The following is a 115,343-nucleotide window of genomic DNA, read 5'->3' on the forward strand; positions in this document are numbered from 1 at the left end:
GGGTTTGCTGCGGCGCAGAGAGCACTTTTCGTACCGCGCTCATTACCCGCTGCGGCTCTCGCAGGAACGCGTAGATACCGCACTGAACATAGCGACAATGCTCAAATCGCTCGGCACCGGCAAGCTCGATATCCGTAATCAACAGCGCGACATCTGCCCGACGGATATCCTCGTCCGCTAAACGATTCTCCGTTCCCAGCGCCCCCTGGGTTTCAATGCTGACGCCCCACTTCTCTTGCTGGCATAATTTTTCCAGCCGTTCTGCCGCCATATAAGTATGTGCCACGCCGCTGACGCAGGCGGTTACTGCCACCAGGTATGCCATTTTACCCCCCCACGGTAACCTCAAATCCGGCTCGTTCTGCCATTTCGCGCATCGTTGCCACATCGGCTGACGAGGGCGCAGAAACCTCTTTCATCGACCATGTTTTCCCCAGCAGGCGGTATTTCGGTTCACCGTACTGATGAAACGGCAACAGGTGGATTTGCCTGATATTCAGCGGGATCAGCACGTCCAGCGCCTGCTGCATATTCTCCCGGCTGAGCGTGAAACCTGGGATCAGCGGTAAACGCGGGATCACGTTGACACCTTCGCTTACCAGCAAACGCAGGTTCTCCAGCACACGTGGCAGATTCATCTTCACCACATCCCGCGCCTGAGTCGCGTCCATAATTTTTAAATCGAACAACACTTCATCGCACAATTTCGCCAGCGGTAGCAGCTTGCTTGCTGGCGCGTCTCCGGCAGTTTCAATGGCGCATGACACACCCCACAGCCGCAGTCGCTGTAAAAAACGGGTCGCAAATTCCGCCTGCATTAACACTTCGCCACCAGAAAGCGTGACACCACCGCCAGACGTGCGAAAGAAAATGTCATCTTTCATCACTTCCCGTTCCAGAGCGTCAAGGCTGATATCGCGACCAATCCGTTCAAATGCCCCGGACGGACATTCATCCGCATCACGTAAACATTTCGCGCAGTGCAGACATTTCGCCTCTCTGCGTACCGTCTGGATTTTGCCGGAGATCGACTCCGGATTAGCACACCACGGGCAAAGATGCGGGCAGCCTTTAAAAAAGACCACCGTGCGAATGCCTTCACCGTCATTCAGCGAATAACGCTGAATGTTGAAAATGCGCGCCACGTCATCGCGGCGCGTTTCCACAACGTTACAGCTGATGCGCTGTCCGGCGGATGATGTCATCCTGGATCTCCTTCGACAGTTCGACAAAGAAGGCGCTGTATCCGGCAACGCGCACCACCAGCCCGGCATAGTCCTGTGGGCGTTGTTGCGCTTCCCGCAACGTGTCGGCATTCACCACGTTAAACTGAATATGCTGCAACTTAAGCTGGGTAAATGCCCGTAAGAAGTCGGCCAGTTTGCGTAATCCCGCTTCACCTTCCAGGGTCGCTGGAGTGAATTTCACGTTCAGCAATGTACCGTTAGAAAGCAGCGTGTTATCGAGCTTACTGACTGACTTCAGTACCGCCGTTGGCCCTTGTGCGTCCTGGCCCAGCATTGGCGACAAGCCACCGTCTGCCAGTTGCTCTCCGGCAAAACGACCGTCTGGCGTCGCGCCAACCACCGATCCCAACGGGACATGAGCAGAAACGGTATACGACCCCGGCGTGAAGTAGCCACCGCGCGAGTTCTGGTATTTTTCCACTTCTTTGCAGTAATGGCGCAGCAGTTCGGCGCTGATGTTATCCACCTCGTCAATATCGTTGCCGTATTTCTCAAAGCGGTTAATTAAGCGAGCGCGGATTTTTTCGCCTTCGGGCGTTGCGAAGTTGGCTTTTAATACCGACAGCAATTCGTCAAAACTTAAACGCTGTTGTTCAAAAATCATCCCTTTCAACGCATGGAGAGAATCGCTCAGGTTAGCGATACCGATCCCCTGTACGCCGGAGAAGTTATAACGCGCGCCGCCATCGGTAATATCGCGGCCTTTTTCCAGACAATCGCTGATAAACGACGAAAGCAGCGGCACTGGTGCCCAGTCACGATGGCCGATATCGCAAATATTGCTGCCTTCAACCATCAGAGTGATGTAGTGGCTGATCTTGGCGCGGATTTGTTCCAGTAAACCGTCATAAGTCAGCGCAGCATTGCCTTCATTTTCATGCAGGCAGATTTCCATCACTTTCAGCAGGTTAAACATTGCGATGTCATGCAAGCCGTAGGTTCTGCCAGGAATAGACAACTCTACGCAGCCCACTACGGAATAGTCGCGCGCATCTTCCAGCGAAACGCCTCGGTTGAGGAACGCTGGCACCACCACTTCATCGTTGAAGATTTGCGGAATACCGGTGCCGAGGCGGATGGTTTCTGCGGTTTTCATCAGGAACGGCGTGTCGATCAAGGCGTTAGTGCGCACACCCAGGTTCGGTTGCGGTAATTGCACGCTTTGATAGGCGTCAAGGCAGAGGAACGAAAGCACGTTCACCGCACTGCGGCCATTCTCGGTTAAACCGCCGAGCAGTGCGGTATAGCCGGTCGGGAATCCCGCAAAATAGCGCGCGCTGCTGGTGGAGCGTAACAGCACGATGTCGTTGCACTTCACCCATAAAGATTCGAGCAATTCTTTCAGGAACGCCGGATCTTCGCCCTGGGTTAATGATGCCTGATAGAACGGCAACATATACTGGTCAAAGCGCCCTAACGACAGCGAACTGGCGTTGGATTCGTATTGCAGAATGATGTTCATGTACCAGAACAACTGGCACGCCTGCCAGAACGTCTGCGGCTTATGTTGCGCGTTATGGCGGGAGATCTCTGCAATAGTCAGCAGTTCTTCACGACGCTGAGCATCGGTGCAGTTTGCCGCCATCGTTTCCGCCAGTTCGGCATAACGCAAAATGTGTTTTTGTGAAGCTTCCAGCAGTAACAGCGCGGCCTGATAAAAGTGATTATCCGGCTGTTGCTGGCAATGTTGCTGCATCTGCGCCACCAGTTCACCCAGCCCGTGATTCAGCAGGCGCGGGTAATCAATAATGATGTGCCCCTGGCCTTTATCCGTCTGGTTGATGCTGAAAATCTGCGTGCTGGTTGCGACTTTTACTTCATCCGTCATCTGCCCGTTGATGAAATCTTTCATCGAACGTTTTTCCCAGTACGGGAACAACTCTTCGCGGTAGATACGTTTATCTTCTTCGCTAATGGCAAAGCGGTCCTGCGGTCGCGTCGGGAACTGGTTCAGCTCTTTCAGCAGCCAGTAAGGGTCCATTTCCGGCGACATAATCCCGGCGCGAGGTTTTACGGTGCGGTTACCGGCAATCAGTTCTTCATCACGAATCGAAATTTCAACGTGTTCCAGGATATACGCTGTGGCTTTTGCCCGACGAATAATCACCGGTTCGCCTTCGGTTTGCTTATGGCTGGCGGTATAAAGCAGCGCACGCTCCAGCGAGATTTCACGGGTATTGGCAAACAGTGCAGTTTTAAGGCGAGAGATACGATTCGTCATGAGGAACTCCTGTAGGAAAGCGAACCCGCCCTTGCGGGCGGGATAAGAACTTAAGCGGTTTGCGCCAGGTGAGCTTCAATTTTGCTCATGATGGCATCAGCGCGTTTTACTGCATCGCTGATGTTGACGCGCACGATGGTCTTGCCAGCAAAACGCTCTTCAAACTTGATGCCGATATCTTTGGTCAGAATCACCATATCGGCGCTCGCCACGTCTTCAGCAGTCAGTTCATTTTCCAGACCGATCGAGCCCTGGGTTTCTACTTTCACTTCCCAGCCTTTCGCTTTCGCGGCACTTTCCAGCGCCTCTGCAGCCATATAGGTATGGGCAACACCTGAAGGACATGCGGTTACTGCAATAATTTTCGTCATGGCTCGTTCCTCAATTAATTAATTTCAAAATCCAGATCCAGGTCGTCTTCCTTCTCATCAGTCGAAGACCCATTTTTACGCGCCAGACTTTTCAGTACGTTCACGCAGACTGCCGTCACAACCGCCCCGACAGCCACTGCCGCGATATAACCCAACTTACCTTCAACCACCGGCAGCACAATCAGACCACCCCAACCTGCATAGCACTGCGCGCCGACCATTGCTGCGGTCACCGTGCCACAAACTGAACCGACCATGATGGAAGGGATCACGCGTAACGGATCGGCAGCAGCGAAAGGAATCGCCCCTTCGGTGACGCCAACGCACCCCATCACCAGCGCCGCTTTGCCGGTTTCGCGCTCTTCAGCGGAGAAATTTTTACGACCAATCAGCGTCGCCAGCCCCATACCCAGCGGCGGGATACAAATACCCACAGCGGCAATGGCCACCACGGTATAAACCCCCTGAGCAACGCAAATCAGCATGAACGCATAGGCCACTTTGTTAACCGGACCGCCCATATCGAACGCCAGCATCAGTCCCATGATCACCGCCAGCATAACAATGCTGCCCTGCTGCATCCCCTGAAGCCACTGGGTCAGACTATTGGTCAATGCACCCACTGGCTCGCCCAGCCCCCACATCATGACGCCAGCGGTAATCAGTGTGCCGACGATCGGGATGATGAAGATTGGCATGACGGAACGCAGAACTTTATGCACCGGAATTTTCTTCAGGTAATGCACCACGATGCCGCCGATAATCCCGGCGATCAGCGCACCAAAGAAGCCCGCGCCAAAACTGTTGCCGACCCAGGCACCGATAGCACACGGAGCCAGCGCAGAGCGTTCAGCAATGGAGTAACCGATGTACGCCGCGAGGAAAGGCACCATCAGCGTCAAACCCGCGACGCCGATATCAAACAGTTTTTTCAGATTCGGATCGGCTACGGCATCCGGCACTGCGCCTTTGCCATACAACATGACGGAAACCGCCAGCAAAATACCGCCCGATACCACGAAGGGAATCATGTGTGAAACGCCCGTCATTAAGTGCTGACGGGTATTTTTCAGGATCTGCACCAACTCATTCATAAGTCGCTCCCGGGCTTAGTAAAGCCCATGTCCATATTTTTGATGGCAGAAACAATAGGCAATCGCAGGCAGGGCAAACAGTGGATAAAAAGGCCATTTACTGGATTTTTGTAATGTCTGTACAAAAATGCGATCCGCCTCATAACTTGCGTTAACTCGGAATCATGCCGGAGTGGCGCGTCTTGTGAGACGCGTCGCAAATTAGCGGTTACATTACATTTGTCCAGCTTTTGGCAGATTTGTCACATGGCAGGCCGTTGCCATGCGCTCTTATCCTGTAAACAGAAAACCGTACCGGGAGAAAGGCAATGGCCCTGATTGTAGAATTTATTTGTGAGCTACCTAACGGCGTACATGCACGTCCGGCAAGCCACGTTGAAACGCTGTGTAATACTTTTTCATCACAAATTGAGTGGCATAACCTGCGCACCGATCGCAAAGGCAACGCCAAAAGCGCCCTGGCGCTAATTGGCACCGATACGCTGGTGGGCGATAACTGCCAGTTACTGATTTCCGGAGCAGACGAACAGGAAGCGCACCAGCGTTTAAGCCAATGGCTGCGCGATGAATTTCCCCACTGTGACGCGCCACTGGCGGAAGTTAAATCTGACGAACTGGAGCCGCTGCCGGTTTCACTGACCAACCTGAATCCGCGAATTATCCGCGCCCGCACCGTATGCAGCGGTAGCGCAGGTGGCATTCTGACGCCGATCTCTTCTTTAGATCTCAACGCGCTGGGTAATCTTCCCGCAGCCAAAGACGTTGACGCCGAGCAATCCGCGCTGGAAAACGGCCTGACGCTGGTGATGAAAAACATTGAGTTTCGTCTGCTTGATAGCGACGGCGCCACCAGCGCGATTCTGGAGGCACACCGCTCACTGGCAGGTGACACTTCGCTGCGTCAACACCTACTGGCGGGCGTCAGCGAGGGATTAAGCTGCGCCGAAGCGATTGTTGCCAGTGCGAATCACTTTTGCGAAGAGTTCGCGCGTTCCAGCAGCAGCTACCTGCAAGAGCGAGCCCTGGATGTGCGCGACGTCTGCTTCCAGTTACTCCAGCAAATTTACGGTGAACAACGCTTCCCGGCACCGGGCAAGCTGACGCAGCCCGCCATTTGTATGGCGGATGAACTGACCCCCAGCCAGTTCCTCGAACTGGATAAAAATCACCTCAAAGGTTTGTTACTCAAAAGCGGCGGCACCACGTCACATACGGTAATTCTTGCCCGTTCGTTCAACATTCCGACGCTGGTTGGCGTGGACATCGACACGCTTACTCCGTGGCAGCATCAAACGATTTATATCGACGGCAACGCCGGGGCGATTGTGGTTGAGCCAGGGGAAGCCGTAGCTCGTTATTATCAGCAAGAAGCCCGCGTACAGGACGCCCTGCGTGAGCAGCAACGTGTCTGGCTGACCCAGCAAGCCCGCACCGCTGACGGTATCCGCATTGAAATTGCCGCTAACATCGCCCACTCCGTGGAAGCGCAGGCCGCATTTGGCAATGGCGCGGAAGGTGTTGGCCTGTTCCGCACTGAAATGCTCTATATGGACCGCACCAGCGCACCGGGCGAAAGCGAGCTGTACAACATTTTTTGTCAGGCGCTGGAGTCCGCCAACGGACGCAGCATTATTGTGCGTACCATGGACATTGGCGGCGACAAACCCGTTGATTATCTGAACATTCCCGCAGAAGCTAACCCGTTCCTCGGTTATCGCGCCGTGCGTATTTATGAAGAGTACGCCTCGCTGTTTACCACGCAGCTACGGTCGATCCTGCGCGCCTCTGCTCACGGCAGCCTGAAAATCATGATCCCGATGATCTCCTCAATGGAAGAGATCTTATGGGTGAAAGAAAAACTGGCAGAAGCTAAACAGCAACTGCGTAACGAACACATCCCGTTTGATGAGAAGATCCAGCTCGGCATCATGCTGGAAGTACCGTCGGTGATGTTCATCATCGATCAGTGCTGCGAAGAGATTGATTTCTTTAGTATTGGTAGTAATGACCTGACGCAATATCTGCTGGCAGTGGATCGCGATAACGCCAAAGTCACCCGTCACTACAACAGCCTGAATCCGGCATTCTTGCGGGCGCTCGATTACGCCGTGCAGGCGGTGCATCGCCAGGGCAAATGGATCGGTCTGTGCGGTGAACTGGGGGCGAAAGGTTCCGTGCTGCCGCTGCTGGTCGGTTTAGGGCTAGATGAACTCAGCATGAGCGCGCCGTCAATTCCGGCAGCAAAAGCGCGGATGGCGCAACTTGATAGCCGTGAATGCCGTCAGTTACTCAACCAGGCGATGGCCTGCCGTACTTCGCTGGAAGTGGAACACCTGCTGGCACAATTCCGCATGACACAACAGGACGCACCACTGGTCACCGCTGAGTGCATCACGCTGGAAAGCGACTGGCGCAGCAAAGAAGAAGTGCTGAAAGGCATGACCGATAACCTGCTGCTGGCAGGCCGCTGCCGCTATCCGCGTAAACTGGAAGCCGACTTGTGGGCGCGCGAGGCCGTTTTCTCTACCGGTCTGGGCTTTAGTTTCGCTATTCCGCACAGCAAATCGGAACATATTGAGCAGTCCACCATCAGCGTGGCGCGTCTGGCAGCACCGGTACGCTGGGGCGATGATGAAGCGCAATTCATCATTATGTTAACCCTGAACAAACACGCTGCGGGCGATCAGCACATGCGCATTTTCTCGCGCCTCGCTCGCCGCATCATGCACGAAGAATTCCGTAACGCGCTGGTTAACGCCGCCTCTGCCGACGCTATCGCCAGCCTGCTGCAACATGAACTGGAACTTTAAAAGGAAACATCATGGAACTGTATCTGGACACCGCTAACGTCGCAGAAGTTGAACGTCTGGCACGCATATTCCCGATTGCCGGGGTGACAACTAACCCGAGCATTATCGCTGCCAGCAAGGAGTCCATCTGGGAAGTGCTGCCGCGTCTGCAAAAAGCGATTGGTGATGAGGGCATTCTGTTTGCTCAGACCATGAGCCGTGACGCGCAGGGTATGGTGGAAGAAGCGAAGCGTCTGCGCGACGCCATTCCGGGCATTGTGGTGAAAATCCCGGTGACCGCCGAAGGTCTGGCAGCAATTAAAATACTGAAAAAAGAAGGTATTACTACGCTTGGCACCGCTGTATATAGCGCCGCACAAGGGTTATTAGCCGCGCTGGCAGGCGCCAAATACGTTGCTCCGTATGTTAACCGCGTAGACGCCCAGGGCGGTGACGGTATTCGCACGGTTCAGGAGTTGCAAGCATTGCTGGAAATGCACGCGCCAGAAAGCATGGTGCTGGCTGCCAGCTTTAAAACACCGCGTCAGGCGCTGGATTGTTTGCTGGCAGGATGTGAATCCATCACCCTGCCCTTAGATGTAGCGCAACAAATGCTCAACACGCCTGCGGTAGAGTCAGCTATAGAGAAGTTCGAACACGACTGGAATACCGCATTTGGCACTACTCATCTCTAAAGGAGCAATTATGGACCGCATTATTCAATCACCGGGTAAATACATCCAGGGCGCAGATGTCATTAATCGTCTGGGCGAATACCTGAAGCCGCTGGCGGAACGCTGGTTAGTGGTGGGTGACAAATTTGTTTTAGGCTTTGCTCAATCCACTGTCGAGAAAAGCTTTAAAGATGCTGGACTGGTAGTAGAAATTGCGCCGTTTGGCGGTGAATGTTCGCAAAATGAGATCGACCGTCTGCGTGGCATCGCGGAGACTGCGCAGTGTGGCGCAATTCTCGGTATCGGTGGCGGAAAAACTCTCGATACCGCCAAAGCACTGGCACATTTCATGGGTGTTCCGGTAGCAATCGCGCCGACCATAGCCTCTACCGACGCACCGTGTAGCGCACTGTCTGTTATCTACACTGATGATGGTGAGTTTGACCGCTATCTGCTGCTGCCGAACAACCCGGAACGCGTCATTGTCGACACCAAAATCGTTGCTGGCGCACCTGCACGCCTGTTAGCGGCGGGTATCGGTGATGCGCTGGCAACCTGGTTTGAAGCACGTGCCTGCTCTCGCAGTGGCGCGACCACCATGGCGGGCGGCAAGTGCACCCAGGCGGCGCTGGCGCTGGCTGAACTGTGCTACAACACCCTGCTGGAAGAAGGCGAAAAAGCGATGCTCGCCGCCGAACAGCATGTGGTAACTCCGGCGCTGGAGCGCGTGATTGAAGCGAACACCTATTTGAGCGGCGTGGGCTTTGAAAGCGGTGGTCTGGCTGCGGCACACGCTGTGCATAACGGCCTGACCGCTATCCCGGACGCGCATCACTATTATCACGGCGAAAAAGTGGCGTTTGGTACGCTGACACAGCTGGTGCTGGAAAACGCGCCGGTTGAGGAAATCGAAACCGTCGCGGCGCTGTGTCATGCCGTTGGTCTGCCAATTACCCTGGCGCAACTGGATATTAAAGAAGATATTCCGGCGAAAATGCGGATTGTCGCAGAAGCATCTTGTGCAGAAGGTGAAACTATTCACAACATGCCAGGCGGCGCAACGCCAGATCAGGTTTACGCCGCACTGCTGGTAGCCGACCAGTACGGTCAGCGTTTCCTGCAAGAGTGGGAATAACCTATGCCAAACTCCCGGCTTGTCCGGGAGTTTGAACGCAAAATTGCCTGATGCGCTACGCTTATCAGGCCTACGCAATCTCTGCAATATATTGAATTTGCGTGCTTTTTCAGGCCGGGTAAGGCGTTCACGCCGCATCCGGCACTCTGTGCCAGTAATCTGAAACTCCCACGTTGTTCGGGAGTTTTTTATCCGCTTCTGGACACTTTCTCCACAGAACAATCGTCAGCCCGGAAGGTCGAATCTGTGACTCTTATTTTCACGGACGAAACAGATGAAAGCTTCACTGGCGCTGGTCAGCCTTCTGACAGCCTTTACCAGCCACTCCTTAAAATCTCCCGCTGTTCCACCAACCGTGGTACAAATTCAGGCCAACACCAACCTTGCCATCGCGGATGGCGCCCGACAGCAAATTGGCAGTACGCTGTTTTACGATCCGGCATATGTGCAGCTTACCTATCCTGGCGGCGATGTCCCGCAGGAGCGCGGCGTATGCTCCGATGTAGTGATCCGCGCCCTGCGCAGCCAGAAGGTCGATTTGCAGAAGCTGGTGCACGAAGATATGGCGAAGAATTTTGCCGATTATCCACAAAAGTGGCAGTTAAAACGCCCTGACAGCAACATCGATCACCGTCGGGTGCCGAACCTGGAAACCTGGTTTACCCGCCATGATAAAACACGCCCCACCAGCAAAAACGCCAGTGACTATCAAGCGGGCGATATTGTCTCCTGGCGATTAGATAACGGGCTGGCACATATCGGTGTGGTTTCAGATGGTTTTGCCCGCGACGGTACGCCGCTGGTGATTCATAACATCGGCGCAGGTGCGCAGGAAGAAGACGTGCTGTTTAGCTGGCGGATGGTGGGGCACTATCGTTATTTTGTTCAATAAGCGATCGCCCCACGTGAAGAAAAAATTCAGACCCTATTTACGCTGACGGCTTCTTTTTTCTTACGGCTCACCAGCGCCAGTGCCAGCACAATCAGCACAATACCGCTACCTTCAACCGCGCCGGGATTCTCACCGAGCAGCCACCAGGAAAAGAGTACCCCGCAAACGGGAACCGCCAGTGTGCTTAAGCTGGCGATACTGGCGGGTAAGTTTTTCAGCACGAACAACCATAAGCTCCAGGCCAGCGCCGTCGCCAGAATCGCACTGTATACCAGCGCCCAGAACACGGTGGGTTGCCAGTCAATTTCACGTTGCGGCACCAGTAAAGCGACCACACTCATCACCAGCGCCGCATAAAGCATCTGCCAGGACGTTAATGACAATAAATCCACGCGCGGATGGCGGGCATAAAGGCGTTTAGCAACAATCGCGCTCGCCCCCCAACTGACGCCGGAGAGGATTGCCAGGATGGCGCTTTTCATCGACGAGAAATCGAGTTGCCACGGCTGCAACACCAGCAATAAACCAACGGCAGCAATCAGAATCGCGAAATATTGCCCGCGTCGCAGTCGTTCACCGAGAAACAACGCCGCGAGAATCACCACCCAGAACGGCATGGTATAACTCAGGATAGCCACTTTTCCCGCACCGCCGCTGACCAGTGCCCATTGCGCCAGCCCTACCATCCCGCAGGTTTGTAACAGGGCAATGGCTAAAGTGTATTTAAACGGCGTCGGGCGCATCCCACGACCACGTAATAAAAGGACGATGAACAGAACGAGAGCGCCGAAAATGCAGCGTAAGGCGGTAAAGTCGAAGGCACCGATGTAGCTGGTAACTTGCTTCATGAAAATCCAGCTATAACTCCAGATAAGTGTGAGCACAACCAGGCCACTGATTGCCAGTGGGTTGCTCTTTCCCGTAGTAGGCATGAGAGATCCAGCGTGTAGTAGTTTTGTTAGCGACACTATACGCCGGTAAAGAAACTTCAGCGACTGCCTGAAAGGCAGTCGCTGAAGGAGGTCAGATTACAGCAGGTCGAAACGGTCGAGGTTCATGACTTTCACCCATGCCGCCACGAAGTCTTTAACAAACTTCTCGTGGGCATCGCTGCTGGCGTAAACTTCTGCCACCGCGCGCAGGACAGAGTTAGAACCAAATACCAGATCCGCACGGCTGGCAGTGTATTTCACTTCGCCGGTTTCACGGTCACGGCCTTCGAAAAGTTCTTTCGATTCGTCGGTCGCTTTCCACTCGTAACGCATATCCAGCAAGTTCACAAAGAAGTCATTGCTCAATACGCCCACGCGGTCAGTAAAGACGCCGTTTTTGCTGCCATCAAAGTTGGCACCCAGTACGCGCATCCCACCCACCAGCGCAGTCATTTCCGGCGCGGTCAGCGTCAGTTGCTGTGCTTTATCAATCAGCAGTGACTCGGTGGTGGAAACATCCAGACGAGCGCGGTAGTTACGGAAGCCGTCAGCAATCGGCTCCAACAGCTCGAACATCTCAATGTCGGTCTGATCCTGACGCGCATCGACGCGACCCGGCGCAAATGGTACATGAATGCTCAGCCCAGCGGCGCTTGCGGCTTTCTCTACGCCAACCACACCTGCCAGCACGATGATATCCGCCAGCGAAGCTTTGCCAGACTCTTTCTGGATTTTCTCCAGAACTGGCAGAGCACGAACGGCTGCAGCGTTCACATCCCAGTCGCGCTGTGGTGCTAATGCCAGACGCGCACCGTTGGCGCCACCGCGTTTGTCGCCACCACGGAAAGTAGAAGCAGACGCCCAGGCCACCGATACCAGCTCACTGACAGACAGACCAGAATCCGCAATCGCAAATTTCAGACTGATAATGTCTTGTTCGGTCGGGTTGTAGATCGGCTGCGGCAGCGGATCTTGCCAGATCAGATCTTCTTTCGGCACTTCCGGCCCGATGTAGCGAGATTTCGGCCCCATATCCCTGTGCGTCAGTTTGAACCAGGCACGGGCAAAGGCTTCGTTAAACGCCTGCGGATCGTTGAGGAAGCGACGAGAAATCTTCTCGAACTCCGGATCAAAACGCAGCGTCAGGTCAGTCACCAGCATCGTCGGCTTACGTTTCTTCGACGGATCAAACGGATCCGGGATAATTTCCGGTGCGTCTACAGCTTCGAACTGGATTGCGCCAGCCGGGCTGCGGGTCTGTACCCACTCATACTTGAACAGGTTCTCGAAGAAATAGTTGCTCCACTGGGTCGGCGTCTGGGTCCAGACTACTTCCAGACCAGAGGTAATGGCATCTGCGCCAACGCCGCTGCCGTAAGTGCTCGCCCAACCTAAACCTTGTTCTTCAATCGGTGCAGCTTCTGGATCAGGACCTACATTTGATGTCGGACCAGCACCGTGGGTTTTACCCAGCGTATGACCACCCGCAATCAGCGCCACGGTTTCTTCGTCGTTCATCCCCATGTTGCCAAAGGTCGCGCGGATAGCTGCCGCCGCAGAAAGCGGTTCGCCGCTGTGATCCGGGCCTTCCGGGTTAACGTAAATCAGCCCCATCTCGGTTGCGCCCAGCGGTGCTTTCGCCAGTGCTTCCGGATGACGGTGGGTCAGCCAGGCTTTTTCATCACCCCAGTTAACGTCGAGATCCGGTTCCCAGACGTCTTCACGACCGGCACCAAAACCGAAGGTACGGAAGCCGGAATTTTCCAGCGCCACGTTACCCGCGAGGATAAACAGGTCTGCCCAGGAGATTTTCTGACCATATTTCTGTTTGATTGGCCACAACAGGCGACGCGCTTTATCGAGGCTAACGTTATCCGGCCAGGAGTTCAGCGGTGCAAAACGTTGCTGACCACGACCTGCGCCGCCGCGTCCGTCGATGGAACGGTAAGTCCCCGCGCCGTGCCAGGCCATACGAATAAATAAGCCCGCATAGCTGCCCCAGTCGGCAGGCCACCACGGCTGAGATTCTGTCAGCAGGGCTTTCAGATCTTTTTTCAGGCCGTAGTAATCTAATTTGCTGAATTCTTTGCGGTAGTCAAAGTCCTCACCCAGTGGGTTAGAACGATTAGAATGTTGGTTTAACAGGTCAACACGGAGTTGATTTGGCCACCAGTCGCGAGTGGTTGTGCCCCCACCTGCGCTCTGGTCATGACCGCCCTGATGGAACGGGCATTTGCCTGTGGCTGTCGTGTTATGGATATCGTCTGACGTGCTCATCAATGTGCTCCCCTCTACAGTGTTACCGTTACGATACACAGCGTTAGAGAGAAGTTATAATTGAATTAATCCACGGATGCGATAGTTGAGATCTTACATATTGTTGGTTAAAGAGATGTAGATCAAATTGATCGTAATTAAGCCTTTTTGATTATGTCCGATTTAGGACAAATACTTTATAAAAAAGGGTTTTAGCTTCGCATCCTTCAAGGGAGGAGGGAGAAAACAAGGCTGACTACCTTATTTCCCTCTCTCATTTCGAGGCAGCATTTTGTGCTCTGTTTAAAATTTGTGATCACTGTGTGATTTTCACAAAAGCCACAATATTTATAAACCAGGTCGAACACCCAGCGTATGACAAATCGCGTAACTCATTTCAGCGCGGTTAAGCGTATAGAAGTGGAAATCTTTAACCCCTTCCCGGCTTAAAATCTTCACCATGTCCATGGCGATATTCGCACCCACCAGCTTGCGGGTTTCAGCATCGTCATCCAGACCGTCAAACATTTGCGCCATCCACGCCGGAATACGCACGTTAGTCATGTCGGCAAATTTCTTCGCCTGTTTAAAGTTAGAGACCGGCAAAATGCCCGGAATAATTTCCACATCGATACCCGCCGAGACGCAGCGATCGCGAAAACGCAGGTAGCTTTCGACATCGAAGAAGAACTGAGTAATCGCACGGTTGGCACCGGCATCGACTTTACGTCTCAGGTTAAGCAAATCTGCCTGGGCACTTTTCGCTTCCGGGTGAACTTCCGGATACGCCGCCACGGAGATATCGAAATCAGCGACTTCTTTTAACAGCGTCACCAGGTCAGAGGCATACATTTCCGGCTTACCGCTTCCCGGCGGCAGGTCGCCACGCAGCGCCACAATATGGCGAATGCCGTTATTCCAGTAGTCACGAGCGATGGTGCGCAGCTCATCGGGAGTCGCATCAATGCAGGTGAGATGCGGCGCAGCTTCGAGACCAGTGCGATCTTTAATGCCTTTAATAATGCTGTGTGTACGGTCGCGCTCGCCAGAGTTCGCGCCATAGGTCACCGAGACAAACTTCGGTTTCAGGCTGCTAAGGCGATCAATGGAGTTCCACAGGGTCTGCTCCATTTCACTGGTACGCGGCGGGAAAAACTCGAACGAAACGTTAATCTGCCCCTGGACTTCTGCCAGGCTCTGATTCAGGGCATCCCGCTGGCTGGCGTGAAAAAAGCTCATACCTTACCTCATCAATCGCTTATCGTTATATGTTGTGTTGTGAACATCTATCCATTTAGATGTCCAGATGTAAAGATGAAGGAAAAGCCGAAAGGCGTCAACCGAAAAATGACCAATGATGGTGAGGAAAAATCAGGGAAGATGAAAAAGATTCAGGATGGGAATTACAAGAAACCTGGCAGACGGATTTATTGTTTCTTGCCGGATGCAGCGTGAACGCCTTATCCGGCTTACAACGCAAGGATAATTAGGTAAATTATGTTAAGCCCAATAAGCATGTGCATTATGCCTTATTGGGCTCCTGAAATTACAACAACTGCGCCAGCCGATTAATATCCGACTGAATCGCCCCAGCGGTGACATCGCGCCCTGCGCCTGGCCCACGGATCACCAGCGGGTTATCGCGATACCAGCGGCTTTCGATGGCAAAGACGTTATCGCACGGTAGCAGTGATGCCAGCGGATGATCTTCACGCACCGCTTCCACGCCCACACGCGCTTTGCCGTTGGCATCGAAACGCGCCACGTAGCGCAGCACCAGCCCCATTTCGCGGGCAGCTTCCAGCCGTTGTACCATCTGCTCGTTCAGCTCATCGCCATTTTCAAAGAAATGGTCGATGCTGCCGCCTTCGCAATGGGCAGGCACCAGCGATTCCACGCGCACTTGATCCGGTTCGATGTTGTAACCCGCTTCACGCGCCAGAATCACCAGTTTGCGCATCACGTCTTTGCCGGAGAGATCGTCACGCGGGTCAGGTTCAGTTAACCCTTGCTGCCACGCCTGATCCACCAGCTCGGTAAACGGCACGCTACCGTCAAATTGCAGGAACAGCCAGGAGAGCGTGCCGGAGAAGATCCCGCTGATCGATAAAATGGTATCGCCGCTGTCGATCAGATCGCGCACGGTGTGGTTGATCGGCAAGCCTGCGCCGACGGTGGCGTTATACAGCCAGTGACGCCCGGTTTTTTCGAACGCGTCGTGGATCTGGCGATATTTATTGCTGTCGCTCGCTCCCGCCAGTTTGTTGGCGCTGATAACGTGGAAACCGTGGCTGGCGAAATCGAGATATTGATCGGCAAGCTGCTGGCTGGCGGTCACGTCCAGCACCACTAGATCATCATACGGATGAGCACGCATCCACAGGAACAACGACTCTTCATCCTGCTCGACGGCTTCATCGTTGAAGAACGCTAACGCGCGGCTGGCGTCCAGCCCGTCATAGCTCAACAGGCTGCGGCGGCTGTCCACCACGCCTGCCAGCACAAATTCAAATCCGGTACGCGCCGAGAGCGTACTCTGCTCACGAGCGAACAGTTCCAGCCAGCGGGAACCGATATTGCCCTTGCCGAACAGGACCAGGCCAATGCGTTTTTCCGCGCGGAAGACGGACTGATGCAGCCCCTGGATCAGGCTTTCGGTCGGGCCGGTACGCAGTACTGCCACCAGGCTGATACCGTCATCGGACTGCCAGGTAAATTCGACCGGCTGGCCTTTCAGTTGCTGCCAGAAACGGTGGCAATGCAGCGGGTTACGGGTGACGCCCGCCCCGACCATCGCCACCAGCGCCAGCCCCTGACGCAGACGCAGCTCGCCAGGTAATCCCGCTTCGTCGAGAATTTTCAGGGCACTGTCCGCCACTTCCGAGGTGTAGCAAAATTGCAGCAACTGGCGATCGTTATGCACGCCAACCGCCAGTGGACGCACCTGCGCGCGTTTCAGGATCTGGTCGATTTCTTTATGCGCCAGTTTGAAGTCCTGGCTGGCGGGCACCTGAAACTCAATCAAACAGACATCATCGTGACTGGTGACAATACGCGCTCCTGTACCGGAAGCCAGCACGCGTTCAATGCGTGTAGAGCCTTGATCCGGCGTGTAGCTACAGCGCAGTTGCAGGTCGATTTCACTACCGGATACAGGCTGTAAAGTACGGGCGTGGAGGACAGGTGCCGCCAGACGAGCCAGCTCGCTGGCCTCATCAAGACGCAGCAACGGCAACAGGCAGGCATCTTTCACTTTACGCGGATCGGCGCTATATACCCCGGCGACGTCGCTCCAGATAGTTACGCGGGAAACGCCTGCCAGCGCACCGATTTGGGTGGCGGAATAGTCGGAACCGTTACGCCCCAGCAGCACCGTTTCACCGGCGTTGTTGCGGCTGATAAATCCGGTCACTACCAGACGTTTTCCCGGATGCTGCACCAGCAGTTGTTGCAGCAGCGGGTACGAAAGGCCTTCATCAACCTGCGGTTGCGCAGCGCGTTCAGCACGTAAAAACTCGCGGGCATCAAGCCAGGCCGCAGGCAGTCCTTGTTGGTTAAGCACCGCAGACATCAGGCGCGCCGACCACACTTCGCCGTGACCCACCACTTCCGCATACACCGCGTCGTTAATACCGCTGTCGAGCAGCGCCGCCAGGCGTTCAAGATCGCTGACAAAGGCGCTAATGAGGCTATCGGCTTCTTCGGCAGGTACCAGGCCGCTAATCAGATCGCATTGATAACGACGTAGCGTTTGTTGAACCTGATGCGCAGAGAGACGATCGGTCTGGCTTAGTTTCAACCAGTTAATCAACTGGTTAGTGGTGCTACCGGCGGCGGAAACCACCATCATATCGTCGGGCTGAGAGTACTCCGCCATAATGCCCGCGACACGCAAATAACACTTCACATCAGCCAGACTACTGCCACCAAATTTATGCAGTTGACGACCTTTCGCCCCTGCCTGCGCAATCACACTCATTTTTACCCCTTGTTTGCAGCCCGGAAGCCATTTTCTAGGTCGGCAATTAAATCTTCGCCATCTTCAATACCGGTGGAGATACGCAACAGCGTCTCGGAGATCCCGGCGGCAGCACGCGCTTCTGGCGCCATGCCTGCATGTGTCATGGTTGCGGCGTGAGAGATTAAACTTTCCACTCCCCCTAACGATTCCGCCAGCGTAAACAACGACAGCCCGCCCAGGAAACGACGCAGCGTCTGCTCATCGCCATCCAGTTCAAAACTCAACATTGCGCCAAAGCCTTTTTGCTGGCGCACGGCAATTTCATGCCCCTGATTTTCCGGCAGCGATGGGTGATAAAGTTTTTTCACCAACGGCTGGGTTTGCAGATATTTCACAATCGCCTGCGCGTTGCGCTGAGCCAGCTCCATACGCGGCATCAGAGTACGCAGACCGCGCAGCAGCAGATAGCTGTCAAACGCGCCGCCCGTTACGCCAATATTGTTTGCCCACCAGGCCAGTTCGGTAACCACGTCTGGATCTTTAGCAATCACCACGCCCGCCACCACGTCAGAGTGACCGTTCAGATATTTCGTACATGAATGCAACACCAGATCGGCACCTAATGCCAGTGGATTTTGTAATGCCGGGCTTAAGAAGGTGTTATCCACCACGCTCACCGCCCCGACTTCCCTTGCCAGATGGCAGATTTTCGCAATATCCACGACGCGTAACAATGGATTACTTGGGCTTTCTACCAGCACCAGTTTAGGTTTTTCTGCCAGTGCCGCCCGTAATGCCTGCTCATCGCCCTGATCAACAAACAGCACGCGATAGCAACCGCGTTTTGCCAGGCTATCGAACAGGCGATAGCTGCCGCCGTAGCAGTCGTGCGGCGCAACCAGCAGATCGCCGGGTTTCAAAAAGACGGTCGTGACAAGGTGAATAGCTGACATGCCGGTATTGGTTAGCACCGCACCTGCACCGCCTTCCAGTTCTGCCAGCGCACGCTGGACCACATCGCGCGTTGGGTTGCCGCGACGCGAGTAATCATGCGCGCGTGGTTCGTTAAATCCGGTAAAGTTATAGGTGCTGGAAAGATGGATAGGCGGGACAACGCAACCATACTGTTCGTCGTCATTTAACCCGCTACGCACTGCGATGGTGGCCTGTTTACGCGTCATGTGATGAAGTTTCCTGGGCTTTGTTGGTGAAATGTCAGGCACCAGAGTAAACATTGTGTTAATGGACGTCAATACATCTGGACATCTAAACTTCTTTGCGTATAGATTGAGCAAATCCGAAATTGCCGTTAAAATTATATGCATTATCACACTGGCAGGCGCATTACACGATGTCACGGTAGCGCCTGTGCGGTAAACTATGCGGGTTTATGACCAGTGCCCTTATAAACTGTGTGGTCTGGTCTCAATTTATTGACGAAGAGGATTAAGTATCTCATGGCTGAATGGAGCGGCGAATATATCAGCCCATACGCTGAGCACGGTAAGAAGAGTGAACAAGTCAAAAAGATTACGGTTTCCATTCCTCTTAAGGTGTTAAAAATCCTCACCGATGAACGCACGCGTCGTCAGGTGAACAACCTGCGTCACGCTACTAACAGCGAGCTGCTGTGCGAAGCGTTTCTGCATGCCTTTACCGGGCAACCTCTGCCGGATGATGCCGATCTGCGTAAAGAGCGCAGCGACGAAATCCCGGAAGCGGCAAAAGAGATCATGCGTGAGATGGGGATTAACCCGGAGACGTGGGAATACTAAAGCGGAAAAGAGCGGCGCGGAGAGTGGAATCGCCTGATGCGCTACGCTTATCAGGCCTACGTCATATTGCAATTTATTGAATTTGCACGAACTTGTAGGCCGGATAAGGCGTTCACGCCGCATCCGGCATAAACAACGAGCACGTTGTCAGCGGCTCTGCTCTAACCCACCGCTTTTTATACATGGACGTTTAACTATGAAATACAGGCTACTGCTCCCCGGCCTGCTGGTTTCTGTGCCTGCCCTTGCCTGGCAACCGCAAACCGGCGACATCATCTTTCAAATTTCTCACTCATCGCAAAGTAAAGCAATCCAACTGGCGACCGATTCCGATTACAGCCACACCGGTATGCTGGTTATACGCAATAAAAAACCCTACGTCTTTGAAGCGGTCGGCCCGGTGAAATACACCCCGCTCAAGCAGTGGATCGCCCACGGTGAAGATAGCAAATATATTGTTCGCCGCGTTGAAGGTGGGTTAACAACCGAACAACAGCAAAAACTGGCGCAAACGGCAAAACGTTATCTGGGTAAACCGTATGACTTCAGTTTTTCGTGGAGCGACGATCGCCAGTACTGTTCGGAAGTGGTGTGGAAGGTTTATCAGAACGCACTGGGAATACGCGTGGGTGAGCAGCAAAAACTAAAAGAGTTCGATCTTAGTAACCCGCTGGTTCAGGCAAAGCTCAAAGAATGCTACGGCAAAAATATCCCGCTTGAAGAAACAGTAGTCTCACCGCAAGCCGTTTTCGATGCGCCGCAACTCACTACCGTTGCTAAAGAATGGTCGCTGTTTTCATGGTAATGGGCCAATCGCATCATAACTGGCCCCCTAAAACCTAACTTTTGTCGGTCTGAAGCTCTTGCGAAAACGCAGCAACATCATTTTGACGCTGTCGTTCCATGGCGATCGCGCCAAAGTGCGTTAACGTACAGAAAATAATGCAGCAGATAACACCAGCAAGCAGAAGATAAAAACCGCCATCCCAACCAACCTGATCGACCATAACACCAAACAGACTTGTTCCAAGCGTTGCGCCAAGAATATAGCTCATAAAACCACGCAAACCGACTGCAGAACCCACGGCAAAACTGGGGACAATTTCCATTGTCTGAACAGAAGCCAGGAACTGCGGAACATAGATAAGGCAGCCTACGCAGGCAGCAAAAATGGTAATAGAGAGCAGAGAGTCGCTTTTCCAGTAGCCCAGCAGGCAGAAGAAAATCAATACCATACTGATAATAGCGGGTGGCATACGGCGACCATGAAATAATTTATCACTCAACCAGCCAGCAAATAACGTAGTTGGAATCGCCGCCCATTCGAAGATTAAAAATGCCGTGCTCATTTCAGTCTTCGTAAAATGTTTCACACTTAACAGGTAAATAGGCAACCAACTGATAATTCCGAAACGCACCATATAGACAAAAACATCAACGAAAGAGACGAACCATGCATTCTTGTTTTTTAGCACATAGGTACAAAAAATTTGCCAGGCAGTCATATCTTCCGGCGCACGCTCATCTTTTGCTTTAATGCTGACGTCGTCCGGGACGATTTCGCTTAATGGCGGCAAACCTTCACTTACGGGCGAACCTTTACCTGACATCAGTACCACGATAGCAATGACAACAGAGACAATCGCTGGAACAACATATGTTGCTATTTTCCAGTGTTCAGTACCCAGCACAGCAAATGCACCACCAACAATCGGAGCAACAATACCGCCCCCAACATTGTGCGAAATATTCCAGACCGCACCGACGATGCCCCGTTCTTTACGAGGGAACCAGTTGGCTATTGTAATAAACGAAGGACCAACCCCCATCCCTTGAAAGAGACCATTTAAAATAACAAGTCCCGCAAACATCCAGAAAGCAAAACTAAAACCAAGCGCCACGTTAACGAGAGCACAAAGAACCAACCCCACAGCCATATAAACTTTAGGATTCGCTTTATCTGCCAGACTACTCATTACCCCTTTACTAATACCGTAGGCGATCAGCATACAACTGCTAAGTAGACCTATTTGAGTCGCAGACAGATTAAGATCTTGCTTTAAATAAGGTGTGGAGAGAACAAAGTTATTCCTGACAATATAATACGAAAGATAACCGATAAACACGCTAAATAGCGCCTGCATACGATAACGATTATAGGTATTCTTTATTTCACTTTCAGGAACCTGATGTGTTGCCACTTTAGGTTTCAATAGAGAAAGCATATATCACCTTCCAGTTCATAGAGTTATTTAAAACAGCAATACCAGTTGCTACTCTCTGATGAGTATTGCAAAAGCCCTTGCTTCATTGGTTTTGAAGATAGTGAAGCAAGTGAGTTTAAGTTACAATACAGGGCATATGAGTCAAAAATGACTCAAAAATACAAATGTCATGTTCCATTTCTTTCCCATTTTTATATCTCAAAATAGAACGAAGCCATTATTCCGGCATTAACGGGTTACAACAGCCCCAATAAAAAAATAATTACTTTTATTAATTTTTTCAGTTTTTGAGGTCAGTCACATATTTTGTATCCATATACGTGATCATTGAAGAGGCTCGATTTTACCCTGTTGGAGGATCATGCTACACAACATGAAAATTTCCATCACCGTTCAACAACAGGCAGGCTTAAACATTTTCATGTTAACCCTCGTGACAAGCACATTTGCGTTCGAATTAAAGCCATCCTTCCGGCTTCTGAAGGCTGGCGCAAAGAAACAATAGAATCCGGTCAGAACCTGAATCCGATAGCACAAATGTCGAAATTAATTACCGGGAATAGCCGTAACAATCGCTATTTCCGTAAGATACACATGTTCAGAGGTGCAATATTGATCTTTTTTTGATAACCGCTTCCAGATATAGTGGCGCTAGTTACATCTGAATTAATGAAATTTCCGATACTGACATCAGCGTCTTACAGTCATTGTGTATATTAGCTAACGGATAATGATATGAATTACAGCGTAAGAGTTTTTCTCTCGTTAATAGGATTTTTGACATGATTCGTATTATACAACGAGCATTAATCTGTTGGGTTTTATGCGTCAATGTCACCTCAGCGCAAGAGCTGGTGATTGCTACAACGCTTTCTTCGGAAGCGACGGAGCACATTATCAGTCAATGGCAAAAACAACCACTGGCAACCAAAATCCGAACGCTTAACCGAACCAGTGCATCCATTGAGCGCCTGCTAGAAAATCCATTGGGTGAAAATATTGATCTGGTACTGAGTTCATCTCCCATGTTGCTACAGCGGTTGCAAAGTAAAAATCTGCTCCAGCCATTTAATAATCAAATAGAAACAAGCAGAAAGTTAGTACCCGAATCTATTCGTTCAACCACCGTTGCGGTTGCAGTATCGGGCTATGGCATCCTGATTAATGTGGCGCATCTGGAAGATAAAAATGAGCCAGTACCGACTTCATGGAAGGAATTAAGCAGGTCACGTTATCAAGGAACACTATTAATGAGCAGCCCTTCACGTTCAGATACCACACATCTGATGATTGAAGATCTCCTGCAACAACAAGGATGGAGTAATGGTTGGGGTACGCTACTGAAAATAGGCGGCAATCTCGCTACCATTTCATCACGCAGCTTTGGCGTAGCAAATAAGATCAGTACAGGGCTGGGAGACGCTGGTCCAGTCATCGACAATTACGCTAACGTACTGCTTAATAATTCAACTTTACGTTTCAGTTATTTCCCCAACTCTCGCGCAGCGCCAATGTTTATTGCCATCGCAAACGGTAGTAAACATCCACAGGAGGCGGGGCGTTTTATTAATTTTTTGTTGAGCCAGGAAGGACAACAGGCATTAAGCGATTCTGATTCAGGAAAGTATCCGGTATATCCGCTACCCTCCGGTACTCCACTCGCGGATCAACAACTGCGATTATTTGCCTCCCCTTCCCTTGATTATCCGTTGATTATGCAGCGTCAAAAGCTTGTGCAACTGTTATTTGATAATGCGATTACTTTTCGCCTTACCGAGCTTCAAAACAGTTGGAAATCATTATATGCCGCAGAACATCGGCTTAAGCGTAAATTGCCAGATGTGCGTGCATTATTAACAGCAGTTCCTGTTACCCCGGAGCAGTCCGTTAATGCCATGTACCTGCAGCAATTCGAACTGCAATCAGGCTTTCGTGAAGCTCAGCTCATGGCATGGCAGCAGTTTTTCCTGCATCAGCAGCAATTGGTGAACACACAACTTGAGTCGTTAAAGTGAAACAACTACATACTATAGGGACGAGCTTACGGCTCGCCTTTGTTTTTAGCGCCGTTCTTACGCTATTCGTTAGCGTAGTCAGCCTCTATTCCTGGTATGAACAAAATTCTCAGGTTCGCTACGCGCTTGATGATTATTTCCCGAGGATTCAGGCTTCATTTCTTTTTGAAGAAAACCTCACCGCATTGGTAAACGAATTTAATGAGCTACAACAGACAACCAATACCGCTAGTCGTCTTCAGGTAAGGGAGCAGATTGAACAACGGCTACAAAAAATTAAGGCTATTAACCCTCATCTTGATTCAGTACATCAACGTGCGCTTAACCAACAGGTCGCCAGTAGTGCCAGACTGCTTAACAAGCTCGATAACGCATTGAACAACAACAATCAGGAAAAAGGGAAACTCGACGTTATATCCTCAAGAGTTAACTGGCTGCATGATGACTTTAATAATGAACTCAACTCACTTACTCAGGATTTAAGTTGGCAACAATCGTCGTTGCTAAATCAACTCAGCCAACGAAAAGATCTACCCGAAAAACAGAGTTTGCAAAATGCTCAGCAAACCATTCAAAAAGAATTGCAGCTCGTTTTCGAACTTTCACATATAGAAACCCAAATCGTCAGTACGCTAAAGGAGATGCTTAACACGCATAGCGGAGATATAGACGCGTTAAAACAACATATTCAGTATTTGAATTTTTTGAAACACAGCATTGACGAAAATGTGCGGTCGTTATCTTCTTATTCCAGTACCATCACATTACACCAGACAGTTTATTCCTTGTGGGAGTTGGGTACACAGCAAAATTATCTACCCGGAACCCTGGCCGCCTGGCAACAAGCTCAACAAACACTCATGAGTACTATCGGGGATAAAGAGCGTGTATTTACGCAAATACGCGCTCAATTAGAAACGCAATTAGGTAATAGCCATCAACAATTGCAAACATTCAATCTCCGATTGGAAAAAATAATGCAAATCAGCGGGCTATTGATTTTGGCGGCTATGGTTACCGCCTTACTGTTCGTCATTCTGGTAAATTACCTCTACATTCGTCCCAGAATGATCCGCCGATTTCAGTTACTGAATGATGCCGTTGTCAAGTTAAGCAATGGTGAACTCGATGCTGATATCCCGGTCTCCGGCAACGATGAACTTGGGAGAATTGCCAACCTGCTCCGCCAGACTATTGAGAAAATTAATCAACAGCAACGTCAACTGGGACAGGAAATATGCGAGCGTATTGCGACAGAAAAAAACCTTCGTACAACACAAAGTGAATTGATCCAAACTGCAAAACTGGCCGTGGTTGGGCAGACAATGACAACACTGGCACATGAAATTAATCAACCACTTAATGCATTATCTATGTATCTTTTCAGCGCCAACCGCGCGCTGGAACAACAAGATGTTGGTTTGGTGAAAAATTATATTGTCACAATGCGATCGTTGGTCGAGCGCATGGATAACATCGTAAAAAGATTGCGCAACTTTGCCCGCCGTCGAGATAGTGAACTGGCTGGCGGTGCAATCAATTTACAGCAGGTAATTTATTCATCCTGGGAACTTCTGGCGTTGAAACATCGACCACTGAGGGCCTCTCTTCACTACCCTGATAATTTCCCTGCCGTTTATGGCGATGATGTTTTGATTCAACAAGTTTTAGTTAATTTGTTTACGAATGCCCTGGAAGCCACTCTGGAGCAATCACCCACAATAACCATCAGCTTTGAAGAAGAAGCCTCCACTGTAACGCTATATATTGCTGATAATGGAAAAGGCTGGCCAGTGCATCTGGCTGATCGACTATTAACGCCTTTTACCACGGACAAAGCTGTAGGCTTGGGTATTGGCCTTTCGATTAGTCATTCTATTATGCGCCAGTGCCAGGGAGAGTTATATATTGCGTCAACTCTCGACCGCCATGCGCTGGTTATTCTACGTTTCAGGAAACTTTAAGCATGACAGACACCACCCCAACAATTCTGTTAATTGATGACGACAATGATGTTCTGCAAGCCTACAGCACTCTCTTACAACAAGAGGGTTATGTCGTATGTACCTGTAGCAACCCTTCTGAGGCTCTACAATTACTGCAAAACACGTGGGAAGGCATCGTGGTGTGCGACGTTTGTATGCCGGATATTTCAGGCATTACGCTACTGGAAAAAATAATGCTGATTGACCCTAATCTTCCCATTCTGATGATCACCGGGCATGGCGATGTCCCCATGGCAGTTGAAGCAGTAAAAAAGGGAGCGTGGGATTTCCTGCAAAAGCCGATCAATCCGGAACAATTTCTATCGCTTATCGAAAAAGCACTGGCTGAACGTGAAGCTTATCTGGAACAAAAAAAATGGCGACACGCTCAGTTTAATCGGCACTTAATCGGTAACAGTGGTTGGATTCGCCAGACACGTCAACAGCTTGAAACGCTGGCAGAAACCGATCTTCCCGTCTGCTTTTACGGCGAACCTGGCACAGGAAGAACATTAGCCGCCCACTATCTTCATCAATTTAGTTCTCGCAAGGAAAGACCTTTAATTGAACGCACACTCAGCGCCAATAGCCCGCAGCCCCTGGAAGAATGGGTGAAAGAAGCAGAAGGTGGCACGCTGTTATTAAAAGAACTTGAGCATTTAACGCCAGAAAATCAGCGCGCCTTGATCCAGTACCAGGAAAGACCCCAGGATCGGTCATTTCGTCTGATTGTTGTTAATCAAAGCCCTCTGGCTGAACTGGCTGCCGCACAAAAAATTATTCCTGCATTGTATTTTCTTTTTTCACTCACCCACATTGAATGCCCACCACTCAGCCAGCGACCGGGGGATATTGAACCTATTTTTCACCATTATCTGACCCTCACCTGTAAACGATTAAATCGCCAGCAGCCGCTGTTGGGAAAAGCTTTTTATAAGCGACTGATGGCGCGTACCTGGCCTGGTAATATTATTGAATTGGTGAATGCGGCAGAACTGGTGGCAGTCGGCGTTTTAATGCTGGACGATTCGGTCAGTTTGCAGATGATGGAGACGGATCCAGCCCCGCTGGATGAACTCGTAGAATCTTATGAAAGACAAATAATTATTGATGCACTCAACTTCCATCAGGGTCGTATCAACGACGTTGCCGATTACTTTCAGATACCCAGAAAAAAGCTGTATTTGCGCATGAAAAAATACGGTATTGATAAAATGGATTTTCGCTATGAGAAGAAAGATAAAAAGACACAAACTCAATGAGTTATGTTGCTAATGTAGGTTTTCAGGCACAAAAAAAGCGCCGTGCGGCGCTTTTTTCGGAAATCCGGTCTTATTTGCTGCCCGGGATGCTGAAACGCTTGTTGAAGCGGTCAACACGGCCACCGGTAGCAACATCACGCTGTTTGCCAGTGAAGAACGGGTGGCACTTGCTGCACACGTCGAGGTTCAGGTCATGACCAACGGTGGAGCGGATTTTCATTACGTTACCGCAAGAGCAGCTAGCAGTAATTTCTTCGTATTTCGGGTGAATATCTTTTTTCATGGGAAAACCTCGGTTTAAGGCCGCGTCGCTCTTCCAGCCCTAACGCCAGACACCACGCGATGTTTAAAGTATAGTTTCAATACGATCATTTCGTATCAAAGGCGCCGAATCATACAGAAATTAACCAGCGTATGCAAACTGATCCGCACTCCTCTACGGCAATGTGTATACTGTTCCACCGAATTTCAAGTCAGGATGATGCTATGCCCGTTGCTCACGTTGCCTTGCCCGTTCCGATTCCCCGAACCTTTGACTATCTGCTGCCTGAAGGCATGACGGTTAAAGCCGGGTGTCGCGTGCGCGTGCCGTTTGGTAAACAGCAAGAACGCATCGGGATTGTGGTGTCAGTTAGCGATGTCAGCGAGCTGCCGCTCAACGAGCTAAAAGCGGTAGTTGAAGTGCTGGACGTTGAGCCGGTGTTTACTCACTCCGTCTGGCGATTACTGCTATGGGCGGCGGATTACTATCATCATCCAATTGGCGATGTGTTGTTTCATGCCTTGCCGATTTTACTACGCCAGGGGCGGCCTGCGGCGAACACGCCGATGTGGTACTGGTTTGCCACTGAACAAGGCCAGGCGGTGGATCTTAACAGCCTGAAACGTTCACCCAAGCAACAACAGGCGCTGGCGGCGTTACGGCAAGGGAAAATCTGGCGCGACCAGGTCGCCACGCTCGAATTTAATGATGCCGCGTTGCAGGCGCTGCGCAAAAAAGGTCTGTGTGATTTAGCAAGTGAAACACCTGATTTTAGCGACTGGCGAACGAACTACGCCGTTTCTGGCGAGCGGTTGCGACTAAATACTGAACAAGCCACCGCCGTTGGTGCCATCCATAGCGCGGCGGATACCTTCTCTGCCTGGCTGCTGGCGGGCGTTACTGGTTCCGGTAAAACGGAGGTTTATCTCAGTGTACTGGAAAACGTGCTTGCTCAGGGCAAACAGGCGCTGGTAATGGTGCCGGAAATCGGCCTGACACCACAAACTATCGCCCGTTTTCGTGAACGGTTTAATGCGCCCGTGGAAGTTCTGCATTCCGGTCTGAACGATAGCGAACGTCTTTCTGCGTGGCTGAAAGCAAAAAATGGCGAGGCGGCGATTGTGATCGGCACCCGCTCCGCGCTGTTTACGCCGTTTAAAAATCTCGGCGTGATTGTCATCGACGAAGAACATGACAGCTCCTACAAGCAACAGGAAGGCTGGCGCTACCATGCCCGCGACCTGGCGGTGTATCGCGCGCACAGCGAGCAAATCCCAATTATTCTCGGTTCGGCAACGCCGGCACTTGAAACGTTATGCAACGTGCAGCAGAAAAAATATCGTCTGCTGCGCCTGACGCGTCGGGCGGGTAATGCGCGTCCGGCAATTCAACACGTGCTGGATTTAAAAGGTCAGAAGGTGCAGGCGGGGCTGGCTCCGGCGTTGATCAGCCGTATGCGCCAGCATTTACAAGCCGACAACCAGGTTATCCTCTTTCTTAACCGCCGGGGTTTTGCGCCTGCGCTGCTGTGCCACGACTGTGGCTGGATAGCCGAATGCCCACGTTGCGATCACTACTACACGCTGCATCAGGCGCAGCACCATCTGCGCTGCCACCACTGTGACAGTCAGCGTCCGGTGCCGCGCCAGTGCCCTTCCTGCGGTTCCACACACCTGGTGCCCGTGGGGCTGGGCACCGAACAGCTTGAACAGACGCTCGCGCCAATGTTCCCTGGTGTAGCCATTTCACGTATCGACCGCGATACCACCAGCCGCAAAGGGGCGCTGGAACAACAACTGGCGGAAGTACATCGCGGCGGCGCGCGGATTTTGATCGGCACGCAAATGCTGGCGAAAGGTCACCATTTCCCGGATGTGACGCTGGTTGCATTACTGGACGTGGACGGCGCGCTGTTTTCTGCCGATTTTCGTTCCGCAGAGCGTTTCGCCCAGCTTTACACCCAGGTCGCCGGTCGTGCGGGGCGCGCGGGTAAACAGGGCGAAGTGGTGCTGCAAACACATCATCCGGAACATCCTCTCTTGCAAACGTTGCTCTATAAAGGCTACGACGCCTTTGCGGAACAGGCGCTGGCCGAACGACGAATGATGCAACTACCACCGTGGACCAGCCACGTGATTGTGCGCGCGGAGGATCATAACAATCAGCACGCGCCGCTGTTCCTGCAACAGTTGCGAAATCTCATCCTCTCCAGTCCGCTGGCGGATGACAAACTGTGGGTTCTCGGTCCGGTTCCGGCACTGGCACCTAAACGCGGCGGTCGCTGGCGCTGGCAAATCCTGCTGCAACATCCTTCCCGCGTGCGCTTACAGCACATCATTAACGGTACGCTGGCGCTTATTAATACAATACCGGATTCACGGAAAGTGAAATGGGTGCTGGATGTCGATCCTATTGAGGGTTAAACCGCTAACGATGCGAGGCGGATCGAAAAATTAAATATTCATCACACTTTTCATGAAAATTCTGTAACCGTTTTCACGCGCTATCTGCTAAAAATGTTGCCGATGTGAAGTAAACACGGATGTAGTACGCCTGACGTGCCAGGCGAGGAGTGAGTGTGAAAGCGAAGAAGCAGGAAACTGCCGCAACCATGAAAGACGTTGCCCTGAAAGCAAAAGTCTCTACGGCGACCGTCTCCCGAGCGTTAATGAATCCAGATAAGGTCTCCCTGGCGACTCGTAACCGGGTTGAAAAAGCCGCCCGGGAAGTGGGTTATTTACCGCAGCCGATGGGGCGTAACGTCAAGCGTAATGAATCCCGCACCATTCTGGTGATTGTCCCGGATATCTGCGATCCCTTCTTTAGCGAAATTATTCGCGGTATCGAAATTACGGCAGCAAGTCATGGATATCTGGTACTGATTGGCGACTGTGCACATCAAAACCAGCAGGAAAAAACCTTTATCGATTTGATAATCACTAAGCAAATTGATGGCATGTTGCTGCTTGGTTCAAGGCTGCCGTTTGATGCCAGCATTGAGGAACAGCGTAATCTGCCGCCGATGGTGATGGCGAACGAATTTGCACCGGAGCTGGAACTGCCTACAGTTCATATCGACAACCTGACTGCTGCATTTGATGCGGTAAATTACCTGTATGAACAGGGGCATAAATTGATCGGCTGTATTGCTGGTCCGGAAGAAATGCCGCTGTGTCACTATCGCCTGCAAGGTTACGTTCAGGCTCTGCGTCGCTGCGGAATTATGGTTGATCCACAATATATCGCCCGTGGCGACTTCACCTTCGACGCCGGAAGTAAAGCCATGCAGCAGTTGCTTGACCTTCCGCAACCGCCAACTGCTGTTTTCTGTCATAGCGATGTGATGGCACTTGGCGCACTTTCGCAGGCGAAACGTCAGGGGCTGAAAGTTCCTGATGACCTTTCCATAATCGGTTTTGATAACATCGACCTGACGCAATTTTGTGATCCGCCACTGACAACCATCGCACAGCCGCGCTATGAAATTGGTCGGGAGGCAATGTTGTTATTGCTTGACCAAATGCAGGGGCAAACGGTCGGCAGCGGCTCACGTTTAATGGACTGCGAGCTTATTATCCGGGGATCGACACGCACATTGACTTAAAGTAAACCTTTAAGGCTTCCGTGACTGGTCAAAGGCCCGCCGCTTAAGTAACATGGCGGGCTGACGAACGAATAAATACAGCGAAACGATAGTGGCACAACGAGATTATGTACGCCGCAGCCAACCGGCACCTTCGCGGCGAAAAAAGAGTACCTCACGGAAAAAGCAACGAAATCTGCCTGCGGTTTCTCCCGCAATGGTCGCTATTGCTGCCGCCGTTCTTGTGACCTTTATCGGTGGTCTGTACTTCATTACGCATCACAAGAAAGAAGAGTCCGAGACGCTGCAAAGCCAGAAAGTGACCGGAAACGGACTACCTCCGAAACCGGAAGAACGCTGGCGCTACATTAAAGAGCTGGAAAGTCGCCAGCCGGGTGTGCGTGCGCCAACAGAACCTTCTGCCGGTGGTGAAGTAAAAACGCCGGAGCAACTGACACCAGAACAGCGCCAGCTTCTTGAACAAATGCAGGCCGATATGCGCCAGCAGCCAACGCAGTTAGTTGAAGTTCCGTGGAATGAGCAAACGCCAGAACAGCGCCAGCAAACGCTACAACGCCAGCGTCAGGCGCAGCAGTTAGCGGAACAGCAACGCCTGGCTCAGCAGTCGCGTACGACCGAACAAAGCTGGCAACAACAGACGCGTACGTCGCAAGCCGCGCCGGTTCAGTCGCAGCCGCGCCAGTCAAAACCGGCTTCTACTCAGCAGCCGTACCAGGATCTGCTGCAAACCCCTGCGCACACTACCGCGCAGTCGAAGCCGCAGCAAGCTGCGCCAGTTGCTCGTGCAGCTGACGCGCCAAAACCGACAGCAGAGAAAAAAGATGAACGCCGCTGGATGGTACAGTGCGGTTCGTTCAGAGGCGCAGAACAGGCAGAGACGGTACGTGCTCAGCTGGCGTTCGAAGGTTTTGACTCGAAAATTACCACCAACAATGGCTGGAATCGTGTGGTCATTGGCCCGGTGAAAGGCAAAGAGAACGCAGACAGCACCCTCAATCGCCTGAAGATGGCGGGTCATACAAACTGCATTCGGCTCGCCGCCGGGGGTTGAAACCCTCAAAATCCCCCCCATCTATAATTGCATTATGCCCCGTACTTTTGTACGGGGTTTGTACTCTGTATTCGTAACCAAGGGGTCAGCTCGTGACAACTATAGTAAGCGTACGCCGTAACGGCCATGTGGTCATCGCTGGTGATGGTCAGGCCACGTTGGGCAATACCGTAATGAAAGGCAACGTGAAAAAGGTCCGCCGTCTGTACAACGACAAAGTCATCGCGGGCTTTGCAGGCGGTACTGCGGATGCTTTTACGCTGTTCGAACTGTTTGAACGTAAACTGGAAATGCATCAGGGCCATCTGGTCAAAGCCGCCGTTGAGCTGGCAAAAGACTGGCGTACCGATCGCATGTTGCGCAAACTTGAAGCACTGCTGGCAGTCGCGGATGAAACTGCATCGCTTATCATCACCGGTAACGGTGACGTGGTGCAGCCAGAAAACGATCTTATTGCTATCGGCTCCGGCGGCCCTTACGCCCAGGCTGCGGCGCGCGCGCTGTTAGAAAACACTGAACTTAGCGCCCGTGAAATTGCTGAAAAGGCGTTGGATATTGCAGGCGACATTTGCATCTATACCAACCATTTCCACACCATCGAAGAATTAAGCTACAAAGCGTAAGGATCTCCCATGTCTGAAATGACCCCACGCGAAATCGTCAGCGAACTTGATAAGCACATCATTGGCCAGGATAACGCCAAGCGTTCCGTGGCGATTGCACTGCGTAACCGCTGGCGTCGTATGCAGCTCAACGAAGAGCTGCGCCATGAAGTGACTCCGAAAAATATCCTGATGATCGGCCCGACTGGCGTCGGTAAAACTGAAATCGCCCGTCGCCTGGCAAAACTGGCAAACGCGCCGTTCATCAAAGTTGAAGCGACCAAATTCACCGAAGTCGGTTATGTGGGTAAAGAAGTCGATTCTATCATCCGCGATCTGACCGATGCCGCCGTGAAAATGGTGCGTGTACAAGCTATCGAGAAAAACCGCTATCGCGCTGAAGAACTGGCAGAAGAGCGCATTCTCGACGTGCTGATCCCACCAGCTAAAAACAACTGGGGACAGACCGAACAGCAGCAGGAGCCGTCCGCTGCCCGTCAGGCATTCCGCAAAAAACTGCGTGAAGGCCAGCTCGATGACAAAGAAATCGAGATCGATCTTGCCGCAGCACCGATGGGCGTTGAAATTATGGCGCCTCCGGGAATGGAAGAGATGACCAGCCAGTTGCAGTCCATGTTCCAGAACCTGGGCGGTCAGAAGCAAAAAGCACGTAAGCTGAAAATCAAAGACGCCATGAAGCTGCTGATTGAAGAAGAAGCGGCGAAACTGGTTAACCCGGAAGAACTGAAGCAAGACGCTATCGACGCCGTTGAACAACACGGGATCGTGTTTATCGACGAAATCGACAAAATCTGTAAGCGCGGCGAGTCTTCTGGTCCGGATGTTTCTCGTGAAGGCGTTCAGCGTGACCTGCTGCCGCTGGTAGAAGGTTGCACCGTTTCTACCAAACACGGGATGGTCAAAACTGACCACATTCTGTTTATCGCTTCTGGTGCATTCCAGGTAGCGAAACCGTCTGACCTGATCCCGGAACTGCAAGGTCGTCTGCCGATCCGCGTCGAACTCCAGGCGCTGACCACCAGCGACTTCGAGCGCATTCTGACCGAGCCGAATGCCTCTATCACCGTGCAATACAAAGCACTGATGGCGACTGAAGGCGTGAATATCGAATTTACGGATTCCGGTATTAAGCGTATCGCGGAAGCGGCATGGCAGGTGAACGAATCTACCGAAAACATCGGTGCACGTCGTTTACATACCGTTCTGGAGCGTTTGATGGAAGAGATTTCCTACGACGCCAGCGATTTAAGCGGTCAAACTATCACCATTGACGCAGATTATGTGAGCAAACATCTGGATGCGTTGGTGGCAGATGAAGATCTGAGCCGTTTTATCCTATAATCGCGTTCAATCATTTTCATCATTGTTTGATGGGGCTGAAAGGCCCCATTTTTATTGGCGCGTATTATGACTGAACAACAAATTAGCCGAACTCAGGCGTGGCTGGAAAGTTTACGACCTAAAACCCTCCCCCTCGCCTTTGCTGCAATTATCGTCGGGACAGCACTGGCATGGTGGCAAGGTCACTTCGATCCACTGGTCGCCCTGCTGGCACTGATTACCGCCGGACTGCTTCAAATTCTCTCTAACCTCGCCAATGATTACGGCGATGCCGTCAAAGGCAGCGACAAACCTGACCGTATCGGGCCGCTACGTGGTATGCAAAAAGGGGTTATTACCCAGCAAGAGATGAAACGGGCGCTCATTATCACCGTCGTGCTCATCTGTCTCTCCGGACTGGCGCTGGTCGCAGTGGCGTGCCATACGCTGACCGATTTTGTCGGCTTCCTTATTCTGGGCGGTTTGTCGATCATCGCCGCTATCACCTACACCGTGGGCAATCGCCCTTATGGTTATATCGGTCTGGGTGATATTTCCGTACTGGTTTTCTTTGGCTGGTTGAGCGTGATGGGGAGCTGGTATTTGCAGGCGCATACGTTGATTCCGGCATTGATCCTTCCGGCGACCGCCTGTGGCCTGCTGGCAACAGCGGTTCTAAACATTAATAACCTGCGTGATATTAATAGCGACCGCGAGAATGGCAAAAACACGCTGGTGGTGCGCTTAGGTGCAGTAAACGCACGTCGTTACCATGCCTGCCTGTTGATGGGCTCACTGGTGTGCCTGGCGCTGTTTAATCTCTTTTCGCTGCACAGCCTGTGGGGCTGGTTGTTCCTGCTGGCAACGCCGTTATTGGTGAAACAGGCTCGTTATGTGATGCGTGAAATAGATCCGGTAGCGATGCGACCAATGCTGGAACGCACTGTCAAGGGCGCATTACTGACTAACTTGCTGTTTGTTTTAGGGATATTCCTAAGCCAGTGGGCAGCATAACTGACAAATATCAATTAACAATTGATGATTTTGCCAACAACCCACATAGCGCGATATACTGAAAATTCTCGCAGCAACTGAATGTTAAGCCTATGAAATACGATACTTCCGAGCTTTGTGACATCTATCAAGAAGATGTCAACGTCGTGGAACCGCTGTTCTCCAACTTTGGTGGACGGGCGTCGTTTGGCGGACAAATCATCACGGTAAAATGTTTCGAGGACAACGGGTTGCTGTATGATCTGCTCGAACAGAATGGTCGTGGTCGTGTTCTTGTCGTCGATGGCGGTGGTTCTGTTCGTCGCGCACTGGTCGATGCTGAACTGGCGCGTCTGGCAGTACAAAATGAATGGGAAGGGCTGGTCGTTTACGGCGCGGTGCGTCAGGTAGATGATCTGGAAGAGCTGGATATCGGCATCCAGGCGATGGCGGCAATTCCGGTCGGTGCTGCTGGCGAAGGCATTGGCGAAAGCGACGTCCGCGTCAACTTTGGCGGCGTCACCTTCTTCTCCGGCGACCATCTCTACGCCGACAATACCGGGATTATTCTTTCTGAAGATCCGCTGGATATTGAATAAGTATCTGCCATGCGTTAAAAGGGGAATTAAATTCCCCTTTTTTATACATGGACGTATTCATGCAGAATATTATTCTTTTATTTATATATTTATTACTTATAGTCGTTAACCATTTCCGCTACAAATTCCTTTTATCTGGCAACACGGGTGAAATGATTTTATATTTTGCTAACGTATTTTTTAACCCACTTGCCTTATCATTTATTATCGCCACAATCATCTGTATAACGATAAAAAAAAGAAGCAGCCGCAGCTTTATTCGCGGCACTTGTTGGTTAATGGGGTTATTTCTTATCTATAGCAGCTATACGGTGTGGGAACGACATAGCACATGGGAATATACTTTCCCGGGGCCAGGTATCACCGTCATGGTTCCGAGCAAACAGTGGGTTACCAATATAGTAAAACAAGGACCAACCCTGGTGACTCGGGATGCCCATGCTATTTTAGCTATTGTTGCCTTCTCACAAAATGAACTCGGTGTACATTCAATCGAGGAACTTACCGCGACTCAAAACGGAACTGCAGAAATGCATGTTTGTGATGTTCAGGGATTTACCTGCGCTTATCAGGAAGGAGTGCAAACAATGAGTGATGGCAAAGTAAGACATGCTATTTTCATGACTCTACTGGATAACACTAATTTGATACAACTGGTCGCAGCCATCGACCCAGATTATTTGGACGAATATCAAGAAGAAGTAATGAAAATGATGCTTTCTGCCCGTCAATGATCTGATGTGCATGTTAATAATAAGGGATTGATATGAGATACGTTATCTTATTAATACTATGGATAATAACTGCTTTTCTTAGTCACCTTCAGCACAGCAACCTACTGTCTGGAGATCCTGGCATGGTTGGCGAGTATATCGGTTCAGTACTTCTGGGGCCGCTGTTACTTCCCGTGCTTGTGTCAGGTATTCTGTGCGCATTCGCTAAAAAAACGCGTAACTTCGCCAGTTTTACTCGCGGGTGCTGTTGGGTATTGGGGGTACTACTTTTATCCAATATCAGCAATACGTTTCGCATAATCACCCCATGGCAATATACGTTTGAGAATGCCGCTATTTCCGTGACTGTCCCTAACAGACACTGGAAAACGATTTCCATTCGTACAGATAAAACCATTGATATAAGAAGTGAAGATAATAGCATCTTTATTTCTGCTTTCCGCCTACCCGCAGGACGTAGCGCCGATGACTCGCTGGAAGAGTTAAAGAAGATGCAGCGAGACAATCTCAAGGATCAATACAATGAAGAAACCTTCCAATTTCATGACTGTAATGCCAAACATTTCACCTGTAAGTATCAGGATGTGTTGATAAATTTCGATGGTCAGCAGAAGAGAACCATCAGTGTTTATCTTGAGGACACCCCCAGGGCTGTGGGGATCATTGCATTGATGGAGCCAGATACGGCAGATAAATATCGCCAACAGGCGATGGGGATTATGCTTTCTGCTAAAAATGCAGTGAAGTAAAAAATAAGGCGCCTTGCGGCGCCTCTGAGTGGAAAAGATTAAACCTCTTCCATGCGACCCAGCAGAGCCTGCAGACGTTCCTGCCAGCCGTTCTGCTGTTCTTTCAGATGGTTGTTCTCACGCTCCAGCTCTTCGCGCTGATGCTGGGCATTTTGAACTTCCTGCGACAGTGAGTTGTTTTTTTCTTTCAGCTCTTCGATTTCCATCTGCAACAGAGTGATGGTATCAATCGCCTGCTGTACTTTTGCTTCCAGTTTCTCAAACACTTCTAATGACATTGTCATACCTCTCCTGAATTGCAAGGCGTTGATGGATAAAAAATCCTCGTCCCGATTACCGGTGACGCCTTAATAAATACGAGCGCACTTTAGTTAGCTCCGATTGTATGAAGCCGCGCCATCGCTGTCCAGCGGCACGCCTTGCAGATTACGGTTTGCCACACTTTTCATCCTTCTCCTGGTGACATAATCCACACCAATCGAAAATGTTAATAAATTTGTTGCGCGAATGATCTAACAAACATGCATCATGTACAATCAGATGGAATAAATGGCGCGATAACGCTCATTTTATGACGAAGCACACACATTTTAAGTTCGATATTTCTCGTTTTTGCTCGTTAACGATAAGTTTACAGCATGCCTACAAGCATCGTGGAGGTCCGTGACTTTCACGCATACAACAAACATTAACTCTTCAGGATCCGATTATGAGTCAAACATCAACCTTGAAAGGCCAGTGCATTGCTGAATTCCTCGGTACCGGGTTGTTGATTTTTTTCGGTGTGGGTTGCGTTGCAGCACTAAAAGTCGCTGGTGCGTCTTTTGGTCAGTGGGAAATCAGTGTCATTTGGGGACTGGGGGTGGCAATGGCCATCTACCTGACCGCAGGGGTTTCCGGCGCGCATCTTAATCCCGCTGTTACCATTGCATTGTGGCTGTTTGCCTGTTTCGACAAGCGCAAAGTTATTCCTTTTATCGTTTCACAAGTTGCCGGCGCTTTCTGTGCTGCGGCTTTAGTTTACGGGCTTTATTACAATTTATTTTTCGACTTCGAGCAGACTCATCACATTGTTCGCGGCAGCGTTGAAAGTGTTGATCTGGCTGGCACTTTCTCTACTTACCCTAATCCTCATATCAATTTTGTGCAGGCTTTCGCAGTTGAGATGGTGATTACCGCTATTCTGATGGGGCTGATCCTGGCGCTCACGGACGATGGTAACGGTGTACCGCGTGGGCCATTGGCACCGTTGTTGATTGGTCTACTGATTGCGGTCATCGGCGCATCTATGGGTCCATTGACAGGCTTTGCCATGAACCCAGCGCGTGACTTCGGTCCGAAAGTCTTTGCCTGGCTGGCGGGCTGGGGCAAGGTCGCCTTTACCGGCGGCAGAGACATTCCTTACTTCCTTGTGCCGCTTTTTGGCCCTATCGTTGGCGCGATTGTAGGTGCATTTGCCTACCGCAAACTGATTGGCCGCCATTTGCCTTGCGATATCTGTGTTGTGGAAGAAAAGGAGATCACAACTCCTTCAGAACAAAAAGCTTCACTGTAATGTGACTACGGGACAATTAAACATGACTGAAAAAAAATATATCGTTGCGCTCGACCAGGGCACCACCAGCTCCCGCGCAGTCGTGATGGATCACGATGCCAATATCATTAGCGTGTCACAGCGCGAATTTGAGCAAATCTACCCAAAACCAGGCTGGGTAGAACACGACCCAATGGAAATCTGGGCCACCCAAAGCTCTACGCTGGTAGAAGTGCTGGCGAAAGCCGATATCAGTTCCGATCAAATTGCAGCTATTGGGATTACTAACCAGCGAGAAACCACTATCGTCTGGGAAAAAGAAACCGGCAAGCCTATCTATAACGCCATTGTCTGGCAGTGCCGTCGTACCGCTGAGATCTGCGAGCATCTCAAACGCGATGGCATGGAAGAGTACATTCGTAATAACACCGGTCTGGTCATTGACCCGTACTTCTCTGGCACCAAAGTGAAGTGGATCCTCGACCATGTGGAAGGCTCCCGCGAGCGTGCGCGTCGTGGTGAACTGCTGTTTGGTACGGTTGATACCTGGCTTATCTGGAAAATGACTCAAGGTCGCGTTCACGTGACCGATTACACCAACGCGTCTCGCACCATGTTGTTCAACATCCATACTCTGGACTGGGACGACAAAATGCTCGACGCACTGGATATCCCGCGCGAGATGCTGCCAGAAGTGCGTCGCTCTTCGGAAGTATACGGTCAGACCAACATCGGCGGTAAAGGAGGCACGCGTATTCCGATCGCCGGGATCGCGGGTGATCAGCAGGCGGCGCTATTCGGTCAGTTGTGCGTTAAAGAAGGGATGGCGAAGAATACCTATGGTACAGGCTGCTTTATGTTGATGAATACCGGTGAGAAAGCGGTGACATCAGAAAACGGCCTGCTTACGACCATCGCCTGTGGCCCGACTGGCGAAGTGAACTATGCGCTGGAAGGTGCGGTATTTATGGCGGGCGCATCGATTCAGTGGCTGCGCGATGAGATGAAGCTGATTAGCGACGCCGACGATTCCGAATACTTTGCCACCAAAGTGCAAAACACCAACGGTGTATATGTCGTTCCGGCCTTTACCGGTCTTGGCGCGCCGTACTGGGATCCGTATGCGCGCGGGGCGATTTTCGGTCTGACTCGTGGGGTGAATGCTAACCACATCATCCGCGCGACGCTGGAGTCTATTGCTTATCAGACGCGTGACGTACTGGAAGCAATGCAGGCCGACTCCGGTATTCGTCTGCACGCACTGCGCGTGGATGGCGGCGCGGTGGCGAACAATTTCCTGATGCAGTTCCAGTCTGACGTCCTCGGCACTCGCGTTGAGCGCCCGGAAGTGCGCGAAGTGACCGCATTGGGTGCAGCGTATCTTGCTGGTCTGGCGGTTGGCTTCTGGCAGAACCTTGACGAGCTGCAAGAGAAAGCGGTGATTGAACGCGAGTTCCGCCCTGGCATCGAAACCACCGAGCGTAATTACCGTTACGCTGGCTGGAAAAAAGCGGTTAAACGCGCGATGGCGTGGGAAGAACACGAGGAGTGATGCCAGACATCTGAACGATTGTCTGATGCTGATCGCCTGATGCGACGCTGACGCGTCTTATCAGGCCTACGAGGCGGATACATATCCGGCATCATGCAGACTCTGAAACCGTGCGGGGGCAACCCCGCACACATCAATAATCCCGCCCTTCCCCTGTGCTACACTTCGCGCCATTCCTTACTGCTTAGAGTTTGCTATGAGACGAGAACTTGCCATCGAATTTTCCCGCGTCACCGAATCTGCGGCGCTGGCTGGCTACAAATGGTTAGGACGCGGCGATAAAAACACCGCTGACGGCGCGGCGGTAAACGCCATGCGTATTATGCTCAACCAGGTCAACATTGACGGCACCATCGTCATTGGTGAAGGCGAAATCGACGAAGCACCGATGCTCTACATTGGTGAAAAAGTCGGTACTGGTCGCGGCGATGCGGTAGATATTGCTGTTGACCCGATTGAAGGCACGCGCATGACGGCGATGGGTCAGGCTAACGCGCTGGCGGTGCTGGCTGTGGGCGATAAGGGCTGCTTCCTTAATGCGCCGGATATGTATATGGAAAAGCTGATCGTCGGACCGGGAGCTAAGGGCACCATTGACCTGAATCTGCCGCTGGCGGATAACCTACGCAATGTTGCAGCGGCACTCGGCAAACCGTTAAGCGAACTGACGGTCACTATTCTGGCGAAACCGCGCCACGACGCAATTATCGCAGAAATGCAGCAACTCGGCGTGCGCGTGTTTGCCATTCCTGATGGCGATGTCGCAGCCTCGATTCTTACCTGTATGCCAGACAGTGAAGTTGACGTGCTGTACGGTATTGGCGGCGCCCCAGAAGGCGTGGTTTCAGCGGCGGTGATCCGCGCATTAGATGGCGATATGAATGGCCGTCTGCTGGCTCGTCATGACGTCAAAGGCGACAACGAAGAGAATCGTCGCATTGGCGAGCAGGAGCTGGCACGCTGCAAAGCGATGGGCATCGAAGCGGGTAAAGTGCTGCGTCTGGGCGATATGGCGCGTAGCGATAACGTCATCTTCTCTGCCACCGGTATCACCAAAGGCGATCTGCTGGAAGGGATTAGCCGCAAAGGCAATATTGCGACGACCGAAACGCTGCTAATCCGTGGCAAATCCCGCACTATTCGCCGTATTCAGTCCATCCATTATCTGGATCGTAAAGACCCAGAAATGCAGGAGCACATTCTCTGATTGATTTGATCGATTGAGCCTTCCAGTCCTTCGGGACTGGAATTTTTTTATCCGGAGAACGAAGATAAGGCAAGTCAATCAAAACAGGAGAGAAACATGGCTGATTGGGTAACAGGCAAAGTCACTAAAGTGCAGAACTGGACCGACGCCCTGTTTAGTCTCACCGTTCACGCCCCTGTGCATCCATTTACCGCCGGGCAATTCACCAAACTTGGCCTTGAAATTGACGGCGAACGCGTCCAGCGCGCCTACTCTTACGTTAATTCGCCCGACAATCCCGACCTGGAGTTTTACCTGGTCACCGTCCCCGATGGTAAATTAAGCCCGCGACTGGCGGCACTAAAACCGGGTGACGAAGTGCAGGTCGTTAGCGAAGCGGCTGGCTTCTTTGTACTGGATGAAGTACCAGATTGTGAAACGCTATGGATGCTGGCAACCGGTACAGCGATTGGCCCTTATTTGTCGATTCTGCAATTAGGCAAAGATTTAGATCGCTTCAAAAATCTGGTGCTGGTTCACGCCGCGCGTTATGCCGCCGACTTAAGCTATTTGCCACTGATGCAGGAACTGGAAAAACGCTACGAAGGAAAACTGCGCATTCAGACGGTTGTCAGTCGGGAAACGGCAGAGGGCTCACTCACCGGGAGAATACCGGCGTTAATTGAAAGCGGTGAACTGGAAAACGCGGTTGGACTGCCAATGAATAAAGAAACCAGCCATGTGATGCTGTGTGGTAATCCGCAGATGGTACGTGATACGCAACAACTGCTGAAAGAGACCCGGCAGATGACGAAGCATTTACGTCGCCGACCGGGTCACATGACAGCGGAGCATTACTGGTAAGCGGTTACTTGTCGATAAACGGCACGATCAAGAGATCCGCACTCAACTTATTGATCATCCCGCGATATGCCGGCATCAAACGGTTGATAAACGAGTGGTGATGACCACAGACAAGGAGGTCACACTGCTCTTTTTGCATAATTTCCAGCAGTGTTTCCGGCATTTCGCCGCGCTCAATGCGCAGTTTCGTTTTCGGCCACTGAATATTTTTCGTCAGCTTATACAGTTTGTTATCCGACTTATCTTTCAACAGTTGAAGAATATCTTCTGTTGCGGGGAAGTAGATACCCGGATACAACTCACTTAAGCCATCATCAATATGAATTAACGTCAGATGAGCGTCATTATGTCTGGCGAGATCCAGGGCTTTGTTCACCAGTAGGGCATCTTCTTCATTCCCGGAAATTGCCACGCCAATGTGTTTATAAGCCATGTTTAACTCCATTAACCAAGTGAACGCAGTGATAACTCAAAAATAATCATCTCGGCCTGGCATGAGAAGGTGAAAGCTGCATCAAGCTCGACTTGCCCCTCCAGATCTTTAATCTTATAGGCCACGCTGGCACCTTCATCCGCAGAGGATGCAGTGGCTGCAAGCTCTTTCAGTTTGGTCATAAAGGACTCTGCTTCTTCGCGAGTAGCAAAAAAGCGCGAAAGTTTGCTGGTACAGTTGTCGTTATCAATCACCGTACCGATATCAATCGCACATCCTTTAGTACTGCATTTATCTACGACATCTTTCATAGGGCACCTCTGTATATTCGCCTCTCTGTCGATTGCCACTTAAGAATAATGCGCCGTTAAGGGAAGAACAAACAAGTAATGATCTTATGGATTACCATTTTTTTTGATATTGATTAAGGTGAGGAAATGAGGGAGATTTTCCGGGTACCGTCATTTGCAATATGGAAATAACGATACCGGATAAAAATAGCAATAAGAGATATATTGCAGATTAATGGCTTGATTTATTCTCAGACTTATACTTTACGTCCAGGGTATCTTTACCAAATTTATTTTCGCCCTGGGTGCCGACAAATGCGCCAAGATCGATAAGCATCATCACCAGAATCAACGTCGGAATAAACCGCCCCACCGCCCATTGCCAGACGCCTGGTAAAATCGCCCAGTTACCCGCCAGAAGCATCCACGCTACAATCATCAGAAATGCCCATGCGCCAGAACGCCCACGATCGTGCAGTCGTTTCACCGTCACTGCCGCTGTCGGCCATAACAGGCACACAAGGCAAAACGCGGCGGTCTGGATATCGAGTAGTTTTTTAGCCGCCAGTGAGAAAAGCACCAACATGCCAACGATCCAGAGGCCAATCCAAATCCAGAAATCGCGGCGTCCAAGACGCCCTTTAAACGAGAATAACCATTGCTGTATGGTCATGTAAGTTCCTTGATGGTTGTCTTTTCCAGGATTCTACCCTTTTGACAAGGGCGACAGATATCGTTTTAATCGAACCCAGTCATAACAAAAGGTACTGCCGATGAAGTCAGGGTGTTCAGTGTTTTTTCTCTTATCTGCCGTGTTATCCGTTAGTGCAACGGTGCACGCACAATCGCCTGGCACGACAACAACAGCGCCCTACCTGCTGGCTGGCGCCCCCACTTTCGATCTCTCCATCAGCCAGTTTCGAGAAGACTTTAACAGCCAGAACCCCAATCTGCCACTGAACGAATTTCGTGCCATCGACAGCAGCCCCGACAAAGCTAACCTGACTCGCGCCGCCAGTAAAATTAACGAGAACTTGTATGCTTCCACGGCGCTTGAGCGCGGCACCTTAAAAATCAAAAGCATTCAAATTACCTGGCTGCCAATCCAGGGGCCAGAGCAAAAAGCCGCTAAAGCGAAAGCCCAGGAATACATGGCAGCAATGATCCGCACACTCACCCCGCTGATGACCAAAACACAAAGTCAGAAAAAGCTGCAGTCACTCCTTACGGCGGGGAAAAACAAACGTTACTACACTGAGACAGAAGGCGCGTTGCGCTATGTTGTCGCGGACAACGGCGAAAAGGGACTGACTTTCGCTGTTGAACCGATTAAGCTGGCGCTATCTGAAACGCTGGAAGGGTTGAATAAATGACAAAAAGCAAAGCCTTTGCGCCGATGAATCTCTATACTGTTTCACAGACCTGCTGCCCTGCGGGGCGGCCATCTTCCTTTATTCGCTTATAAGCGTGGAGAATTAAAATGCGACATCCTTTAGTGATGGGTAACTGGAAACTGAACGGCAGCCGCCACATGGTTCACGAGCTGGTTTCTAACCTGCGTAAAGAGCTGGCAGGTGTTGCTGGCTGTGCGGTTGCAATCGCACCACCGGAAATGTACATCGATATGGCGAAGCGTGAAGCTGAAGGCAGCCACATCATGTTGGGTGCGCAGAACGTGGATCTGAACCTGTCCGGCGCATTCACCGGTGAAACCTCTGCCGCTATGCTGAAAGACATCGGCGCACAGTACATCATCATCGGTCACTCTGAACGTCGTACTTACCACAAAGAGTCTGACGAACTGATCGCGAAAAAATTCGCTGTGCTGAAAGAGCAGGGTCTGACTCCGGTTCTGTGCATCGGTGAAACTGAAGCTGAGAACGAAGCGGGCAAAACTGAAGAAGTTTGCGCACGTCAGATCGACGCAGTGCTGAAAACTCAAGGTGCGGCAGCATTCGAAGGTGCGGTTATCGCTTACGAACCAGTATGGGCAATCGGTACTGGCAAATCTGCAACTCCGGCGCAGGCACAGGCTGTTCACAAATTCATCCGTGATCACATCGCTAAAGTTGACGCTGGCATCGCTGAACAAGTGATCATCCAGTACGGCGGTTCTGTAAACGCGTCTAACGCTGCAGAACTGTTCGCTCAGCCGGACATCGACGGCGCGCTGGTTGGCGGTGCTTCTCTGAAAGCTGACGCCTTTGCGGTGATCGTTAAAGCTGCAGAAGCGGCTAAACAGGCTTAAGTCTGACAGGTGCCGGATTTCACATCCGGCACTTAACTTTCCTTAACTGCTCGCCTTAACGCAAAATCTCACACTGATGATCCTGAATCTCCTCGGCTGAAGCACGGTTTAGCATCAGCAGATTTCTTTGCGTCGCCAGTAATACAAACGAGTTATCACTCTGTCGTACCATCGCCAGCCCGTAACTTCCCATATGTTCCCGCGCTCCTGGCACTTCTTCCGCCAGCATCATAAACGGACTACGTTGAACCAGTTCGCTTTCCGTTACCCGGCGCGCCAGATATTCATGCCCCTGTAATCCGCCCGGCAGCGGCAACCAGCGACTGCTGATGTTCGCCAGGTTATTATCCAGTTGTTCGCGCACATCAGGACGGATGCAAGAGATATGAATATGAAAATGGTTTTGCGTGCGTCCCGTGCGGGAGTTTATCGCCAACGAGACCGCGCGATCGGGAACCGGCTTACCGTATTTTTTACTCATAAAATCACGCGCCTGCCAGGCCAGCCAAAAGAAGTTCGGCGTTGAAGGATCGGTCAACAAAGGGCTTTCAGTACCGTTAATACGATATGTTGGCATCAACAGATATTGCAGTGGACCGTTAATGTCTTTTAAAACCACATATCCGGCGTTGGGTTTGACTTCCACACATGGCGAAGGATTTTGGTTTTGCTGCTGGTTGGGCAAACATTGCTCAAGGACAATCTTACGTAACACATCCGAATCACCGGTAAATTTCCAGTAGCCGATACCCGCAGCAACGGCGATAACTATCATCACCAAAATGAGAATAACCGTTTTTTTCATCGTTTTTTCCCTGTACCTCAAAGAGATGCAAGGGTAACGCAAAATCGCGACAAATAAAAAACCCGGTCGCGAGATGCCACCGGGTCTGGTTATCGTCAACAAAATTAACGTTTGCTGATTTGGTCAAACGTACCGCCGTTAGAGAAATGCTCTTTTTGCGCTTTCGTCCAGCCGCCGAACTCTTCATCAATGGTGAATAACTTCAGCTTCGGAAAAGCATTTTCATACTTTTTCGCCACGTCAGGATCGCGCGGACGGTAATAGTTTTTGGCTGCAATCTCCTGACCTTCTGGCGAGTAGAGATATTTCAGATAGGCTTCTGCCACCTCTTTGGTGCCTTTTTTCTCCACCACTTTATCGACAACCGACACCGTCGGCTCAGCGAGAATAGACTCACTCGGCGTGACGATTTCGAACTTATCTTTCCCCAGTTCATTCGCTGCCAGCAGTGCTTCGTTTTCCCAGGCGATCAGCACGTCACCAATCCCGCGCTCGACGAAAGTATTTGTTGAACCACGCGCACCGGAGTCCAGCACTTCAACGTTTTTATACAACGATTGCACAAAATCCTGTGCTTTTGCCTGATCGTTATTGTTGTGGTGCAGGGCATATCCCCACGCTGCCAGATAGTTCCAGCGTGCACCGCCGGAGCTTTTCGGGTTAGGCGTGATCACCGAAACATCCGGTTTAACCAGGTCGTTCCAGTCATGGATTTGCTTCGGGTTGCCCTTACGTACCAGGAAGACAATGGTGGAGGTATACGGCGCGGAGTTATCCGGCAGACGTTTGATCCACTCTTTATCAATTCGACCACGTTCAGCAATCGCATCTACATCGTAAGCCAGCGCCAGCGTAACAACATCAGCTTCTATCCCGTTGATTACCGATGTTGCCTGTTTCCCTGAACCACCGTGCGACTGACGAATCACCACGTTATCGCCGGTTTGCTGTTTCCAGTGGGCGCTGAAGGCTTTGTTGTATTGTTCGTATAACTCGCGCGTTGGATCATACGAAACGTTAAGTAACTGAATATCCTTTGCCATCACGCTGGTCGCTGCCAGCAAAAATGTTAACCCTACGCCCCACTTGTTCATCGCCTGGCTCTCTTACGTTGTGTTGTGATAAGCAAAGCGTGCCAGAAGGTGAACCAAACATTAAAGAATAAAAAAAGATTGGCTATAACTTGCGGGTATATGTTGGGGAGTTAAAAAGGCGGAAGAAATCCGCCTCATATTGCTGACACAGTGCGCTTTGTTCATGCCGGATGCGGCGTGAACGCCTTATCGGCCTACAAAAACTTGCAAACTCAATAGATTGCAGAATTCATGTAGGCCTGATAAGCGAAGCGCATCAGGCATTTTTGCTTCTGTCATCGGTTTCAGGCGAAAGAAATCTGCCCGAAATCATTAATACAGCTTTTTCGCGCAGTCCAGCCAGTCACCTTTGAACGGACGCTTCATGTTTTCGATAGCGTCGATGATGTCATGGTGAACCAGTTGTTCGTTCTGAATACCTACGCAACGACCGCCGTAACCTGCCAGTAGCAGTTCAATAGCGTAAGCGCCCATACGGGAAGCCAGAATACGGTCGTAAGGCACCGGAGAACCACCACGCTGGATGTGGCCCAGCACGGTTGCGCGGGTTTCACGACCGGTTTCTTTCTCGATGAAATGCGCCAGTTCGTCAACATCACACATGTGTTCGGTTATCGCCACAATTGCGTGTTTTTTACCTTTCGCGATACCCGCTTTGATTTCATTTACCAGGTCATCGCGGCTGAATTCAACTTCCGGAACCACAACAAATTCACAACCACCGGCAATGGCCGCAGCCAGCGTCAGATCGCCACAGTAACGACCCATCACTTCCACCACGGAAATACGCTGGTGAGAAGAAGAAGTGTCACGCAAACGGTCGATGGCTTCTACAACGGTGCTCAGCGCAGTGAAGAAACCGATAGTGTAGTCAGTGCCTTTGATGTCGTTGTCGATAGTGCCCGGCAGGCCGATGCACGGGAAGCCCATTTCGGTCAGACGCATTGCACCCATGTAGGAACCGTCACCGCCGATAACCACCAGCGCGTCGATACCACGTTTTTTCAGGTTTTCGATAGCCACGGCGCGGATGTTCTCGTCGCGGAATTCCGGGAAGCGCGCAGAACCGAGGAACGTACCACCACGGTTGATCATGTCAGACACGCTGTAACGGTCTAGCTGTACCATACGGTCTTCATACAGACCCAGATAGCCGTCATAAATGCCCATTACTTCCAGACCTTCTGTCAGCGCAGAACGAACAACCCCGCGAATTGCGGCGTTCATGCCTGGCGCATCACCGCCGCTTGTCAACACACCGATTTTCTTAATCATGACTACCTCTGAACTTTGGAATGCAAAATGAAATCTGTTGCCGGAAGTCTTCTTGCACATCGAAGTGATCCAACGAATGTGCAAATAGTATAACAATCACTTCCTGCTGAATTGATTCAGGTCAGGCCAAATGGCGGTATTTTATACACAAAATGCGGGTCTGGCTCTCTTTTATACTGATTATGAAAGCATAGACCGTTTACCCTCCCTGGGTACGACGGAACAGGGGTCCTGATGAATAATCACATCCGATCCCGGAAAACGCCGTAAAATAGCCTGCTCTACCTGATCCGCCACCATATGCGCCTGAACCAAAGGCAGAGAGTCTTCCATTTCCAAATGAATCTGAATAAAGCGGGTCGGCCCTGACTGCCGCGTACGAAGATCGTGAGCGCCGCTAACTCCCGGCCAGGAAGTCACGATATCAATAATTTCTTGCCGTTCCTCATCGGGCAGCGCGCGATCCAGTAATGACTGTACCGCCTCATACCCCATGCGTAACGCGCTATATAAAATATAGATGCCGATTCCCAATGCAAACAGGGCATCAGCACGGTGCCAGCCATACCAGGACAACCCCAGCGCCAGCAGAATCGCACCGTTCATCATAACATCGGACTGATAATGTAGCATATCTGCCCGCACCGCCTGGCTCTGCGTCCTGCGCACGACCCAACGCTGAAACGAAACAAGGATAATCGTACAAATTAGCGCCACAATAGTCACGAGAACCCCGACGCCTGGGTCTGTCATTGGCGTCGGAGAAACCAAATGCTGAATACCAGTCAAAAACAGGAACAGCGCCGAACCGGAGATAAACATACTTTGCGCCAGCGCCGCGAGGGACTCGGCTTTACCGTGACCAAACGAGTGATTGTCGTCGGCAGGTTGCAGCGAGTAACGCACCACCAGTAAATTCGTCAACGACGCGCCAATATCCACCAACGAATCCACCAGCGCGGCAAGAATACTCACCGAACCGGTATACCACCATGCAAAAATTTTAATCAGCAATAGCAGCGAAGCCATCGCCGTCGCAGCAATCGCCGCCCGGCTGACCAGCCGTCCATAAGATTGATTCATAAATACTCCCGCTATCAACTGACGGTAGTATAACGGAAGCAAATCATCTGCAATGCATCAAGCAACTGGCAAATTGAAGATAAAAAAAACCCCCACATCATGTGGGGGAAGACAGGGATGGTGTCTATGGCAAGGAAAACAGGGTTTACTACTGGGAACGTGAGTTGCTACTACTCAATAGCTTCAACGATGAACTTTTTTGCCATTGCGTCACGTCGCGCAACTGCTCCATTCGTTGTTGATGTTTCTCGTTTAAAACCGCTTGCTGCTCTGGCGTTAACAGGTGATACATTTGGTTGCGGACTTTAGCCATCTCAACCTGGCGAGCGATCTGTTCTTTCGCCATTTTTTCTGCCTGAGCGCGCACAGCGTTTTCATCAAAATTTTCTGCGGTGACAAGGCGATGCATTGTCTCCACTTCGCTAACATTAACAGGAGGCTGTTCATGCCGGGCCTGTTGCATAAGATCTCGCATCTGCTGACGCTGATGTTCGGTTAAACTTATGCCGTCGAACATATGGCTCTGCGTACTGCGCTGCGCAAGTTCTTCGCCCGGATGCCAGTTATCGCCTGAACCGACTTCAGCAGCGTGGCTTAATGAACTGACTGCCAGCGTTGAGGCCATGACGGCAGCGGTAACTATGCGCATCATTTGCTCCCAAAATCTTTCTGTCGCGATTCAACGATAGAGAGTTTACGATTCAGGCTGCAAACATGCGTCAGGGGGTGTAAAACAACGTAAAGTCATGGATTAGCGACGTCTGATGACGTAATTTCTGCCTCGGAGGTATTTAAACAATGAATAAAATCCTGTTAGTTGATGATGACCGAGAGCTGACTTCCCTGTTAAAGGAGCTGCTCGAGATGGAAGGCTTCAACGTAATTGTTGCCCACGATGGGGAACAGGCGCTTGATCTTCTGGACGACAGCATTGATTTACTTTTGCTTGATGTAATGATGCCAAAGAAAAATGGTATCGACACATTAAAAGCACTTCGCCAGACACACCAGACGCCTGTCATTATGTTAACGGCACGCGGCAGTGAACTTGATCGCGTTCTCGGTCTTGAGCTGGGCGCAGATGACTATCTCCCGAAACCGTTTAACGACCGTGAGTTGGTGGCTCGTATTCGCGCGATCCTGCGCCGTTCGCACTGGAGCGAGCAACAGCAAAACAACGACAACGGTTCACCGACACTTGAAGTTGATGCCTTAGTGCTGAATCCAGGCCGTCAGGAAGCCAGCTTCGATGGGCAAACGCTGGAGTTAACCGGTACTGAATTTACCCTGCTCTATTTGCTGGCACAGCATCTGGGTCAGGTGGTTTCCCGTGAACATTTAAGCCAGGAAGTGCTGGGCAAACGCCTGACGCCTTTCGACCGCGCTATCGATATGCACATTTCCAACCTGCGTCGTAAGCTGCCGGATCGTAAAGATGGTCACCCGTGGTTTAAAACCTTGCGTGGTCGCGGCTATCTGATGGTTTCCGCTTCATGATAGGCAGCTTAACCGCGCGCATCTTCGCCATCTTCTGGCTGACGCTGGCGCTGGTGTTGATGTTGGTTTTGATGTTACCCAAGCTCGATTCACGCCAGATGACCGAGCTTCTGGATAGCGAACAGCGTCAGGGGCTGATGATTGAGCAGCATGTCGAAGCGGAACTGGCGAACGATCCACCCAACGATTTAATGTGGTGGCGCCGTCTGTTCCGTGCCATTGATAAGTGGGCACCACCGGGGCAGCGTTTGTTACTGGTGACCACCGAAGGCCGCGTGATTGGCGCAGAACGCAGCGAAATGCAGATCATTCGCAACTTTATTGGCCAGGCCGATAACGCCGATCATCCGCAGAAGAAAAAGTATGGTCGCGTGGAACTGGTCGGCCCGTTCTCTGTGCGTGATGGCGAAGATAATTACCAACTTTATCTGATTCGTCCGGCCAGCAGTTCTCAATCCGATTTCATTAACTTACTGTTTGACCGCCCGCTATTACTGCTGATTGTCACCATGTTGGTCAGTACGCCGCTGCTGTTGTGGTTAGCCTGGAGTCTGGCAAAACCGGCGCGTAAGCTGAAAAACGCTGCCGATGAAGTCGCCCAGGGAAACTTACGCCAGCATCCGGAACTGGAAGCGGGGCCACAGGAATTTCTTGCCGCAGGTGCCAGTTTTAACCAGATGGTCACCGCGCTGGAGCGCATGATGACCTCACAGCAGCGCCTGCTTTCTGATATCTCTCACGAGCTGCGCACGCCGCTGACGCGTCTGCAACTGGGTACGGCGTTACTGCGCCGTCGTAGTGGTGAAAGTAAGGAACTGGAGCGAATTGAAACCGAAGCACAACGTCTGGACAGCATGATCAACGACCTGTTGGTGATGTCACGTAATCAGCAGAAAAACGCGCTGGTGAGCGAGACCATCAAAGCCAACCAGTTGTGGAGCGAAGTGCTGGATAACGCAGCGTTCGAAGCGGAGCAGATGGGCAAGTCGTTTACCGTTAACTTCCCGCCTGGGCCGTGGCCGCTGTACGGCAACCCGAACGCCCTGGAAAGTGCGCTGGAAAACATTGTTCGTAATGCTCTGCGTTATTCCCATACGAAGATTGAAGTGGGCTTTGCGGTAGATAAAGACGGTATCACCATTACGGTGGACGACGATGGTCCTGGCGTTAGCCCGGAAGATCGCGAGCAAATTTTCCGTCCGTTCTATCGCACCGACGAAGCACGCGATCGTGAATCTGGCGGTACGGGTCTGGGGCTGGCGATTGTCGAAACTGCCATTCAGCAGCACCGTGGTTGGGTTAAAGCTGAAGACAGCCCGCTGGGCGGTTTACGGCTGGTGATTTGGCTGCCGCTGTATAAGCGGAGTTAAACTCCGCGCAAGCCGGATAGGCGTTTACGCCGCATCCGGCATTTGAGCAGAATGCCTGATGCGACGCTGGTCGCGTCTTATCAGGCCTACTCTTCGGGGGTTATTTCCCCCACAAACGCCGCGAATTATCTTCAATCTTGCCGCTAAGTCGGCGCTTCTGCATCGTCCGCGTCCAGCTTTTCGACAGCCCGGCAGCGGAGAGTAAACGGTGATACTGCTCGTCATCAAACGGCATATGCCATGCGATAGCTATTGCCTCCTGCACGGTGACATCGCTGACGCGAGAAACCAGCTCCAGCGGCGCATCCGCAGATACCAGCCCCGGCGCAATCACGCTATACAGCCAGCCAACTTTACCGGCGTTTTGCATCAACTGTGCCATATCGCTGATGTCAAAATGATAATTGAGTTTGTAGCACGGAGAGCGCGGCTGGGTGACCTGAATTAATGCCTCACCCCAGCGGAAAATATCGCCAATATAAACATTGCTTTCCGTCAGGCCGTCGGTTGAGAGGTTTTCACCAAACGCAGGCGCAACAAACAAATCTGCCTGTTCAGGAAATTCCCGCGCCCAGTAGAGATAATGCTCACGAGGATAGTGACACAGCGCCCTGTCCGGCCCACCGTGAACTATTTTCTCTGCCTGCTCGTCACCTTCCAGCCCCAGCTCTGTCAACATCAACTCGCCATCGACCTGGATTTTCGCAATCGCGCTGGGTTTGCTTTCGGGATAAGCCTGTATTTTGCCTGTGTATACATCAACCGGATATCGCATCTGTTCCCTCTCCACCGAGAAATTTCCCCATTAGACCATATTTATTTTACGTCAGGCGCGCAAAATGAGAGCACGGTTCACATGACGACGTCTTAGAAATGTTATCAATGAGATTAATTTGAAACGCCATTTCATTATCAGGAGTGTACAACGTGACCGAGCAAACACAGTTTTCTGGCGTCTGGTGTCCTTCCATTACGCCAATGGATAAAGACGGTAATATGGATCTTAACGGGCTGAAGAAGCATCTGCAGCGGCTAACAGAAGCCAATATTGATGTGATATTGCTGATGGGTAGCATTGGTGAATTTGCCTCTTTCACCCTCGAAGAGAGGCTCATGCTTATCCGCGAAGCGCGTTCCATGAGCACATTAAAAATGGTCGCTAACGTTTCTTCCACCTGCACACACGATGTACTGGTGATGGCGCAAGAAGCGTATCGCACAGGCTATGATGCAGTGATGATCCTCCCGCCTTACTACTACGGCCAGACAGCAAAGCAATTACTAAGCTATTTCCGCCATCTGGGTCGCGAATTACAAGGCAAATGGTTCGCATATAACTTCCCGGCAAGAACCGGTTGTGATTTAACCCCTGACCTGGTCGCCACGCTGGCGAGTGAATTTCCTGACTTTGCCGGAATTAAAGATACCGTCGATTGCCAGTCACACACCCGCAGCATGATTCAGGCAACCCTGGCAGTTCGTTCTGATTTTGCAGTGCTTTCGGGCTATGACGAGTATTACATTCCTAATCTGCTGGCAGGCGGCGCGGGAATAATATCCGGCCTGAACAACGTTATGCCGGAGCTGTTTGTCGAAGCCCGTGAAGCCTTCAAACGCGGCGACCTGGCGGCTTTACAAGAGATTCAGCAACAGATTGGCACTTATATGTCCATCTACGCCATTGGTGAGGATTTTGTCACTACTATCAAGACGGTGGTATCGCGTAAGTTTGGCTATTGCACTGGCGTATCACGCAATGCGGGTGGTGAGTTAAGCGAAAGTGAATGTCGAACGATTGATGAAGTCTTTGTCAGATAACGCAAAAGGCCGGATGACTACAAATCATCCGGCCTCTTGATTTATATGGATGGAGATTACTTCACCGTACCCAATATTTCGATTTTCGCCGCTCTGGCTTTAACTTTGCGCGACCAGACAGAAGTCAAAATCGGCACCAGAATCGAGGTCACAATCACTGACGTCGCCACCAGCGAAGTTGCCGCTGGCGCCATTGGTTTAAAGGCGGGGATCATTTCAGCAATCAGTACCGGCGTCGCCACCGCAGCACCGGCAGAACTGGAAGCCGCGATTCCGGCTGTACCATCGCCACCACCAATCAATTTATCGGCAATAATCAACGGAATACCGGTCACGACGATCACCGCCACACCCAGCAAAATCCCCAGCAAACCGGTCTGAGCAATCACGGTTAAATCAATGGTATTGCCCAGCGCAAAGGCAAAGAACGGGATCAGCGTCTGTACGGCTTTGCTGAAAAATTCTCTCAGCTCAGGGTCAAGGTTCCCTAACGCAAAGCCGACGAGGAACGGTAATACCGCACCGACGAAAACATGCGGTTCAAACGATGCAATCCCGGCAGTCCCCAGAATAATCATCGTCATAAGCGGCCCGGATTCCAGCGACATTAATACAAACGCTCCGGCCTCTTCTTTAGTGCCATACTGCTGCATGATCGAAGCGTAAAGTCCGCCGTTGGTCATATCCATCGCCGCCACCAGCGCAAGCGTTGAAAGTCCGGCAAAGAATCCAACTTCAACACCATGTTCAGGAATAATGCGTGAAGCAATTGCCGCAACCACCCACGCCACAGCAATTTTGGTTACCACCAGCGTACCGGATTTACGCAATACCGTTCCCGTCGCACTTAATTTTATCGATGCCCCCATGCAGAAAAACCACACCGCCAGAATCGGCACCGTGCCGGTAATCATTCCATTTGTGAATGAACCAAAGTATTTTCCCGCCCCTGGCGAGAAGGTGTGACACAGTGCGCCAAGGAACAGCGGGACGAGCATCATCCCTCCTGGGATTTTCTCTATCGTGTGTTTTATCTGCATTTTCATCACCTATCGGCATATTTTTATAGGCTGATGCATAAGTCCTTCACGATGCATCAGTGTTGATGGAAATGAAGATAGACATTCAACAGAGCAATAAAAGTGATCAAAACCACATCAATTGAAACGTTGTTTTATTTTTATAGGATCATTGTTTTTATTTTGAAATTGATCACAAAAAAACCACCGCTATGGGCGATGGTTTGTTTTTTATGCTGAAAAACGGCGTAAACGCCTCATTGCAGCAGGCAATATGCGATTATTTTTTCGCCGCAAAACGTGCCGCAGCTTCGTCCCAGTTCACCACGTTCCAGAACTCTTTGATGTAGTCAGGACGGCGGTTCTGGAATTTCAGGTAGTAAGCGTGTTCCCACACATCCAGACCCAGAACAGGGAAGCCGGAAGCGCCAGAAATGGCTTCGCCCATCAGCGGGGAGTCCTGATTAGCAGTAGAAACCACCGCCAGTTTATCGCCTTTCAGCACCAGCCATGCCCAGCCGGAACCAAAGCGGGAAGCTGCCGCTTTCTCAAATTCTGCTTTGAAGTTATCAACGGAACCGAAATCACGTTCGATAGCCGCTTTCAGGTCGCCCTGCAAAGTCGTGCCTTTTTTCAGGCCTTTCCAGAACAGGCTGTGGTTGGCGTGACCACCAGCGTTGTTGCGCAGCACGGTTTTCTTGTCTGCTGGCAGCTGGTCCAGTTTAGTGATCAGCTCTTCAACCGGCAGGTTGGCGAATTCTGGCAGGCTTTCCAGCGCCGCATTGGCGTTGTTGACGTAGGCCTGATGGTGTTTGGTGTGGTGGATTTCCATGGTCTGCTTATCGAAGTGCGGTTCCAGGGCATCGTAAGCATACGGCAGGGATGGCAGGGTATAGCTCATATTCATCTCCAGTATTGTCGGGCGGCCGATTGTTAATGCCGCGTAAGCAGTTGGTTCATTATAGTTAATTAAATGATATTGAAAATGATTATCAATGCCGTACTTTTCATAGGGGAATGGTTTTGCAGGCAAATGTCCGAGATGTGAACCAAATCACCCACTTAATGCCGTGATTGCCAGTAAATCGGCAACGGCGGCAACAGGCGAAAGGTTAATCGACAGCACGATTTTTACACTCATCTCGTCGGAGATGTGACGCGACGAAAAATGATGAGGATAAGAAGATGAGTAACGCGATTACGATGGGGATATTTTGGCATTTGATCGGCGCGGCCAGTGCAGCCTGTTTTTACGCTCCGTTCAAAAAAGTAAAAAAGTGGTCATGGGAAACCATGTGGTCAGTCGGTGGGATTGTTTCGTGGATTATTCTGCCGTGGGCCATCAGCGCCATGCTACTACCTGATTTCTGGGCATATTACAGCTCGTTCAGCCTCTCTACCCTGCTGCCTGTTTTTCTGTTCGGCGCTATGTGGGGGATTGGTAATATCAACTACGGCCTGACCATGCGTTATCTCGGCATGTCGATGGGGATAGGTATCGCCATTGGCATTACGTTGATCGTCGGTACGCTGATGACGCCAATTATCAACGGCAATTTCGATGTGCTGATTAACACCGACGGTGGGCGCATGACGTTGCTCGGCGTACTGGTGGCGCTGATTGGCGTGGGAATTGTGACTCGCGCCGGGCAGTTGAAAGAGCGCAAAATGGGCATTAAAGCCGAAGAGTTCAACCTGAAAAAAGGGCTGGTGCTGGCGGTAATGTGCGGCATTTTTTCTGCCGGGATGTCTTTTGCAATGAACGCCGCAAAACCGATGCATGAAGCGGCTGCCGCGCTGGGCGTTGATCCACTGTATGTCGCTCTGCCAAGCTATGTTGTCATCATGGGCGGCGGCGCGATCATCAACCTCGGTTTCTGTTTTATTCGTCTGGCAAAAGTGAAAGATTTGTCGCTAAAAGCCGACTTCTCGCTGGCAAAACCGCTGATCATCCACAACGTATTGCTCTCGGCGTTGGGCGGTTTAATGTGGTATCTGCAATTCTTTTTCTATGCCTGGGGACACGCCCGCATTCCGGCGCAGTATGACTACATCAGCTGGATGCTGCATATGAGTTTCTATGTATTGTGCGGCGGTATCGTCGGGCTGGTGCTGAAAGAGTGGAACAATGCGGGACGCCGTCCGGTTACCGTGTTGAGCCTCGGTTGTGTGGTGATTATTGTCGCTGCCAACATCGTCGGCATGGGCATGGCGAGTTAATCTTTCCGGGAATTGCGATGACGCCACTGGCTGGGCGTCATCCCGGTTTCCCGGGTAAACACCACCGAAAAATAGTTACTGTCTTCAAAGCCACATTCTGTCGAAATATCACTGATTAACAGGCGGCTATGCTGGAGAAGATATTGCGCATGACACACTCTGACCTGCCGCAGATATTGATTGATGGTCATGCCGGTCTGCTGACGAAATTGCTGACGCAAGACGCGTTCACTGCAAGACGCCTCATCACAAAATTTATCCAGCGCAAAGGGACTTTTCAGACTAGCCGCCAGTCGGGTAATCAGCTTATCCAGCAACGTTTCGCTGGATGTTGGCGGTAACGAATCACTGGTGTAACGATGGCGCTTCAGCAACATCACCAGTTGCCCGAACAGCAACTCTGCCATTTCGTTGGCAAACGGCGCGGGCTGACTGCTTTCGTGCTCAAGCTGCCCGATAACCTGCCGCACCTGCGCCATGCCCGCACTACCTAAACGCCAGTGTGGTTGTTCTGCGCTGGCGTTAAACCCCGGAATCGTCCCCTGCCAGTCGAGATTAAGTGTCAGCCGCTCCGGGCAATAAATAACGTTCTGCAAAACCAGATCGTTAACGGAAGCGTAGGAGTGTTTATCGTCTGCGTGGATATAAAAGAGATCGCCACGGGTAATACGATGAGGACGATCGTTAAGCACATGCAAACCGTTACCACGCCAGACGATCACCAGTTCACAAAAATCATGTGTATGCTCGGCAAAGACATCCTGCGGATAACGATCAGCAACCGCGACCGCCTGCTGTTCGCTGGCAAAAAAATCTTTTTTACGAAGGACAAACTGATGAACCACCGTGCCACCTCAGCCGGAAGACGCGTTTGATTATTCATAAACTGGCGTGGAAATACGTTGAGAAGATTCGCGTTATTGCAGAAAGCCATCCCGCCGCTGGCGAATATCGCGTGGTGACCAGTTAAACTCACGGCGAAACAGCGTCGAAAAGTGGTTACTGTCGCTGAATCCGCAGCGATATGCGATTTCGGTCACGCTGTCCTCGCTATGACGTAACAGATGACGCGCCTTCACCAACCGTAAACGGTTAAGGTAACGCTGGGGCGTCAAACCGGTTTGCTGTTTTAGCTGACGATGCAACGTGCGTAGTGACAGAGAAAATTGATCCGCCATCATTTCCCAATTCACCTCGTCGGCAAAATGTTCTTCCAGCCAGGCCAACAACAAGTTCAGGCGCGATTCGCGACTTTCCATGCTCTCCTGCAAACTGTTTTTACGCAGCAAGAGCAGTAATTGCATAAACAAAATCTCACCGCTGGCTTTCGAGGGTAAATCATTCGTTCTGTCCTGCTGTTCCAGTTGCGAAACCAGCTGCCGTACCTGCTGCAATATGCTGTGGCTCACGCGCCAATGGGACGGATATTGCCCGTCTTGCTCTTGCGGCAGAAGCTGATGCAGCCCGGCAAGAAACTGAAATCTATCCGGGGAGCGATACAGCACATTGGTCAAATACAGATTGTCCGTATGTTCGTATAAATGCCGATCATGATCGCGCACGAAACAGATTGTTCCACCGGAGATGGTATAAGGCTGCCCATTGAAAATGTGGATACCCGTGCCATGTTCGACAATCACAATCTCATGGAAATCATGGTGATGTTCAGGAAAATCCACCTGAGGAAGCCGGGGTTCTATTGCCACAGACACGTTACCAGACGGAAAAAAATCCACGCAATGTAATACGTCCATATAAGCCTCCTGATGCCGTCAACATGGCGGAATAGTAATCAAGCGGTTTGGTTCTTACCTTAAATTTTCGACAGCAAAACACGTAAAAAATGTCGATTTTTCAAGATAAAGCGTGATTTTTCAGAAAATGCGGCAAACATCACATCACCACATTTCTGAAAATTGTGAACGCCATCACGTTCATCTTTCCCTGGTTGCCAGCGGTGTATTTTCCTGTCAGTAACGAGAAGGTAGCGAAGTCGGGCGCTTCTTAGACTGGGCGTAATGAAACCTAGAAGGATCTCATTATGACCTTTCGCTACTGCGTCGCCGTTGATCTTGGCGCATCCAGTGGGCGCGTAATGTTGGCGCGTTACCACCGTGAATGTCGCAGCCTGACGCTGCGTGAAATCCATCGTTTTACCAATGGGCTGTATTACCAGAGCGGTTATGCCACCTGGGATGTCGATAGTCTGGAAAACGCCATTCGCCTTGGGTTAAACAAGGTGTGCGAGGAAGGGATTCATATCGATAGCATCGGCATTGATACCTGGGGCGTGGACTATGTGCTGCTGGATCAACACGGTCAGCGCGTCGGTTTACCGATTTCCTATCGTGATAGCCGCACTAACGGACTGATGACATTGGCACAGCAGCAAATTGGCAAACACGATATTTATCAGCGTAGTGGCATCCAGTTCCTGCCCTTCAATACAATCTATCAGCTACGTGCGCTGACGGAGCAACAACCTGAACTTATCCCGCACATTGCTCACGCTCTGCTGATGCCGGATTACTTTAGTTATCGTCTGACCGGCAAGCTGAACTGGGAATACACCAACGCCACCACCACGCAACTGGTCAATATCAATAGCGACGACTGGGACGAGTCCCTGCTGGCGTGGAGCGGTGCCAACAAAGCCTGGTTTGGTCGCCCGACGCATCCGGGTAATGTCATAGGTCACTGGATTTGCCCGCAGGGTAATGAGATTCCGGTGGTCGCCGTTGCCAGCCATGATACCGCCAGCGCGGTTATCGCCTCGCCGTTAAACGGTTCCCGCGCCGCTTATCTCTCCTCCGGCACCTGGTCATTGATGGGCTTCGAAAGCCAGACGCCATTCACCGATGATGCGGCGCTGGCAGCCAACATCACCAATGAAGGCGGTGCGGAAGGTCGCTATCGGGTGCTGAAAAATATCATGGGTTTATGGCTGCTCCAGCGGGTACTTCAGGAGCGACAAATCAACGATCTCCCGACGCTTATCGCCGCGACACAGGCACTCCCGGCCTGTCGCTTCATCATCAACCCCAATGACGATCGCTTTATTAATCCTGACGAGATGTGCAGCGAAATTCAGGCAGCGTGTCGGGAAACGGCGCAACCAATCCCAGAAAATGATGCTGAACTGGCACGCTGTATTTTCGACAGTCTGGCGCTGCTGTATGCCGACGTACTGCACGAACTGGCGCAGCTACGCGGTGAAGATTTCTCGCAACTGCATATTGTCGGCGGCGGCAGCCAGAACGCGCTGCTCAACCAGTTGTGTGCCGATGCCTGCGGTATTCGGGTGATCGCCGGGCCAGTTGAAGCCTCAACACTCGGCAATATCGGCATCCAGTTAATGACGCTGGATGAACTCAACAATGTGGATGATTTCCGTCAGGTCGTAGGCGCCACCGCGAATCTGACCACCTTTACCCCTAATCCTGACAGTGAAATTGCCCACTATGTGGCGCGGATTCACTCTACACGACAGACAAAGGAGCTTTGCGCATGACCACACAACTGGAACAGGCCTGGGAACTGGCGAAACAGCGTTTCGCGGCGGTAGGGATTGATGTCGAGGAGGCGCTGCGCCAACTTGATCGCTTACCCGTTTCAATGCACTGCTGGCAGGGCGATGATGTTTCTGGTTTTGAAAACCCGGAAGGTTCGTTGACTGGTGGGATTCAGGCCACAGGTAATTATCCGGGCAAAGCGCGCAATGCCGAAGAGCTACGTGCCGATCTGGAACAGGCTATGAGGCTGATTCCGGGGCCGAAACGGCTTAACTTACATGCGATTTATCTGGAATCAGACACGCCCGTCTCGCGCGACCAAATCAAACCAGAGCACTTCAAAAACTGGGTTGAATGGGCAAAAGCCAATCACCTCGGTCTGGACTTTAACCCCTCCTGTTTTTCGCATCCGCTAAGTGCCGATGGCTTTACGCTCTCCCATGCCGACGACCGCATTCGCCAGTTCTGGATTGACCACTGCAAGGCCAGCCGTCGCGTTTCGGCCTATTTTGGCGAGCAACTTGGCACGCCATCGGTGATGAACATCTGGATCCCGGATGGTATGAAAGATATCACCGTTGACCGTCTCGCCCCGCGCCAGCGTTTGCTGGCAGCACTGGATGAAGTGATCAGCGAAAAGCTAAACCCTGCGCACCATATCGACGCCGTAGAGAGCAAATTGTTTGGCATTGGCGCGGAGAGTTACACGGTTGGCTCCAATGAGTTTTACATGGGGTATGCCACCAGCCGCCAGACCGCTTTGTGTCTGGACGCCGGACATTTCCACCCGACTGAAGTGATTTCCGACAAGATTTCCGCCGCCATGCTGTATGTGCCGCAGTTGCTGCTGCACGTCAGCCGCCCGGTTCGCTGGGACAGCGATCACGTGGTGCTGCTGGATGATGAAACCCAGGCAATCGCCAGTGAGATTGTCCGTCATGACCTGTTTGACCGGGTACACATTGGTCTGGATTTCTTCGATGCCTCCATCAATCGTATTGCCGCGTGGGTCATTGGCACGCGCAATATGAAAAAAGCCCTGCTGCGTGCGTTGTTAGAACCGACAGCCGAACTGCGCAAGCTGGAAGCGGCAGGGGATTACACCGCACGACTGGCGCTGCTGGAAGAGCAGAAATCGTTGCCGTGGCAGGCGGTGTGGGAAATGTATTGCCAGCGTCACGATACGCCAGCGGGTAGCGAATGGCTGGAAAGCGTGCGGGCTTATGAGAATACGATTTTGCGTCAGCGTGGGTAAACACCGCCGGATGCGGCGCGAGCGCCTTATCCGGCCTACAGGTCGAATGACCGTGCTGGCTGTCACCCTCACCCCGGCCCTCTCCCTGAAAGGGAGAGGGGGAAAAACATAGCCCCCTCCGGCAACGGAGCTAAACACAGCGCCGGACAGTCCCCTCGCCCCTTTGGGGAGAGGGTTAGGGTGAGGGGAACAAGCCGCACCATGTATCAACAAGGCACCGAATTTACAGGAACACAGAACATGCAAAACATTACCCAGTCCTGGTTTGTCCAGGGAATGATCAAAGCCACCACCGACGCCTGGCTGAAAGGCTGGGACGAGCGCAACGGCGGCAACCTGACGCTGCGCCTGGATGACGCTGATATCGCGCCGTATAACGACAATTTTCACCCACAACCGCGCTATATCCCGCTCAGCCAGCCTATGCCTTTACTGGCAAACACACCGTTTATCGTCACCGGCTCCGGCAAATTCTTCCGCAACGTCCAGCTCGATCCCGCAGCAAATTTAGGCGTCGTAAAGGTCGACAGCGACGGTGCGGGCTACCATATTCTCTGGGGGCTAACCCACGAAGCCGTCCCAACCTCTGAACTTCCGGCGCACTTTCTCTCCCATTGCGAACGTATTAAAGCCACCAACGGCCAAGATCGGGTGATCATGCACTGCCATGCCACCAACCTGATCGCCCTCACCTATGTACTGGAAAACGACACGGCGGTCTTCACTCGCCAACTGTGGGAAGGCAGCACCGAGTGCCTGGTGGTATTCCCGGATGGCGTTGGCATTTTGCCGTGGATGGTGCCCGGCACGGACGAAATCGGCCTGGCCACCGCGCAGGAAATGCAAAAACATTCAATGGTTCTCTGGCCTTTCCACGGCGTCTTCGGCAGTGGTCCGACGCTGGACGAAGCGTTTGGCCTGATCGATACCGCAGAAAAATCGGCGGAAGTGTTGGTGAAAGTATATTCGATGGGTGGCATGAAACAGACCATCAGCCGTGAAGAGTTGATAGCCCTGGGCAAGCGTTTCGGCGTCACCCCACTGGCAAGCGCACTGGCACTTTAACACCCCGTTTCGCATCTGGCGGCGCGGGTTATGTCGTCGGACAGAAGGATTTGATCTTAAGGAGAATAATCATGAGTTTTATGTTGGCATTACCGAAAATCAGCCTGCATGGCGCTGGGGCAATTGGCGATATGGTAAACCTGGTTGCGAATAAGCAGTGGGGAAAAGCACTGATCGTTACCGATGGGCAACTGGTTAAGTTGGGATTGCTGGACAGTCTGTTCACCGCGCTGGATCAACACGAAATGTCTTACCACCTATTCGATGAGGTCTTTCCAAATCCCACCGAAGAACTGGTGCAAAAAGGCTACGCTGCATTTCAGGACGCCGCATGTAACTACATTATTGCTTTCGGTGGCGGTAGCCCAATTGATACCGCAAAAGCCGTGAAAATCCTTACCGCTAATCCAGGCCCTTCTACTGCTTACTCTGGCATTGGCAAAGTAAAAAACCCAGGCGTGCCGCTGGTGGCGATCAACACGACTGCCGGAACCGCCGCTGAGATGACCAGCAATGCGGTGATCATCGACACTGCGCGGCAAGTGAAAGAAGTCATCATCGATTCGAATATTATTCCTGATATCGCCGTGGATGATGCCAGTGTAATGCTGGAGATCCCTGCCTCCGTTACCGCTGCCACCGGTATGGACGCACTAACCCATGCCATAGAAGCCTTTGTTTCCGTTGGCGCCCATCCGCTAACTGATGCCAACGCGCTGGAGGCTATCCGCTTGATTTCTCTGTGGCTGCCGAAAGCGGTAGAAGATGGTCATAATCTGGAAGCTCGCGAACAGATGGCTTTCGGGCAATATCTGGCGGGTATGGCTTTTAACAGCGCGGGACTGGGACTGGTTCACGCACTGGCGCATCAGCCCGGTGCTACCCACAACCTGCCACACGGGGTGTGTAATGCCATCTTGTTGCCAGTAATCGAAAACTTTAACCGCCCGAATGCCATCGCACGCTTTGCCCGTATCGCCCAGGCGATGGGGGTCGATACGCGCGGGATGAGTGATGAAGCGGCAAGTCTGGAAGCGATTAATGCCATTCGAGCCTTGAACCATCGCGTAGGCATACCTGCGGGATTTAGTCAGCTTGGCATCAGCAAAGAGGATATCGAAGGCTGGTTAGATAAAGCCCTGGCCGACCCATGCGCACCATGTAACCCACGTACCGCCAGCCGCGACGAAGTGCGTGAGCTTTATCTGGAGGCGTTATGATCCGCAAAGCCTTTGTTATGCAAGTCAACCCAGGCGCCCATGAAGAGTATCAGCGTCGGCACAACCCGATCTGGCCGGAACTGGAAGCGGTATTGAAATCTCACGGTGCGCATAACTACGCCATCTATCTCGATAAAGCGCGAAATTTGCTGTTTGCCACAGTAGAAATTGAATCTGAAGAACGCTGGAATGCGGTTGCCAGCACTGACGTTTGCCAACGTTGGTGGAAATATATGACCGACGTTATGCCCGCTAATCCGGATAACAGCCCGGTCAGCAGCGAGCTACAAGAAGTGTTTTACCTGCCTTAATGAGTTGCGGTGCCGGATATTTTTCCGGCGCCGCACTTTCATCAGAAGAAGTATTTAAAACGAACGCGTGCGCCGTAACGATCATCATTATCGTCGCCGTGTTTTTTATCGCCGTCGCTATCCAGAATGGAGTAATAAGTACCAAGGTAAATATTAAAGTTCTCCATATCCATCACGTTAGCGAACTGATAAGACGCATGAATGGTGTGAATGGTGTACGTCCCTTCATCATCAATCCAGCAGTCGTTATCACAAACTACCCCACTGAATTCATCAATCTTATTGTGCGCGTAGATATAACCCAGCTCGAAACGTTTCCACAGCGCGTTAATCCCGGCAGTGAAATCTTTCTCATTATTGGCATCTAAATAGGCGGTATTAAGATTAACCACGATACCATTTTCCGGATCGGTTTTCAGGCCGTTCCAGGTCATGCTCATACCATAACCGGTACGATCGGACTGATCGACAAAATTACCCTTGCTATCGGTATAACCGTAAGCATTATTTACCACGTTCGCTTCCATCGCTGCGGAAACGGTTAATTCTTCCGTCGGCGACCAGGCTATCACCGGGCGCAGGTAAGCAACATTTTTCTGCTGCTTCATATCGCGACCATGATAATTACCGTCGTTATATAAAGATGTTCCGTCTTCCAGTAACGTGTTTAATTCAAAATACCAGTTATCGAGTTGTTTGCTGACAAGGAAATTACCGCCAGCGTTAGAACGCCCGCGCCCCTCTTTCATCATATAGATATAACCGCTGCCATCATCATAAAGATCGTTCGCAGTATTACCTGAATGCTCAACAAAGGTATCCTGATTTAGCGGGAACATATCGTAGGCTTCAAAACGCCCTACTTTGACTTTCCAGTCATTTTCTTTGCCAAAGAAGAAAACCGCGTCATCGATATTCACAGAACCGTGCATATCCCCCAGCGGTTGTGCGGAGAACCCGGCGAAATAACCGTTGTCCAGCTTTCTTACACCATCAAAGCCTAACAGAATACGGCCATTGAGATTCCACTGTTCATTGGTGGGATCGCTATTCACATCAGCGTTGGTCATTGCCAGCAGGCCATGATTACTTTCCGCATCCATATTAAATTCTACGTCGCCGTAGATTTTTAAATCGCCATAACCTGAAAGCAAAAGATTAGGTGAGGTGGCATTTTTCTTTGCAGATTCCGCCGTTGCCTGTCCATTTACCGGCGTATTGCCCTGGGCAGCCTTAATTTCGCGGATCTCAGCGGCTTGTTGTGTCTGCAGCTGTTTTACCTGCCCCTCTGCTTTTGCTGCCCGCATTTCTGCCGCTTCCAGGCGTTCTTCCAGCAATGCCATGCGTTGTTCCAGCGTTAAATGCTGTGTTTTTGCCATACCGGTACTACATGCCAATAATAAACCTATGGCTAAAGATAACGTCGATTTTTTCATTATTTACGTTCCCTGAAATAAAGGATGCCCTACGCTTTCAAGAATGAGTGCGTATATAGAAAAATATAAAAGTTGTTTTAATAGGATGTGCACTTTCGATTTTAATGCAACATCAGCAAGCCAGCGAATAGTATCCCGCCACATAATACGAGTAAATCAGATGATTTCCTGGAACGTGAGGAATATAACAATAGTGCCGTTTTTAACTAAATATCATAAAAAATATTAGATATGACTCCTGCCAATTCATAAACCATAAAAATAAATAGCTTTGCACAGAAACATTCGAGATATTTAAATATTCATCAAATCATTAAAAAGTAGTTTTTTATTCGCGATATTTATTTTAGCCACCAATATGTGTCCTGCTCCGCAAAAGGTGCCTTTCTCTCTTCCTTACATTGTCACAGCTTCACGGCATATCGCCGTTTATCACTCTCATTACAATCAACGAAAATAAGTTTAAAGGGGGGCTAATAGGGATATTCGTAAGAAGAATAACGGTGTGCAGTAATTTGTAGAAAAGATGCTCTTAATTTAGTTCAGTGAATGCTCAGCCCCAGGAGACGTAAACATTTGAACCGATAAGACACGTAAGCGTCGCATCAGGCAATGAATGCCCGATGCGACCAGCTTCTTATATCAGAACAGCCCCAACGGTTTATCCGAGTAGCTCACCAGCAGGCACTTGGTTTGCTGGTAATGCTCCAGCATCATCTTATGGGTTTCGCGTCCGATGCCCGACTGTTTGTAGCCGCCAAACGCCGCATGTGCCGGGTAAGCGTGATAACAGTTGGTCCATACGCGCCCTGCCTGAATGCCACGCCCCATCTTATAGGCCAGATTACCGTTGCGGCTCCAGACACCCGCGCCCAGGCCATATTGCGTGTCGTTCGCCAGCTCCAGCGCCTCGTCCATCGTTTTGAAGGTGGTCACCGCCAGCACCGGACCAAATATCTCTTCCTGGAACACACGCATATTGTTCTGACCAAACAGAATCGTCGGTTCGAGGTAATAACCGTCTTTCAGTTCCCCTTCCAGCAGCTTACGCCGCCCGCCGGTGAGTACATCTGCCCCCTCTTTTTTACCGATATCAATGTAATTGAGGATGGTTTCCAGTTGCCCATGAGAAACCTGTGCGCCCATTTGCGTCACGCTGTCGAGCGGGTTACCGCTACGAATGCTTTCAACACGACGGATGGCGCGTTCCATAAAGCGTTCGTAGATAGACTCCTGCACTAAAGCACGGCTCGGACAGGTACAGACTTCGCCCTGGTTGAAGGCGAACAGTGCAAAGCCCTCCAGCGCCTTATCGAAGAAAGCATCTTCTTCATCCATCACATCAGCAAAGAAGATATTTGGCGACTTACCGCCCAACTCCAGCGTCACCGGAATAATGTTCTGCGTGGCGTACTGCATAATCTGCTGGCCGACTTCCGTTGAGCCGGTAAACGCAACTTTGGCGATGCGTTTTGAGGTCGCCAGATATTCACCGATTTCGCCGCCCGCACCGTTGACCACGTTCACCACACCTGGCGGCAGTAAATCACCGACGATTTCCATTAGCAGCAGTACTGAAAGCGGGGTAAGTCGTGCGGGTTTCAGCACCACACAGTTGCCCGCCGCCAGCGCGGGAGCCATTTTCCAGCTCGCCATCAGCAGCGGGAAGTTCCACGGGATAATTTGCCCCACCACGCCTAACGGTTCGTGGAAGTGATAAGCCACTGTTTCGCTATCGACTTCACTAATACCACCTTCCTGCGCCCGAATACACGAGGCGAAATAGCGGAAATGGTCAATCGCCAGCGGCACATCGGCAGCACTGGTTTCACGAATGGGCTTGCCGTTATCCCAGGTTTCTGCCGTCGCCAACAGTTCGAGATTTTGTTCCATTCGATCGGCAATCTTAAACAGAATCGCCGCGCGATCCTGCACCGAGGTATGCGCCCATTTATCTTTCACTTTATGCGCGGCATCCAGCGCCAGATCGATGTCGCGTTTGCCCGAAGACGCCACTTCGCACAGTAGCTGCCCGGTCACCGGCGTCAGGTTCTGGTAATACTCGCCGTCGGCGGGTGCTATCCATTCGCCGCCGATAAAGTTGTCATAGCGGGCTTTTAACTTGAGGGGGAAACCATACTCGCCGGGCTTAATCTGTGCTGAAGGGGGATTGTTGGTCATGATCGTCTCCTTGCGGTGTGAGGTATAACAAGGGTAGACGTGACTGGCGAAATCTTCGCCAGCCGGTGACAGCTTTACGACGGCAATCACGAATTTACGGGCAAGGATTACAGAGATAGTTAAAAAAGCGGCTGACAACACGTCAGCCGTTACGAGAAGGTAATTACATCGCAGCGCGATAAATCGCCACAATTTCTTCGTGAGTTGCCTGAATCGGGTTAGTAAATCCGCAGGCATCTTTCAGAGCATTGGTCGCCAGTACCGCGAAATCTTCTTCTTTCACGTTCAGATCGCGCAGACCTGCCGGAATATCGACTTTCTTCGCCAGTTCGCGGATAGCGTTAATGCAGGCTTCTGCACCTTCCGCGTCGTTTTTACCTGTCACGTTCACACCCATTGCAGCAGCGCAGTCACGCAGACGTGCGGCAGCTACTTTGCTGTTGAATACCTGAACGTGCGGCAGTAGAACGGCGTTACATACACCGTGCGGCAGATTGTAGAAACCGCCTAACTGGTGCGCCATCGCATGAACATAACCCAAAGACGCATTGTTGAACGCCATACCGGCGAGGAACTGGGCATAAGCCATCGCTTCACGCGCTTTCGCATTGCTGCCATCTTCTACGGCTAACGGCAGGTTTTCGGCAATCATGGTCACGGCTTTCAGTGCGCAAGCGTCGGTGATCGGCGTTGCGGCAATAGACACATACGCTTCGATAGCGTGTGTTAAGGCATCCATACCCGTTGCGGCGGTCAGTGACTTCGGCATACCGATCATCAGAGAAGAGTCATTGACAGAAAGCAGCGGAGTCACGTGTTTATCCACAATCGCCATTTTGATGTGGCGCGCTTCGTCAGTGATAATGCAGAAACGGGTCATTTCAGACGCAGTACCCGCTGTGGTATTGATAGCGATCATCGGCAACTGCGGTTTTGCAGAGCGGTCAACGCCTTCGTAATCGCGAATATCACCGCCGTTGGCTGCTACCAGCGCAATGCCTTTCGCACAGTCGTGCGGAGAACCACCACCTAAGGAAATTACGCTATCACAATTATTTTCTTTCAGCAGTTTGAGGCCTGCGGCGACGTTTTCCGTGGTTGGGTTAGGTTGGGTGCCATCATAAATAACGCTAAAAATATTGCGTTCTTCCAGTGCTTTTTGCACATCGCCCGCCATACCTAATTTCGTTAACATATTGTCAGTGACAATTAAGGTACGGGTAAATCCATAATCTGCCATCATATTCATTGCATCAGTCAATGAATCAGCGCCGATGACATTCACTGAAGGAATAAAAAAGGTTGAAGCTGCCATAAAACACTCCTGGAAGAGTAAAAAGGGCAGGCAGATTACAAAGTATTTTCATTCGGAAATATGATCGACATTACCGTTTATTAAAATATTTTTAATAAAAAGCACGTTACATTCATCAAATAACGTGCTTCCTTAATATTAATAAGAATTTTGTATTAATTCATATTTATTATGAATTAATCATTTCCTTATCTTTCGGGAAATAATAATGCATCGCGCAATAAATGATCATTTCCACGACGCCGCGTAAAGCCAATGCGGTCAAAATATTCCAGTATTTGAATTGCCAGCTTTCGGCCTACACCTAAGCGATCGCGGAAATCCGCCGCGCAGGTTGAACCACATTCCTGATCGAGATCGCGGATCATATTGGCAAATTCGACAATCCGATCATTACGGTAATAACGATCTTTGACGATCGCCGTAATTATCCCCTGCTGCGCCGCCTGGCGTAGCGTCAGGCGCATTGCCTGCTCGTCGGTTCCCGTCTCTTTTGCCAGGTCACGCACCCACCACGGCTCGTCGCCAAATAGCGGCTCTGCTTTTTGCCAGATGGCCTGCTGCTCTTCGCTGAAGCCCGCTTTGTGATCCGGCAGATGCAGCCAGCCGTGGTGGCTATGGATATCGCCGCTTTCGCGCATCTTTTCAATCAGCAACAGAACCAGAGCTTCATCTTCCATCGGCAACGCCATGCGCCGCAGGCGCTCGCGCCCCGGTCCAGGTTCATCGCGATGTTGCTCATGATAAGCCGCTAATGTGTCGAGGATTTTTCGCTGCCAGCGGGCGGCAACCGGCGCATTCAACAAGCTATAACCAGCCTGAATATAGCCTGGCTGTTGCAGCAGTTCGCGCATCCCTTCGCCGTTGAGCTGTCTCGCCCAGGCGAAATCGGCAAGATTCACCGCTCCGCGTTCCAGATGAACGGTCAGTGCGTCGGCATCGTTTTGTGTGCGTGCAAGAGACGCCAGCCATTGCAGATATTCCGGCTTACGCTTACCGCGACGTGGCGGGTTAAGCATCACCACGCGCGCCCCCGCCAGCGTGTTGCGAGCCGAGATATCGCGCAGCACTATGCGATCGTTATCCGCCAGCCACAGAGGCGTGTCGAACACCAGCTCGGCAAGGTTATCTTCCAGCAGCGAAACGCGCCCCGTAACGTGGCTGGCGGCGTGGTGAATATGCAGCGGCTGCCACTGGGTCAACGGTACATGAGTTTGTAGCTCGACAATCACCCGCGTGAACGGCTCCGGCGGCGCATCGGCAAGCAGCCAGTCGCCACGGTTAATCTGTTCTTTTTCCGCATCACCGGCGATATTAAGCGCAATACGTTGCCCGGCATGGGCGGTTTCTGTTGGCTGATTTTGCGCATGGAGCGCACGCACGCGCATCGGCTTATTTACACCGGTCAGCCATAGTGAATCACCAACCTTCACTTCCCCGCTTAACGCCGTACCAGTGACCACCAGCCCGGCACCTTTTACGGTAAAAGCGCGGTCGATAGCGAGGCGGAAACTATGTTGGCTGGCGTGTTCACGTTCAGGCAACTGAAGCAGATGTTCGCGCAGGGCATCAATTCCCCGACCTTCGGTTGCTGCGGTGACAAACAGTTTTGCCTCAGCAAAACCGTATTCCCGCAGCACCTGCTTTACCTGGCGTTCAACCTCATCAACACGCGCTTCGTCCACGCGATCGGCTTTGGTCAGTGCCACTGTCAGCATCGGGTTACCGGTAAGTTGCAAAATCGCCAGATGCTCACGGGTCTGCGCCATCACACCGTCATCGCAAGCCACCACCAGCAGCGCATGATCGATACCCCCGACGCCCGCCAGCATGTTGGAAAGAAACTTTTCATGACCGGGAACGTCGATAAAACCAGGCACGCGACCATCCGGCTGCGGCCAGTAGGCATAGCCGAGATCGATGGTCATACCGCGCTTTTTTTCTTCCGGCAGACGGTCGGCATTTACACCAGTAATCGCCTGCAATAAGGTCGTTTTGCCGTGGTCAACGTGTCCGGCAGTCGCAATAATCATTTCAACAACATCTCCATAAACCGTTGCTCATCTTCAAGGCAGCGTAAATCCAGCCACAATCGCCCGTCGTAGATACGTCCAATCACCGGAACCGGCAATTCACGCCAGCGGGCGGCTAATGCCTCAAGGTGGCTACCGCGCCCGTCATGGGGTGTAAACGTTAATGCCGCGCTCGGCAGGCGATCAACCGGCAGCGAACCACTGCCAATCTGCGAAAGACACGGCATAACCTGTACCGCAAACTCCGCGCCGTAATGTGCGGCAAGGGGAGCCTGTAAACGTTGCGCCTGGATTTGAATAACCTCTGCGCTGCGGGTAAGCAGACGCAGGGTCGGTAATTTTTCGCTCAGTGCTTCGGGGTGCAGATAGAGACGCAGCGTCGCTTCCAGCGCCGCGAGGGTCATTTTATCCGCGCGTAATGCACGCTTCAGCGGATGACTTTGCAGGCGGGAAATCATCTCTTTCTTACCAACGATGATCCCTGCCTGCGGCCCGCCTAACAACTTGTCGCCGGAGAAGCTCACCAGGCTGACGCCCGCCGCAATCAACTCCTGCGGCATCGGCTCTTTCGGCAAACCGTACTGGCTAAGATCGACCAGCGAACCACTGCCTAAATCAGTCACCACGGGAACATCCAGCTCTTTGCCGAGCGCCACCAGTTCCGCTTCGTCTATCGCTTTGGTAAATCCCTGAATGCTGTAGTTACTGGTATGTACTTTCATCAACAGCGCGGTATTTTCATTTACTGCCTGACGATAATCACTGGCGTGGGTACGGTTGGTCGTCCCCACTTCGTGCAGGGTGCAGCCAGCCTGACGCATTACGTCAGGAATACGAAACGCGCCGCCAATCTCCACCAGTTCGCCACGAGACACCACCACCTCTTTACCGCTGGCAGTGGCCGCCAACATCAACAATACCGCCGCCGCATTGTTATTGACGATACAGGCATCTTCCGCCCCCGTAATGCGGCACAGCAGTTGCGCCAGCGCGCGATCGCGATGCCCGCGTCCGGCGTCGTCCAGATCATACTCCAGCGTCACCGGCGAACGCATAGCCTGCGCAACGGCTTCCACCGCTGCTTCCGCCTGTAAAGCTCGCCCAAGGTTGGTATGCAGCACGGTTCCCGTCAGGTTGATCACCGGACGCAGCGCGCTCTGCGCCTCTTTCGTCAGCCGGGCATCGACTTCTTGCGCCCAGTTCTCACACCACGCGGGCAGCGTCTGGCTGTCACGAATCACTTCTCGCGCTTCATCAAGCATCTGACGCAGCAATTCCACCACGCGGGTGTGACCATAAGTATCACGCAAAGAAAGGAAGGAGCTATCGCGCAATAAGCGATCAATAGCCGGAAGTTGACTATAGAGGGAACGCGTTTCGGTTGTCATAGGAAACCTGGCTGATCAAGGCCCTCTCACACGGAGAAGGGCGTTTAACATAACCACGGATTGTAACGTGAGATGGGTCAGGAGGACATATCGCGCATCAAGCCTTTGGTGGTTCGGTGCGGGCAAAACTTTCGCGGCTAAACAAGTTTTCGACCAGTTTGACTAAGTGTGGGCGGTCGACACACCAGCCCGGCGCAACGCGGCGGAAATTGAGATATCCAACGGCACAGGCAATGGCAATAGTCGCCAGATTGACCGTATCGGTTTTGAGCGTGCCATCGACCAGATATCCTTCCAGCACATCCAGGCTACGGTTGATTTTCTCTCGCTGGCGTAACAATTCATCTTCAGACTGCTGCGCCGCCGGACGCGCCTGTTCGCGCACCGACACCAGCCCAGCATCCATAATACCGTCGGCCAGCGCCTCAATTTTACGCACTCGCAACGACTCCAGCGGATCGCGCGGCAACATCGCCGGAGCGACATTCATTAATTCAATATATTCGGCGATGATCGGTGAATCAAACCAGCATTCGCCCTCTTCGGTCACCAACACCGGCACTTTCCCTAACGGGTTAAATTGCGCCACGCCGTTGTCCGCGTTATAGGGCAGTTCATTAATAAATTCGAAAGTTATGCCCTTTTCTAACAACAGAATAGAAAGTTTGCGTACAAACGGGCTGGTGTAGCTACCGACGAGTTTCATGCCATGTCCTTTGTGCGAGGAAAAATATCAGTATGGCTCAGGCTCGCGCAAAACACAGGTGATACAAGTCTCAATGATCCAAATAAAGATAATGCATCCAACTGGTCATTCTTAGCAGCACCTTCCGCATCACCGAAACATGGCTGAAATGGTCGGAGTAAACGGCTACCTGGGCGTAGATGCCGTCGGGTAAGGCATCTATATCAGCGTTAGGGTCGAGTTCAATGGTTCCCAGCACACCATCCGTTCCGGGCACGACCGTTAACGATTGCAGCACCCCCTGCGCCTGATACGAACCGCCTGGCACCACTGGCAAAATACTGGTCAGTTTGCCGTGGAATACCTGCCCCGGCAGCGCGTTAAATACGACTTCCGCATCATCACCGGGTTTCAGACGTAACAGCGAGTTTTGCCGGAACTGGGCGACGATTTGCCGTTTTTGCTCAGGGATGAAGACCATCACCGGACGTAACGGCAAAGCTGCCGCGTAAGTGCCTGGGCGGATCAGTACCTGAGTAACGTAGCCGTTGCTCGGCGCGCGAATAATAGTTTGCTCAAGGTTATATTTCGCTTCGGTCAGTTGCGCCCTTAAGCTCACAATCTGTGATTGCTCGCCGTTGACCATGCTGTCGAGCTGGCTCTGGATCTGCGCCTGCTCCGCCACCGAACCTTTCACCAGCGCATCCTGCGCGAGAAAATTTTGCCGCGCGTCGTCGATGTCACGTTCCGAGAACGGATTGACCGTCGCCCGACTACCTTTCAGGTAACGTTGATAATTTTTAAACAGACGGTCGCGCTCCGCTGAAACTTGAGTGGTGTTGGCCTGCGCTTCAGTGAGCTGCGCGCGCAGCGTTTTGATATTATGCGTCGCCGTCATCAAATCAGCCTGAAGTCTGTCTACTCGCGCCTGATAACGTACCGGGTCGAGCTTAAAAAGCACCTCGCCCTTTTGAATAAGCTGATTATTTTTGTCGGTGACTTCAGTCACGATCCCCGTCACCTGTGGCGTAATGGGGATCGCTATCACTGCCTTTTGCGCAGTAAAAGTGTAAGGATGGTTGTAGTTCATCAATAAAATCAAACCACTCACCAGAAACACGCCACCCAGCGCCGCTGTCGCCAGCGTCCACTGATTCACCGGAATGCGGAAGATTTTAAAGACCGCCCACGCCAGCGCCACGTAAGTTAAAACAATTAACAGATCCATAATCAGATCTCCGGGAACGTGGAATAGTCACTCTTTTTTTCAGCTGCAAGTTGGTGCTCCAGCCGGGAAACACGGTCAGAAAGCGCGGCAATTTCCGGGTCAGTCGCTTTCTCTTGCGACGCAGTATGTGACTGCATTCCCCAGCCGCGCTCTGGCTGGTAGAGCGTTGCCCAGATCCACAAGAACGGCCAGATTACATGCAGGGTAAACAGACTTACCCAACCCGCCGTATGAATGGCGTCGGCGTGGGGATGGTTGCGCTTTTTGGCAATCAGATAGGGGATGTCATGTATCGCGATGATTCCATAAAAAATCACCAGAAAGACGAAGATCAGCACTCCCAACGCGAAGTAGTTTAGAAACATATCTGCCTCGGATTCACGCTTATCAGTGTTGTTTTTTGGCTGGCAGCCGGAAGGGAGTCAGGCTGATACTTTGACATTAATCCGCGTTTGCCAATCTCGCCATCACACCGAAGGATAATTTTAAAAGGTGATGAGTTGCTCAGTTACAAAACGGTCTTAAGGCAAAGTCAGAACATGCTGCAGATCACACCAGGTGAATTGCCGAAGAAAATATCTTGTGATTCAGATCACAATAATTCAACAAACAACCAAAACAAAAATGTGATGTTATTCACATTTTAATGCCATTTTTAGCGAAAATTGCCGCCTTGTTGCTTTTTTACACAAGCGTTTTGTGATGAGCATCACGTCAATTACCTCTCTACCCCCTATATTTATGTGACTGATATCACACAAAAGGCCGTCGACTGGACAGTTAACCGATTCAGTGCCAGATTTCGCAGTATCTACAAGGTCCGGCTACCTCTGCCGCCACATTAACAAAAAACCTCGGGCTTCCAGCCTGCGCGACAGCAAACATAAGAAGGGGTGTTTTTATGTCATCCGATATTAAGATCAAAGTGCAAAGCTTTGGTCGTTTCCTCAGCAACATGGTGATGCCAAATATCGGCGCGTTTATCGCGTGGGGTATCATCACCGCGTTATTTATTCCAACAGGGTGGTTACCGAACGAAACGCTGGCGAAGCTGGTCGGGCCGATGATCACTTATCTCCTGCCGCTGCTGATCGGTTATACCGGTGGTAAGCTGGTAGGCGGCGAACGTGGCGGCGTAGTCGGTGCCATCACTACCATGGGCGTTATCGTCGGCGCAGACATGCCGATGTTCCTCGGTTCTATGATTGCAGGTCCGCTGGGTGGCTGGTGCATTAAGCACTTCGACCGCTGGGTAGACGGTAAAATCAAATCCGGTTTTGAGATGCTGGTGAATAACTTCTCCGCAGGCATCATCGGGATGATCCTCGCCATTCTGGCATTCCTCGGCATTGGCCCGATTGTTGAAGCTCTGTCTAAAATGCTGGCTGCGGGCGTTAACTTCATGGTTGTCCATGACATGCTGCCGCTGGCGTCTATCTTTGTTGAACCGGCGAAAATCCTGTTCCTCAACAACGCCATTAACCACGGTATCTTCTCGCCGTTGGGTATTCAGCAGTCCCATGAACTTGGCAAATCCATCTTCTTCCTGATTGAAGCGAACCCGGGTCCGGGTATGGGTGTTCTGCTGGCGTACATGTTCTTTGGTCGCGGTAGTGCGAAACAGTCTGCGGGCGGTGCGGCAATCATCCACTTCCTGGGTGGTATCCACGAAATCTACTTCCCGTATGTGCTGATGAATCCGCGTCTGATCCTGGCCGTTATCCTCGGCGGTATGACTGGCGTGTTCACGCTAACTATCCTGGGCGGTGGTCTGGTTTCTCCGGCATCTCCGGGTTCTATCCTCGCGGTACTGGCGATGACGCCAAAAGGTGCTTACTTCGCTAACATCGCAGGTGTGTGTGCGGCGATGGCAGTCTCCTTCGTTGTCTCTGCTATTTTGCTGAAAACCAGCAAAGTGAAAGAAGAAGACGATATTGAAGCGGCTGCGCGTCGTGTCCAGGAGATGAAAGCTGAATCAAAAGGCGCTACTCCACTGTCTGCTGGCGATGTGACTAACGACCTGAGCCACGTGCGTAAAATCATCGTTGCCTGTGACGCCGGTATGGGTTCCAGTGCGATGGGTGCGGGCGTGCTGCGTAAGAAAATTCAGGATGCAGGTCTGTCGCAGATTTCTGTTACTAACAGCGCGATCAACAACCTGCCGCCGGATGTGGACCTGGTCATCACTCACCGTGACCTGACCGAACGTGCTATGCGTCAGGTTCCGCAGGCACAGCATATTTCGCTGACCAACTTCCTCGACAGCGGCCTGTACACCAGCCTGACCGAACGTCTGGTTGCTGCCCAGCGCCATACTGAAAACGAAGTGAAAGTGAAAGACAGCCTGAAAGACAGCTTTGACGATTCTAACGCCAACCTGTTTAAGCTCGGCGCGGAGAACATCTTCCTCGGTCGCAAAGCGGCAACCAAAGAAGAAGCGATTCGCTTTGCCGGTGAACAACTGGTGAAAGGCGGCTATGTTGAACCGGAATACGTACAGGCGATGCTGGATCGTGAAAAACTGACCCCGACCTATCTGGGTGAGTCTATCGCGGTGCCCCACGGTACGGTTGAAGCGAAAGATCGCGTACTGAAAACAGGCGTCGTGTTCTGTCAGTACCCGGAAGGCGTGCGCTTCGGTGAAGAAGAAGATGACATCGCCCGTCTGGTGATTGGTATTGCTGCCCGTAATAACGAGCACATTCAGGTTATCACCAGCCTGACCAACGCACTGGATGATGAGTCCGTCATCGAGCGTCTGGCACACACCACTAGCGTGGATGAAGTGCTGGAACTGCTGGCAGGTCGTAAGTAATCCAGGCCCACCCTCTCCACATGGAGAAGGTGGGCTAATTGCCTGATGCGCTTTGCTTATCAGGCCTACAAAACAAAGCGCAGTTTGTTAAATTTGCACGCTCTTGTAGGCCGGATAAGGCGTTTACGCCGCATCCGGCGCTGCCCCTCTCCTCACGGAGAGGGTTTGGGTGAGGGAAAAGCCTCACCCCAGCCCTCTCGGGTAAAAACATTGATGAAGGTTAATACTATGAAAGCATTACATTTTGGCGCAGGTAATATCGGTCGTGGCTTTATCGGTAAACTGCTGGCAGACGCGGGTATCCAACTGACGTTTGCCGATGTCAATCAGGTGGTACTTGATGCCCTGAATGCCCGTCATAGCTATCAGGTTCACGTTGTCGGCGAAACCGAGCAGGTGGATACCGTTTCCGGCGTTAATGCCGTCAGCAGCATTGGCGACGACGTGGTTGATTTAATCGCCCAGGTTGATTTAGTCACCACCGCCGTTGGCCCGGTCGTGCTGGAACGCATTGCTCCGGCAATCGCCAAAGGGCTGGTGAAACGTAAAGAGCAAGGTAATGAATCCCCGCTGAACATTATCGCCTGTGAAAACATGGTACGTGGCACAACACAACTGAAAGGTCATGTGATGAACGCCCTGCCGGAAGATGCCAAAGCGTGGGTAGAAGAACACGTTGGCTTTGTGGATTCCGCCGTTGACCGTATCGTGCCGCCTTCAGCGTCTGCAACGAATGATCCGCTGGAAGTCACTGTAGAAACCTTCAGCGAATGGATTGTCGATAAAACCCAGTTCAAAGGCACACTGCCAAATATTCCTGGTATGGAGTTAACCGACAACCTGATGGCGTTTGTCGAACGTAAGCTCTTCACCCTGAATACGGGTCATGCTATAACCGCGTACCTTGGAAAACTGGCGGGTCATCAGACCATTCGTGACGCGATTCTCGACGAGAAAATCCGTGCGGTGGTAAAAGGGGCGATGGAAGAAAGCGGCGCAGTACTGATTAAGCGTTACGGTTTTGACGCGGACAAGCACGCAGCGTACATCCAGAAAATCCTCGGTCGTTTTGAAAACCCGTATCTGAAAGATGATGTTGAGCGCGTAGGCCGTCAACCGCTGCGTAAACTGAGTGCTGGCGACCGTCTGATCAAGCCGCTGCTGGGTACGCTGGAATATAGCTTGCCGCACAAAAATCTGATTGAAGGTATTGCCGCTGCAATGCACTTCCGCAGTGAAGATGATCCGCAGGCACAAGAACTGGCGGCACTGATTGCCGACAAAGGCCCGCAGGCTGCGCTGGCGCACATTTCCGGGCTTGATGCCAACAGCGAGGTTGTCACCGAGGCGGTAACCGCTTATAACGCAATGCAATAATGGTGAACCAGGCGCAGGACTCCCTGCGCCCGAATAACAGATTGTCAGATATGCAGGCAACAATGGAACAAACCCAGGCCTTTGAAAACCGTGTGCTTGAGCGTCTGAATGCTGGCAAAACCGTGCGAAGCTTTCTGATTACCGCCGTCGATCTCCTGACCGAGGCGGTGAATCTTCTGGTGCTTCAGGTATTCCGCAAAGACGATTACGCGGTGAAGTATGCTGTAGAACCATTACTCGACGGCGATGGTCCGCTGGGCGACTTGTCCGTGCGCTTAAAGCTGATTTATGGGCTTGGTGTAATTAGTCGCCATGAATACGAAGATGCGGAACTGTTGATGGCACTGCGGGAAGAGCTGAATCACGACGGCAACGAGTACGCATTTACCGATGATGAAATTCTTGGGCCATTTGGCGAACTGCATTGCGTGGCGGAACTGCCTCCGCCGCCACAGTTTGAACCAATAGACTCCAGTTTGTATGCGATGCAAGTTCAACGCTATCAACAGGCTGTGCGATCAACAATGGTCCTTTCACTGACAGAGCTGATTTCCAAAATCAGCTTAAAAAAAGCCTTTCAAAAGTAAGTACTTTCGCTTACTTCTCCTCTACCGGATTCGGCCGATAAAGTCGGCGATAATATTCCAGACGTTGTAGATATAACGGCACGCTTTCCTCAGGTATACCGGATGGAATCGCGTTACGGGGGGGAAGTTTATTCAGATACTCCCGGAACGCCTGGCTTGATGCCATGAAATCTACGGCTTTATCAATAAGAAGCGGAACGTTTTCACCTAATTTGCCCATAATAATATCTCCGTATTACCCCGCGCCGGGAATGCGCGACCGCCGATTTTAGTTTAGATCCCGATAAAAATGACATTAAGGAAAACGTGCGAAATCCACAACGCTTGCCCTCACCTTCTGATTATATTATTTATTAATCAATGCATTATATGATTTTTGAACCCCAGATTTGTTACCCGACAAAACTATTACAATGCCATCAGTTGTGAACAAAGCACCTGGTCGCGCATACTAGGGGCTATAAATTTATCTTTATCAGAAGCCATCCCATGAAAGAAGTCGAAAAAAACGAAATTAAACGTCTTAGCGATCGCCTGGACGCCATCCGCCACCAGCAGGCCGAACTGTCGCTGGTTGAAGCCGCAGACAAGTATGCCGAGCTGGAAAAAGAGAAAGCTACGCTGGAAGCGGAAATTGCCCGCCTGCGTGAAGTTCATAGCCAGAAACTCAGCAAAGAAGCACAAAAGCTGATGAAGATGCCGTTTCAGCGTGCGATTACCAAAAAAGAACAAGCCGATATGGGTAAGCTGAAGAAGAGTGTCCGTGGGTTAGTCGTAGTGCATCCGATGACCGCACTGGGTCGTGAAATGGGTCTGCAAGAGATGACCGGGTTCTCAAAGACAGCGTTTTAACCCTCTTACCTGTCTATCTCCTTCACATCCCGCGTTGCAGATAAATGCGGGATGTAACAATTATCTTCCTCTTTTTCCTCTGTTTCCTCGTAGAGCCTGCTTTTTACCAGTGGCACTCAATCTGAAAATGCGTTCAGTAAAAGGTTTGGTTCGACACCTGAAAATGGACGATATCATTCATAAAATAAAACTTTTGCCCTTATTTTCTCCATCCGCATTCTAAAAATCCACCCCAAACATTGATTGTATGAATATTAAATTAAAGCTATTTTTCTGCTTTAAATGCAGTGTTTGACATCTGACAACCCTCCTCATTAAAATCCGCCTCCTTAATACAAATAAACAATTTTAAAATTTAATAAATAATTTTCAAAATGAATGTATAAGCAATAATTATAAAGCCAGCCATATAAATCACAAAAGCATCAACCACAAATGGACACATCCCTTAGTTCAAATTGCTAGCAGGGATGATATGTAAGGATAACTTTGTATGAATGTGAATAAATTTTTTACAGGCGTCATGGCGGCTTCGACAATGCTGGTATTGTCAGGTTGTGATTACGTCGAAAAAACGAAAGTAGTTGATGAGCTAACAAAACAACAGGAAGAACAAAAGGCCAGAATCGATCAACTCGAAAAACAATTAGAACAGCAAGACAAAAAAACAAGCACCATTGAAAAACAAAATATTAGCGTAATAAACAGTACAAAAACGCTGGCTCAGGTAGTGAAAGAGATTAAGCGTCAGCAAGACTACTTTGTCTTTACTGAATTTAACCCAGCTCAAACAAAATATTTTATTTTGAATAATGGGTCTGTGGGTTTAGCGGGGCGCATATTATCAATAGAGGCCTCTGAAAATGGCAGTGTTATACATATGTCGCTGGTTAATTTATTAAGCGTACCTGTTTCTAACATTGGTTTTCATGCCACCTGGGGCGGTGAAAAACCCATTGATCAAAAAGAATATGCAAAATGGCAACAACTGCTATTTAGCACCACCATGAACTCCACGCTGAAATTATTACCAGGTCAATGGCAAGACATTAACTTGACGCTAAAAGGGGTGTCTCCCAATAACCTGAAATACCTGAAGTTGGCTATTAATATGCAGAATATCAACTTCGACAACCTTCCACCTGCTGATAACCGGCAGAAAAAAAGCAAAAAATAAATGCAGTCATTGCACTTATATCAAGGAATAGAGAGCAACAACAATGAACAAAATTTTTAAAGTTATCTGGAACCCTGCAACGGGGAGCTACAGCGTCGCCAGCGAAACGGCAAAAAGCCGTGGGAAGAAGTCCGGACGCAGCAAGCTGTTAATTTCTGCATTAGTTGCCGGTGGACTGATGTCGTCGTTTGGAGCGAGTGCTTCTCTTGCACTTGATGGTGGTACGAGCATTGAAACTCCCGAGGTACACGATAGCTGGATTGCTATCGGAAAAGAAGCAAAAGCTACCTCAAAGACAGAGGGGGGAATCGCAATTGCAATAGGACTCGAAGCGACAGCCAGTGGACAAGGAAGTACCGCATTCGGCTACAGAAGTCAATCATTGGGTGATCGCTCCCTGGCTATAGGGCAACAGTCTATAGCCACGGGGAACAGATCCGCAGCATTCGGTAGTGGCGCAGAGTCAAAAGCAGAGTTTTCCCTTGCATTGGGTGGGGTAACTTATACCGGTGGTGCATACTCCACTGCAGTAGGTAGAGGTTCAAGAGTAGAAGATGGTGCTGATTATGCAGCCAGCCTTGGTTACCAGGCATTAGCCGCAGGAAAGTATAGTCTGGCACTCGGCTCAGATACAAAAGCCAATGCTATTGATAGCCTGGCATTTGGAAGACTGGCTTTAGCGAATGCCGATGGTGCCATTGCAATGGGTGCCGCAAGCGAAGCCAATGGATTATATAGTTTGGCATTGGGTTCAAGCAGCATAGCTAACGCGGACAATACCGTTGCGCTTGGATTTGGAGCCAATGCAACCAAAGCTGGAGCAATGGCTTTCGGTCAGGCAGGAAAAGCAGACGGTGTAAATTCTATTGCGTTGGGTAATAAAAGTCAGTCAAGCGGCGAAAACAGTATTGCGCTTGGACAAGAAAGCTATGCTGGTAGTGAAAAAAGTATTGCGATTGGTAGCCTGTCCAGTGTAACCGGTGTTAACTCCGTTGCTCTGGGCACAGAGTCTACTGCCGTGGAAGATAATACTGTTTCAGTAGGTAACGACACGCTGCAGCGTAAAATTGTTCATATGGCAAAAGGCGATATTAGCAGTACCAGTACTGATGCCATCAATGGTTCACAGCTTTATGATATCAGTAAGTCAGTTGCAGACCGTCTGGGCGGCGGTGCCTCCGTGAGTACTGCCGGGGTTGTTAACGCCCCTAACTACAAACTGCAAAGTGGTAGCTTTAATAATGTTGGCGACGCATTAAAGGGTCTTGATGATAATACGTTGCAATGGGACTCGCTTAAAAAAGTCTACAGTGCAAAACACGGTTCCGATGCCACCAGCAAAATCACCAACGTTACGGCGGGTGAGCTGAACGCATCCAGTACCGATGCCGTTAACGGTTCTCAGTTGAAAACCACTAACGACAATGTGCAAATTAACGCTGACAACATCGCCACCAACACCACCAATATCAGCACCCTGACCGGCGATGTGGCTAGCAACACCACTAACATCACTAATCTGACGAATGACGTTGCCGCCAATACCACCAGTATCACCAACCTGGCGGATACGGTAACTAACCTTGGAGAAGATGCGCTGGCATGGGATGACGCCTCAGGTGCATTCACCGCCAAACACGGCACCGATGCCACCAACAAAATCACTAACGTTAAAGACGGTGATTTGACTGTTGACAGTAAAGATGCCGTTAACGGCTCTCAGTTGAAAACCACTAACGACAACGTGGCGACCAACACCACTAATATCAGCAACCTGACCGGCGATGTTGCTAACAACACCACTAACATCACTAATCTGACGAATGATGTTGCCGCCAATACCACCAGTATCACTAACCTGGCGGATACGGTAACTAACCTTGGCGCGGATGCGCTGGCATGGGATGACGCCTCAGGTGCATTCACCGCCAAACACGGCACCGATGACACCAACAAAATCACTAACGTTAAAGACGGTGATTTGACTGTTGACAGTAAAGATGCCGTTAACGGCTCTCAGTTGAAAACCACTAACGACAACGTGGCGACCAACACCACTAATATCAGCAACCTGACCGGCGATGTTGCTAACAACACCACTAACATCACTAATCTGACGAATGATGTTGCCGCCAATACCACCAGTATCACCAACCTGGCGGATACAGTGACTAACCTTGGCGCGGATGCGCTGGCATGGGATGACGCCTCAGGTGCATTCACCGCCAAACACGGCACCGATGACACCAACAAAATTACCAACGTTAAAGACGGTGATTTGACTGTTGACAGTAAAGATGCCGTTAACGGCTCTCAGTTGAAAACCACTAACGACAACGTGGCAACCAACACCACTAATATCAGCAACCTGACCGGCGATGTTGCTAACAACACCACTAACATCACTAATCTGACGAATGATGTTGCCGCCAATACCACCAGTATCACCAACCTGGCGGATACAGTGACTAACCTTGGCGCGGATGCGCTGGCATGGGATGACGCCTCAGGTGCATTCACCGCCAAACACGGCACCGATGACACCAACAAAATTACCAACGTTAAAGACGGTGATTTGACTGTTGACAGTAAAGATGCCGTTAACGGCTCTCAGTTGAAAACCACTAACGACAACGTGGCAACCAACACCACTAACATCGCTACTAACACCACCAACATCAACAACCTGACTGATACGGTGAACAACCTCGGTGAAGATGCGCTGAAATGGGATGACACCACAGGCGCATTTACTGCCGCACACGGCACCGAAGCCACCAGCAAAATCACTAATGTCACCGCTGGAACAATATCGTCTACCAGTACTGACGCCGTTAACGGTGGGCAACTGTTTAGCCTAAGTGATTCACTGGCAGACTATTTTGGCGGTAACGCCTCGGTTGATGAAAACGGTGTATTTACTGGCCCGTCGTACACTATCGGTAGTAACAGCTACGATAACGTAGGTGATGCGCTGGCGGCGATTAACACCTCATTTAGCACTTCATTGGGCGACGCTCTGCTGTGGGATGAAACTGCAAGTGCATTCAGCGCCGGTCACGGTGGCAATGCCAGCAAAATTACCAATGTCGCAAGCGGTGCCGTTTCTGAAACCAGCACCGATGCCATCAATGGTGGACAACTCTACGGTGTGAGCAACTCTGTTGTTGATGCTCTGGGCGGTGGTGCCGCAGTAAATGCTGACGGTAGCATCAGTGCGCCGACGTACTCCATTGCTGATACCGATTACAATAACGTCGGTGATGCTCTGGACGCGATCGACTCAACCCTGGATGATGCGCTGCTCTGGGACGCAACCGCCGGTGAAAATGGTGCGTTCAGCGCCAGCCGCGATGGCAAAGCCAGCGTAATCACTAATGTTGCTAATGGTGATATTTCTGAAACCAGTACTGATGCAATTAATGGTTCACAGTTGTTCGCCACCAACACGTTGATCAATCAGCAAAATGAGATCATCAACCAGATTGCCGGTAATACCAGCATAGACTACATCGAAGAGAACGGTGCGGGTCTGAACTATGCGCGTACCAATGACGCTGGCTTAACCTTTATTGATGCGAGCGCATCAGGTACTGGCGCTACAGCGGTGGGCTATAACGCTGTCGCTTCCGGCGAAAGCAGTGTCGCAATTGGTCAGAATAGCCTCAGCGAGGTTGACACCGGTATCGCACTGGGTAGCAACTCCGTCTCCAAACGTGGCATTGCCCAAGGTTCTCTTAATACCAGCGTAACCGAAGAAGGCGTTGTGATTGGTTACGACACCACTGACGGCGAACTGCTTGGCGCATTGTCGATTGGTGATGATGGCAAATACCGTCAAATCATCAACGTCGCCGATGGTTCCGAAGCGCATGACGCCGTGACCGTTCGCCAGTTGCAAAATGCCATTGGTGCGGTCGCCACCACGCCGACCAAGTACTACCATGCCAACTCAACGGAAGAAGATTCACTGGCGGTAGGTACTGACTCGCTGGCGATGGGTGCGAAAACGACCGTTAATGCTGACGCGGGTATTGGTATCGGCCTGAACACTCTGGTTCTGTCAGATGCCATCAACGGTATTGCTATCGGTTCTAACGCACGCGCCAACCATGCAAACAGTATTGCAATGGGTAATGGTTCTCAGACTACCCGTGGCGCTCAGACTGGCTACACCGCCTACAACATGGACGCACCGCAGAACTCTGTGGGTGAGTTCTCTGTCGGCAGTGACGATGGTCAACGTCAGATCACCAACGTCGCAGCGGGTTCAGCGGATACCGATGCGGTTAACGTGGGTCAGTTGAAAGTGACAGACGCGCAGGTTTCCCAGAACACCCAGAGCATTACTAACCTGAACAATCAGGTAACTAATCTCGATTCGCGTGTGACTACCCTTGAAAATGGCGTTGCCGATATCGTAACTACCGGTAGCACCAAGTACTTCAAGACCAACACCGATGGCGTAGATGCTAACGCGCAGGGTAAAGATAGTGTCGCGATTGGCTCTGGCTCTATTGCTGCCGCTGATAACAGCGTCGCGCTGGGCACTGGCTCTGTGGCAAACGAAGAAAATACGATCTCCGTAGGTTCTTCCACTAACCAACGCCGTATCACCAACGTTGCCGCTGGTAAAAATGCTACCGACGCAGTTAACGTTGCGCAGTTGAAGTCTTCTGAAGCAGGCGGTGTGCGCTATAACACCAACGCTGACGGTTCTGTAGACTACAGCAACATCACTCTCGGTGGTGGCAAGGGCGGTACAACTCGCATCAGCAACGTTTCCGCTGGCGTGGAAAACAACGACGCGGTGAACTACGCGCAGTTGAAGCAAAGCGTGCAGGAAACGAAGCAATACACCGATCAGCGCATGGTTGAGATGGATAACAAACTGTCTAAAACCGAAAGTAAGTTGAGCGGTGGTATCGCTTCTGCAATGGCAATGACCGGTCTGCCGCAGGCTTACACGCCGGGTGCCAGCATGGCCTCCATTGGTGGCGGTACATACAACGGTGAATCGGCTGTTGCTTTAGGTGTGTCGATGGTGAGCGCCAACGGTCGTTGGGTCTACAAATTACAAGGTAGTACCAATAGCCAGGGTGAATACTCCGCCGCACTCGGTGCCGGTATTCAGTGGTAATGACTCATTAAGTTAGTGTGACGAAGGGCAATTCTCTGAGGAGGGTTGCCCTTTTTTTGTTTGAAAATTGCACAAATTGTGACTTCGGCTTTTTGACATTAGCTTGAGGCTACATGCGCGCTGCTCCCCTCACCCCGACCCACTCCCCAAAGGGGCGAGGGGGAAAAACGTGCTGCATTTGATACCGTGCATAATGGTTTTCTTGCATCGCCGGGCTGGTGTGGGGTCTCGTGCGCGCTGCCCCTCTCACCCCGACCCTCTCCCCAAAGGGGCGAGGGGGAAAAACGTGCTGCATCTGATACCGTGCATAATGGTTTTCTTGCATTGCCGGGCTGGTGTGGGGCATCGTGCGCGCTGCCCCCTCACCCCGACCCTCTCCCCAAAGGGGCGAGGGGGAAAAACGTGCTGCATCTGATACCGTGCATAATGGTTTTCTTGCATTACCGGGCTGATGTGGGGGCTCGTGCGCGCTGCCCCCCTCACCCCGACCCTCTCCCCAAAGGGGCGAGGGGGAAAAACGTGCTGCATCTGATACCGTGCATAATGGTTTTCTTGCATTACCGGGCTGATGTGGAGGCTCGTGCGCGCTGCCCCTCTCACCCCGACCCTCTCCCCAAAGGGGCGAGGGGGAAACGTGCTGCATCTGATACCGTGCATAATGGTTTTCTTGCATTACCGGGCTGATGTGGAGGCTCGTGCGCGCTGCCCCTCTCACCCCGACCCTCTCCCCAAAGGGGCGAGGGGGAAACGTGCTGCATCTGATACCGTGCATAATGGTTTTCTTGCATTGCTGAAGGACGCGCTCCATCTAACACCGAGCACAATCAGTCCCCTCGCCCCTCCGGGGAGAGGGTTAGGGTGAGGGGCACAAGCCAGCTCCGCAGCAAATTTTTCTCCCCCACAATAATTGGCCCTACCAATTCTTCGCTTATCTGACCTCTGGTTCACAGTTCCCCAATTAAAACTCACATTAACGTTGCCAATGCATAACATTTAGTTAACCATTCATTGTCATTATCCCTACACAACAAAATTGGCAGTGCCACTTTTACACAACGTGTGACAAGCAGATGAGCAACAGACTCATCACACAATGTGCGTGGCCTCCAGGAGACCTGCAATGAATCTCTGGCAACAAAACTACGATCCCGCCGGGAATATCTGGCTTTCCAGCCTGATAGCATCGCTTCCCATCCTGTTTTTTTTCTTTGCGCTGATTAAGCTCAAACTAAAAGGCTATGTCGCCGCCACATGGACAGTCGTTATCGCTCTGACCGTCGCGCTATTGTTCTACAAAATGCCGGTCGCCAATGCGCTGGCCTCGGTCGTTTATGGCTTCTTCTACGGCTTGTGGCCCATCGCGTGGATCATTATTGCAGCGGTGTTCGTCTATAAGATCTCGGTAAAAACCGGACAGTTTGACATCATCCGCTCGTCTATTCTTTCAATAACCCCTGACCAGCGCCTGCAAATGCTGATCGTCGGTTTCTGTTTCGGCGCATTTCTCGAAGGTGCCGCAGGCTTTGGCGCACCAGTGGCAATTACCGCCGCATTGCTGGTCGGGCTGGGCTTTAAACCGCTGTACGCCGCCGGGCTGTGCCTGATTGTTAACACCGCGCCGGTGGCATTTGGCGCGATGGGCATTCCGATTCTGGTTGCCGGACAGGTGACAGGCATCGACAGCTTTGAGATTGGCCAGATGGTGGGTCGTCAGCTACCGTTTATGACCATTATCGTCCTGTTCTGGATCATGGCGATTATGGATGGCTGGCGCGGTATCAAAGAGACGTGGCCTGCGGTCGTGGTTGCGGGTGGCTCGTTTGCCATCGCACAGTACCTTAGCTCTAACTTTATTGGGCCAGAACTGCCGGACATTATCTCTTCGCTGGTATCGCTGCTCTGCCTGACACTGTTCCTGAAACGTTGGCAGCCGGTGCGCGTTTTCCGCTTCGGCGATCTGGGTGCATCGCAAGTTGATATGACGCTGGCTCATACCGGTTATACGGCGGGTCAGGTGTTGCGTGCCTGGACACCGTTCCTGTTCCTGACCGCCACCGTAACGCTGTGGAGTATTCCGCCGTTTAAAGCCCTGTTCGCTTCGGGTGGCGCGCTGTATGAGTGGGTCATCAACATTCCGGTGCCGTATCTCGACAAACTGGTTGCCCGTATGCCGCCGGTGGTCAGCGAAGCCACTGCCTACGCCGCCGTATTTAAGTTTGACTGGTTCTCTGCCACCGGTACTGCCATTCTGTTTGCTGCGCTGCTCTCTATCGTCTGGCTGAAGATGAAACCCTCTGACGCCATCAGCACCTTCGGCAGCACACTGAAAGAACTGGCGCTCCCCATCTACTCCATCGGCATGGTGCTGGCGTTCGCCTTTATCTCAAACTATTCCGGGCTGTCGTCAACGCTGGCGCTGGCACTGGCGCATACCGGTCATGCATTCACCTTCTTCTCGCCGTTCCTCGGCTGGCTGGGGGTATTCCTGACCGGATCGGATACGTCATCTAACGCCCTGTTTGCCGCGCTGCAAGCCACCGCAGCACAACAAATTGGCGTCTCTGATCTGTTGCTGGTTGCTGCCAACACCACCGGCGGCGTCACCGGCAAGATGATCTCTCCGCAGTCCATCGCCATTGCCTGTGCGGCGGTAGGCCTGGTGGGTAAAGAGTCAGATCTGTTCCGCTTTACCGTCAAACACAGCCTGATATTCACCTGTATGGTGGGCGTGATGACCACGCTTCAGGCCTACGTCTTAACGTGGATGATTCCGTAATGATGGTTATACCCAGACGCCTGTCAGACGAGGTAGCTTCCCGTGTGCGGGCGCTGATTGATGAACAAAATCTGGAACCGGGCATGAAGTTGCCCGCTGAACGCCAACTGGCGATGCAGCTCGGCGTGTCGCGCAATTCACTGCGCGAGGCGCTGGCAAAACTGGTCAGTGAAGGTGTGCTTCTTAGTCGTCGCGGTGGCGGGACGTTTATTCGCTGGCGTCATGACGCGTGGTCGGAGCAAAACATCGTCCAGCCGCTGAAAACGCTGATGGCTGATGATCCGGATTACAGCTTCGATATTCTGGAAGCCCGCTACGCCATTGAGGCCAGCACCGCCTGGCACGCAGCAATGCGCGCCACACAAGCCGATAAGGAAAAGATACAGCTCTGCTTTGAAGCGACGCTGAGTGAAGACCCGGATCTCGCCTCGCAAGCGGACGTTCGTTTTCATCTGGCAATTGCCGAAGCCTCACATAACATCGTGCTGCTGCAAACCATGCGCGGTTTCTTTGATGTCCTGCAATCTTCAGTGATGCAAAGTCGTCAGCGGATGTATCTGGTGCCGCCCGTTTTTTCGCAACTGACTGAACAGCATCAGGCGGTCATTAACGCCATTTTTGCCGGTGATGCCGACGGTGCGCGTAAAGCAATGATGGCGCACCTCAGCTTTGTCCACACCACCATGAAACGATTCGATGAAGATCAGGCTCGCCGTGCACGCATTACCCGCCTGCCCGGTGAGCATAATGAGCATTCGAGGGAGAAAAACGCATGATTATTTCCGCAGCCAGCGATTATCGCGCCGCAGCGCAACGCATTCTGCCGCCGTTCCTGTTCCACTATATGGATGGTGGTGCATATTCTGAATACACACTGCGCCGCAACGTGGAGGATTTGTCAGAAGTGGCGCTGCGCCAACGCATTCTGAAAAACATGTCCGACTTAAGCCTGGAAACGACGCTGTTTAATGAAAAGCTGTCGATGCCGGTGGCGCTGGCTCCGGTGGGTTTGTGCGGCATGTATGCACGTCGCGGTGAAGTTCAGGCTGCCAAAGCGGCTGATGCTCACGGCATTCCGTTTACTCTCTCAACGGTTTCAGTTTGCCCGATTGAAGAAGTCGCTCCAGCTATCAAACGTCCGATGTGGTTCCAGCTTTATGTGCTGCGCGATCGCGGCTTTATGCGTAACGCGCTGGAACGGGCAAAAGCGGCGGGCTGTTCGACACTGGTTTTCACCGTGGATATGCCGACGCCGGGCGCACGTTATCGTGACGCACACTCTGGTATGAGCGGCCCGAATGCCGCAATGCGCCGCTACTTGCAGGCGGTGACGCATCCGCAATGGGCGTGGGATGTCGGCCTGAACGGTCGTCCACATGATTTAGGTAATATTTCGGCTTACCTCGGCAAACCGACCGGACTGGAAGATTACATCGGCTGGCTGGGAAATAACTTCGATCCGTCCATCTCATGGAAAGACCTTGAGTGGATCCGCGATTTCTGGGATGGCCCGATGGTGATCAAAGGGATCCTCGACCCGGAAGATGCGCGTGATGCAGTACGTTTTGGTGCTGACGGGATTGTGGTTTCTAACCACGGTGGCCGCCAGTTAGATGGCGTACTCTCTTCTGCCCGTGCGCTGCCTGCTATTGCGGATGCGGTGAAAGGCGATATCGCCATTCTGGCAGATAGCGGCATTCGTAACGGGCTTGATGTTGTGCGTATGATCGCGCTCGGTGCCGATACCGTACTGCTGGGTCGTGCTTTCCTGTATGCGCTGGCCACAGCAGGCCAGGCGGGCGTGGCGAACTTGCTGAACCTGATCGAGAAAGAGATGAAAGTGGCAATGACACTGACTGGCGCGAAATCGATCGGTGAAATTACGCAAGATTCGCTGGTGCAGGGGTTGGGCAAAGAGTTGCCGGCGGCGCTGGCTCCGATGGCGAAAGGGAATGCAGCTTAAGGGTTAGATGAATATCTGCTATCCTGCCCCCGCACTAAGGGGGCAGTATGCTAAACATCGTACTTTACGAACCAGAAATTCCGCCAAACACTGGCAACATCATCCGTCTTTGCGCCAACACCGGCTTTCGTCTGCATATCATTGAACCGATGGGATTTGCCTGGGACGATAAGCGCCTGCGCCGCGCGGGGCTGGACTATCACGAGTTTACTGCCGTTACGCGTCATCATGACTATAGCGCGTTCCTCGAAGCAGAAAATCCCCAGCGTCTGTTTGCCCTCACCACGAAAGGTACACCCACCCATAGCGCCGTAAGCTATCAGGATGGCGACTATCTGATGTTCGGCCCGGAAACACGCGGCCTGCCAGCGAGCATTCTTGATGCTCTGCCCGCTGAACAAAAAATTCGTATTCCAATGGTGCCGGACAGCCGCAGCATGAACCTGTCCAATGCGGTGTCGGTCGTGGTGTATGAAGCCTGGCGGCAGTTGGGATATCCGGGAGCGGTGTTGAGAGATTAGTTACGCCAGGCCGGATAAGATGCGTTAGCATCGCATCCGGCACGAGCACAGGACGTCAGATCCCATCACCATACTCAAACGTATGGTGAATGCCGTTGAAATGCTGATCCATATCCATTGATGGCTTATCGCTGTCTGGTTTACCGACAATACGCGCCGGAACGCCAGCAGCGGTGGTATGCGGCGGCACTGGTTGCAGCACTACAGAACCCGCGCCAATCTTCGCACCGCGCCCGACTTCAATATTGCCAAGGATTTTCGCGCCCGCGCCAATCATCACGCCTTCACGAATTTTTGGGTGACGGTCGCCGCTGGTTTTGCCCGTACCGCCAAGAGTGACGGATTGCAGAATCGACACGTCGTTTTCAATCACCGCTGTTTCACCAACGACGATGCCTGTCGCGTGGTCGAGCATGATACCGCGACCAATTTTTGCCGCCGGGTGAATATCGACCTGAAAAGTCACAGACACCTGATTTTGCAGAAAAATAGCCAGTGCGCGGCGCCCCTGATTCCACAGCCAGTGACCGATGCGATACGCCTGCAAGGCATGAAAACCTTTCAGGTATAACAAGGGGGTTGAGTATTTATCAACTGCCGGGTCGCGGGTACGCACCGCCTGAATATCGCAGGCCGCAGAGGCGATCATTTCCGGGTCAGCGGCGTAGGCTTCTTCCACCACTTCACGGATAGCAATAGCAGGCATAATTGGCGATGACAGCTTGTTCGCCAGCATGTAGCTCAATGCACTGCCAAGGTTTTCATGCTTGAGTAGCGTTGCGTGGTAAAAACTGGCCAGCATTGGCTCACAGTCCGCCAGCGTTCTGGCTTCCGCTTTAATATTGTTCCAGACAATTTCCAGTTCTTCACACGACATTGCTTACTCCACACGATGAGATAATGACCGGCTCGTTCTGCGCGAGCCGGGTCATAGCGGTAACAAAGGTTCCCTGGGTTTAGTGGCTACTGCGCTCGTCCTTGCGTGCACGACCTAATAAAGTCAATGCTGCCTCGCGCGCGTTTTTTCCGCAATATAATACTTGATAAATTTCCTCGGTTATTGGCATTTCAACGCCGAAGCGATGCGCCAGTTCGCGGACTTCTTTCGTATTACGGTAGCCTTCAACCACCTGACCAATCTTCTCCTGCGCGCTTTGTACATCCATGCCCTGACCGAGCATCATGCCAAAACGGCGGTTACGCGACTGGTTGTCGGTACAGGTAAGCACCAGATCGCCCAGACCTGCCATGCCCATAAAGGTGGCAGGATCGGCGCCCAGCGCCGTGCCCAGACGCGACATTTCAGCCAGACCACGGGTGATCAGCGCCGTTCGCGCATTCGCCCCGAAACCGATACCGTCGGACATGCCGGCACCAATCGCAATGACGTTTTTCACCGCGCCGCCAAGCTGGACACCAATGAAATCCGGGTTGCTGTAAACACGGAAACTTTTGCCACAGTGCAACAGTTGCTGGAGGTCATCAGCAAAGGTTTGATCGGTAGAAGCCAGCGAAATGGCCGTCGGTAAACCTGCCGCCAGTTCTTTCGCAAAAGTTGGGCCAGAGATAACCGCCAGTGGAATTTGATCGCCTAACGCCTCGCGCGCTACGTCCTGTAACAGACGTCCGGTTTCCGCTTCCAGTCCTTTTGTCGCCCACACCAAGCGTGCATCAGGACGCATCAGCGGTTTAATCTGGCGCAGCACTTCACCAAAGACATGGCTGGGTACGACGACGAGAATATTACGGCTGGCTGCCAGTGCGGTGGCGAGATCGCTTTCAAGGTGAAGCGTATCGGGAAAAGGCACATCGGGGAGAAACGCGGCGTTACAGCGGTCACGTTCAAGCGTCGCGATATGTTCAGGGTCATGGCCCCAGAGGACAACCTCGTGGCCATTTCTTGCCAGGGTAATGGCAAGAGCGGTGCCGTACGAGCCGGCACCGATCACAGTCATTGAAGCATTACGTTGGTTCATCAGGCATCCTGATGTTCTTCAGTACCTTCGCCAGCCTGCTGCTGTAAATAGTTCATGAACAGCGCATCGAAGTTAACCGGCGCAAGGTTCAGTTGCGGGAACGTACCGCGAGATACCATGCTGGTGATGCACTCACGAGCATACGGGAACAGAATGTTCGGGCAGTAAGCGCCCAGGCAATGTGCCATCTGGGTGCCTTCGATACCCGCGATGGAGAAAATACCGCCCTGCTGAACTTCGCACAGGAACGCGGTTTCTTCACCCAGAGATGCCGTTACGGTAACACGCAGTACCACTTCGTAAACGTCATCTGCCAGTTGAGAAGATGCCGTATCCAGATCAAGTTTAACTTCTGGCTGCCAATCTTTCTGGAAAACGTGCGGCGCGTTCGGCGCTTCGAAAGAAATATCCTTGGTATAAATACGCTGGATCTGGAAGGTCATTTCGGTGTTGTTTTGTTCTGACATGTGTAGAAAACCCTTAAGTGTTGTCCTTAAATACTGCGCAGTGTAATGCCAACGTTAATACGTTATTTCAGCAGGGGATCCAGTCCACCACGTGCATCCAATGCATACAAGTCGTCACAGCCGCCAATGTGCTGTGCGTCAATAAAAATCTGCGGAACCGTGGTGCGACCGCTGCGTTTGATCATCTCTTCACGCTTAGCGGCGTTGCCATCAATCGGTAGCTCCTGAAAACTCACGCCCTTGCTGCTCAGCAGTGCTTTCGCACGATGGCAATACGGGCAGGTTTCTTTGGTATAGATTTCAACATTGGCCATAACTTAGCTCCTGTTTTTTTACCTGTAGTTTTATGTTGCAGGGTAGCGACAAATAGTGTGTCCCCAGAAGCTTATATCAATAAGTCGCTGGGGGTCTAATTACAGCTAACTGCCTGCGACATGAAAGATGACAGGTAAATTATTTGCCGCGCACCAGAGGCAAGTTTTCACCAGCCCAGCCAGCGACGCCTTCTTTCAGCACGAATACTTGCGCAAACCCTGCTTTCGTCAGCGCATTTGCAGGCTCCTGGCACTGCATACCAGAACCGTCTACCACGATAACCGGTTTGTCTTTGTGCTTCTCAAGTTCACCAACATTGTTGGCTTTGATTTCGCTCGGCAACAGATTGATAGAACCTGCGATATGGCCTTTACGGAAGTCATCACGCTGACGTAAATCCACAACCACTGCGTCTTCTTTGTTGATCAGACGCGTAGCTTCACCACGAGTAATTACCTTCACTTTCGAGGTCAGGCTCTTAAACGTAGTAACAAGAACCGCCACCAGTAACGCGATCCAGGCGATACTCAGTATGGGATGACGGCCAACAAATTGCATAATTTCTTGCATGGGGGGTAATAACTCCCGACGTAGTGATTAAAAACCAGGGAAGGAGTATACCTGCGCGTTGCGGCAAATACAGCCAGCGCGTGCACTGGAATGCAATTTTGCGGCACGCTACGAAAAAAAATCGCAAATCTGGCATCAGCTTGCCGCGAGCGGTCGTATATTTTGATCTTCAGAGGCTATTTTATCGATTCAGCTGTAGTAAAATTACGCAAATTTTGACTCTTGAGTATGAGGTTGTCGCAATGTCGGTTTCTAAAAAACCTATGGTACTGGTGATTCTGGATGGCTATGGCTATCGCGAAGAACAGCAGGATAACGCCATTTTTAGTGCTAAAACCCCGGTAATGGATGCACTGTGGGCCAATCGTCCGCATACCCTGATCGACGCTTCCGGTCTGGAAGTCGGTCTGCCTGACCGTCAGATGGGTAACTCCGAAGTAGGTCACGTTAACCTGGGTGCCGGCCGCATCGTGTATCAGGACCTGACTCGTCTGGACGTTGAAATCAAAGATCGCGCTTTCTTCGCCAACCCGACGCTGACTGGCGCGGTAGATAAAGCGAAGAACGCGGGCAAAGCGGTACACATCATGGGTCTGCTCTCCGCAGGCGGTGTACACAGCCACGAAGATCACATCATGGCAATGGTAGAGCTGGCAGCTGAACGTGGCGCAGAGAAAATCTACCTGCACGCATTCCTTGACGGTCGTGACACCCCGCCGCGCAGTGCTGAATCCTCGCTGAAAAAATTCGAAGAGAAATTTGCCGCGCTGGGTAAAGGCCGCGTAGCGTCCATCATTGGTCGTTACTACGCAATGGATCGCGATAACCGTTGGGATCGCGTTGAAAAAGCTTATGACCTGTTGACTCTGGCGCAGGGTGAGTTCCAGGCTGATACCGCCGTTGCTGGTTTGCAGGCCGCTTATGCTCGCGACGAAAACGACGAGTTCGTGAAAGCGACCGTTATTCGTGCTGAAGGCCAGCCAGATGCAGCGATGGAAGACGGCGATGCGCTGATTTTCATGAACTTCCGCGCTGACCGCGCGCGTGAAATCACTCGTGCATTTGTAAACGCTGATTTCGACGGCTTCGCGCGTAAGAAAGTGGTTAACATCGATTTCGTGATGCTGACCGAATACGCCGCCGACATCAAAACCGCCGTTGCTTACCCACCAGCCTCTCTGGTTAACACCTTCGGCGAGTGGATGGCGAAAAACGACAAAACTCAGCTGCGTATTTCCGAAACCGAAAAATATGCCCACGTCACTTTCTTCTTCAACGGTGGCGTAGAAGAGTCGTTCAAAGGCGAAGATCGCATTCTGATCAACTCACCGAAAGTGGCTACTTACGATTTGCAGCCGGAAATGAGCTCCGCTGAACTGACCGAGAAGCTGGTTGCGGCAATTAAGAGCGGCAAATACGACACCATCATCTGTAACTATCCGAACGGCGACATGGTAGGTCACACCGGGGTGATGGAAGCTGCGGTTAAAGCGGTTGAAGCACTGGATCACTGCGTGGAAGAAGTGACCAAAGCTGTTGAGTCCGTGGGTGGACAACTGCTGATCACCGCTGACCACGGTAACGCTGAACAGATGCGCGATCCGGCTACTGGTCAGGCTCACACGGCGCATACCAACCTGCCTGTTCCGCTGATTTACGTTGGCGATAAGAACGTGAAAGCAGTTGAAGGTGGCAAACTTTCTGACATCGCGCCGACCATGCTCTCTTTAATGGGTATGGAAATCCCGCAAGAGATGACTGGTAAGCCGCTGTTCATCGTGGAATAATCCCTCCCCATGAGGGGAAAGGCGATTAATACCATGACACGGGCCACGAAACCGCGCAGGTTTGCAGTCAGGCCCATCATTTACGCCAGCGTTCTTTGCGCTGGCGTATTGTTGTGCACTTTTTCTGCCCACGCGGATGACCGTGACCAACTCAAGTCTATTCAGGCTGATATCGCTGCCAAAGAGCGTGCGGTACGCCAACAACAGCAACAACGCTCAAGCCTGCTGGCACAATTGAAAAAGCAGGAAGAGGCGATCTCCGAAGCCACTCGTAAGCTGCGCGAAACGCAAAATACGCTCAATCAACTGAATAAACAGATTGATGAGATGAACGCCTCGATTGCCAAACTGGAACAGCAAAAAGCGGCTCAGGAACGCAGTCTCGCTGCGCAACTGGACGCCGCATTTCGCCAGGGTGAGCATACGGGTATACAGCTCATTCTCAGCGGTGAAGAAAGCCAGCGCGGTCAGCGTTTACAGGCTTATTTCGGCTATCTCAACCAGGCGCGACAAGAAACCATCGCCGAACTGAAGCAAACACGCGCAGAAGTCGCCATGCAGCGCGCCGAGCTGGAAGAGAAACAGAGCGAGCAACAAACGCTGTTATACGAACAACGCGCTCAGCAGGCGAAGCTGACCCAGGCGCTGAACGAGCGTAAGAAGACGCTGGCAGGGCTGGAGTCTTCCATTCAACAAGGTCAGCAGCAGCTAAGTGAACTGCGCGCCAACGAATCTCGTCTGCGCAATAGCATTGCTCGTGCAGAAGCGGCAGCGAAAGCGCGTGCTGAACGAGAAGCGCGTGAGGCTCAGGCTGTTCGCGACAGGCAAAAAGAAGCGACGCGCAAAGGCACCACCTACAAACCGACTGAAAGCGAAAAATCACTGATGTCCCGAACCGGTGGTCTGGGTGCGCCGCGTGGTCAGGCATTCTGGCCTGTTCGCGGGCCGACGCTGCACCGCTATGGCGAACAGCTACAGGGTGAGCTGCGCTGGAAAGGGATGGTGATTGGTGCCTCTGAAGGTACTGAAGTTAAAGCGATTGCCGACGGTCGGGTGATTCTGGCTGACTGGCTGCAAGGCTACGGCCTGGTGGTGGTGGTTGAGCACGGTAAAGGCGATATGAGCCTTTATGGCTATAATCAGAGCGCACTGGTGAGCGTTGGTTCGCAGGTTCGCGCGGGTCAGCCAATTGCACTGGTGGGCAGCAGTGGCGGTCAGGGTCGGCCTTCACTCTATTTCGAAATTCGCCGCCAGGGTCAGGCGGTCAATCCACAGCCGTGGTTGGGAAGATAAGTTTTGTTTCCATTTCGTCGTAACGTTCTTGCATTTGCCGCTCTGTTGGCTCTCTCCTCCCCTGTATTTGCTGGCAAACTTGCCATCGTCATTGATGATTTTGGTTATCGCCCGCACAACGAAAACCAGGTGCTGGCGATGCCCTCTGCTATCTCTGTCGCCGTGTTACCCGACTCGCCACACGCCAGAGAGATGGCGACTAAAGCGCATAACAGCGGTCACGAAGTATTGATTCATCTACCGATGGCACCGCTGAGTAAGCAGCCGCTGGAGAAAAATACGCTGCGCCCGGAGATGAGCAGCGACGAGATTGAGCACATTATTCGCAGCGCGGTCAATAACGTGCCCTATGCCGTGGGGATCAACAACCACATGGGCAGCAAGATGACCTCTAACCTTTTTGGTATGCAGAAAGTGATGCAGGCGCTGGAGCGTTACAATCTTTACTTCCTCGACAGTGTGACTATCGGTAATACCCAGGCGATGCGCGCCGCACAAGGTACTGGCGTAAAAGTCATCAAACGGAAAGTGTTTCTCGATGATTCCCAGAACGAAGCGGACATCCGTATGCAGTTCAATCGCGCAATTGACCTGGCGCGTCGCAACGGTTCAACCATCGCCATTGGTCATCCTCACCCTTCAACAGTTCGCGTATTGCAACAGATGGTTTATAACCTGCCGCCAGACATTACGCTGGTGAAAGCCAGCAGCTTGCTGAATGAACCGCAGGTCGATACGTCTACACCGCCGAAGAACACTGTGCCCGACGCACCGCGTAATCCGTTCCGTGGCGTGAAGCTGTGCAAACCGAAGAAACCGATAGAACCTGTTTATGCTAATCGCTTCTTTGAAGTATTAAGCGAAAGCATCAGCCAGAGCACGCTGATCGTTTACTTCCAGCATCAGTGGCAGGGCTGGGGCAAACAGCCCGAAGCGGCGAAGTTTAACGCTAGCGCAAATTAAAGGCGCTGCGCGTAATGCGATGGTGCGACCGTGTTTTGTCGCGCCATTGCCATAAGCGGAAAGACCACAGTAATGCCTGATAACCTACCTTTACGCTGCGGACATTAGTAATCAGACGTTTATACATGCCGGAAGTAAATATCTCGGCAATCATCCGCTGGCGGGTAATAATATCCGGCTCTTTGCGCACCGCATGGCAAACGCGCAATGCTTCGTAAGTTATTTGTTGATGAAATTCCGGATAAATCGTAATTTTGTCGGCATAATTTCTATTTAATTTCTCCAGCAGGCGGGTAATTTTAATATAGTGCCGTTGATAATTAAGATTTTTATTCCCTTGTCGATTCAACCGACTCACTGACGTATTATGCAGATAATATTTATATAACGATTGTTCGGTATATCGCACACGCAGCGCGTTAAACATAAATTCTGTTGTCCATACAATATCCTGATGATGTAATCCAACAATAAATTTAATGTTATTTTTTACAATAACGTCGCGGCGATAAATACCCATCCAGACAACGTGAGTCCAGCGGCGAGAAGAAAGTCCCATCCGCAGCCAGTCCGGGCCGGTTAATACGCCGGTTGAGCGAAGGCGATCGATGGGGATAGATTGCCAGGTTTCTCCCGTTTCACGAAAACACCAGTCAGCATTGCACTGCGCCACATCGAGATCGTCCTCTAACGCCATTGTCATCAGCGTTTCGTACATGGTGGGATAGACTTCATCATCAGCATCGACAAAAGCAACATATTTGCCCGTCGCTGCCTCGATCCCGCGATTACGCGCCACCGATGCGCCAGCATTCGCCTGATGCAACAAACGAACGTGCGGATAGTTTTCTGCGTAATACTTTGCTATTTCAACAGAATTATCCGTTGAACCATCGTTAATAATAATGATTTCCAGAGCAGTCCAGGTTTGCGCGATTAAAGATTCCATACAAGTGCGGAAATCATCGCCCGCATTATATAACGGGATAATAACACTAAGTTTATTGGTGCTGTTCATCATAAATTACCGACGGCCTCTGAAGTTACCCTAACGTTGTACAGGCTTTGTATTAAGAAACCATTAAGCCTGTGAGATATTATTTTTACAGGTGAGAGAGTCACTTCAGGCTAGAGAGTTGATGAGAGCAGCAATATAAGATAACAGCGCAATTACGATATCTTTATTACACTGACAGGATTTTACATATTTAACAGATTATCCTCAGGCAAAAGGGCTGGAATACCAGCCCTTGTTCGTGTTAATCCCAGCTCAGAATAACTTTCCCGGACTGGCCCGAACGCATGGCGTCAAAGCCCTTCTGGAAATCATCGATAGAGAAACGATGGGTAATGATCGGCGAGAGATCGAGGCCAGACTGAATCAGCGCCGCCATCTTGTACCAGGTTTCAAACATCTCACGACCGTAAATACCTTTAATGAACAAGCCTTTAAAGATCACTTTGGTCCAGTCGATAGACATATCAGACGGTGGAATACCCAGCATCGCAATGCGACCGCCGTGGTTCATGGTGTCGAGCATGGAACGAAACGCTGGCGGCGCACCGGACATTTCCAGACCGACATCAAAGCCTTCGGTCATGCCTAGCTCCGCCATCACGTCATTGAGATTTTCTTTCGCGACGTTAACCGCGCACGTGATACCCATTTTGCGCGCCAGTTCGAGACGATATTCATTAACGTCGGTGATAACCACATTACGCGCGCCGACATGTTTCGCCACCGCCGCCGCCATAATACCAATCGGGCCTGCACCGGAGACCAGCACATCCTCACCCACCAGATCGAACGACAGCGCGGTATGCACGGCGTTACCGAAGGGATCAAAAATGGAAGCCAGGTCGTCGGAGATATTGTCGGGAATTTTGAAGGCGTTGAAGGCTGGGATCACCAGATATTCGGCGAAGCAGCCCGGACGGTTAACGCCAACTCCGATAGTGTTGCGGCACAGATGGGTACGACCGCCGCGACAGTTGCGACAGTGACCACAAGTGATATGACCTTCGCCAGACACGCGATCGCCAATCTGGAAGCCTTTCACTTCCTGACCAATACCTACCACTTCCCCGACATATTCATGGCCTACGACCATCGGCACCGGGATGGTTTTTTGCGACCACTCATCCCAGTTATAGATGTGAACGTCAGTCCCGCAGATGGCTGTTTTACGGATTTTAATCAGCAGATCGTTATGCCCGAGTTCCGGTTCAGGAACGTCGGTCATCCAGATGCCCTCTTCCGCTTTCAGTTTGGATAACGCTTTCATCTCACATCCTCACTCAGGCGATTACGCCCAGTTGTTTACCAATCCGCGTGAACGCTTCTACCGCACGCGTAATTTGCTCAGGGGTATGCGCCGCAGACATCTGGGTTCGAATACGCGCCTGACCTTTCGGTACGACCGGATAGAAGAAACCGGTGACGTAAATGCCCTCTTTTTGCAGCTCGCGGGCAAATTTTTGCGCCACTACCGCATCGCCAAGCATGACCGGAATAATGGCGTGATCGGCTCCCGCCAGGGTAAAGCCCGCCGCCGACATTTGCTCACGGAACTGACGCGCGTTAGCCCACAGGCGGTCACGCAGTTCGCTGCCCGCTTCGACCATCTCCAGCACTTTAATGGAAGCGGCGACAATGGCTGGTGCCAGTGAGTTGGAGAACAGGTACGGACGAGAACGCTGGCGCAGCCACTCAACCACTTCTTTGCGCGCCGCAGTGTAACCGCCGGAAGCACCACCTAAGGCTTTACCCAGCGTGCCGGTGATAATATCGACACGACCCATCACATCGCAGTATTCATGGGAACCACGACCGTTTTCACCGACAAAACCAACCGCGTGGGAGTCATCCACCATCACCAGCGCATCGTAAATATCTGCCAAATCGCAAACGCCTTTCAGGTTGGCAATCACGCCGTCCATCGAGAACACGCCGTCGGTGGCGATCAGCACATGACGCGCCCCGGCTTCACGCGCTTCTTTTAAACGCGCTTCCAGCTCCTGCATATTGTTGTTGGCATAGCGATAACGTTTGGCTTTGCACAGACGCACACCATCAATAATAGACGCGTGGTTCAGTGCGTCGGAGATAATGGCGTCTTCCGCGCCCAGCAGCGTTTCAAACAGGCCGCCGTTGGCATCAAAACAGGAAGAGTAGAGAATCGCATCTTCCATACCCAGAAATGCCGCCAGTTTCTGCTCAAGCTCTTTATGGCTATCCTGAGTGCCGCAGATAAAACGTACTGAAGCCATGCCGAAACCATGAGAATCCATTCCCGCTTTTGCCGCCGCAATCAGCTCTGGGTGGTTCGCCAACCCAAGATAGTTATTGGCACAAAAGTTGATGACGTGGCTTCCATCAGCCACAGTGATATCTGCTTGCTGCGCAGACGTGATAATGCGCTCTTCTTTAAACAACCCTTCCGCCCGTGCGGTTTCCAGGTCGTTGGTTAACTGCTGATAAAATTCTCCACGCATTGCGATTCTCCAGACAGGGCAAATTCCAGCACATATTACCCAAACTTATAGGTCGCGACGAGATGACGCGTTAACACTTCTGTAAAATTTAGAATAAATAACGCCCATCACTCTCACTTTCGGCGAATGGCTGAAGCCAACGTCGTGTAGTGATATGATAGAAGTATTCGTGTCTGAGATTGTCTCTGACTCCATAATTCGAAGGTTACAGTTATGATCATCGTTACCGGCGGCGCGGGCTTTATCGGCAGCAACATCGTTAAGGCCCTGAATGATAAAGGCATCACCGATATTCTGGTGGTGGACAACCTGAAAGACGGCACCAAGTTTGTGAACCTGGTGGATCTGAATATCGCGGACTATATGGATAAGGAAGACTTCCTGATCCAGATTATGGCTGGCGAAGAGTTCGGCGATGTCGAAGCGATTTTCCACGAAGGCGCGTGCTCATCCACCACCGAGTGGGATGGCAAGTATATGATGGATAACAACTATCAATACTCCAAAGAGCTGCTGCACTACTGTCTGGAGCGCGAAATTCCGTTCCTGTATGCATCTTCCGCAGCGACCTATGGCGGACGCACCTCCGACTTTATTGAATCCCGCGAATACGAAAAACCACTGAACGTCTACGGTTACTCAAAATTCCTGTTTGATGAATATGTTCGTCAAATTCTGCCAGAAGCGAACTCGCAGATTGTTGGCTTCCGTTATTTCAACGTTTATGGGCCGCGTGAAGGTCATAAAGGCAGCATGGCGAGCGTCGCTTTCCATCTCAACACCCAGCTTAACAACGGTGAATCACCGAAACTGTTCGAAGGTAGCGAGAACTTTAAACGCGACTTCGTCTACGTGGGCGACGTGGCAGATGTGAATCTGTGGTTCCTGGAAAATGGCGTTTCCGGCATCTTCAACCTCGGTACTGGTCGTGCAGAATCCTTCCAGGCCGTAGCAGATGCTACTCTTGCTTATCACAAGAAAGGTCAGATCGAATACATTCCGTTCCCGGATAAACTGAAAGGCCGCTATCAGGCGTTTACTCAGGCGGATCTGACTAATCTGCGCGCGGCGGGTTACGACAAACCGTTCAAAACCGTTGCTGAAGGTGTAACGGAATATATGGCCTGGCTGAATCGCGACGCGTAACTATGAAGATTTTGGTGATAGGCCCGTCTTGGGTTGGCGACATGATGATGTCGCAAAGTCTCTATCGCACGCTCCAGGCGCGCTATCCCCAGGCAATAATCGACGTGATGGCACCGGCGTGGTGCCGTCCGTTATTGTCGCGGATGCCGGAAGTTAACGAAGCTATCCCTATGCCCCTCGGTCACGGGGCGCTGGAGATCAGCGAACGCCGCAAGCTGGGACATAGCCTGCGCGAAAAACGTTACGACCGCGCCTACGTTTTACCCAACTCCTTTAAATCCGCATTAGTGCCTTTCTTCGCAGGGATTCCACATCGCACCGGCTGGCGTGGGGAAATGCGCTACGGTTTACTCAACGACGTGCGCGTGCTTGATAAAGAAGACTGGCCGCTAATGGTAGAACGCTATGTCGCGCTGGCCTATGACAAAGGCGTAATGCGTACCGCACAAGATCTACCAAAACCGTTGTTATGGCCGCAATTGCAGGTGAGCGAAGGTGAAAAATCGTATACCTGTAACCAATTTTCCCTCTCATCAGAACGTCCGATGATTGGCTTTTGCCCGGGAGCGGAGTTTGGCCCGGCAAAACGCTGGCCGCACTACCACTACGCAGAGCTGGCAAAGCAGCTAATTGATGAAGGTTATCAGGTAGTTCTGTTTGGTTCGGCGAAAGATCATGAGGCGGGCAATGAGATACTCGCTGCACTGAATACCGAGCAGCAGGCATGGTGTCGTAATCTGGCGGGAGAAACACAGCTTGATCAAGCCGTTATTCTGATTGCGGCCTGTAAAGCCATTGTCACCAACGATTCCGGCCTGATGCACGTCGCAGCAGCACTGAATCGTCCGCTGGTCGCACTGTATGGGCCAAGCAGCCCGGACTTTACGCCGCCGCTTTCTCATAAAGCGCGAGTAATTCGTCTGATTACTGGCTACCACAAAGTGCGTAAAGGCGATGCCGCAGAAGGGTATCACCAGAGTCTGATCGACATTACGCCACAGCGCGTGCTGGAAGAACTCAACGCACTGTTGTTACAAGAGGAAGCCTGACGGATGCGGGTTCTTATCGTCAAAACATCGTCGATGGGCGATGTCCTCCATACGCTGCCCGCGCTAACCGATGCACAGCAGGCAATCCCTGGAATAAAGTTTGATTGGGTGGTGGAAGAAGGCTTTGCACAGATCCCTTCCTGGCACGCCGCCGTTGAACGGGTTATTCCGGTAGCGATACGTCGCTGGCGTAAAGCGTGGTTTTCCGCCCCTATTAAAGCGGAGCGGAAAGCGTTTCGTGAAACGCTACAGGCAGAAAACTATGACGCGATTATTGATGCGCAAGGGCTGGTAAAAAGTGCCGCGCTGGTGACACGTCTGGCGCATGGCATTAAGCATGGAATGGACTGGCAAACCGCTCGCGAACCACTGGCAAGCCTGTTTTACAATCGCAAGCATCATATTGCAAAACAGCAGCACGCCGTAGAGCGCACCCGTGAGCTGTTCGCCAAAAGCCTGGGTTACAGCAAACCACAGACTCAGGGCGACTATGCCATTGCGCAGCATTTCCTGGCTAACCTGCCGACGGATGCTGGCGAATATGCCGTATTTCTTCATGCGACGACCCGTGATGATAAACACTGGCCGGAAGAACACTGGCGAGAATTAATTGGTTTACTGGCAGGTTCAGGGATTCGCATTAAACTTCCCTGGGGCGCGCCACATGAAGAAGCGCGGGCGAAAAGGCTGGCAGAAGGATTTGATTATGTCGACGTATTGCCGAAGATGAGTCTGGAAGGTGTTGCCAGCGTGCTGGCCGGGGCGAAATTCGTGGTTTCGGTGGATACGGGATTAAGCCATTTAACTGCGGCTCTGGATAAACCAAATATTACTGTATATGGACCGACCGATCCGGGATTAATTGGCGGGTATGGGAAGAATCAGGTGGTTTGTAGGGCGCCGGGGAAAAATTTAATTAATCTCAACGGTCAAGCAGTTTTGGAAAAATTATCATCATTATAAAGGTAAAACATGCCAACCTTCATTAAACTCCAATCATGGAAACCTTACGCTCTAAAATCATCTATAATTTTAGAGATTATGACTTATGTTTTATGTTTTTTTTCATTAGTAATTGCATTAATAGATAATACCTTGAGCATAAAGGTATACAATATCACAGCTATAGTTGGCTTATTGTCATTAATTTTACGCGGCAACAAACAAAATTATCGTCTAAAGGATTCTATTCTTCCCCTCTCTATATTTTTTATAGGAGCACTTGATTTAATTTGGTATTCTTTATTTAAAGTAGACAACTCACCATTTCGAGCTACTTATCATAATTACTTAAATACTGCTAAAATATTTTTATTTGGCTCTTTTATTGTTTTTTTAGCTCTTACCAGCAAAATAAAACAAAAAAAAGAAATTGCATTATATTTTTTGTACTCTCTGTCATTTGTAATTGCCGCATATGCATTTTATATTAATAGTATTCATGACTATGACCGTATTTCTTTTGGTATAGGAGCGGCTACAGGTGCGGCATATTCAACAATGCTAATAGGAATAGTTAGTGGTGTTGCAATTCTTTATACTAAAAAAAACCATCCTTTTTTATTTTTATTAAATAGTTGTGCGGTATTTTATGTTCTGGCACTGACACAAACCAGAGCAACTCTACTCCTGTTCCCTGTAATTTGTGCTGTTGCACTAATTACATATTACAACAAATCCCCAAAAAAATTCACTTCTGCTATCGTTCTACTAATTGCCATATTGGCCAGTGTTGTAATTATATTTAATAAACCAATTCAATATCGCTATAACGAAGCATTAAATGATTTAAACAGTTATACCAATTCTAATAGCGTGACTTCATTAGGTGCAAGACTGGCAATGTACGAAATTGGTTTTGATTTATTCAAAGAATCGCCTTTTTCATTTAGATCTGCAGAGTCGCGCGCTGAAAGTATGAATTTATTAGTCGCAGAAAACAATAGACTAAGAGGGGCATTGGATTTTGCTAACGTACACCTACATAATGAGATAATTGAAACAGCGTCACTGAAAGGTCTGATGGGGATTTTTTCCACCCTTTTCCTCTATTTTTCACTATTTTATACAGCATATAAAAAACGCGCATTGGGTTTGTTGATATTAACGCTTGGTGTAGTGGGAGTTGGGCTAAGTGATGTGATCATATGGGCTCGCAGCATTCCGATTATCGTTATATCCGCTATAGCCCTCTTACTCGTTATTAATAATTGCAAAAATACTATTAATCAAGAATAGACAAGATAAGAAGTGAGTTAAAACTCACTTCTTATCTATACAACTTAATCTCTTTACTGAATCAGTTAAAGTTTCAGTACCGATATCTTTTACCGTAAATGTTGGTGATACTATTTGTATAGATTGATTATTATTCGGGGCCCAAATTAAGTGTGAGGGATATTCTGGACTACGTGAATTAGGATAAAATGCAAGCGTTGGTTTATGATAAGCCGCAGCGATATGAACAAGAGCTGTATCAACAGAAATGACAAAATCACTATACCTGGTCAACGCAACAGTATAAATAAACTCTGAAAATGGCAGTGTTTCAATTTCAGATATTGGTATTGTCAATAAATCTTGCGGTAACCCGGTAAATATCACTCGATAATTTTCAAACTGTGATTTCACCTCTTGATATATAACTTTTATTTGCTCAAACGTAAGTCGGCATATTTTTTTTGCACCGAATGGGTTAATGATGACTATTCTTGTATTCCCAATAAAATTTTTTATTTTATTTTCAACATCTACAGGTAAATGCAAGTCGTAGTCGGTGGAAAATTCACCCTCACCATAAATATGCTTCAGTATTTCTATTGCTCGTGTACTCATGTGTTCTTTTAAACATTCATCGTGGGGATGATAAAATGAATAGTAACGCTTATACCATTGATCGAAACCCAGAATGTAAGAATCTTTAAAACTTGATAATATTAAACTATGCTTAAATGAAGGCATAGTCTCAAAGGGGTCTAATACAATATCGAACTGTAAATTCCGCAGATGCTTACATAGACTAAGCATTTTAAAGGAACCCGTTGATTCTTTAATACAGAACTCAAATATATTTTTATTATTAGAGAGAAACTCCCCACCCTTTCTATTTGTAAGAATGGTTATTTTAACCCCTTTACTGTAAAGTTCACGATAAATCGAACTTAATACAATTAAATCACCGAGTTTATTATTATCATGAATGATAAGGCATGATTTAACTTGCGCTGGTTCTGTAACTTGATGATTGATTTTCTTACGAAATAAAAAAGCAAGAAAATTAATCTTGATTTTGTTTATATAAAACCTTTTCTTTTTATGAAAAGTACCTAAACGCATTTTTATACCATATTATTTTAGTTTCAGGATGATTAATTAGCATAAGAATCAGTTGAAGCTTTATATTGTATTTTTTTTCTTGTCCTATCCTTTGATTCTTCTGTACTGATATCTTGAAGTTTAATAAATGGAATTACATCGTAAGAAATAGCCGTATCATCAGACAAATTATAAATATTAATATCTTTTACATTATCATGCATAAAACGGAAAAATGGCAAGATTTTAAATAAATCCCTACTCAATTCCGAGGGCATAGGATTCTTATTTTCATCATAGAAACGCGAACAGCTACCCGTCAAATCCAGACCTGAACAAATAATCCGCGCATACTTTAGTGAATATGCTATCTGGATTGCAGCAAAGGCAATAGTATGGCATGAACAATAACCAAGACTAATGTCCTTGCAAAATCCAACCAGACGACCTTTTTTAGACAACGGTACAGAGATCAGCAGTTCTTTGTGAATTTGGCTCAAAATATTAAATTTAATCTTCTTTATAAAACCACCTTTTTCCCGGCGATAAAAAGACCGTAATATAAGACAGTTCTGGAGGATATAAAGTTTATCTTCTTCGGAGGCGTGTTCATAAACGTCAACGTTTACGATAGTATAACGGCTTCTTTGGCTAAAATTGTAAAAATCATCACGACGTTGATGTAAAAAGCGAACATCTGTAAGTACATAAATAAAGGGAATAATATTATGACTTAACAGATATTGTGCTGAACCATTGACAGCAATAATATCCCTTGCCCGTAATACCGACAAAGGTGTCTTTTGCGATGTGGGGCCAGATAGAAAAATAATAACATCATTAGATGTTTTATTTTCAATCAGGTTTTCAACATCTTTTTTGTCAATGTATCGAATATTCTTCATGATAAACCTGTGAAATAAATAACTCCGTATAAAAATGCCTAACGAAGACGCGTAATTGTGGGATATTTCTGCTTTAGCGTGCTGGTTTTCCTTTCAAACGCCGCATAATATTGCGCATTTTTTTACGATAAACTAAAAGATAATAACCAAGATCCTTAATCTCATTTTTAATACCGTAATGACGCTCTAAATCAAGACGGTCTTTCGCTTTCCGCTGCGCTGAAGCACGTTTCCCGGAGAGATCAATAATTCGAACTTCACCATTTTTTATAATGAAGTTACCACGATGAGGATCACCAGAAACCATGCCATGTTGATGCAAGGCATTAATTGATTGCTGAATTTTATTTTTTAGCACATCATCAATATCGGGCATATCACACAACTCTATGCCATCAATATACTCGATAAGCATGATATATGTATGGACAAATCGTAAGGTTTTTCGCTCTGCTAATAAATAAAAATCGTTGAGAGTATGTAAGCCTTCATTTCGCACTTTTTGGGTTTGTTCAAAAAGGCGTTCGTAATAATCACCTTTTAATAGAGATTTAAAAAAACGCTCGTTGCGTTTAATTTTTGGAGAAAATACCTTAAGCACAAACTTACCGTAATCGGTGTCAATAAGCATGACTTTTGTATCATCAATAGAACGAAACACTTTGATGATCTTAATATTATAAGATAAAAAGTCATTTAATACATTGAGGTACTTTGAATTGTTGTCATCAGTAAAAACAACAAAATCTTTAATCTTATTTTTCTGAATCATGATAAGCCAATTAAAGGTTATTTACTGTAATATTTTCGGTAAAGATAACGGACCCCTGCTATAACACCGGTTACGTAATGATGCTGGACTAACAAATGCTTATATCTTTTCTTAAATTCGATAACTGATTTTGCATCTCTGGGAGAATCATTTTTCCATGGCGAATTATCTAACGCTATTTTAAAATATTTTACCGATGGATAAATTGCCCATTTATGCCACGGTTTAGTTGCTCCTGTATAATGGATGAGAAGCGTGTTTTCTGTAATCAACTTTTTATAGTTTTGATGTGTTTTATCTTTTAATTCGCTTTTTATGGTATAAATAGTATTGAATTCACGAGGCAAAAATATTGTCATCCCTTTCAATAGAACATTCATAACATCTTGATCAGGATATTTATAAACATTATCTTTACTCATAAGAATAGATAATGCTTTCTCTGTTAGTTTTGCATTAGCCCATTTCTTTAAGTCTAAATAAACTACTCCTGAATTAAAGTAGTGTCCCCGTAGTTCAGGATCAGACAACCTGGATACCGCTTTTTCCTGCATTGGCTCAACATCTTTAACAACAGCAGCCACCGCTCCGTTTAAATCCAGATGAAGTAATTGGCTAATATCACCCTTACAAACAACATCCGCATCAAGATAAAGTAAACGATCAAGCGTCAGGCCCAATAATTGAAACGCAAACAAACGAAAGTACATTGCTCTTGACCAGACCTGTGTACAAGGCAAGCACTGAAGCTTATCAGTATTAATTCTATAAAGCGTGATTCTTAATTGGTACTGCCTTGCAAGTTTTTCGACCTTTTGAAAAAAATCATCATTATAAACATCAGCAATAATATAAAAATCAAGATTAATATGTCGATTATTTAGGACAATTGATGTGATAGAAACACCTACACCATCAAGATAATTAGCATCGACACCATAGGCAACATTTAAACATTCAGAAGTATTTTTATTAGTTAGCCTAAAATCCCAGGCTTTAACTTTATCTATCTCTATGGCAGGAAATGAGTCCACAAGGCTACCCTTATATCATTACTTTATAGATTCCCAGTTTAATGCTTTATCTTTTTAATAAAATACAAAAGATAATTGCTAAATCCTTTTAGATATCTATGCTTTTTCAGCATATGTTTTGCGCTATACCTTAATTGATTGCTATTGTTTGGTTTCAGCAACGCCGTATTCTTCCATGGCGAAGCATTTTTTGCCTCCATAAAGGCTTGTGATACAGGATAATCCCAGGCCCAATCATGCCAGGGCTTGGTCGGACCAATATAATGGATAAAAATAGTATCGCTGGTTACTGGATTTTTAAAACTTTCTTTGAGCTGATAATTTAAACTAAACTGGGTATTGTATTTTATATCAGCAAAAATAAGTTTATTTGCCAGTAGCATATTTAATACATCCTGATCAGGATGTGTTATTTTTTTTACTATTTCCGGATCATTTAACATTGTAATGGCTCGTGCAGAAACCTGCTCAACTGCCCATTGGTTAGTATTGATCAATAAAAAACCGGAGTTAAAATAACCTTTAGCAATCCCCACAACACCTAACGAGTGTGCACGTTTTTCCCACCAGTCATTTTGTCCTTCGGTAACAACCATTGCGACTGTATGATCAGGAAACGTGAAATTAATAAGTGGTTCTATAGTTCCCTGACAAATGATATCTGCATCCAGATATAGAACTTTAGGTGTTTTATTGATAAAGTAATCTGCAATAACAAAACGAAAATAAATTGCATGAGTCCAGTTCTTGGTACTTGGCAATGAACGGAGCCGATCGCCATTAATTAAATATACCTTAATCCTGGTTTTATATTGCTGAGCCAGAGCATCAAAATATTTCTGTTCATCTTCACAAAAATAATCAGTGAAAATATGGAAACATAAGCGATTTCCTTCATTATATTTTAATATTGAAGCAATCGAAATTCCGCAACCAAAAAGAAAATTTTTGTCAGTTCCATAAGCAATATCCAGACAAAGATTTTCTGTTTCCACTTTATAATTGTAATCAATAACTGAATTGAGAAACTCAGTCTCCTGGAAAAAAACTTGCTGCATCATTCCCTCCGGGAAATAACAGAAATAATTATGTTTTGTAATCTGTCGTAATATTTCTGCTGGTAAAACTTATCAATCGATGCCGGAATTTTTTCATGTTCGATGTGAATTTCACCGGCTACGTATTTATTGAGAAGAGCGACAAAACCGGTCATATCACCCGGTTGATATAAATGACCATTAACATCAGGCTGGATGATGTCAGCAGGCCCGGAGATACAATCTGCACTGATACAAGGAATCCCCCACGATAAGGCTTCAAGTAGAGTCATAGGGAAACCTTCAAAAGATGACGTGAGTAATAACGCACTCACTTTTTTAATATCTTGCTGAACTAATTCCCAGGGATGTTGTTGCCAACCATACCAGACAATTCGATCATCAATATTTAACTCTCTACCATAAGCCTGGCATTTTTCGAAATCGGAACCATCTCCCAATACATGAAGTTTCCAGTCACCTTGCACTTGTGATAAGCCATCAAGCAGATCTTTTACGCGCTTTTGACCTTCGAATTTCATGCGCCCGACATAAATGAAGGTTGCCGTTTCACCTTCCTCGGGTGCGGGAATGACGGAATCTTTCGCTTCGACAGGGTTAAAAATAACGTTTATCGTCGATTCTGGTACACCCCGGTTAATCATTTGTTGTTTAATACCGGAGCTGATTGCTAAATGATAGTCGGCACAGGTGATATATTCAGCATGTTTTTTATGATCTAAAGAAAAATGCGGCCATGAAAATACAGGTACATCAACTCCAGATTTTTTACGCGCTTTTGCCGCATACAAACATGAGATCACATCAATACAAATAACAACATCTGGCTGATAATCCTGAAGCCATTTGCTTAAAGCATGAATATGCTTCGCCCGACGTAAAAAACCTAAGCGAATGTTGGAAAATGAACACGAGTACTTAATACCTTCCAGCCATCCCTTATCCATTTTGTCGTTACGGCAAAAGAAAAACATTTCACTTTGGATATTTTGTTGTCTGAAGGTGGTAATAACATCTCGAATGACTGTTTCCATACCACCAAATCCTGAAACAGCTTCGCCGATAAACGCTATTTTCATAATTATATTAATTTTCCATCTAAATTTTCACACCGAATAATTTAGCGCGAAGATAATGGTAATAGTAAGAAATGGCTTTGCTATATTTCCCTTCGGCCCAATATACTTTAGCTTTTAACCTAATATCACTTGATGATGGTGCTAACATCCTTTTATGATATTTCCACGGTGAATTATAAAAATAATGTTCAAAGTTTTTGGCTCTAAATATTTTATACCATGGTTTATTTTGAGTGACATAATGCATTATGATTGTGTTGGATAAGTTTTTTTGTTCTTGATCACATATTACTGATAATGTTGTTTTATTATTATATTTTTTATCGATGTAATATAAGCGTCCATTGAGCAAAATATTTAACACATCCTGGTCTGCGTACCTATATACCTTCCCATTGTTGATCATCTCCAGCGCCTTTTGTGTTATATTTTCTTTTTTCCACGCGCTGATATTAATAAGCATAACTCCAGCATTAAAATAATTTATAAAATCAATACCATAGTCTAATTTTTTCACACGATCTTGCATATCTGGTGAGTCAGAGATGACACATGCTATATAATCTTTTAAATCGTAATCAACGAGTTCATATAAAGAACCATTACATATAATATCACAATCAAGATAAAGTATATTTGTTATTTTATCATCGACAACTTCTGGAATTAAAAAACGCAAACATGTTGATAAAGGAATTCCCAGAACCAGAGTGTCAGGATTAATGTCAAATTTATCTGTCACATGATATATTGATATTGCCGTATTTGGTCCCTCTAGCTCTAAAAATATTGAGCATTCGCTTTCGCTTATTCCTGAAACAAGAAGGTGAAAATGCAGATTAATATTACTATTATTTGAAATAATTGAATATAATGCAACGCCCGCCGGCATTATGAAACCACGGTCAAAGCATAATGCGATATGCAAATGTTTAACATTCGATATTTCGTGTCGAAATAAATCTTGTTTCTTAGCAACGAAGCTTCTAAGATTTAACAATTTTTAAACCCTTATTATAAGCAATGAATATTTAAAGCTTTTTCCTTAATGTTCTTTCTTTTATTTTTTGCGCCTTAACTTCTGCTTTTTTAATCAAGTTAACTTCCTGTAATAAAACTTCGCGTAAAGGCATCCCAAAATAAACCTTCATAAATCGCCATATATCTCTTTGCGTCAGGCCAATATTCATCGATGAAAAATATAGACCAATCAAATCTTTATCCCGCCAACGACGTGGTACTTTTTCCCGTATCTGCGCACGATGCAGGTCTATTACCGAAATTTTTAATTCATCTTCCCGGCCAGTGAACGGTAAATGAAGCAAAAAGTGGCAGATATAACAATCACGGTGATTTATTCCTGCTGCGTGCATTTTACGCACCATGGTTGCCACTCGTGTAATCAGCATACGCTTAACACGTATATCAGGAGGATTAATTGCCCAATCTGCACAATAATCTTCAAGGCTAATCGTAGGAGTGAGATCTTCGGTAATAATAAATGATGTGCGGGTTAATGGATTTAACCCTTTTTCACCAAACCCTATGCCGTGCATCGTATCAACACCGACATCATGCAGTCGATGAATAGCGTGCCACTCTCTGTCTGCGCCTAAAACTGGCATACGCAATGAGAGCAGGTTTTTTATAATTTCTTTTAAGGTCGTACCTTTGTGCCATTTAAGGAAATAGCTTTTCCCAGCCAGTTCAAAACGTAATGTTCGACGTGTCTCGAGTTCGCGAAAGACTTCGCCATTCAGTTTTTTAACTTCTGTAAAAGCATCTTTACCACGCCAAAGTGTGGCAAGCGGCTCTTTTAATTCAACCATCTAAACCACCTGTAATGATATCTGCGGCTTTCTCTGGCAGGCTGTACAAATCCTGAGTATCGGCATAATGGCGAGCATTCTCCGCCCAGGCCATTCGTAACGAATGCTGTGTTAACGCTTTGCGTAAGATCGCATTTAATTCTTCCTGACGGAATGGTTCCGCGATAACTGCTCCACAATTAGCATCTGCAATATAATGCGCGTATCCACATACTGCGGTGGTCAAAACAGGTAATCCAGCGGTAATCGCCTCAAGGAGAACAATACCTGCAGCTTCCTGGTAAGCGGGATGCAGTAAGAGATCTGCCGCAGCCATTAATTCAGACACGTCATTCCTCCCGGAAAAGAAATGCACGTTGCTACGTACCCCAAGTTTTTCTGCCAGCACTTCAAATT

103 protein-coding genes and 1 pseudogene (1 of these 104 running past the window's edge) are annotated in these 115,343 nt (G+C 50.1%); 51 read left to right on the forward strand and 53 right to left on the reverse strand.

Annotated features, from left to right (window positions below):
- The 5 genes from C3D30_RS14725 to C3D30_RS14745 form a co-directional block, all read right to left on the reverse strand.
- Positions 1 to 325: PTS fructose-like transporter subunit IIB (locus tag C3D30_RS14725; protein ID WP_105287053.1), on the reverse strand; the 325-nt coding region annotated here is incomplete at its 3' end.
- Position 326: 1 nt separating this feature from the next.
- The gene (locus tag C3D30_RS14730; RefSeq protein WP_000204106.1) at positions 327 to 1,205 is read right to left on the reverse strand and encodes a [formate-C-acetyltransferase]-activating enzyme; all 879 of its coding nucleotides are present in this window, start codon (positions 1,203 to 1,205) and stop codon (positions 327 to 329) included.
- The gene (locus C3D30_RS14735) at positions 1,171 to 3,468 is read right to left on the reverse strand and encodes a formate C-acetyltransferase (RefSeq protein ID WP_105287054.1); all 2,298 of its coding nucleotides are present in this window, start codon (positions 3,466 to 3,468) and stop codon (positions 1,171 to 1,173) included. Before C3D30_RS14735 ends, C3D30_RS14730 begins: the two co-directional genes overlap by 35 nt.
- 50 nt (positions 3,469 to 3,518) lie before the next feature.
- On the reverse strand, positions 3,519 to 3,839 hold the full coding sequence (locus C3D30_RS14740; protein ID WP_000161265.1) for a PTS fructose-like transporter subunit IIB: 321 nt from the start codon (positions 3,837 to 3,839) through the stop codon (positions 3,519 to 3,521).
- A 14-nt stretch (positions 3,840 to 3,853) separates the two neighbouring features.
- Entirely contained in the window at positions 3,854 to 4,933 is a 1,080-nt protein-coding gene (locus C3D30_RS14745) for a PTS fructose transporter subunit EIIC (protein ID WP_001004466.1), read from the reverse strand.
- 308 nt (positions 4,934 to 5,241) lie between these two features.
- Between C3D30_RS14745 and ptsP the strand changes: the two genes are divergently transcribed.
- From ptsP to C3D30_RS14765, 4 genes are all read left to right on the forward strand, one after another.
- Entirely contained in the window at positions 5,242 to 7,743 is a 2,502-nt protein-coding gene (ptsP, locus tag C3D30_RS14750) for a phosphoenolpyruvate--protein phosphotransferase (RefSeq protein ID WP_016158819.1), read from the forward strand.
- An 11-nt stretch (positions 7,744 to 7,754) separates the two neighbouring features.
- A complete protein-coding gene (fsa, locus tag C3D30_RS14755; protein WP_105287055.1) occupies positions 7,755 to 8,417 on the forward strand; it encodes a fructose-6-phosphate aldolase in 663 nt (220 codons plus the stop codon).
- A gap of 10 nt (positions 8,418 to 8,427) precedes the next feature.
- On the forward strand, positions 8,428 to 9,531 hold the full coding sequence (gene gldA, locus C3D30_RS14760; protein ID WP_000373988.1) for a bifunctional L-1,2-propanediol dehydrogenase/glycerol dehydrogenase: 1,104 nt from the start codon (positions 8,428 to 8,430) through the stop codon (positions 9,529 to 9,531).
- Positions 9,532 to 9,805: 274 nt separating this feature from the next.
- On the forward strand, positions 9,806 to 10,423 hold the full coding sequence (locus C3D30_RS14765) for a DUF1287 domain-containing protein (protein WP_000647903.1): 618 nt from the start codon (positions 9,806 to 9,808) through the stop codon (positions 10,421 to 10,423).
- A gap of 26 nt (positions 10,424 to 10,449) precedes the next feature.
- On the opposite strand, the gene yijE is transcribed toward C3D30_RS14765, so the two are convergent.
- From yijE to metF, 3 genes are all read right to left on the reverse strand, one after another.
- Positions 10,450 to 11,355 (reverse strand): cystine transporter YijE, encoded by a 906-nt coding sequence (yijE, locus tag C3D30_RS14770; RefSeq protein ID WP_001143321.1) that lies wholly within the window; start codon positions 11,353 to 11,355, stop codon positions 10,450 to 10,452.
- Positions 11,356 to 11,451: 96 nt separating this feature from the next.
- Positions 11,452 to 13,632 carry a catalase/peroxidase HPI gene (gene katG / locus C3D30_RS14775; protein WP_024212599.1) on the reverse strand — a complete coding sequence of 727 codons (2,181 nt, stop codon included), beginning with the start codon at positions 13,630 to 13,632 and terminating at the stop codon, positions 11,452 to 11,454.
- Between the two features lie 327 nt (positions 13,633 to 13,959).
- A complete protein-coding gene (gene metF, locus C3D30_RS14780) occupies positions 13,960 to 14,850 on the reverse strand; it encodes a methylenetetrahydrofolate reductase (RefSeq protein ID WP_000007526.1) in 891 nt (296 codons plus the stop codon).
- A 75-nt stretch (positions 14,851 to 14,925) separates the two neighbouring features.
- On the opposite strand from metF, the gene C3D30_RS20460 reads away from it, so the two are divergent.
- A complete protein-coding gene (locus C3D30_RS20460) occupies positions 14,926 to 15,066 on the forward strand; it encodes a hypothetical protein (RefSeq protein WP_000660583.1) in 141 nt (46 codons plus the stop codon).
- 91 nt (positions 15,067 to 15,157) lie between these two features.
- Here the strand turns inward: C3D30_RS20460 and metL are convergent, their stop codons facing one another.
- Both metL and metB read right to left on the reverse strand, forming a co-directional pair.
- Positions 15,158 to 17,590, reverse strand: a complete 2,433-nt coding sequence (gene metL, locus C3D30_RS14785) for a bifunctional aspartate kinase/homoserine dehydrogenase II (protein WP_105287056.1) — start codon at positions 17,588 to 17,590, stop codon at positions 15,158 to 15,160.
- 2 nt (positions 17,591 to 17,592) lie between these two features.
- The gene (gene metB / locus C3D30_RS14790) at positions 17,593 to 18,753 is read right to left on the reverse strand and encodes a cystathionine gamma-synthase (protein WP_105287057.1); all 1,161 of its coding nucleotides are present in this window, start codon (positions 18,751 to 18,753) and stop codon (positions 17,593 to 17,595) included.
- A 276-nt stretch (positions 18,754 to 19,029) separates the two neighbouring features.
- On the opposite strand from metB, the gene metJ reads away from it, so the two are divergent.
- Positions 19,030 to 19,347, forward strand: coding sequence for a met regulon transcriptional regulator MetJ (metJ, locus tag C3D30_RS14795; RefSeq protein ID WP_000852812.1), 318 nt, complete (start codon positions 19,030 to 19,032; stop codon positions 19,345 to 19,347).
- Positions 19,348 to 19,543: 196 nt separating this feature from the next.
- The gene (locus tag C3D30_RS14800) at positions 19,544 to 20,152 is read left to right on the forward strand and encodes a YiiX family permuted papain-like enzyme (RefSeq protein ID WP_105287058.1); all 609 of its coding nucleotides are present in this window, start codon (positions 19,544 to 19,546) and stop codon (positions 20,150 to 20,152) included.
- Positions 20,153 to 20,186: 34 nt separating this feature from the next.
- Here C3D30_RS14800 and pgtP read toward each other — a convergent pair whose 3' ends face one another.
- Positions 20,187 to 21,572, reverse strand: a complete 1,386-nt coding sequence (gene pgtP / locus C3D30_RS14805; protein WP_021551621.1) for a phosphoglycerate transporter PgtP — start codon at positions 21,570 to 21,572, stop codon at positions 20,187 to 20,189.
- 782 nt (positions 21,573 to 22,354) lie between these two features.
- On the opposite strand from pgtP, the gene C3D30_RS14815 reads away from it, so the two are divergent.
- From C3D30_RS14815 to pgtA, 3 genes are read left to right on the forward strand one after another with little or no spacing between them, the layout of a single operon-like run.
- Entirely contained in the window at positions 22,355 to 23,587 is a 1,233-nt protein-coding gene (locus tag C3D30_RS14815) for an ABC transporter substrate-binding protein (protein WP_000619302.1), read from the forward strand.
- Positions 23,584 to 25,551 (forward strand): sensor histidine kinase, encoded by a 1,968-nt coding sequence (locus C3D30_RS14820; protein WP_105287059.1) that lies wholly within the window; start codon positions 23,584 to 23,586, stop codon positions 25,549 to 25,551. Before C3D30_RS14815 ends, C3D30_RS14820 begins: the two co-directional genes overlap by 4 nt.
- 2 nt (positions 25,552 to 25,553) lie before the next feature.
- The gene (gene pgtA / locus C3D30_RS14825) at positions 25,554 to 26,834 is read left to right on the forward strand and encodes a two-component system response regulator PgtA (protein WP_105285888.1); all 1,281 of its coding nucleotides are present in this window, start codon (positions 25,554 to 25,556) and stop codon (positions 26,832 to 26,834) included.
- 70 nt (positions 26,835 to 26,904) lie between these two features.
- Here the strand turns inward: pgtA and rpmE are convergent, their stop codons facing one another.
- The gene (rpmE, locus tag C3D30_RS14830) at positions 26,905 to 27,117 is read right to left on the reverse strand and encodes a 50S ribosomal protein L31 (protein WP_000710770.1); all 213 of its coding nucleotides are present in this window, start codon (positions 27,115 to 27,117) and stop codon (positions 26,905 to 26,907) included.
- Positions 27,118 to 27,320: 203 nt separating this feature from the next.
- Here rpmE and priA point away from each other — a divergent pair, with 203 nt between their 5' ends.
- The 9 genes from priA to C3D30_RS14875 all read left to right on the forward strand — a co-directional run bounded on the left by priA (position 27,321) and on the right by C3D30_RS14875 (position 36,769).
- Positions 27,321 to 29,519, forward strand: coding sequence for a primosomal protein N' (gene priA, locus C3D30_RS14835; protein WP_105287060.1), 2,199 nt, complete (start codon positions 27,321 to 27,323; stop codon positions 29,517 to 29,519).
- Positions 29,520 to 29,674: 155 nt separating this feature from the next.
- Complete coding sequence (gene cytR / locus C3D30_RS14840) at positions 29,675 to 30,700, forward strand: DNA-binding transcriptional regulator CytR (RefSeq protein ID WP_000644887.1); 1,026 nt, start codon at positions 29,675 to 29,677, stop codon at positions 30,698 to 30,700.
- 91 nt (positions 30,701 to 30,791) lie between these two features.
- Positions 30,792 to 31,751 carry a cell division protein FtsN gene (gene ftsN, locus C3D30_RS14845; RefSeq protein ID WP_000068842.1) on the forward strand — a complete coding sequence of 320 codons (960 nt, stop codon included), beginning with the start codon at positions 30,792 to 30,794 and terminating at the stop codon, positions 31,749 to 31,751.
- A gap of 92 nt (positions 31,752 to 31,843) precedes the next feature.
- Positions 31,844 to 32,374: an ATP-dependent protease subunit HslV gene (gene hslV, locus C3D30_RS14850; RefSeq protein WP_000208242.1), complete on the forward strand. Its 531-nt coding sequence runs from the start codon at positions 31,844 to 31,846 to the stop codon at positions 32,372 to 32,374.
- Positions 32,375 to 32,383: 9 nt separating this feature from the next.
- Positions 32,384 to 33,715 (forward strand): ATP-dependent protease ATPase subunit HslU, encoded by a 1,332-nt coding sequence (hslU, locus tag C3D30_RS14855; RefSeq protein ID WP_001293348.1) that lies wholly within the window; start codon positions 32,384 to 32,386, stop codon positions 33,713 to 33,715.
- Between the two features lie 66 nt (positions 33,716 to 33,781).
- The gene (gene menA, locus C3D30_RS14860; RefSeq protein WP_105287061.1) at positions 33,782 to 34,708 is read left to right on the forward strand and encodes a 1,4-dihydroxy-2-naphthoate polyprenyltransferase; all 927 of its coding nucleotides are present in this window, start codon (positions 33,782 to 33,784) and stop codon (positions 34,706 to 34,708) included.
- Between the two features lie 92 nt (positions 34,709 to 34,800).
- Entirely contained in the window at positions 34,801 to 35,286 is a 486-nt protein-coding gene (gene rraA / locus C3D30_RS14865) for a ribonuclease E activity regulator RraA (protein ID WP_105287062.1), read from the forward strand.
- A gap of 59 nt (positions 35,287 to 35,345) precedes the next feature.
- Complete coding sequence (locus tag C3D30_RS14870) at positions 35,346 to 36,020, forward strand: hypothetical protein (protein ID WP_105287113.1); 675 nt, start codon at positions 35,346 to 35,348, stop codon at positions 36,018 to 36,020.
- Between the two features lie 122 nt (positions 36,021 to 36,142).
- Entirely contained in the window at positions 36,143 to 36,769 is a 627-nt protein-coding gene (locus tag C3D30_RS14875) for a hypothetical protein (protein WP_123058529.1), read from the forward strand.
- Between the two features lie 38 nt (positions 36,770 to 36,807).
- On the opposite strand, the gene zapB is transcribed toward C3D30_RS14875, so the two are convergent.
- Positions 36,808 to 37,053 (reverse strand): septal ring assembly protein ZapB, encoded by a 246-nt coding sequence (gene zapB / locus C3D30_RS14880; protein WP_001296623.1) that lies wholly within the window; start codon positions 37,051 to 37,053, stop codon positions 36,808 to 36,810.
- 425 nt (positions 37,054 to 37,478) lie between these two features.
- Between zapB and glpF the strand changes: the two genes are divergently transcribed.
- From glpF to fpr, 4 genes are all read left to right on the forward strand, one after another.
- Positions 37,479 to 38,324 carry a glycerol uptake facilitator protein GlpF gene (glpF, locus tag C3D30_RS14885; RefSeq protein ID WP_105287064.1) on the forward strand — a complete coding sequence of 282 codons (846 nt, stop codon included), beginning with the start codon at positions 37,479 to 37,481 and terminating at the stop codon, positions 38,322 to 38,324.
- A gap of 22 nt (positions 38,325 to 38,346) precedes the next feature.
- Positions 38,347 to 39,855 carry a glycerol kinase GlpK gene (gene glpK / locus C3D30_RS14890; protein ID WP_105287065.1) on the forward strand — a complete coding sequence of 503 codons (1,509 nt, stop codon included), beginning with the start codon at positions 38,347 to 38,349 and terminating at the stop codon, positions 39,853 to 39,855.
- Positions 39,856 to 40,051: 196 nt separating this feature from the next.
- Entirely contained in the window at positions 40,052 to 41,062 is a 1,011-nt protein-coding gene (gene glpX, locus C3D30_RS14895; protein WP_001250634.1) for a class II fructose-bisphosphatase, read from the forward strand.
- 96 nt (positions 41,063 to 41,158) lie between these two features.
- Positions 41,159 to 41,905, forward strand: a complete 747-nt coding sequence (gene fpr, locus C3D30_RS14900; protein WP_021551626.1) for a ferredoxin--NADP(+) reductase — start codon at positions 41,159 to 41,161, stop codon at positions 41,903 to 41,905.
- A 4-nt stretch (positions 41,906 to 41,909) separates the two neighbouring features.
- Here fpr and uspD read toward each other — a convergent pair whose 3' ends face one another.
- The 3 genes from uspD to C3D30_RS14915 all read right to left on the reverse strand — a co-directional run bounded on the left by uspD (position 41,910) and on the right by C3D30_RS14915 (position 43,301).
- On the reverse strand, positions 41,910 to 42,338 hold the full coding sequence (uspD, locus tag C3D30_RS14905; RefSeq protein ID WP_000323549.1) for a universal stress protein UspD: 429 nt from the start codon (positions 42,336 to 42,338) through the stop codon (positions 41,910 to 41,912).
- Positions 42,339 to 42,349: 11 nt separating this feature from the next.
- Positions 42,350 to 42,649, reverse strand: coding sequence for a DUF406 domain-containing protein (locus C3D30_RS14910; protein ID WP_000655995.1), 300 nt, complete (start codon positions 42,647 to 42,649; stop codon positions 42,350 to 42,352).
- A gap of 211 nt (positions 42,650 to 42,860) precedes the next feature.
- Positions 42,861 to 43,301, reverse strand: a complete 441-nt coding sequence (locus C3D30_RS14915) for a DUF805 domain-containing protein (protein ID WP_105285058.1) — start codon at positions 43,299 to 43,301, stop codon at positions 42,861 to 42,863.
- Between the two features lie 100 nt (positions 43,302 to 43,401).
- On the opposite strand from C3D30_RS14915, the gene C3D30_RS14920 reads away from it, so the two are divergent.
- Together C3D30_RS14920 and tpiA are read left to right on the forward strand one after the other, a co-directional pair.
- Positions 43,402 to 44,001 carry a YiiQ family protein gene (locus C3D30_RS14920; RefSeq protein WP_000834909.1) on the forward strand — a complete coding sequence of 200 codons (600 nt, stop codon included), beginning with the start codon at positions 43,402 to 43,404 and terminating at the stop codon, positions 43,999 to 44,001.
- 107 nt (positions 44,002 to 44,108) lie between these two features.
- Positions 44,109 to 44,876 carry a triose-phosphate isomerase gene (gene tpiA, locus C3D30_RS14925; protein ID WP_016158829.1) on the forward strand — a complete coding sequence of 256 codons (768 nt, stop codon included), beginning with the start codon at positions 44,109 to 44,111 and terminating at the stop codon, positions 44,874 to 44,876.
- Between the two features lie 55 nt (positions 44,877 to 44,931).
- On the opposite strand, the gene cdh is transcribed toward tpiA, so the two are convergent.
- The 5 genes from cdh to cpxP form a co-directional block, all read right to left on the reverse strand.
- Entirely contained in the window at positions 44,932 to 45,681 is a 750-nt protein-coding gene (gene cdh, locus C3D30_RS14930; protein ID WP_010349502.1) for a CDP-diacylglycerol diphosphatase, read from the reverse strand.
- Between the two features lie 104 nt (positions 45,682 to 45,785).
- Positions 45,786 to 46,775, reverse strand: a complete 990-nt coding sequence (gene sbp, locus C3D30_RS14935; protein WP_105287066.1) for a sulfate/thiosulfate ABC transporter substrate-binding protein Sbp — start codon at positions 46,773 to 46,775, stop codon at positions 45,786 to 45,788.
- A gap of 312 nt (positions 46,776 to 47,087) precedes the next feature.
- A complete protein-coding gene (pfkA, locus tag C3D30_RS14940; protein ID WP_001355350.1) occupies positions 47,088 to 48,050 on the reverse strand; it encodes a 6-phosphofructokinase in 963 nt (320 codons plus the stop codon).
- 180 nt (positions 48,051 to 48,230) lie between these two features.
- Positions 48,231 to 49,133, reverse strand: coding sequence for a CDF family cation-efflux transporter FieF (gene fieF, locus C3D30_RS14945; protein ID WP_001076752.1), 903 nt, complete (start codon positions 49,131 to 49,133; stop codon positions 48,231 to 48,233).
- Between the two features lie 148 nt (positions 49,134 to 49,281).
- Complete coding sequence (gene cpxP, locus C3D30_RS14950; RefSeq protein ID WP_016158830.1) at positions 49,282 to 49,782, reverse strand: cell-envelope stress modulator CpxP; 501 nt, start codon at positions 49,780 to 49,782, stop codon at positions 49,282 to 49,284.
- A gap of 149 nt (positions 49,783 to 49,931) precedes the next feature.
- Between cpxP and cpxR the strand changes: the two genes are divergently transcribed.
- Together cpxR and cpxA are read left to right on the forward strand one after the other, a co-directional pair.
- The gene (gene cpxR / locus C3D30_RS14955; RefSeq protein ID WP_001033722.1) at positions 49,932 to 50,630 is read left to right on the forward strand and encodes an envelope stress response regulator transcription factor CpxR; all 699 of its coding nucleotides are present in this window, start codon (positions 49,932 to 49,934) and stop codon (positions 50,628 to 50,630) included.
- The gene (gene cpxA, locus C3D30_RS14960; protein ID WP_000580416.1) at positions 50,627 to 52,000 is read left to right on the forward strand and encodes an envelope stress sensor histidine kinase CpxA; all 1,374 of its coding nucleotides are present in this window, start codon (positions 50,627 to 50,629) and stop codon (positions 51,998 to 52,000) included. Before cpxR ends, cpxA begins: the two co-directional genes overlap by 4 nt.
- Before the next feature lie 100 nt (positions 52,001 to 52,100).
- Here the strand turns inward: cpxA and yiiM are convergent, their stop codons facing one another.
- Complete coding sequence (gene yiiM, locus C3D30_RS14965) at positions 52,101 to 52,775, reverse strand: 6-hydroxyaminopurine reductase (protein ID WP_001270282.1); 675 nt, start codon at positions 52,773 to 52,775, stop codon at positions 52,101 to 52,103.
- 152 nt (positions 52,776 to 52,927) lie between these two features.
- Between yiiM and C3D30_RS14970 the strand changes: the two genes are divergently transcribed.
- On the forward strand, positions 52,928 to 53,818 hold the full coding sequence (locus tag C3D30_RS14970; RefSeq protein WP_105287067.1) for a dihydrodipicolinate synthase family protein: 891 nt from the start codon (positions 52,928 to 52,930) through the stop codon (positions 53,816 to 53,818).
- A gap of 56 nt (positions 53,819 to 53,874) precedes the next feature.
- Here C3D30_RS14970 and kdgT read toward each other — a convergent pair whose 3' ends face one another.
- Both kdgT and sodA read right to left on the reverse strand, forming a co-directional pair.
- Entirely contained in the window at positions 53,875 to 54,858 is a 984-nt protein-coding gene (gene kdgT / locus C3D30_RS14975; RefSeq protein WP_024191187.1) for a 2-keto-3-deoxygluconate transporter, read from the reverse strand.
- 259 nt (positions 54,859 to 55,117) lie between these two features.
- Complete coding sequence (gene sodA / locus C3D30_RS14980) at positions 55,118 to 55,738, reverse strand: superoxide dismutase [Mn] (protein WP_010350891.1); 621 nt, start codon at positions 55,736 to 55,738, stop codon at positions 55,118 to 55,120.
- A gap of 284 nt (positions 55,739 to 56,022) precedes the next feature.
- On the opposite strand from sodA, the gene rhaT reads away from it, so the two are divergent.
- A complete protein-coding gene (gene rhaT, locus C3D30_RS14985) occupies positions 56,023 to 57,057 on the forward strand; it encodes an L-rhamnose/proton symporter RhaT (protein WP_000063528.1) in 1,035 nt (344 codons plus the stop codon).
- Here rhaT and rhaR read toward each other — a convergent pair.
- Positions 57,054 to 57,902 (reverse strand): HTH-type transcriptional activator RhaR, encoded by an 849-nt coding sequence (gene rhaR / locus C3D30_RS14990; protein ID WP_105287068.1) that lies wholly within the window; start codon positions 57,900 to 57,902, stop codon positions 57,054 to 57,056. The genes rhaT and rhaR overlap by 4 nt on opposite strands.
- A 72-nt stretch (positions 57,903 to 57,974) precedes the next feature.
- Positions 57,975 to 58,811, reverse strand: a complete 837-nt coding sequence (gene rhaS / locus C3D30_RS14995) for an HTH-type transcriptional activator RhaS (RefSeq protein WP_000382765.1) — start codon at positions 58,809 to 58,811, stop codon at positions 57,975 to 57,977.
- 287 nt (positions 58,812 to 59,098) lie between these two features.
- Between rhaS and rhaB the strand changes: the two genes are divergently transcribed.
- The 5 genes from rhaB to rhaM all read left to right on the forward strand — a co-directional run bounded on the left by rhaB (position 59,099) and on the right by rhaM (position 64,420).
- Positions 59,099 to 60,568 (forward strand): rhamnulokinase, encoded by a 1,470-nt coding sequence (rhaB, locus tag C3D30_RS15005; protein WP_105287069.1) that lies wholly within the window; start codon positions 59,099 to 59,101, stop codon positions 60,566 to 60,568.
- On the forward strand, positions 60,565 to 61,824 hold the full coding sequence (gene rhaA / locus C3D30_RS15010) for an L-rhamnose isomerase (RefSeq protein ID WP_105287070.1): 1,260 nt from the start codon (positions 60,565 to 60,567) through the stop codon (positions 61,822 to 61,824). The genes rhaB and rhaA overlap by 4 nt, the downstream gene beginning before the upstream one ends.
- A 240-nt stretch (positions 61,825 to 62,064) precedes the next feature.
- Positions 62,065 to 62,889: a rhamnulose-1-phosphate aldolase gene (gene rhaD / locus C3D30_RS15015; RefSeq protein ID WP_105287071.1), complete on the forward strand. Its 825-nt coding sequence runs from the start codon at positions 62,065 to 62,067 to the stop codon at positions 62,887 to 62,889.
- Between the two features lie 71 nt (positions 62,890 to 62,960).
- Positions 62,961 to 64,109, forward strand: coding sequence for a lactaldehyde reductase (gene fucO, locus C3D30_RS15020; protein ID WP_105287072.1), 1,149 nt, complete (start codon positions 62,961 to 62,963; stop codon positions 64,107 to 64,109).
- A complete protein-coding gene (gene rhaM / locus C3D30_RS15025) occupies positions 64,106 to 64,420 on the forward strand; it encodes an L-rhamnose mutarotase (RefSeq protein ID WP_000619517.1) in 315 nt (104 codons plus the stop codon). The genes fucO and rhaM overlap by 4 nt, the downstream gene beginning before the upstream one ends.
- Positions 64,421 to 64,461: 41 nt before the next feature.
- Here the strand turns inward: rhaM and C3D30_RS15030 are convergent, their stop codons facing one another.
- From C3D30_RS15030 to C3D30_RS15065, 8 genes are all read right to left on the reverse strand, one after another.
- Positions 64,462 to 65,856, reverse strand: a complete 1,395-nt coding sequence (locus tag C3D30_RS15030) for a carbohydrate porin (RefSeq protein WP_000749924.1) — start codon at positions 65,854 to 65,856, stop codon at positions 64,462 to 64,464.
- Positions 65,857 to 66,498: 642 nt separating this feature from the next.
- Complete coding sequence (gene aldB, locus C3D30_RS15035) at positions 66,499 to 68,037, reverse strand: aldehyde dehydrogenase AldB (RefSeq protein WP_105287073.1); 1,539 nt, start codon at positions 68,035 to 68,037, stop codon at positions 66,499 to 66,501.
- A 163-nt stretch (positions 68,038 to 68,200) separates the two neighbouring features.
- On the reverse strand, positions 68,201 to 69,352 hold the full coding sequence (gene yiaY, locus C3D30_RS15040) for an L-threonine dehydrogenase (RefSeq protein WP_000741518.1): 1,152 nt from the start codon (positions 69,350 to 69,352) through the stop codon (positions 68,201 to 68,203).
- A gap of 188 nt (positions 69,353 to 69,540) precedes the next feature.
- Positions 69,541 to 71,385, reverse strand: coding sequence for a selenocysteine-specific translation elongation factor (selB, locus tag C3D30_RS15045; RefSeq protein ID WP_105287074.1), 1,845 nt, complete (start codon positions 71,383 to 71,385; stop codon positions 69,541 to 69,543).
- A complete protein-coding gene (gene selA, locus C3D30_RS15050; RefSeq protein WP_000206250.1) occupies positions 71,382 to 72,773 on the reverse strand; it encodes an L-seryl-tRNA(Sec) selenium transferase in 1,392 nt (463 codons plus the stop codon). The genes selB and selA overlap by 4 nt, the downstream gene beginning before the upstream one ends.
- 97 nt (positions 72,774 to 72,870) lie before the next feature.
- Complete coding sequence (locus tag C3D30_RS15055; RefSeq protein ID WP_000779792.1) at positions 72,871 to 73,479, reverse strand: glutathione S-transferase; 609 nt, start codon at positions 73,477 to 73,479, stop codon at positions 72,871 to 72,873.
- A gap of 70 nt (positions 73,480 to 73,549) precedes the next feature.
- Positions 73,550 to 74,686 carry an HlyD family secretion protein gene (locus C3D30_RS15060; protein WP_000364948.1) on the reverse strand — a complete coding sequence of 379 codons (1,137 nt, stop codon included), beginning with the start codon at positions 74,684 to 74,686 and terminating at the stop codon, positions 73,550 to 73,552.
- Between the two features lie 2 nt (positions 74,687 to 74,688).
- The gene (locus C3D30_RS15065; RefSeq protein ID WP_016158937.1) at positions 74,689 to 75,051 is read right to left on the reverse strand and encodes a DUF3302 domain-containing protein; all 363 of its coding nucleotides are present in this window, start codon (positions 75,049 to 75,051) and stop codon (positions 74,689 to 74,691) included.
- A 536-nt stretch (positions 75,052 to 75,587) separates the two neighbouring features.
- Here C3D30_RS15065 and mtlA point away from each other — a divergent pair.
- The 3 genes from mtlA to mtlR all read left to right on the forward strand — a co-directional run bounded on the left by mtlA (position 75,588) and on the right by mtlR (position 79,465).
- The gene (gene mtlA, locus C3D30_RS15070) at positions 75,588 to 77,501 is read left to right on the forward strand and encodes a PTS mannitol transporter subunit IICBA (RefSeq protein ID WP_000093246.1); all 1,914 of its coding nucleotides are present in this window, start codon (positions 75,588 to 75,590) and stop codon (positions 77,499 to 77,501) included.
- A 228-nt stretch (positions 77,502 to 77,729) separates the two neighbouring features.
- The gene (gene mtlD / locus C3D30_RS15075) at positions 77,730 to 78,878 is read left to right on the forward strand and encodes a mannitol-1-phosphate 5-dehydrogenase (RefSeq protein ID WP_105285044.1); all 1,149 of its coding nucleotides are present in this window, start codon (positions 77,730 to 77,732) and stop codon (positions 78,876 to 78,878) included.
- Positions 78,878 to 79,465: a mannitol operon repressor MtlR gene (gene mtlR / locus C3D30_RS15080; RefSeq protein WP_105287075.1), complete on the forward strand. Its 588-nt coding sequence runs from the start codon at positions 78,878 to 78,880 to the stop codon at positions 79,463 to 79,465. Before mtlD ends, mtlR begins: the two co-directional genes overlap by 1 nt.
- 10 nt (positions 79,466 to 79,475) lie before the next feature.
- On the opposite strand, the gene yibT is transcribed toward mtlR, so the two are convergent.
- On the reverse strand, positions 79,476 to 79,685 hold the full coding sequence (gene yibT / locus C3D30_RS15085) for a protein YibT (protein ID WP_000517102.1): 210 nt from the start codon (positions 79,683 to 79,685) through the stop codon (positions 79,476 to 79,478).
- A 269-nt stretch (positions 79,686 to 79,954) separates the two neighbouring features.
- Between yibT and C3D30_RS15090 the strand changes: the two genes are divergently transcribed.
- From C3D30_RS15090 to trmL, 7 genes are all read left to right on the forward strand, one after another.
- The gene (locus C3D30_RS15090; RefSeq protein WP_000665684.1) at positions 79,955 to 80,317 is read left to right on the forward strand and encodes a YibL family ribosome-associated protein; all 363 of its coding nucleotides are present in this window, start codon (positions 79,955 to 79,957) and stop codon (positions 80,315 to 80,317) included.
- A gap of 493 nt (positions 80,318 to 80,810) precedes the next feature.
- Complete coding sequence (locus tag C3D30_RS15095) at positions 80,811 to 81,494, forward strand: DUF3251 domain-containing protein (RefSeq protein ID WP_105287076.1); 684 nt, start codon at positions 80,811 to 80,813, stop codon at positions 81,492 to 81,494.
- Between the two features lie 43 nt (positions 81,495 to 81,537).
- The gene (locus tag C3D30_RS15100; protein WP_105287077.1) at positions 81,538 to 86,634 is read left to right on the forward strand and encodes a YadA-like family protein; all 5,097 of its coding nucleotides are present in this window, start codon (positions 81,538 to 81,540) and stop codon (positions 86,632 to 86,634) included.
- Positions 86,635 to 87,754: 1,120 nt separating this feature from the next.
- On the forward strand, positions 87,755 to 89,410 hold the full coding sequence (gene lldP, locus C3D30_RS15115) for an L-lactate permease (protein ID WP_001055314.1): 1,656 nt from the start codon (positions 87,755 to 87,757) through the stop codon (positions 89,408 to 89,410).
- Positions 89,410 to 90,186 carry a transcriptional regulator LldR gene (gene lldR / locus C3D30_RS15120; protein WP_010349909.1) on the forward strand — a complete coding sequence of 259 codons (777 nt, stop codon included), beginning with the start codon at positions 89,410 to 89,412 and terminating at the stop codon, positions 90,184 to 90,186. Before lldP ends, lldR begins: the two co-directional genes overlap by 1 nt.
- Positions 90,183 to 91,373 carry a quinone-dependent L-lactate dehydrogenase gene (lldD, locus tag C3D30_RS15125; RefSeq protein WP_021551645.1) on the forward strand — a complete coding sequence of 397 codons (1,191 nt, stop codon included), beginning with the start codon at positions 90,183 to 90,185 and terminating at the stop codon, positions 91,371 to 91,373. Before lldR ends, lldD begins: the two co-directional genes overlap by 4 nt.
- Before the next feature lie 47 nt (positions 91,374 to 91,420).
- Complete coding sequence (gene trmL / locus C3D30_RS15130) at positions 91,421 to 91,894, forward strand: tRNA (uridine(34)/cytosine(34)/5-carboxymethylaminomethyluridine(34)-2'-O)-methyltransferase TrmL (protein ID WP_000932356.1); 474 nt, start codon at positions 91,421 to 91,423, stop codon at positions 91,892 to 91,894.
- 55 nt (positions 91,895 to 91,949) lie between these two features.
- Here trmL and cysE read toward each other — a convergent pair whose 3' ends face one another.
- The 5 genes from cysE to C3D30_RS15155 form a co-directional block, all read right to left on the reverse strand.
- Entirely contained in the window at positions 91,950 to 92,771 is an 822-nt protein-coding gene (cysE, locus tag C3D30_RS15135) for a serine O-acetyltransferase (RefSeq protein ID WP_001277564.1), read from the reverse strand.
- Positions 92,772 to 92,850: 79 nt separating this feature from the next.
- Positions 92,851 to 93,870 carry an NAD(P)H-dependent glycerol-3-phosphate dehydrogenase gene (gene gpsA / locus C3D30_RS15140; protein WP_001076199.1) on the reverse strand — a complete coding sequence of 340 codons (1,020 nt, stop codon included), beginning with the start codon at positions 93,868 to 93,870 and terminating at the stop codon, positions 92,851 to 92,853.
- Positions 93,870 to 94,337 (reverse strand): protein-export chaperone SecB, encoded by a 468-nt coding sequence (secB, locus tag C3D30_RS15145; protein WP_000003377.1) that lies wholly within the window; start codon positions 94,335 to 94,337, stop codon positions 93,870 to 93,872. The genes gpsA and secB overlap by 1 nt, the downstream gene beginning before the upstream one ends.
- Positions 94,338 to 94,399: 62 nt before the next feature.
- On the reverse strand, positions 94,400 to 94,651 hold the full coding sequence (gene grxC, locus C3D30_RS15150; RefSeq protein ID WP_000024392.1) for a glutaredoxin 3: 252 nt from the start codon (positions 94,649 to 94,651) through the stop codon (positions 94,400 to 94,402).
- Positions 94,652 to 94,790: 139 nt separating this feature from the next.
- The gene (locus C3D30_RS15155) at positions 94,791 to 95,222 is read right to left on the reverse strand and encodes a rhodanese-like domain-containing protein (protein ID WP_001156181.1); all 432 of its coding nucleotides are present in this window, start codon (positions 95,220 to 95,222) and stop codon (positions 94,791 to 94,793) included.
- A 242-nt stretch (positions 95,223 to 95,464) separates the two neighbouring features.
- On the opposite strand from C3D30_RS15155, the gene gpmM reads away from it, so the two are divergent.
- From gpmM to C3D30_RS15175, 3 genes are read left to right on the forward strand one after another with little or no spacing between them, the layout of a single operon-like run.
- Positions 95,465 to 97,009 carry a 2,3-bisphosphoglycerate-independent phosphoglycerate mutase gene (gene gpmM / locus C3D30_RS15165; RefSeq protein ID WP_010349900.1) on the forward strand — a complete coding sequence of 515 codons (1,545 nt, stop codon included), beginning with the start codon at positions 95,465 to 95,467 and terminating at the stop codon, positions 97,007 to 97,009.
- A gap of 33 nt (positions 97,010 to 97,042) precedes the next feature.
- Positions 97,043 to 98,302 carry a murein hydrolase activator EnvC gene (gene envC / locus C3D30_RS15170; protein WP_016159958.1) on the forward strand — a complete coding sequence of 420 codons (1,260 nt, stop codon included), beginning with the start codon at positions 97,043 to 97,045 and terminating at the stop codon, positions 98,300 to 98,302.
- A 3-nt stretch (positions 98,303 to 98,305) separates the two neighbouring features.
- A complete protein-coding gene (locus tag C3D30_RS15175; RefSeq protein WP_105287079.1) occupies positions 98,306 to 99,265 on the forward strand; it encodes a divergent polysaccharide deacetylase family protein in 960 nt (319 codons plus the stop codon).
- Here C3D30_RS15175 and waaH read toward each other — a convergent pair.
- The 3 genes from waaH to kbl all read right to left on the reverse strand — a co-directional run bounded on the left by waaH (position 99,252) and on the right by kbl (position 102,760).
- On the reverse strand, positions 99,252 to 100,286 hold the full coding sequence (waaH, locus tag C3D30_RS15180) for a UDP-glucuronate:LPS(HepIII) glycosyltransferase (protein ID WP_105287080.1): 1,035 nt from the start codon (positions 100,284 to 100,286) through the stop codon (positions 99,252 to 99,254). The two genes, C3D30_RS15175 and waaH, sit on opposite strands and share 14 nt — an antisense overlap.
- Positions 100,287 to 100,524: 238 nt before the next feature.
- Entirely contained in the window at positions 100,525 to 101,550 is a 1,026-nt protein-coding gene (tdh, locus tag C3D30_RS15185) for an L-threonine 3-dehydrogenase (protein WP_105287081.1), read from the reverse strand.
- A 13-nt stretch (positions 101,551 to 101,563) separates the two neighbouring features.
- The gene (kbl, locus tag C3D30_RS15190) at positions 101,564 to 102,760 is read right to left on the reverse strand and encodes a glycine C-acetyltransferase (RefSeq protein WP_001213853.1); all 1,197 of its coding nucleotides are present in this window, start codon (positions 102,758 to 102,760) and stop codon (positions 101,564 to 101,566) included.
- 213 nt (positions 102,761 to 102,973) lie between these two features.
- Between kbl and rfaD the strand changes: the two genes are divergently transcribed.
- From rfaD to C3D30_RS20740, 4 genes and pseudogenes are all read left to right on the forward strand, one after another.
- Complete coding sequence (rfaD, locus tag C3D30_RS15195; protein WP_000587764.1) at positions 102,974 to 103,906, forward strand: ADP-glyceromanno-heptose 6-epimerase; 933 nt, start codon at positions 102,974 to 102,976, stop codon at positions 103,904 to 103,906.
- A gap of 2 nt (positions 103,907 to 103,908) precedes the next feature.
- Entirely contained in the window at positions 103,909 to 104,955 is a 1,047-nt protein-coding gene (gene rfaF, locus C3D30_RS15200) for an ADP-heptose--LPS heptosyltransferase RfaF (RefSeq protein ID WP_000699257.1), read from the forward strand.
- A 3-nt stretch (positions 104,956 to 104,958) separates the two neighbouring features.
- Complete coding sequence (gene rfaC / locus C3D30_RS15205; RefSeq protein WP_001264600.1) at positions 104,959 to 105,918, forward strand: lipopolysaccharide heptosyltransferase RfaC; 960 nt, start codon at positions 104,959 to 104,961, stop codon at positions 105,916 to 105,918.
- A gap of 537 nt (positions 105,919 to 106,455) precedes the next feature.
- A pseudogene (locus C3D30_RS20740) lies at positions 106,456 to 106,929 on the forward strand (O-antigen ligase family protein); the annotation flags it as partial.
- A gap of 89 nt (positions 106,930 to 107,018) precedes the next feature.
- On the opposite strand, the gene C3D30_RS20745 reads toward C3D30_RS20740, so the two are convergent.
- From C3D30_RS20745 to rfaG, 10 genes are all read right to left on the reverse strand, one after another.
- The gene (locus C3D30_RS20745) at positions 107,019 to 107,117 is read right to left on the reverse strand and encodes a hypothetical protein (protein ID WP_272941841.1); all 99 of its coding nucleotides are present in this window, start codon (positions 107,115 to 107,117) and stop codon (positions 107,019 to 107,021) included.
- Positions 107,118 to 107,217: 100 nt separating this feature from the next.
- Positions 107,218 to 108,291 carry a glycosyltransferase family 9 protein gene (locus C3D30_RS15215; RefSeq protein ID WP_105287083.1) on the reverse strand — a complete coding sequence of 358 codons (1,074 nt, stop codon included), beginning with the start codon at positions 108,289 to 108,291 and terminating at the stop codon, positions 107,218 to 107,220.
- A gap of 32 nt (positions 108,292 to 108,323) precedes the next feature.
- A complete protein-coding gene (gene waaZ / locus C3D30_RS15220; RefSeq protein WP_105287084.1) occupies positions 108,324 to 109,175 on the reverse strand; it encodes a 3-deoxy-D-manno-oct-2-ulosonate III transferase WaaZ in 852 nt (283 codons plus the stop codon).
- Positions 109,176 to 109,248: 73 nt separating this feature from the next.
- Positions 109,249 to 109,947 carry a lipopolysaccharide core heptose(II) kinase RfaY gene (gene rfaY, locus C3D30_RS15225; RefSeq protein WP_000615156.1) on the reverse strand — a complete coding sequence of 233 codons (699 nt, stop codon included), beginning with the start codon at positions 109,945 to 109,947 and terminating at the stop codon, positions 109,249 to 109,251.
- Positions 109,948 to 109,964: 17 nt separating this feature from the next.
- Positions 109,965 to 110,981 carry a lipopolysaccharide 1,2-glucosyltransferase RfaJ gene (gene rfaJ, locus C3D30_RS15230; RefSeq protein ID WP_016159952.1) on the reverse strand — a complete coding sequence of 339 codons (1,017 nt, stop codon included), beginning with the start codon at positions 110,979 to 110,981 and terminating at the stop codon, positions 109,965 to 109,967.
- A gap of 38 nt (positions 110,982 to 111,019) precedes the next feature.
- A complete protein-coding gene (gene waaO / locus C3D30_RS15235; protein ID WP_105287085.1) occupies positions 111,020 to 112,039 on the reverse strand; it encodes a lipopolysaccharide 3-alpha-galactosyltransferase in 1,020 nt (339 codons plus the stop codon).
- Positions 112,039 to 113,118: a lipopolysaccharide 1,6-galactosyltransferase gene (gene waaB, locus C3D30_RS15240; protein WP_105287086.1), complete on the reverse strand. Its 1,080-nt coding sequence runs from the start codon at positions 113,116 to 113,118 to the stop codon at positions 112,039 to 112,041. Before waaB ends, waaO begins: the two co-directional genes overlap by 1 nt.
- 19 nt (positions 113,119 to 113,137) lie before the next feature.
- Positions 113,138 to 114,118, reverse strand: a complete 981-nt coding sequence (locus C3D30_RS15245) for a glycosyltransferase family 8 protein (protein ID WP_021551653.1) — start codon at positions 114,116 to 114,118, stop codon at positions 113,138 to 113,140.
- A 31-nt stretch (positions 114,119 to 114,149) separates the two neighbouring features.
- Positions 114,150 to 114,947 carry a lipopolysaccharide core heptose(I) kinase RfaP gene (rfaP, locus tag C3D30_RS15250; RefSeq protein WP_105287087.1) on the reverse strand — a complete coding sequence of 266 codons (798 nt, stop codon included), beginning with the start codon at positions 114,945 to 114,947 and terminating at the stop codon, positions 114,150 to 114,152.
- Positions 114,940 to 115,343, reverse strand: partial view of a lipopolysaccharide glucosyltransferase I gene (rfaG, locus tag C3D30_RS15255; RefSeq protein WP_105287088.1) — the 3' portion only. 721 nt of this gene lie beyond the right edge of the window; only the last 404 of its 1,125 coding nucleotides appear in the window; its start codon lies beyond the right edge, outside the window — the gene reads right to left on this strand; its stop codon occupies positions 114,940 to 114,942. Before rfaG ends, rfaP begins: the two co-directional genes overlap by 8 nt.

The organism is Escherichia sp. MOD1-EC5433 (assembly GCF_002966005.1).
In the GTDB taxonomy this organism is placed as follows: Bacteria; Pseudomonadota; Gammaproteobacteria; order Enterobacterales; family Enterobacteriaceae; genus Escherichia; species Escherichia ruysiae.

What these genes read in the sequence shown, in the direction of transcription:
- C3D30_RS14730 (WP_000204106.1), bottom strand. Translation starts at nt 1,205, where the DNA reads ATGACATCATCCGCCGGACAGCGCATCAGCTGTAACGTTGTGGAAACG.
- C3D30_RS14735 (WP_105287054.1), bottom strand. Translation starts at nt 3,468, where the DNA reads ATGACGAATCGTATCTCTCGCCTTAAAACTGCACTGTTTGCCAATACC.
- C3D30_RS14740 (WP_000161265.1), bottom strand. Translation starts at nt 3,839, where the DNA reads ATGACGAAAATTATTGCAGTAACCGCATGTCCTTCAGGTGTTGCCCAT.
- C3D30_RS14745 (WP_001004466.1), bottom strand. Translation starts at nt 4,933, where the DNA reads ATGAATGAGTTGGTGCAGATCCTGAAAAATACCCGTCAGCACTTAATG.
- ptsP (WP_016158819.1), top strand. Translation starts at nt 5,242, where the DNA reads ATGGCCCTGATTGTAGAATTTATTTGTGAGCTACCTAACGGCGTACAT.
- fsa (WP_105287055.1), top strand. Translation starts at nt 7,755, where the DNA reads ATGGAACTGTATCTGGACACCGCTAACGTCGCAGAAGTTGAACGTCTG.
- gldA (WP_000373988.1), top strand. Translation starts at nt 8,428, where the DNA reads ATGGACCGCATTATTCAATCACCGGGTAAATACATCCAGGGCGCAGAT.
- C3D30_RS14765 (WP_000647903.1), top strand. Translation starts at nt 9,806, where the DNA reads ATGAAAGCTTCACTGGCGCTGGTCAGCCTTCTGACAGCCTTTACCAGC.
- yijE (WP_001143321.1), bottom strand. Translation starts at nt 11,355, where the DNA reads ATGCCTACTACGGGAAAGAGCAACCCACTGGCAATCAGTGGCCTGGTT.
- katG (WP_024212599.1), bottom strand. Translation starts at nt 13,632, where the DNA reads ATGAGCACGTCAGACGATATCCATAACACGACAGCCACAGGCAAATGC.
- metF (WP_000007526.1), bottom strand. Translation starts at nt 14,850, where the DNA reads ATGAGCTTTTTTCACGCCAGCCAGCGGGATGCCCTGAATCAGAGCCTG.
- C3D30_RS20460 (WP_000660583.1), top strand. Translation starts at nt 14,926, where the DNA reads ATGAAGGAAAAGCCGAAAGGCGTCAACCGAAAAATGACCAATGATGGT.
- metL (WP_105287056.1), bottom strand. Translation starts at nt 17,590, where the DNA reads ATGAGTGTGATTGCGCAGGCAGGGGCGAAAGGTCGTCAACTGCATAAA.
- metB (WP_105287057.1), bottom strand. Translation starts at nt 18,753, where the DNA reads ATGACGCGTAAACAGGCCACCATCGCAGTGCGTAGCGGGTTAAATGAC.
- metJ (WP_000852812.1), top strand. Translation starts at nt 19,030, where the DNA reads ATGGCTGAATGGAGCGGCGAATATATCAGCCCATACGCTGAGCACGGT.
- C3D30_RS14800 (WP_105287058.1), top strand. Translation starts at nt 19,544, where the DNA reads ATGAAATACAGGCTACTGCTCCCCGGCCTGCTGGTTTCTGTGCCTGCC.
- pgtP (WP_021551621.1), bottom strand. Translation starts at nt 21,572, where the DNA reads ATGCTTTCTCTATTGAAACCTAAAGTGGCAACACATCAGGTTCCTGAA.
- C3D30_RS14815 (WP_000619302.1), top strand. Translation starts at nt 22,355, where the DNA reads ATGATTCGTATTATACAACGAGCATTAATCTGTTGGGTTTTATGCGTC.
- pgtA (WP_105285888.1), top strand. Translation starts at nt 25,554, where the DNA reads ATGACAGACACCACCCCAACAATTCTGTTAATTGATGACGACAATGAT.
- rpmE (WP_000710770.1), bottom strand. Translation starts at nt 27,117, where the DNA reads ATGAAAAAAGATATTCACCCGAAATACGAAGAAATTACTGCTAGCTGC.
- priA (WP_105287060.1), top strand. Translation starts at nt 27,321, where the DNA reads ATGCCCGTTGCTCACGTTGCCTTGCCCGTTCCGATTCCCCGAACCTTT.
- hslU (WP_001293348.1), top strand. Translation starts at nt 32,384, where the DNA reads ATGTCTGAAATGACCCCACGCGAAATCGTCAGCGAACTTGATAAGCAC.
- menA (WP_105287061.1), top strand. Translation starts at nt 33,782, where the DNA reads ATGACTGAACAACAAATTAGCCGAACTCAGGCGTGGCTGGAAAGTTTA.
- rraA (WP_105287062.1), top strand. Translation starts at nt 34,801, where the DNA reads ATGAAATACGATACTTCCGAGCTTTGTGACATCTATCAAGAAGATGTC.
- C3D30_RS14870 (WP_105287113.1), top strand. Translation starts at nt 35,346, where the DNA reads ATGCAGAATATTATTCTTTTATTTATATATTTATTACTTATAGTCGTT.
- C3D30_RS14875 (WP_123058529.1), top strand. Translation starts at nt 36,143, where the DNA reads ATGGTTGGCGAGTATATCGGTTCAGTACTTCTGGGGCCGCTGTTACTT.
- zapB (WP_001296623.1), bottom strand. Translation starts at nt 37,053, where the DNA reads ATGACAATGTCATTAGAAGTGTTTGAGAAACTGGAAGCAAAAGTACAG.
- glpF (WP_105287064.1), top strand. Translation starts at nt 37,479, where the DNA reads ATGAGTCAAACATCAACCTTGAAAGGCCAGTGCATTGCTGAATTCCTC.
- glpK (WP_105287065.1), top strand. Translation starts at nt 38,347, where the DNA reads ATGACTGAAAAAAAATATATCGTTGCGCTCGACCAGGGCACCACCAGC.
- glpX (WP_001250634.1), top strand. Translation starts at nt 40,052, where the DNA reads ATGAGACGAGAACTTGCCATCGAATTTTCCCGCGTCACCGAATCTGCG.
- fpr (WP_021551626.1), top strand. Translation starts at nt 41,159, where the DNA reads ATGGCTGATTGGGTAACAGGCAAAGTCACTAAAGTGCAGAACTGGACC.
- uspD (WP_000323549.1), bottom strand. Translation starts at nt 42,338, where the DNA reads ATGGCTTATAAACACATTGGCGTGGCAATTTCCGGGAATGAAGAAGAT.
- C3D30_RS14910 (WP_000655995.1), bottom strand. Translation starts at nt 42,649, where the DNA reads ATGAAAGATGTCGTAGATAAATGCAGTACTAAAGGATGTGCGATTGAT.
- C3D30_RS14915 (WP_105285058.1), bottom strand. Translation starts at nt 43,301, where the DNA reads ATGACCATACAGCAATGGTTATTCTCGTTTAAAGGGCGTCTTGGACGC.
- C3D30_RS14920 (WP_000834909.1), top strand. Translation starts at nt 43,402, where the DNA reads ATGAAGTCAGGGTGTTCAGTGTTTTTTCTCTTATCTGCCGTGTTATCC.
- tpiA (WP_016158829.1), top strand. Translation starts at nt 44,109, where the DNA reads ATGCGACATCCTTTAGTGATGGGTAACTGGAAACTGAACGGCAGCCGC.
- cdh (WP_010349502.1), bottom strand. Translation starts at nt 45,681, where the DNA reads ATGAAAAAAACGGTTATTCTCATTTTGGTGATGATAGTTATCGCCGTT.
- sbp (WP_105287066.1), bottom strand. Translation starts at nt 46,775, where the DNA reads ATGAACAAGTGGGGCGTAGGGTTAACATTTTTGCTGGCAGCGACCAGC.
- pfkA (WP_001355350.1), bottom strand. Translation starts at nt 48,050, where the DNA reads ATGATTAAGAAAATCGGTGTGTTGACAAGCGGCGGTGATGCGCCAGGC.
- fieF (WP_001076752.1), bottom strand. Translation starts at nt 49,133, where the DNA reads ATGAATCAATCTTATGGACGGCTGGTCAGCCGGGCGGCGATTGCTGCG.
- cpxP (WP_016158830.1), bottom strand. Translation starts at nt 49,782, where the DNA reads ATGCGCATAGTTACCGCTGCCGTCATGGCCTCAACGCTGGCAGTCAGT.
- cpxR (WP_001033722.1), top strand. Translation starts at nt 49,932, where the DNA reads ATGAATAAAATCCTGTTAGTTGATGATGACCGAGAGCTGACTTCCCTG.
- cpxA (WP_000580416.1), top strand. Translation starts at nt 50,627, where the DNA reads ATGATAGGCAGCTTAACCGCGCGCATCTTCGCCATCTTCTGGCTGACG.
- yiiM (WP_001270282.1), bottom strand. Translation starts at nt 52,775, where the DNA reads ATGCGATATCCGGTTGATGTATACACAGGCAAAATACAGGCTTATCCC.
- kdgT (WP_024191187.1), bottom strand. Translation starts at nt 54,858, where the DNA reads ATGCAGATAAAACACACGATAGAGAAAATCCCAGGAGGGATGATGCTC.
- sodA (WP_010350891.1), bottom strand. Translation starts at nt 55,738, where the DNA reads ATGAGCTATACCCTGCCATCCCTGCCGTATGCTTACGATGCCCTGGAA.
- rhaT (WP_000063528.1), top strand. Translation starts at nt 56,023, where the DNA reads ATGAGTAACGCGATTACGATGGGGATATTTTGGCATTTGATCGGCGCG.
- rhaS (WP_000382765.1), bottom strand. Translation starts at nt 58,811, where the DNA reads ATGGACGTATTACATTGCGTGGATTTTTTTCCGTCTGGTAACGTGTCT.
- rhaB (WP_105287069.1), top strand. Translation starts at nt 59,099, where the DNA reads ATGACCTTTCGCTACTGCGTCGCCGTTGATCTTGGCGCATCCAGTGGG.
- rhaA (WP_105287070.1), top strand. Translation starts at nt 60,565, where the DNA reads ATGACCACACAACTGGAACAGGCCTGGGAACTGGCGAAACAGCGTTTC.
- rhaD (WP_105287071.1), top strand. Translation starts at nt 62,065, where the DNA reads ATGCAAAACATTACCCAGTCCTGGTTTGTCCAGGGAATGATCAAAGCC.
- fucO (WP_105287072.1), top strand. Translation starts at nt 62,961, where the DNA reads ATGAGTTTTATGTTGGCATTACCGAAAATCAGCCTGCATGGCGCTGGG.
- rhaM (WP_000619517.1), top strand. Translation starts at nt 64,106, where the DNA reads ATGATCCGCAAAGCCTTTGTTATGCAAGTCAACCCAGGCGCCCATGAA.
- C3D30_RS15030 (WP_000749924.1), bottom strand. Translation starts at nt 65,856, where the DNA reads ATGAAAAAATCGACGTTATCTTTAGCCATAGGTTTATTATTGGCATGT.
- aldB (WP_105287073.1), bottom strand. Translation starts at nt 68,037, where the DNA reads ATGACCAACAATCCCCCTTCAGCACAGATTAAGCCCGGCGAGTATGGT.
- yiaY (WP_000741518.1), bottom strand. Translation starts at nt 69,352, where the DNA reads ATGGCAGCTTCAACCTTTTTTATTCCTTCAGTGAATGTCATCGGCGCT.
- selB (WP_105287074.1), bottom strand. Translation starts at nt 71,385, where the DNA reads ATGATTATTGCGACTGCCGGACACGTTGACCACGGCAAAACGACCTTA.
- selA (WP_000206250.1), bottom strand. Translation starts at nt 72,773, where the DNA reads ATGACAACCGAAACGCGTTCCCTCTATAGTCAACTTCCGGCTATTGAT.
- C3D30_RS15055 (WP_000779792.1), bottom strand. Translation starts at nt 73,479, where the DNA reads ATGAAACTCGTCGGTAGCTACACCAGCCCGTTTGTACGCAAACTTTCT.
- C3D30_RS15060 (WP_000364948.1), bottom strand. Translation starts at nt 74,686, where the DNA reads ATGGATCTGTTAATTGTTTTAACTTACGTGGCGCTGGCGTGGGCGGTC.
- C3D30_RS15065 (WP_016158937.1), bottom strand. Translation starts at nt 75,051, where the DNA reads ATGTTTCTAAACTACTTCGCGTTGGGAGTGCTGATCTTCGTCTTTCTG.
- mtlA (WP_000093246.1), top strand. Translation starts at nt 75,588, where the DNA reads ATGTCATCCGATATTAAGATCAAAGTGCAAAGCTTTGGTCGTTTCCTC.
- mtlD (WP_105285044.1), top strand. Translation starts at nt 77,730, where the DNA reads ATGAAAGCATTACATTTTGGCGCAGGTAATATCGGTCGTGGCTTTATC.
- mtlR (WP_105287075.1), top strand. Translation starts at nt 78,878, where the DNA reads ATGGTGAACCAGGCGCAGGACTCCCTGCGCCCGAATAACAGATTGTCA.
- yibT (WP_000517102.1), bottom strand. Translation starts at nt 79,685, where the DNA reads ATGGGCAAATTAGGTGAAAACGTTCCGCTTCTTATTGATAAAGCCGTA.
- C3D30_RS15090 (WP_000665684.1), top strand. Translation starts at nt 79,955, where the DNA reads ATGAAAGAAGTCGAAAAAAACGAAATTAAACGTCTTAGCGATCGCCTG.
- C3D30_RS15095 (WP_105287076.1), top strand. Translation starts at nt 80,811, where the DNA reads ATGAATGTGAATAAATTTTTTACAGGCGTCATGGCGGCTTCGACAATG.
- C3D30_RS15100 (WP_105287077.1), top strand. Translation starts at nt 81,538, where the DNA reads ATGAACAAAATTTTTAAAGTTATCTGGAACCCTGCAACGGGGAGCTAC.
- lldP (WP_001055314.1), top strand. Translation starts at nt 87,755, where the DNA reads ATGAATCTCTGGCAACAAAACTACGATCCCGCCGGGAATATCTGGCTT.
- lldR (WP_010349909.1), top strand. Translation starts at nt 89,410, where the DNA reads ATGATGGTTATACCCAGACGCCTGTCAGACGAGGTAGCTTCCCGTGTG.
- lldD (WP_021551645.1), top strand. Translation starts at nt 90,183, where the DNA reads ATGATTATTTCCGCAGCCAGCGATTATCGCGCCGCAGCGCAACGCATT.
- trmL (WP_000932356.1), top strand. Translation starts at nt 91,421, where the DNA reads ATGCTAAACATCGTACTTTACGAACCAGAAATTCCGCCAAACACTGGC.
- cysE (WP_001277564.1), bottom strand. Translation starts at nt 92,771, where the DNA reads ATGTCGTGTGAAGAACTGGAAATTGTCTGGAACAATATTAAAGCGGAA.
- gpsA (WP_001076199.1), bottom strand. Translation starts at nt 93,870, where the DNA reads ATGAACCAACGTAATGCTTCAATGACTGTGATCGGTGCCGGCTCGTAC.
- secB (WP_000003377.1), bottom strand. Translation starts at nt 94,337, where the DNA reads ATGTCAGAACAAAACAACACCGAAATGACCTTCCAGATCCAGCGTATT.
- grxC (WP_000024392.1), bottom strand. Translation starts at nt 94,651, where the DNA reads ATGGCCAATGTTGAAATCTATACCAAAGAAACCTGCCCGTATTGCCAT.
- C3D30_RS15155 (WP_001156181.1), bottom strand. Translation starts at nt 95,222, where the DNA reads ATGCAAGAAATTATGCAATTTGTTGGCCGTCATCCCATACTGAGTATC.
- gpmM (WP_010349900.1), top strand. Translation starts at nt 95,465, where the DNA reads ATGTCGGTTTCTAAAAAACCTATGGTACTGGTGATTCTGGATGGCTAT.
- envC (WP_016159958.1), top strand. Translation starts at nt 97,043, where the DNA reads ATGACACGGGCCACGAAACCGCGCAGGTTTGCAGTCAGGCCCATCATT.
- waaH (WP_105287080.1), bottom strand. Translation starts at nt 100,286, where the DNA reads ATGATGAACAGCACCAATAAACTTAGTGTTATTATCCCGTTATATAAT.
- tdh (WP_105287081.1), bottom strand. Translation starts at nt 101,550, where the DNA reads ATGAAAGCGTTATCCAAACTGAAAGCGGAAGAGGGCATCTGGATGACC.
- kbl (WP_001213853.1), bottom strand. Translation starts at nt 102,760, where the DNA reads ATGCGTGGAGAATTTTATCAGCAGTTAACCAACGACCTGGAAACCGCA.
- rfaD (WP_000587764.1), top strand. Translation starts at nt 102,974, where the DNA reads ATGATCATCGTTACCGGCGGCGCGGGCTTTATCGGCAGCAACATCGTT.
- rfaF (WP_000699257.1), top strand. Translation starts at nt 103,909, where the DNA reads ATGAAGATTTTGGTGATAGGCCCGTCTTGGGTTGGCGACATGATGATG.
- rfaC (WP_001264600.1), top strand. Translation starts at nt 104,959, where the DNA reads ATGCGGGTTCTTATCGTCAAAACATCGTCGATGGGCGATGTCCTCCAT.
- C3D30_RS20745 (WP_272941841.1), bottom strand. Translation starts at nt 107,117, where the DNA reads ATGCTGCGAGCCCATATGATCACATCACTTAGCCCAACTCCCACTACA.
- C3D30_RS15215 (WP_105287083.1), bottom strand. Translation starts at nt 108,291, where the DNA reads ATGCGTTTAGGTACTTTTCATAAAAAGAAAAGGTTTTATATAAACAAA.
- waaZ (WP_105287084.1), bottom strand. Translation starts at nt 109,175, where the DNA reads ATGAAGAATATTCGATACATTGACAAAAAAGATGTTGAAAACCTGATT.
- rfaY (WP_000615156.1), bottom strand. Translation starts at nt 109,947, where the DNA reads ATGATTCAGAAAAATAAGATTAAAGATTTTGTTGTTTTTACTGATGAC.
- waaO (WP_105287085.1), bottom strand. Translation starts at nt 112,039, where the DNA reads ATGCAGCAAGTTTTTTTCCAGGAGACTGAGTTTCTCAATTCAGTTATT.
- waaB (WP_105287086.1), bottom strand. Translation starts at nt 113,118, where the DNA reads ATGAAAATAGCGTTTATCGGCGAAGCTGTTTCAGGATTTGGTGGTATG.
- rfaP (WP_105287087.1), bottom strand. Translation starts at nt 114,947, where the DNA reads ATGGTTGAATTAAAAGAGCCGCTTGCCACACTTTGGCGTGGTAAAGAT.